This window comes from Enterococcus sp. E5-162, from assembly GCF_035725965.1.
Taxonomy (GTDB): Bacteria; Bacillota; Bacilli; order Lactobacillales; family Enterococcaceae; genus Enterococcus_B; species Enterococcus_B lactis.
This window is the reverse complement of sequence record NZ_JAPRFV010000008.1, coordinates 1-115,343: the sequence shown is the minus strand read 5'-3', so window position 1 is coordinate 115,343 and position 115,343 is coordinate 1. Positions and strand designations below refer to the sequence as shown.

Below are 115,343 nucleotides of genomic sequence, written 5' to 3'. Positions count from 1 at the left end.
AAGAACCAGTCGAAGGATCGACGTAAAGCATTTCGCCTAAAGCACGCATAATCAAATACAAAAAGAATCCTGCAATCGCATAAGCTCCCATCACTGAGGGCCCTGTCCAGCGTATGGTTGAGGAGGCACCCATAAACAGACCGACACCGATCGTTCCACCTAGTGCGATCATTTGGATATGACGGGCACTAAGACTCCGAGTTAACTTTTCTTCTTCCATACAAAAACTCCTTTCGTTGTTGAGTCAACAGGAAAAATAATTAAACGTTTCAATAGATAGTTGTATTATTTTTAGGTTAGCCTTATTGAACTCTTGATGTGATTCTACAGAAAATTTTCATAAAATGCGAGGAAAATTCGAAAAAAACTTTTTCATCTTTCTACTTGTAAATGCTTTCCTTTTTAGTTAAACTATATTTAAATAAAAAGTTAGGGAAACCTAAAAAGGAGTGTAGGATTTGGAACGAACGGCCATTGAAATTCAAGACCTTTCAGCCGCTTATCAAGGGAAAACTGTTTTGAAAACCATCAATTTAACAATAAAGTCACAAAAAATCACTGGTATCATCGGACCAAATGGCGCAGGAAAATCAACATTCATGAAAGCATTGCTAGAGTTGATACCAGCTTCTACTGGTAAAGTCACTTTTTCAGGACAGCCAGTAAAATCAGTCCGTAAAAAGATAGCCTATGTGGAGCAGCGAAGCGAATTGGATCTTTCTTTTCCAATCGATGTGTTAGGCGTTGTACTTTTAGGGACGTATCCATCTTTACGAATCGGACAGCGGCCCGGGAAAAAAGAAAAAGAACGAGCAAGACAAGCATTAAAAAAAGTAGGGATGGAAGACTATGCCAAAAGACAGATCAGCGAACTATCGGGTGGTCAGCTTCAGAGAGTTTTTATTGCACGAGCTCTAGCTCAAGGCGCAGAGTGGATCTTTTTAGATGAACCATTCGTAGGAATCGATGCATTGAGTGAACGAAAAATCTTTGACATCTTGCAAGAGTTGAAGAATTCAGGAAAAACGATTCTGATCGTCCATCATGATCTTCATAAAGTAGAAGAATATTTCGATGAAGTTGTTCTTTTAAATAAACAGCTGATCGCTTCTGGTCCAGTACAAGAAGTCTTTACATCAAAGAATCTTCAACTGGCCTATGGTGAGATCATCGGACATTTAGTAAAAGGAGGAGAGAAAAAATGATCCAATCTTTTATTGATGGATTGATGAATTATCAATTTCTACAATATGCTTTGGTCACTTCTATGCTTGTAGGACTTGCTTCTGGAGTCATCGGTTCCTTTATTATTTTACGTGGGATGTCTTTGATGGGAGATGCTATCTCTCACGCAGTTCTTCCAGGTGTAGCCATTTCTTATATGTTTGGTTTTAGTTACATTTTTGGAGCCACTGCTTTTGGGATGTTGACAGCAGCGGTGATTGGTTTCGTGACACAGCGAAGCCGATTGAAAAATGATACAGCGATTGGGATTGTCTTTAGTTCGTTTTTTGCATTAGGGATCATCTTGATTTCATATGCTCAAAGTGCGACAGACCTGTATCATATTTTATTTGGGAATGTCTTAGCTGTTAGGGAGAGCGATCTGCTGCTGACAGCACTAGTCAGCGGAATCGTCTTGATATTTGTCTTTTTCTTTTATAAAGAATTGAAGATCACATCATTCGATCCAACAATGGCAAAAGCTTATGGGCTGAACACATCGCTGATCCATTATCTTTTGATGTTCTTTTTGACATTAGTGGCTGTAGTCAGTTTGCAGACGGTAGGAACGATCTTGGTGATTGCCATGTTGATCACACCAGCCGCCACGGCTTACTTGCTAACGAACCATTTACTGAAAATGATCATTACAGCTGCAGGAATCGGTATGTTCAGTGCCGTTGTCGGCGTATTTTTCAGTTATAGCTACAATTGGCCATCAGGAGCTACGATCGTGTTAGCATGTACCGCATTTTTTATCCTTGCTTTTTTATTTTCTCCAACAAAAGGAATTTTATTTCAGAAAGGAAGCAGATAGATGAAAACAAAGAAATCACTCTTTTTGATCCTGGCAATTAGTTTATTAGCATTAGTTGGCTGCGGAAAGCAAACTTCAAATCAAGCAGACGAAGTAAGTAAAGAAAAGCTGTCAGTCGTGGCAACCAATTCGATTTTGGCGGATATGGCAAAAGAGGTCGGAACAGATAAAATAGATATCCACAGTATCGTACCAGTCGGAACAGATCCGCATGAATATGAAGTACTACCAGAAGACATCAAAAAGGCAAGCGACGCAGATGTCATTTTGTACAACGGATTGAATCTTGAAACAGGTAACAGTTGGTTCGATAACTTGATGGAAACGGCTAAAAAAGAAGAAGGAAAAGATTATTTTGCAGTTAGCAAAAATGTAGAACCTCTTTATTTAACTAGCGGTGAAGAACATACAAAAGCGGATCCTCATGCTTGGCTAGACCTGTCTAACGGAATAAAATATGTGCAGGAAATCGCACGTATATTCTCTGAAAAAGATGCAGAAAATGCGACACATTATAAGCGAAATGCAGAAACATACGTGGAAAAACTAAAAAAATTAGATACACAAGCGAAGGAAAGTTTTGCTTCTATCGAAGAGAACAAAAAATTATTAGTAACAAGTGAAGGAGCATTCAAATATTTTTCAAGGGCTTATGATTTGCCAGCAGCATATATATGGGAAATCAATACAGAAAGCCAAGGCACGCCTGACCAAATGAAAGCAATCATTGATCAGGTAAGAGCAAAAGAAGTGCCAGTTTTATTCGTGGAAACTAGTGTAGATCCAAGAAGTATGGAACGAGTAGCAAAAGAAACGGGTTTGGAAATTTATGATAAATTGTTCACTGATTCTATAGCCAAAGAAGGGGAACAAGGAGATTCTTACTATCAGATGATGAAATGGAACATCGAAACAATCCATGAAGGTTTATCCCAAACAAAAGAGAGCTGAAAAACGCAAGGTCTGGCTTAAGGAGCGGACCTTGCGTTTTTTTACAAGAAACCGGAAAAAATTATGATGTTTTTCGGCGTACAGATACCCTTTTTGAGAAAATTCCGTTATAGTTAGAGTAAGGAAGGAAGGTGTGGCTATGAATTTTACACGTAAAGATAAATATACGATTAAAGAAGAAGTATTTCGATTGATCAACCAGCAAGAAAATACTGACAAGGATCAAGACCTTCAATTTCTTGAAGCAGAATTAGCTAAATTATTCATAGCAAATCAAAACGAGACAACAGAACCAGATGAAGAGCTGTACATAGGCAAATGGTTGTTTGATGAATTTCAGCCTTTAGATGAAAATACCGGTATCGGTTATTTTGTGTTCCTTTCTCCAGTCGGCTTCACACCTGGCGTATTAGTTAAACAAAACGACGAAATCACCGTCAAAGCATGGCCTGCTTTGTTTTCAGTAATCAAAGCAGAAGGAGTAATCAAAAAGATCCAGTCGGCCTATTATAAAAGTCAATTTATTGCCAACAGCAAATTAATGAATATGTTTTATAACCGCCTAGTAGAAATTGCCAGACCCGGGAAGATCCCGCAAACATTCACGTATACGCAGCAAAAAAATCTCTATGAAGAAGTACTGTATTCCCGCGATCTGTCTGAGTTTTCACCATGGGAAGAGGTAAGACTCCATGAATTGTTAAGTACAAAACCAGTTTCTTTGAATTTTTTCAACGCATTGGATAACAAAAGAAAATTGATTTCGACAAATTATTGGGAAGTATTTGCTGCAAGAAAAAAATGGATGGAAGAAAAGAAGATTGCTGATCAGCAAATCCAGTTTGTCCAACTGAAAAAAGAAAAACTATATTATGGATTATACAGCCGTTAACAGCAAGCGAGGAAGACCATGACATTAAAAGAAGAAATCATACAAGAAAGCAAACGATTAGGAATTGACAAGATCGGGTTTACGACGGCGGAGCCTTTTGATTCATTAAAAGAGTCGTTGGAAGAGCAAAAAGCAGCCGGACATACTTCTGGTTTCGAACACCCAAATATCGATGAGCGACTTTACCCAGAAATGACATTTGATCAGCCAAAATCAATCATTTCCATTGCTCTTGCGTATCCTACTAGGATCCATGAAGAAGTACCTAGGGATGAAAAACGGGGGCAATTCGCTCGTGCCTCATGGGGGATCGACTATCATGATATACTGAGAGACCGATTGAATCGATTGATCGAATTCATCCAAACAAGAGCAGAAAAATGGCAAAAAGAAGAGGAATGGCGTCTAGCTCCGCAAGTAGACACTGGGGAACTGATCGATGTCGCTGTAGCACAGCGAGCTGGATTAGGATTTATCGGCCGAAACGGATTGCTGATCACCGAAGAGTTCGGTTCATTTGTCTATCTTGGTGAAATCGTCACTAATATCGTATTTGAGCCGGATAAACCAGGAGAGTTTGGTTGCGGTGACTGTATGCGCTGTGTGACTGCTTGTCCGACGAAAGCATTGCTTGGTGATGGCAGAATGAATGCACAGCGATGTTTATCTTATCAAACGCAGACAAAAGGGATGATGCCCGAAGAATATCGGAAAAAAATGCGAAATGTCATTTATGGATGCGATATCTGCCAGTTAGTCTGCCCTTACAATCAAGGAAAAGATTTTCATTTTCATGAAGAGATGGAACCAAAAATAGATGAAGTATATCCAAAATTAAAGCCGATGCTGTCGATGTCGAATAAAAATTTCAAGCAGCAATTTGGGCATTTAGCCGGTTCGTGGCGTGGAAAAAAACCTTTGCAGAGAAACGCATTGATCGCTTTAGCTAATCTAGGAGATCGAACGGCATTGCCTGAGATTTCAGAATGTTTAACGGATGTCCGCCCTGTCATCAGAGGAACAGCAGCTTGGGCTATTGGACGTCTCGGAACAAAAGAGCCAGAAAAATGGCTTGATGTATTAGATGAAACATTAGCTAAAGAATCGGAAGAAGTCGTCATAAATGAACTAGAACATGCACAAAAATTGTTGCGGAGAAAGTTAAAATAAAAAAATAGTAAGCATTATTCATTGTTTTTGTCCAGTAATTGTTGTAACAATTACTGGTTTTTTTGTATTTTTTACGTTTTTTTAATAGAATTTGATAAAAATCAAACATTTTTTTCCTTTTTTTTATGGATTATTGCAGTAAATATTACAGAAAACGTATTTTTTATTCAAAAATAAAAAAACACAGAAAAACGATTACTTTGCTTATATAACAACGATCTGATGGTTTTACATCAAAAAAATTTTTGTTCAAATGTTACAAATATTAAATAATCCGTCATTTTGTCATTAAATGTCATGATTCTTTTACCTATGAAATATTTCTAAATGATAAAGTTAATAGCGTCGAAAGAATAAAAAACGGAGAAAAAAAGGAGTTTAATATGAATTCATTTAAGAAAATTGTTTTAGGTACAACTTTTGCTGCTGGTGCTACTGCAATGTTTGTAGGAACTACAAATGCTCACGCTGATGAAGTTTACACAGTAAAATCAGGTGATTCATTATCTAAGATTTCACAAAAATTTGCAGGAGACAACTCAATGATCGATGCAATTGCTGAAAAGAATTCAATTGCAGACATCAACCGCATTTATGTTGGTGAACAATTAACAATCCCAACTTCAAATGATTCTTCAGCAACAACAGAAAGCAACACAACAGAAAATACAGCATCTACAACTGAAACAGCAACGCAAGAACATACATACGTTGCACCTGTTGAAACAGTTGAAGTAGCTCCTGCTGCCCCAGCTGTTGCAACGGCGCCAACTTCAAGCTCTGCAAAAGAATGGATCGCACAAAAAGAATCAGGCGGTTCATACACAGCTACTAACGGACGTTACATCGGCCGTTACCAATTAGATGCTTCATACTTAAACGGCGACTATTCAGCTGCCAATCAAGAACGTGTAGCAGAACAATACGTAACATCTCGTTATGGTTCATGGGATGCTGCTAAAACATTCTGGTTAGCAAACGGTTGGTACTAAGCCGATAAAAGAAAAATGATGAAACCGAGAGTCTTGTTTATTCAAGTTCTCGGTTTTTTTTATGAAAAATAAATGATTTGTTTCCCTCTGCACAGCAGTACAAATAAAAACTCGGATAATGTATAATAAAGAAAACGCTTTTTTGTTTAGGGGATGAGGAGGAGCCATGAGTACAAAAGAGAGTCTCGAACTAGAGAAAATCACAAGTGAAAATCCACTGTTATCCAGTATTCGATCCATTGTTGAAACGGCATTCTACGGTAATAATGTGCAAAAAGTTTTTGACAGGGAAACAGCTTATCAACTAGCAAAAGGGAGTCCAGGAACGATCATCACAGATTTAACGGTCTCACATGCTGAAGAACTAGATTTACCAGCTGACGCTAGGACACTAGTATTCAATGATGGGAGTATTGTAGGAAGAACAGCAAGTGCTCGGCGTATCTTTGAGGACTTGGACAAGGAGCAAAGTAAATATGAGAAGATCTTGAGAGAAGCCGTGTATCAAAGTCGAAAGCGACAATTTTATCATACAAAAGTAATCGTTGGTCTATCTGAAGAATTTTCTGTACAAAGTCATTTGTTGATTCCAGAAGGATTTGAGAACAATCTGTATTCTTATATACTGAATTTTCAGCCAGCGAATGCGAAGATTTTGGCTACTTATCAAAAATCTGTGTCCTTTGACGAGGGAGATCTTTATATCTTTTGTGATCCCGAATGGACGCATGAAGCCTTTCCCAATGGACTCGTTTTATTTGATTCTCTCCATAATACAGCTGCTGTGCTAGGATTACGTTACTTTGGGGAATTAAAAAAAGCGACTTTGACGCTTGCTTGGGCATTGGGGAGTCGCAATGGTTTTATTGCCTGTCATGGCGGGATGAAACAATATACTAGTAATGATCAGACTTATACGATGGCTGTATTTGGGTTGTCCGGTTCTGGAAAATCAACGATCACCTTAGCACAACATTCGGAAGGGCACTCTGTTACGATCCTACATGACGATGCTTTTGTTATTTCTAGAAAAAATGGTTTTGCTACTGCCTTGGAACCTTCTTACTTTGATAAAACACAAGACTATCCGTCTGATGACCCGGCCATTTCTTTTTTCCTTACTTGTCAGAATGTGGGCGTGACATGTACAAGTAAAGGAGAAAAAGTTCTAGTGACAGGAGATATACGAAACGGAAATGGACGGACAGTCAAATCACGTTATGCGACACCAGACCGAGTCAATCATCTTAGCGAAAAGATCGATGCTGTTTTTTGGATCATGAAAGATGATTCACTTCCGCCAATTATCAAGATCAATGACCCGGTTTTAGCAGCGTCTTTTGGTGCAACATTAGCAACAAAACGATCAGATGCGGAAAATATCACTACAAAAAGACAGCTAGATGAGTTAGTCATTGAACCATTTGCTAATCCTTTCCGTGTCTATCCTCTTAGGGAAGACTATCAAGCTTTTCGAGAGTTGTTTTTGAAACAGCAAACAGCCTGCTATGTCTTGAATACTGGATACTTCGATGATAAAAAAATTAAACCTGAAACGACATTGTCAATCGTTGAAAGAATCGTGCAAGAAACGGCAGAATTCAAGTCGTTTGGTCCGTTTGAAGATATCCACTATTTACCTATACCAGATTTTCCTGTTTCTTTTGAGGATACATCCTATAAAAATCTGGTGAAACAACGACTTGATATTCGTTTACGATTCATTGAAGCTCAGATAGGAAAAAATCTCTTGCCAGATGAAGCAAAAGAAAGTTTGGAGAATTTGATTCAGAAATTGAACTAAAATAACAGCTTTTTCAAGAAGTAATCTATGCGCAATATCGCTCGGGATTCTTACTTGAAAAAGCTGTTTTTCTATGATGGATTTTTCGTAATATAGGTGGAGATGTCCTTTTGATAATCTTCCGTAGGCCAATGACCAGTATTTAAGAAGTTGGCTAATAGATAGCCGATATAAGGACCTGTCGTCAAACCAGAAGAGCCTAGACCGCTAGCAGCCAGTAGACTTGGGTCATCTGGCAATACGCCGAAGAATGGGGAAAAATCTGACGTATAGGCACGGATGCCTACACGGAACTCGTATGGCCAGTTTTTTATCTGATCTGAATCAGCCAAGAACTGTTCTGTACTCTTAGTCAATCCCTTATAAGCTTCGCTAGTAGGAGCCAAATCCCAGCCTTGATCGTTCTCATGGGTAGCACCTAAAAGGATCTTTCCGTCCATGAAAGGAATGAAATCAGCTTCTCCGTCAAGCATAGCAACAGGCCAGTCTTGACTCATCTTATAAGATGTCTGAAATGCTAAAAGCTGCCCTTTTTGCGGACGTATATCTGCAGAATAGCCTAAATTTTTTAATAGAGGCTTAAGTGCAGGACCAGGTGTCAAGATTACGCGGTCAGCTGTGTATTCTCCAAATGGTCCCTTGATGAGCCAAGAATCGTTCTTCTTATGCAAGGTGACTTTTGCCTGGATCTGCTCGATTTGTTTTTGTACTAAACGCTGACCAAGATGTTCTAAATATGCTTTTCCATCCAGACGACCGCCACCACTGATACGCAGTGAAACTGCTGGCTTCAATAACGGAAGAGCTTGGGATGTCTGTTCAGGTGAAAGCCATTCGATGTTTCCAATTTCTGGTGCTTCTTCTTTTCGTTTCTCCGCAAGAACAGCTAATTCAGCTAAATCTTTTTCAGGTCGAAGCAAAAGTGTCCCTGATTGTGCATAAATCGTTTGATCAAGTTGGAAATCTTTTATGAGTTTAGGGAAAAAAGCAGCGCCGTCTTTAGCCAGACGATACCATTGTTTGTTTCTGCGTTTTGACAACCAAGGGGAGATGATCCCAGCGCTTGCTTTCGTTGCCTGTCCTGTCCCTTCATCAAACAAAGCAACATCGAATGTTGATGTGTCCAAGTAATTGGCTAGGGTCATACCAATGATCCCGCCACCGATAATGGCAATTTTTTCCATAAAAAAGCCTCCTTTTACAAACAACCATTTTCACACAAAAAAACGGCAGATGCAACACCTGCCGTATATGGAAACTACGCTTTTTTAGCAAAAAACAGAGAATAGACGAATCGAGCAAAGCTGATAAGAAGCAACAGCAATAAGACGCCCAATGCCGCTTTTGATCCTAATGTAGTAGACACTTCGTAACTATGGGAAGTATGATGCTGAACATAATTGATAATAACCGCTACTAATGAAGTAGCCACAGCACCAGAAAACTGTTGCAAGGTATTGAACATTGCATTCCCGTCTCCTTGCAGTTCTTCATTCAGTGCATTCATTCCAGTCGTCATCATATTGCTGTAAGACAATCCTATACCGACCATATAAAAAACATGACAGGCAATCAATACACCCAATGAAGCGTGTCCGATAAGCAGGAATAATGCTAGCCAACCAATCAAAGAAAGGATCAGTCCAGCAAAAATTGGCTTCTTCGGACCATATTGATCCAGCATTTTACCAGAAAAAGGAGAAAGCAAAGCACCAACCGCTGCACCGGGAAGCATGGCTAATCCAGCGACAAAAGGACTGCTTCCTTGAACGATCTGAAGGAAATTCGGTAAGACAAAAGACACACCAAGTAATAAAAACTGATAAACCAAGAAACCAATCAAAAACAAACGGAATGTTTTATTTGAAAGAATGGACAGTCGGATCAGCGGATGTTCCACTTTTTTACTTCGATAGTAAAATAGGAACCAGCCAATCCCGCCGATGATCAAAGCAATCCAACTAGAAAGTGTTCCCAACGTACTCAAAAATGTCAGACTTCCACTAAACAAAAGAAAGATTCCTAAAACGCTCCACCAATCCAAATAACCTTTTTTTTGTACTGCCATCTCGGGAATAGCAAACCAGCCGATAATCAAAGAAAGGATCAAAATGGGCACAAGAAACAGGAAAATATGATTCCATGTAAAATGGGAAGTCATAATGCCTCCGTAAGTGGGGCCAATCGCTGGAGCAATGGCCGTTGTCAAAGTACCGACACCCATCATCGCGCCTCGTCGATTGAGGGGGGCAAATGTCAAGATAATATGGAACATCAACGGAAGAGCGATACCTGTCGCTGCCCCTTGGAGCAATCGACCAAACAATAGGACCATGAAGGTAGGAGAGAAGAAGTCGATCATTATACCTGCCAAGAAAAGCAGATTTGAAGCTAAAAAGAGTTTTTTGAGACTAAAATTGCGATTCAAATAAGTAGATAGCGGAACAATGATCGAAATCATCAAAAGATAAATCGTTGTTACCCATTGGACTTGTGCGGTCGTTAAATCAAACTGTCTAATAAGAGTGGGGAAAGTTACATTCATGGCCGTCTCGATCAATACGCCCGCAAAAGACATCATCCCTGTTGCAATTACTGCAGGTACTAAAAGCAGCTGTTTTTGTTTCGTCATTTACATCACCTCTAAAAAATTTCGTAAAAAAAGAGAGTGATTTCTATTATAAAAATAGAAACCGCCTCTCTCTCGACACGCCGAAACGTGTTATCTGTACGATTTATTTACTTAACTTATTCTAGCACAAACTGAAAAATAGTGTCAACACGATTAGCCAAGTCACTCAAAAAGAGGTATGATAATAAATAACTAAATGGAATTTCTCGGAGGAAGAAAAATGGAAAAAATCGAATGGCGTAAAGACAAGAGCTATAGTATGAAAAAAAGCCCGCAAATACTAGAGGTTCCTAAAAAACCATTCTTTAGCATCAGAGGGTTCGGGGATCCGAATCAGGAAGACTTTAAACGAAGAGTAGCCTGTCTATATGCAGTCAGCTATGCAATACGCATGTCGCCTAAAAAAAATTGGCTGATTCCTGATTATCAGCTGTATACTGTCTATCCATTGGAAGGACAATGGGGACTGCAAGAAAAGTATTTGCATGAACCAGTGATGAAAAAAGAACATTTTTCTTATCAATTGATGATCCGACAGCCTGACTTTGTTACAGAAGCGATAGCACAAGAAGCCATTCAGCGTTCTCTGAGCAAACTTCCGGAAGACTTGAGAGAACAAGTAGCATTCGGAAAGATGGAAGAAGGTCTTTGTGCCCAAATCTTACACATCGGTTCCTATGATGAAGAACCAGAATCCTTTGAGAAATTAGAAGCATTCATTGCAGAAGAAGGCTATCAAAGAACTTCTAAAGAACATAAAGAAATCTATATCAGCGATCCACGAAAATCTGCACCTGAAAAAATGAAGACGATTTTGCGTGTCAAAATAGAAAAAGGATAGCAACCTGAATAAAACCGAAAAAATAAAAGTAAAAAATACCAAAATGAGAAGAAATATTACTTGTCTTTTGCTATAATCAATATTGAGAGGTGTCTAATATGAAAAAAAAACAGCGACAAGCATTGATCCGCCAAATGATTACAGAACAACCGATTGGGACACAGGAAGAGCTGCTTACACGGTTGCATGAAGCAGGTGCCGATGTGACTCAAGCTACGATTTCTCGAGACATCAGAGAAATGAAGTTAGTAAAAAGCCAAAATGAAAATAAAATAGTATGCTATACATTATTTAACCAACCATCTGTTTCTTTAAATGAAGAACGTTTGCGTACGGCAATTAGGCGTGAGGTTTTACGTATACAGTCTGTTCAATTCATGGTCATCGTATTGACTGAACGAAATGGCGCTGATGTGGTAACGAATTGGTTAGACGAAGTTGCTTATCCCGAAGTTGTTGGAACGATGGCAGGTGTAGATACATTCATTATTATTTGCCGCTCAGAAGAAGAAGCACAGCGGTTTGCGGAAAAATTAGAAAAAATGAGGGAATAAATGAGGAGGACTTTTATATGCAAGATATGAAAGCGCTACAAAACGGATCGGATATTCGAGGGATTGCATTACCAGTTGAAGGTCATGAAGTCAATTTGACGACAGACAGGGTAGAAAAGATCGGCTGGGGACTAGCAAACTGGCTAAAGAAAAAGAAGAAATCAACTAATCCGACTAAAAAATGGACGATTGGGATTGGTCATGACAGCAGGATCAGCGGACCAGCACTAAAAGAGGCGTTGATCCAAAGTCTGAAAGAACAAGGGATACATGTCATTGATTTCGAATTAGCTACTACGCCAGCTATGTTTATGTCCACTCAATTTGAACAATTCTCATGCGACGCTGCGGTCATGCTGACTGCTAGCCATCTTCCTTATTATTACAACGGAATAAAATTTTTTACCTCAGAAGGAGGAGCAGAAAAAGAAGATATTGCTTATATCCTGTCACAACAGCAAAAAATAAACAGTGAACAAGTAGGAAGTGTGGAAAAAGCAGACCTTTTGATACCTTATGCGCAAGATTTAGTCACAAAAATCAAAAAAGGGATGGGAACACAAGATGACAAACCACTAAAAGGTTGGAAAATCATCGTGGATGCTGGAAATGGTGCTGGAGGATTCTTTGCTGAAAAAGTATTGAATAGCTTAGGCGCTGATACAACAGGATCTCAATTTTTGGAACCAGATGGTCGATTTCCTAATCACATCCCCAACCCTGATAACAAAGAAGCGATGGAAAGTATCAAGCAGGCTGTTTTAGCAAATGAAGCAGATCTTGGGATCATTTTTGACACAGATGTGGATCGTTCAGCTGTGGTCAGTGCTTCTGGAACAGTCATCAATCGAAATAATTTGATCGCAGTATTAAGTACGATCGTATTAAAAGAGCATCCAGAAACAAGGATCGTAACGAATTCGCCTACTTCTTCTCATCTACAAAAATTCATTGAAGAAAAAGGAGGTACCCAAATTCGTTATATTTCCGGCTATCGAAATGTAATCAATAAAGCATTAGAACTTAATCGTCTTGGGAAAGATACACAGCTAGCCATCGAAACAAGCGGACACGCTGCATTCAAGGAAAATTATTTTCTGGATGATGGTGCATATGTCATCGCGAAGATCCTGATGCTTTTGCCAGAATTAAAAAGAAAAGGTATCACATTAGATGAACAAATCAAAGAGTTGAAACAGCCCGTAGAAGTACAAGAAATCCGACTAAAATTGTTCAGCGATGAACCACGCGAACAAGGAAACAAGATATTAGAAGAAATGAAGCGACTGCTGGAAGAAGAAAAAGGGATGAACTTCGACCCGGCAAATGAAGAAGGTATTCGGTATAATCTGCAAGAACCTTATGGAAGCGGTTGGTTTTTGATTCGTTTAAGCTTACATGAGCCGTTGTTAGTATTGCAGATAGAAAATGACGAAAGCGGAAAGAACCAGCTAGTGTTAGAAAAACTAGCAAACTTATTCGGACATTTTTCTGATCTTGGATCATTACCAGCAGAATAAACCAAACTTCTTGAAAGGTAGTTGCTTGGACAACAAAAAAAGTGGTAAGGTTAAACCGAGTGCTGGTAAGGTGGCCAGCAAAAGGAGGAAAAAAATGGTAACGAATATGGTTATTTTTTTAACAGTATTGGTCTATGGGGTCAACTTTCTGGTATATATGTATCTTAAAATCAATCATATAAAAGATTATTTAGAAAAGATTGCTATTTATTTTGGAACGAATATGACCCTGTTGTTCACGAGTGGCATCTTTTTGTTTTTTGGAAAAATAGTAGAAGACGGTATTCTGGTATTTGAATAAGCAGAATTTTTGTAGAAAGCGCCTTACTTGTCATACACTATAACTATAGCAAGTAGCAAATGGTCAATCGAAAGGAGCAGTACAATGAAAAAAGCATACGAAACAGCAATGATCAACCATGGCGGGCGCAATGGAGAGGTCGAGGCACCCAATGGCTCGATGCATATGAAAATCACTCCTCCGGGAATCCATGCAGAAGGAACAAATCCAGAACAATTATTTGCAGCAGGTTATGCTTCTTGTTTCAATGGGGCAGTACAACATATGATCAAAGAAGCAGGAATGACCGCAGAGTCCACAGTAAAAGCACGTGTCTCTCTTTATAATTTAGATGATGGCGGCTATCAGATCGGTGTAGTATTAGAAGTGCATATCGATGGCATCAGCGAAGAAGAAGCCCAAAAAATTGCAGAAGATGCGCATGAATTCTGCCCTTACTCCAAAGCAACTAGAGGAAATATCGATGTAGAAGTAACGATTGTTTAGAAGAATAAAGGAAATCGAACCAGACTAAAAACGTGAAAGGACCGCTTTTTGTCTGGTTTTTTTGACAAACAAAGCAGATGATTTGGAAAATAGACGATTATCGGTTATCATATTTTTGTACCAATCGGTAGGTAAAGAAGAAGCGAGGGAAAAAGGATGGAAAAATATCAAAATATTGTGATCGGTTTTGGAAAAGGCGGTAAGACTTTAGCGAAGGCGTTAGCTTCAAAAGGCGAATCGGTTTTAGTTGTTGAAAAGTCAACACGTATGTATGGCGGAACATGTATCAACATCGGCTGTATTCCTTCTAAATCATTGATTTTCAATGGAGAAAGAGGAATCGATTTTACAGAGGCTGTTGCTCGGAAAGAAAAATTGACGGGCATGCTTCGTGCCAAAAATTATCATATGATTAGCGATGAGGCGACTGGGACAGTGATGGACGGCACAGCACGTTTTCTTTCTAACCATCAAATCGAAGTAACGAATAATGGTGAAAAAGTGATTGTTGAAGGCGAACGGATTTTCATCAATACTGGTTCTGAACCAATCATTTTACCAATCAAAGGATTGAATACAAGTCGCTACTTGATTGATTCTACGCAAGCAATGGATCAGGAACAATTACCGGAAAAATTAGTGATCATTGGAGCTGGATATATTGGTCTGGAATTTGCATCAATGTTCAATGAATACGGATCTAAAGTTGTCGTTCTTGATGCCCATCCTGAATTTCTTCCACGTGAAGATGAAGACATTGCACAAATGATTTTAGAAGATTTGACGAATGCAGGAATCGAGTTCCACTTAGGTGTGACTGTTGATGAAGTAGCAGACCAAGAATCAACAGCTGCCGTTACCTTTACAGAAGATGGTCAAAAAGTAACGATTGAAGCATCTAAAGTTTTAGCAGCAACTGGCCGAAAAGCTAATACAGCTTCTCTTGGATTAGAAAATACAGATGTTAAACTGACCGATCGCGGAGCAATCGCTGTAGATGAATACCTTCGTACAGATGCGGAAAACATTTGGGCGATTGGAGACGTCAAAGGCGGACTGCAGTTCACTTATATCTCTTTAGATGATTATCGAATTATCATGGATCAGTTGAAAGGCGAAAATACACGAACAACGAATAACCGGAAAGCTGTGCCTTACAGTGTATTTATCACTCCGACTTTATCTAATGTAGGATTAACAGAAAAACAAGCCAAAGCACAAGGCGTCAATTACAAATTATTCAAGTATATGACAAGCGGTGTTCCTAAAGCACAAGTATTAGAAGATCCTAAAGGGGTATTCAAAGTTTTAGTTGATCCTGAAACTGACTTGATTCTAGGCGCAAGTATCTATGCGGAAGATTCTCATGAAGTCATCAACTTGATTTCGCTAGCTATGAATGGAAAACTTCCTTATACGTTATTGAGAGATCAAATCTATTCTCATCCAACAATGAGTGAAGCTCTAAATGATGTATTAAAATAAATAACGAATGGAGAATTTAGCATGTTCAACAACAAAAATACAGCAGTAGTTCTAACTGACCCGCAAGTCGAGTTCTTGAAACCAGCAGGCGGTGGCTTTGGTTTGACAAAAGATATCTTAGAAAAATACAATACGATCGAAAATATGATCGAAATGGTGAAACAAGCAAAAGAAAAAGGATACAAACTCTTTATTTCTCCTCATTATTTTTATCCACATGACCATAAATGGTAATTTGGCGGTGCAGGAGAACATATGATGCTTGAGCAGCAGATGTTTGCTAGAAAAAGTCAATATGAACCAGTGGAAGAAGGTTCAGGAGCCGATTTTATCGAAGAATTGAAACCATATTTGGATGAAAATACGATCATCAGCTCTCCTCATAAAATCTTTGGACCAGAAAGCAACGACTTAGCGCTTCAATTGAGAAAAAATGGAATCGACACAGTAATTCTCGGTGGAATGAACGGAAACTTGTGTAGTGATTCCCATATGCGTGAATTGGTAGAGAGTGGATTCAATGTTGTGGTAGCGACAGATGCAATTGGTGCTCCTGGCCAAGAAGCAATGGATGCAGCGTTGACGAACTTTGGTTTTATTGCAGATCAAGTGATGACAACAGAGGAAGTATTAGAGCAACTATCATAAGATAGGAACTGCTTTTGTCCTCGCAGTTCTTGAATCAATGAACATCTAGCTACAAGAGAACAGTTTTATAGTGAGGACTGTGTCAGATAATTTGGCATAGCCCTTTTTAAACGATTAGGAAGATAAAATGATGAATTTATTGTATAATATAGGACTATGAGAGATGAAAAAGGAGAATATCATTGAAAACAAAGGAAAAGATCTTGGAAGCGACCAAAGATCTTATTTATAAAAAAGGCTATCACGAAACGTCAATCCGGGATATTCTAGCAGCTTCTGATACGGGGAAAGGGCAATTTTATTATTACTTTTCTTCAAAAAAAGAAGTTTGTCTAGCGGTGATCCATGCGCATATGGACATGTGGCAGACAGAGTTGTTTGAAGACATCTTAAATGCTGGAAAACAGCCAGAAGAAGCACTAGAAGAAATGTTGGATTGGATTTTCGCTGATCATGAGGCACAAATCACTTATCATGGCTGTCCTGTGGGGAATTTGATTATTGAGTTGAGTACAGTGGATGAAGAATTCCGTCTATTGCTACTAGAATTAGTCAATCAATGGGTCAAGTATACGAAACAAAATATCTTGGCACTTTCTGAAGAAAAACTGTCCGATGCAGAGGCAGACCGTCAAGCCAAAGCGTTGATTGCTGAAATCCAGGGCAGTATCTTATTGTTGAAAGTCACACAAGATCTATCACTACTTAGACAGAATTTTCAATTGATCAAAGAAAGATTGTTAACTTCGCAAAAGGTTCTTTAATAATTAGAGGTTGTGACAGAAGTGGTCAGCTTCAAGAAATAAGAAGGAATTGACGAAAATTACTTCTCAAATTTTTGTGAAATTTCGGCTTATTTTTCGAAGAAGCTACTTCTGGAACACCGTGAATCAGAGGTTGCGAAAAAGCTGTCCTGCATCAAGTAATAAGAACAGCCAAACAAAAATAGCTTCTCATATTTTTCGTTTGGATGGGCTTATTACCGCAGATGCAAGCTTTTGAACACCGTTTAAGGAAGAGGTTGCGAAATCAGCGGTTTGACCTGAGTATTAGAGAAACAAATGGAAAAATAGTTCCTCATATTTTGCCATTTGTTGAGCTAATACCGAGGGTCAGCTGATTGAACACCGTTTACCCAGAGGTCGGGAACTTGCCGTTTCACTCTGAGTCACAAGGAGTAATTTCAAAAAACAGCTTCTCATATTTGATGGATATTGTGACTTGTGACCGAGGAGTTGGCAGGAGAAAAAAGTTTACTGGAGAGTTTGTCACAACTTTTTTAATTCTCCATTCATTGAAAACGTTTTGTTGGTGTGAACTTCTTGTTGCAGTGTATGATAGATAAAAAGATGGGGGAGGTATTAGGATGTGTGGTCGTTATTTTTTTAATCTAGAGTCGGAGCTCCTTCAGAATTATTATCGAGAAGCCCAGAAGAAACAACCGGAACAGGCAGCAGAATTAGCAGCTGGAGAAATTTTTCCGTCAAATCTTGTTGTGACATTAAGAAAAAAGGAAGAAAACAATCTCACTCCGGAAATCATGAAGTGGGGATTTACCGGATTTAAAAAAGGACAATTGATGATCAATGCCCGAGCAGAGACAGTAGAAGAAAAAAAGACCTTTCATCAACCATTTTTGCAAAATCGTTGTGTTTTCCCAATGAGCGGCTTTTATGAGTGGAATGAAGAAAAAGACAAATTTATGTTTTCAAATAAGGAAAAAATAGTGTATATTGGCGGCTTTTATCGTAGCCATCACGATGAAAAAACAGCAGAATCGATCATAATGACTACTGAACCTAATCGCACAGTTGCACCAATCCATGACCGAATGCCGCTTGTCTTGAATGAAGAACAAATCGAACCTTGGGTAACAGATATTTCTTTTGCGCGAAAAATCATTACTCAGCAGATGCCTGAATTAGTAATGGAGAAGGTATAACAGAATCGATTTTTCAAAGAAAGAGCGGCAAAAAACAAAAAAGACTTCAGCACAGATCCCAAAAACAAAGAGAACAGAAGAAATGCTCATAAGCTGCATATACTGCATCTATAGAGTCACATTCGACCTTATAGCTTCTATTTGTTTTTTACTCGTGCTGCGAGTCTTTTTTTGTTTATACCTAACGATGTTTATCATTACGACTCTTTGAATTCTTGGAATCTAAAATTCAAACTTAACGACTGGTTGGCAGTTGTATATTCCCTGAATTTATAGATAAGAGGTTGCCATTTATTCACATTGATATGAGTTGGATCATGTAAAATCCCTTCTTCTCATCCTTAGTCGTCATCAGCACGACGGGAAATCCGTAATAGAAACTTTTTTCCATTTTTTTAAACATAATCCTCACCTCTGAATATAGTATACTAAGCTTATTCCTCGATGCTCATCGATGTGTGAAAGGATAGAAAAAATGGCTGGATTTCCTGATCTTCAGCAAACGACTAAACTCTTAGCAGATCATTCGCGACTTGAGATCCTTACTTTATTGATGGATGGAAGGTTCCATACTGTACATGAACTAGCAAAGAAAGCAAAAATAAAAGATCACACGGCATCTTATCGTATAAAAAAACTTCATTCTCTTGATTGGGTGATGTCTTATAAACAGGGAGGAAATGTCTATTATCGATTATCATCTCTGGAAATCGCTGATTTGTTAGAAAATCTTATGGTAGTTAGTCCGGTTAAATCGATCAAATCATTTAATGAAAACAAAGAATATAGTGAATTAAAAGCAGGAAGATCTTGTTATCGGCATTTAGCCGGTGTGATAGGTGTAGTTTTTTTCAACTTTCTCCTTCACAACTGTCACTTTTCTTTTTAAATGGCAAAAATTTCAATCTTTAAATGGCGAAAAACAAAGAGCGTGAAACCCTATCCTTATCTCACGCTCTTTGCCTATTTTCTAACAAATCAAGTATTTCTTGAGGAGAATCAATAATTATATCTACACTTTGAAATGATTCAATGTTTTTAGCACCCCATTTAGCTAAACCAAAAGTGACTCCACAAGATTTCGCACTTTGCATGTCATATAATGAATCACCAATGTAAATCGTCTCTTCTTTTTTTATGCCCAATTCATCAATTGCCTTTTGTATGGGGGCCGGAAAAGGTTTATGCAACTTAGTATCTGAAGCTGTAATTTGTATATCAAAATACTGATTTAAATTAAATCGGTCAAACTCATTTTTCATTTCTTCTTTTGTTTTAGATGTGACAAGTCCTAATTGAATCCCTTTTACATGCAATGTCTGTAATGTTTCTTCTATATGCGGAAAAACTTGAGCATTGTCTGCTAATAAAAGTACGTTTTCACCCCATTTTGATAAGAGAGTTTCCTCTTCTTCTTCAGTATTTACAAACTTTTTAATAGCTTCTCTTCCAGGAATACCTAAAATATAATGTAATTCTTTAATCGGGATTTCCTTCTCTAATTCTTCACGCAATGTTTTTTGAAGAGAATGTGTCATAACATATTCTGTATCAATAATCGTTCCATCAACATCAAATAATATCGTTTTAATCATAGCTATTCTCCTTTGTGTAGATGATTTTGCTCTTTCCTATTCTAACGGCTAATTCTTCAGGAATTTTTTTATCAGTTATCAAATAATCAATTTCTTCAAACGAGTAGACAAGGTAATTATGTGATAAATTGATTTTTGTATGATCACATAGTAATACGACTTTATTACTTTTCTCTCTAACTGCCTGTTTCATTGCGATGTCTTCTTCATGGGCATAATAGATTCCCTGATTATTTATACCCGCACAACTTAAGAAAGAAATATCAAACCGATACTTAGTTAATTCCCAGATTGGGTATCCACCAGTAACTGAACGGCTTTCTTTATTTAATGTTCCTCCAAGAATCGTAGTAGGGATTGAAGTGGTCTTTAAGAATTGATCGGCAATGTCAATCGAGTTTGTCACAGCCAAGTTTATGTTTCTATTCGCTAAATATTGAGGCAAAAGAGAGATTGTGGTCGACACATCTAAATATACGGTTTGCTTTTCAAGTAATAGTTTACTTGCTTCTTTAGCAATTTGCTTTTTCACTTGAAGTTCTTGATCTGTTCTTCCTAAATATCCATCTATTTTATTAAACGAATTTGCTAAACTGATACCTCCGTAAGTTCTAATCACAAGGTTGTTATCCGCTAGTTTTATTGTATCTCTTCTAGCCGTGTCTCTAGAAGCACCTGTAAGTTGCATAATGTCTTGTAAAGTCAATGATTTTTCTTTTTCCAGTCTTTCCATAATTATCATCAATCTTTTTTGTTGATTCACCTATTCAATCCCCTTCGTAAAAAACGAGTAATTTTAAGTATATAAACATAATAACTTAAAATTACTTAAATGTACACTAGTATATAGTGTAGAGAAAATCAGCTTTTTTTCATTAGAAATAAGTTCCTATTAAGTAACATATAGATTTAGGTATTTATCAGCATAAATTGCATTAGGCGTTTTTTTGACTAATTTACTTTTAGATGATATTATAATCCCACATCGTGACCGATCGGTCACGATGTGGGATATTATAGAAAGTAGGTATGAAATGTCAGAAACGATTATGACGAATTATGAACAGTGGCTAAATATGGCTGAAATGCCAGAGAATAAGCGAAAAATATTAGAAGCTACTATTAGACTTTATTCAAAACAAGGAATATCCAACACTTCAACCAGTCAAATCGCGAAAGAAGCCGGTTTTTCAAAAGCGCTAATTTTTAAGTTTTTTACAAATAAGCATGATTTAACGATGAATTTACTTACACCTATTTTAGATCATATATTACCTGCTTTTACTTCCGATTTTTTTGAAGATCTTGAAAAAAAAGCAGAAGTAAAAGAGATTATTCATTACATCGTTTTTAATCGTTATCAATTTCTAATGGAAAATAAAGAGATTGTCTTAATTTTCTTGTCCGAAATACTAATAAACGAAGAGTTACAACAAGATTTTTTCTCATATATTGATTCCAATAATAAGAATAATTGGACAAGAGAACATTCCCTTTTTTCGAAAATAGATGAAAAAATCACGTTAACGAGCTTGTTCTCAGCGATTGCCAGTCAGATTCTTATGTTGTTTGTTCAATGTCTGATTTTTAATAAAAAAATGACTGAACAGCAACAAAATCAACGTTTAGAAGAAATTGTAGACTTAATTTACAATGGAGTTAAAAATAGAAAGGAATAAAAATAATGTATCTTGCAATAAAAGAAATTTTACACAATAAACTTCGTTACAGCCTTGTCCTAGTTACAGTTTTCCTTATATCGTTTATGGTCTTCTTTATGACAAGCCTAGCAATTGGTTTAGTTCGAGATAACCGAACCGCAGCGGATAACTGGGATTCAACAGGAGTAGTACTCTCAAAATATGCAAATAAGAATCTAACAGCCTCCTTTATTACTGAAGATAACTATAAAGATAAGTTGTCAGATGACGCGGTCCCCCTAGGATATATGTTTGCTGTAACAAATCTAAAAAATGATGATACGACAGTGAATATCTCAATTTTTGCTCAAAATTGGAACAGTTTTATTGCCCCTAAACTTATTGAAGGTCATTATCCTGAAAGTAAGAATGAAGTTATCATTGATCAATCGATGGAAAATTATAATATTAAAATGGGCGATCAGATACAGTTAAATGGAAGTACTGACGAATATAAAGTCGTCGGTATAACGAATGACAGTAAATTTTTTACCGTGCCGGTCATTTATACTGATTTGTCTACCTACTGGAAGTTACAGCATACGGATAAAACAACCAAAACCATTTCAGCAATTGTTCTAAACAATGATGTTGATGTCTCTGGGGAGGGCTTAGTACAAGTAACCGAACAAGATATGATCAGTAATATTCCTGGCTACACACCGGAAGTAAATGTGTTTATGGGAATGATTATAGCTCTGGTAGTTATTACTTGTTTAGTAGTCGGTATTTTCATTTACATTATCATGATTCAAAAACTAGGGCTTTATGGCATTATGCGTGCACAAGGTATTCAATCCAAAACAATTATCTGGTCTCTATTTTGTCAAATATTCGTTTTATCAGGTATGGGTGTTTTAATGGCACTTATTGGCGTATGGGCAGTAAAATTTGTTTTACCGGCAACCCTTTTCTTTTATCCTAGCTGGCTAGCCTATTCACTTCTAGGTTTAGCAATCATTATAATGGCTCTTTTGGGAGGGCTAATCTCGTTGCCTAAGATTTTGAAAATTGATCCTATAGAAGCGATTGGAGAATAAACAATGAATTTAGTAGAAATGAAGAATGTCACCAAGACATATGGAAGTGGACATACATTAACACAAGCTCTATTCCCTACCAATTTTGAATTAAAGGAAGGAGAGTTTACTGCTATTGTTGGTCCTTCAGGATCAGGAAAAACAACTTTCTTGACGACACTAGGAAATTTGCAAACACCAACTAGTGGTCAAATAATTATAAAAAATAAAGAAACAACACAAATGACTGAAAAAGAAAAAACAACTTTGCGTTTTAAGGAATTTGGCTTTATCTTACAAGCATCAAATTTGATTCCATTTTTGAATGTTCAAGAACAGTTAGATTTAATAGATCGTTTAGACAAGCCAAATTCAAAAAAAATGAATCGTGAAGAACTATTAGATCTGCTGGATCTAAACAAGGTATTACGATCTTATCCGAAAGATTTATCCGGTGGAGAGCGACAAAGAGCAGCAATTGCTCGCGCATTATATAATAACCCAAGCATCATATTAGCTGATGAACCCACAGCTAGCCTTGATACAGAACGTGCGCATCAAGTTGTTGATCTACTTGCACGAATTGCTCACGAGTATAATCGAGGTGTGGTTATGATAACCCATGACATGCGTTTACTTGATAAAGTCGACCAAGTTTACACCATGCAAGATGGGAAACTGTCACGTGGAAATGCTTTACAATATAATTGATAATAACGTATGATATTCACATAAAAGTAAAATCCCCTCAATGATGCGTTGATAAGATATAAAACTCCCTAACTACTATATAGGGAGTTTTTATTTGTATATAAGTGCATCTTTTTGTCTTCAGGAAGAAAAAAAGTAATCCCAAAATTGTCGTAGGATTTCCTAGTAAAATAGCAGCAGTGAAGAATAAGTAAAACCTATCCTATATTTATTTGCTTTATATTCATTATTTTGTTTCTATACTGAATGAAGCTCATAAATAGAGTGGACAGAAAATCAGGCGTTTCTGAACAGTCTATTTTTTTATCTTATTTCTATAATTTTGATTCTATTATGTGTTCATAAACCCATATCAAAATCTATGTTCATTTATACCATCGGTATAAAGTTATGTTACAATAAAATTAATGAGGGAGTGATTTTTTTGAAAATAGGATACGCCCGGGTATCTACTGGTTTACAAAATTTGGATTTACAAGAAGACAGCCTAAATAAATTTGGTTGTGAAAAAATTTTTACCGATCATATGAGTGGGGCAAAAAGTAATCGACCAGGATTAGAAATGGCGATTGATTTTGTTCGCTCTGGCGATACACTTGTCGTTTGGCGATTGGATCGATTAGGACGGAATATGGAAGATTTGATTTCAATTGTCAATCGATTGAATGAACGCGGCGTAAGTTTTCATAGTCTTCAGGAAAATATTACAATGGATAAATCTAGTTCGACTGGTCAGCTAATGTTTCATTTGTTTGCAGCATTCGCAGAATTTGAACGCAACCTGATTTTAGAAAGATCCGCAGCAGGACGAGCAGCAGCTCGAGCAAGAGGGCGATTTGGAGGACGTCCTGAAAAATTAAAAGCACAAGACTTAGAATTATTAAAGACTCTAGTTGATAGTGGAACACCTATTAAAACTATTGCCGAACGTTGGAATGTTTCTCGAACAACGATTTATCGTTATTTAGATAAAATGGAGGGAAAAGATGGAAAAACAAACGCTCACTAGTTTTTCAGAACAGCAAAGAATAGATGCGATGAAAAAATATAAAATTATTGAGCCTTATCTTAATAAACAAAAAACGATAAAAGAAATAGCTATTAAAAATAAAGTACCTACTCGTACACTCTATCGCTGGGTACAAAAATATGAACATGATGGTCTAGTTGGTTTAATTAGGAAGATACGAACTGATTTTGAGCAAATTAGGGTTTCAGAAGAAGTTAGACAAAAAATAGAAGAATTGGTATTGAGACACAAAAAAATAAGTACAAAGACATTATCTCGAAAAATTGTTTCCTATTGTAAAGAGAACAAATTGCCTATCATCATGCTGATGATATTGGAAAAAATGCAACAGATGAAATATTAAGTATAAATAAAGTTTTTTATACTGCACCAACTGAAAAGATGTCTCGTGTCAGTTCTGATATTAACACAATAACTAGTAGAATAGGTCTGACTAAAGCAATGCATATGGTACTAAAATACAATCAAGAAGATCCTTCTGTTCCTAAAACCTATGAAGCAATTGATTTAATTATTGTCGATGAAATTGATCGTTTAAAGCTTCAGCATTTAGAACAGCTAAGAGATATTTATGATAGAAATGATCTGGCAATGGTTCTTAACGGTATGCCTGGTATTGAAAAAAGGTTGTCTCGTTATCCGCAACTTTACTCTCGCATAGAGGATTTGCTCATGAATTTGATAACCTTAGTAAGGATGAAACACATCATATTTTGAAATACAAGTGGTCAGACTTAGGAATTGATATTAAGTTAGAAGATTTTTCTGATTATGAGGCTATCACAACTATCATTAAAATTACAAAAGGAAATTTTAGGCTTATTCATCGTTTATTTGCATAGATTGATCGTATTTTAAGAATCAATCAAATAGATAAGATTACTGTAGAAGTTGTCGAAGCAGCAAGAGATAGTTTAGTGATAGGTATATAAAAAGCTACCAAAAATTGGTAGCTTTTGTCATTTAATACTAAAAATTTTTGCCATTTAAATAGAAAAGTGACATTCACAACAACTATCTTGTGATGGAAAACCATCATGTGGAACTTACAGAAGAAGGCGTTTGTTATTTCAAAGACTTAGGAATAGATATTGACGCACTGAAAAAACAATCTGGAGCACTTGTGAAACCTTGCTTAGATTGGACAGAACGAACATTTCATTTAGGAGGAAATCTCGGGAACGCGTTTTTCCGATGGTGTAAAGAGAAAGAATATATCACATTGAATCCAGAAAACAGAGGTGTTCGCTTAACTGCTGAAGGAAATTTATTTTTCAAGAAATTTAAAGCGAGCCAATAGGAAAGTCGTTTCTAATACAATAAAAAGGTTGTGACAAAAATCTTGTCACAACCTTTTTTCTTATTTCTTGAATGGAGGTGTCCCATACATTTTTGGTGTTACTGGTTCTAATTTTGGTGCAGCGCCTTCGATCTTAGGTTCTTTCAACCATTGATATTCGCCTTCTCCGTCCAGTGCTTTGCCACTAGCCCAAGATCCTTCACTACTTTGGTCTCCCTCTGAGAAGTTATAGAAGTCATAAGCAATGTCTTTTCGTTCTTTGTCACGTGGGAAAGTACTTGGGACTAAGATCGAACCTTCTTTTTCTTCTAATTCTTTCACTGCACATTCCCATAGATTTTGATGATAACTATCTCTTGCAAGGAGAACAGACAGCATATCTTTTACGCCACGATCATCAATCATTTCGTAAATACGTGCTACTTGAAGTCTTCCTTGTGATTCGGCATTTAAATTAGCTCTAAAATCTGCTAACAAGTTGCCACTCGCAATGATATAGGCACCGCTCCATGGATTGCCCACGCTGTCAGCAGGACGAGGTCCTAAGCCAGCTACGATCGCGTGCTGTGGATTCATTCCAGAGATAATGGCACCAATTGTTGGATCTTTTTGCATTGCTGCTTCTTGATCTTCAACAGGCGCACCCTCTAATAAACGAGCAACCATTGTCGCCAACATTTCCACGTGGCCGATTTCTTCTGTTGCAATGTCCATCAGCATATCTTTATATTTTTCTTCTCCTCGGCAGCTCCAACCTTGGAACAGGTACTGCATAGCTACACTCATCTCGCCATATTGGCCGCCGATCAGCTCCTGCAGATATTTCGCGATTAATGGATTCGGACGATCTGGTTTTGCCTCAAACTGCAATTCTTTCTGGTGTCTAAACATCAAAATTCCTCCTAATCTTTTTTTAATACATTCTCATTCTGCTATGAAAAATTAAAAAATTCAAAGAAAACGCTCGCGAATTATATAAAGTGTTGGTATCATTAATAATTTTTCGATGATCATACCTTATAAATTGTTATTTTCAGAACAAAATGATATCGTTATATTAAAACCAATATCGGTTACATTAAAATTTGGAGGTAAAATATGAAAAAAATATTGTTTACAGGATTGTTGGCAAGTTCAGCATTGTTTTTATTAGGAGGATGCGGATCAAGTAATACAAGCGATGCCAGCTCAAGTGCAGCAAATTCTTCTGAAAAAACAAGTGATGGAAGAAAAAATATTGATTTCTGGTCCTTTTGGGGGTCGGGCGCACGAAAAGAAGCCATCGAAGAAATCATTGAGGATTTCAACCAATCACAAGACGAGATCCATGTAAATTATAAGTATCAGCCATGGGGGGATATTTGGACCAAATCTTTATCTGCAATAACGGCTGGAAATGCACCTGATGTTATTGTACAGGACATAAATTCCGTTGCGCAAAGAGCAGAAGCACAGCAAGCAACCAATCTCTCTGAGTATGTAGATAAAGACACTTCTAAGGATTTTTATCCGCAGCTTTGGGATACAGTAGAATATAAAGGTGATCCTTATGCCATCCCATTCAATACAGATACACAAGTCATTTTTTATAATAAAAAGTTATTTAAAGAAGCTGGAATCAGCGAACAAGATCTACCGACAACTTGGGATGAATTAGAAGAAACAGCACGTAAACTAGATAAAAAAGAAGGAAAAGAGTTTACGCATATCGGTTTTTATCCATTATGGAATTTAGGCGCGGATGTATGGGCGCTAAACGCAGACAACGGGACTAGTTGGTTTGATAAGGACGAAAAAGTCAAGATTGATACTAAAAACAAAGTGGAAGCCTTGGAATGGATTCAAGACTGGCAGGATTATTATGGAAAAAATACAATCAACAAATTAGAAGCAGAATTTGGTTCTGGTGTGTCTGATCCATTTATTTCTGGATTAGTAGCCATGCGCGCCCAAAACATCAATTATTACTCTAGCTTGATGGAAAACGCACCGGATGATTTTGATTTTGGCGTGATGCAGCTTCCAGAAAAAGAGGAAGGTTCAGGTCATTGGTCATGGGGTGGCGGATTCGTCTTGGAAGTACCATACGGAGCAAAAGATCCTGAAGCCTCTTATGAATTCATCAAATATCTTTCTTCTCCAGAAGTACAAGAAAAATTCGGCGAAAAAAGTTTTGACATCATGGCAAGCAAGACAGCCAACGAGAATTTAGTGAATAATGACAACCTAACGGACAAAGGGAAAATGATCTATCAAATGGCGGACGAAAACTTTAAAAATACGGTGATCACACCAGTTCCTTTAGATGCACCGGATTATACGACATTAGTGAATGAACAGATCGACCAGATTCTTTTAGGAACAAAATCAGCAAAAGAAGGATTGGCAGATGCACAAAAAGCAGTAGAGAACTTAGTCAAGCAAAATCAATAATCCGTTTTTGACTGTCTAGGTAAAGAGGAGGCAAGAAAATTTGAAGCGTTTATCTATCCGAAAGAAAAAAGAAGCAAGATGGGCCTATTTATTTATCTCGCCTTTTATTATCGGTTTTTTAATCTTTATGCTAGGGCCTATGCTTTTTTCAGTTATTGGTAGTTTCACCGATTATAATTTGACATCCAAGATGAATTTCATTGGTCTAGCAAATTTCAAAAGAATGTTCGTTCATGACGATTTATTTTGGAAATCGTTATACAACACCGTTTATTTCGTCATCTTCAATGTACCGCTGACGACGATTTTCAGTGTGTTTTTAGCCACAGTACTCAATCAAAAAATCAAAGGAATCAGTGTATTCCGTACAGTTTTCTATTTACCGGCAGTCTTATCAGGAGTAGCAGTCTACATCTTATGGATGCAGCTGCTTTCTCCATCTGCAGGATTGATCAACACATTTCTGGGCTGGTTCCACATCCCTGGACCAGCTTGGTTGTTTGATCCACAATGGACGAAACCAGCGTTGATTTTGATGAAAATATGGAGCTCTGGAGGAGCAATGCTACTTTACTTAGCTACATTACAAAATGTTCCTAGATCTTTATATGAATCAGCAGAAATCGATGGAGCAGGCGTTTGGGGAAAGTTCAAAAGTATTACTTTGCCATTAATCACTCCTATTATTTTTTACGATGTGATCACCTCTACGATCGGTTCTTTCCAAATTTTTCAAGAAGCTTATGTCATGACGAAAAATGGAACAGGTGGGCCTGCAAATTCCTTGCTTTTTTATAATCTGCATATGTGGAACAAGGCGTTCGTCGCTTTTGATATGGGGTATGCGATGGCTATGTCGATGATCCTATTTCTGATCGTTTTGGTTCTGACTTTTGTCAATTTGAAGCTTGCACCTAAATGGGTCTATTATTCTGGAGGTGACGGCAAATGATGGATTATTTTAAAAAGACCAGTGTGAATCGGCAATCAAAAAAAATGCTAAGCTATGTGCTTATGACGGTAATAGGAATTATTTTGCTCATTCCATTGCTTTGGATGGTATTTACTTCATTGAAACCAATGGAAGAAATCGTTCGTTATCCTCCGACCTTTTTCCCAGAAAAAATCGTATGGGAAAACTATCTGGATACGATTGCCGCATTTCCTTTTTGGCGCTATGCAAGAAATACATTATTCATCACTGTGCTAGTAGTGATTGGTAATGTCCTTTCGAATTCTTTTATTGCTTATGGATTTGCGAAGCTTGATTTTCCTGGGAAAAAGCTGATGTTTGCTTTGGTTCTTTCTACGATGATGATCCCAGGGTTTGTAACGATGATTCCTCAATATGTATTATTCTCCAAGATCGGCTGGGTAGGTACTTATTTGCCCCTGATCGTTCCATCGTTCTTCGGCAATGCGTTCAATATATTTCTGATGCGTCAATTTTACTTATCGATCAATAATGAATTGATCGAAGCTGCTGAAATCGACGGAGCGAATCATTTGTATATTTGGAGTCATTTGATGCTTCCATTGACGAAACCTGCTTTGATCACGATTGCAATCAATTCCTTCAATGCGGCTTGGAATGATTTCTTAGGTCCTCTTTTATATATCCAAGATCAAGAAAAATACACGTTGCAGATTGGCTTGCAAGTTTTTCAGAACCAAGCGACGACACAATGGAATTATCTGATGGCAGGAGCAACACTTGTCTTGATCCCGACGATCTTGCTGTTCTTTTTTGCACAACGTTATTTCATTGAAGGAATGGATTTGACAGGAGGATCAAAAGGATGATGAATCGGTCGATTGGTAAAAGAGCCAATGATTATTTCTTAGAAATCATTGAATGGATACCACGTCTTATCCAGTTACAGCTACTGTGGTTCCTGTGCGTCTTGCCTGTTTTCACATTGGGATCTGCAAGTCGAACAGTTCTGTATATGATTTATTATTACAAAAAAAATAAAGAGAAAAAGCTCAGTTCATTATACTGGAAGAAGTTCCGTGAGAATATTTCTCTTTATGGAAAGCAAGATAGTTTAGCAAGTAGTTATTTTTTTCTTTTATTCATCGATTATCGGATTTTCCATTATTGGGGTGGGAGAATTGGCTATACATTGATGTATACTACGTTGTTTTTGCTTCTATTAAGTGCGGTTCTTTTTAGTTACAAAATCTTGCTTCAACTGGAAAATCAAAAAGAAGTCTCTTGGATTGCAGCATTTTTCTTGTTTTTTAATGATTTTAAAAGTGCACTTTTTTATTTAGCAGGCACGTCGATACTTCTGATTGTATTATGGTTTGCAGGACCAATCTACCTTGCTTTATTAGGTTTTAGCTTCTTGTTTTATTTTCAAGTCCTGCTTTTTATCCATCGTACGCAAGAAAAGGGTCTTAAAAAGGAGGAATAACATGCTGCGTTTGATTGCTAAAATCGATGATCGTATTATCAATAAGTTCGCTAAGCAACGAGAAACGGACAATCGGAAAATCAATTTCTTGAAATTTATCAGTAATATCTCTAATGGCGGTTTTATTTGGCTGCTCCTTGCTACGGTTTTAGTTTTGGTACCTGATACAAGAGAATATGGTCTAGCTATTCTTATAGGCAGTCTAATCTATTTTTTTGTTGGTCTACTTCTCATTAAAAAAACGACAAGGCGGAAACGACCCTATGAAAAAAATCGTCGGCTTATCCTTTACACAAGTAAACCGAAGACTTCTTCTTTTCCTTCAGGGCATACGGCACTTGCTTTTTTATCTGTAGCAGCGTTGTTCGAGTTAAGTCGTATTGCAGGAATATTAGCTTTTCTATTTGCTTGTTTGATCGCTTATTCAAGAATTTTTTTACTTTTACATTATCCTACTGATGTTTTAGGAGGAGCTATTTTAGGAAGTGTTATCGGCATCTTGTGTGCTGCCGTTATCTGAATCAATTGCATGAATAAAGCATGAGTGCGTAAATACGCATTTGTGCTTTATTTTTTTGTTTTTCAGGGAAACAGTCGAGGATTATTTACCTGTCTTAATAACTTAAGTTCTGTTAAATGAGAACGTTATAAAACTTTATAATCTAATTTTAATAATAAATGTTGTATAATTGGTGTTTTTTAACTAAAATGGATATTATTTGATTTAAAGTTAAAATTAAATTAAATTATAATTAGATAGACGTTGTTTTTGGTGTTTGTTGTGAAAGAAGACACATGTTTTAGAAAGGAGTATAAGAATGTGAAAGGGATAAAATTGAAGCTTTTGCAGTTAGCAGCTGTCAGTCTGCTATTTGGACCGTATTTCCAGTCTGTCTATCATATGACAGCATTGGATGTAGCTGCTGAGTCAACAGAAGTGAAGGAGGATGAGGTATTTCTAGATGAGGATTATGCAAAAATCGAAGGGAGGTATATCGAAAAAGAAGAAACGTTTGAATGGCATCTGGCTTTTGAAAAGAAAGAGAGTGCGAACGAAGGTAGAATACGTTTAGCAATCGATACAGCTGCTACCGGTATTGGTACCGTAAAAAACGTTCGGGGAACAGGTCTCTCCTCTTACGATGAAGATGGAGAAGACTTAAAAGTCGAGACAATCGATGGTCAAGAATGGTATGTCGGAAAATTTTATTCAAAAGAAGCTGAGACCGGCACATTGGTTTTTGAAACAGAAAAGATTCCAGATGTGAATGAAGGGGAACTACCTCTTCAAGTGGTGGTCGATGAAAGAATAGCTAATCAAGAATTACAAGAAAATGAAACAGATACAGAGGATTCCGCTGAAAATCAACGTAGCGAAGAAAATGAAACGGAAGAGCTGGACACACCAATCGTGCCCAGCGGTCAAGCACTCCAACGCATTCAACGCCGGTTATTCAACGGTATTTTAGAACGTCTTGGACCAACAGCTACGCAAGATCCATATGAATATATCTATCCTAGCGGAATAGCTGAAAACGATCAGCACCGCTATCCACGATTTACAACGAATGACTATACAAAAGTATTAGGAAATTGGTCACAAAGCAATGAACGCTATCAGGGAGAAAAAGGCTCACCATATGATGGAGAGAACTTGATCGATGATAGTGATTACACAATCGGGGGAGCGAACTGGCGAAATTATGACTATGCGGCTGATAATGGATCAACTGCAGGTGAAGAAGATGTAAATGTTCCGGCTCAAACCGTTCAGCTTTGGGGAGATGAACGGAATTTTGAAAACAGTTACTTGGATTATAACGGAGCGTATATCAAAAAATGGGTAGAACCTGTTCTATCAAACAACCCAACATCTGATCTACATCCTGAAGATGCAACGACACTTTATAACGTTTATCTAGATGTGATCGGAAGTGAGAAACAAGAAATCAGCCCGATCGATATCGTTTTTGTTCTAGATAAATCAGCCAGTATGAATGAGGGGACACTAGAAGGCGGAGGCCAGAGTAAAAATGCGGCACTGATAGAAGCAGTAAATGAAATTAGTGAAAATCTGCTATCCGACCCAAATATGGATATTCGGATCGGTATGGTGAATTTTTATCATAATAGTACAGTCATCAATAACCAGGAACAAATCAGTTCGGACATCTTTCCGTTGACAAATGACATCAATCGTTTAACGGGAAGTGAGAATACAGCACTAAATCGTACACCCATCGGAGGAACGCCGCTTACACTAGGACTTAAAAATGGCTATGAAACATTGTACGCGGATAATGGCGGAGAAAATAGAAATCCCGAAAAGATCCTGATCGTCGTAGGAGACGGAACACCCACCTTCAGTTATGCTCCAATTGAAAGAAGTAACAGACCAGATTTTACCAACTGGGCAGTTATGAATAATATGATCGCTCGAGATACAGGCGATTTATTTAAAAACTTTGAAACATATTCTGGAAATACATCAGGGGCAGGTTTTAGTTATCCTGTTGTCTATCCTTCAGAATTTAATCGTCCAGAAGATACGTGGGATTATAATTATCGTTACGGAGAAGTAAAAGAAGGTGATGATAAAGCGTTTCACTGGGTTGGTACTGGTGCTGCTAGCAATGGTACTACAGGAGAACCGGATACCCAAGAAAAATCATCTGCCATCAATACTGTTGCATATCATCATTGGCTGAAAAACAAGTACCAAGAGAACCCACCAAGTATTTTCTCCATTGGGTTAGGCATTGACGGAAGTGTTGCCGGCAGACAGCGGCTCGATGCAATTGGACGAAATGTATTAAAAAACATTGCTGATTTAAACGATGATGGCACAACACCGCGTTATTACGATGCGAACAACAAGAATGACATCATTACAGCCTTGGAGGACATCTCCTCTACTTTCAAGAAAACGATCCAACAAGCCACACTTTATGATGAAACTGGATTTAATGTTTCACCGTTTGGAGCTGGCAGATCGGCGGATATTCAGTTTTACCATCTAGATCCAGGAGAAAATGGCATGAAGTACCAAGAACCAGAAATATGGGATGTCACACGTTATGGGCAAGCACCGCCAGAAGTAGTGGCGACACCGACAACGTATGTCGGACGAGAAAATCAAGCCTATAAATTTTCTCCGATTTCTTTAGGTGAAGGGGAAATGGTCAGGATCAAGTATCAAGTAAAACTGGATGCAGGAGCACAAGACGGGAATTTCTATGCTGTAAATAATCAGGCATATATCCAAAATCTGGAAGATTATGATAACGATATCACATCTGGTCGAATGTATTTCCCAACGTCCTCTATTCGTTATGAACACAAAGACCGTAATTTGCAAGTTAGCAAAACAGGGCAAAATGGGGAACCTTTAGCAGGAGTCGAATTTGCTCTATATGATCAGGACCCGGATAGCGGGGATGTGGAACCGATTGAAACGAGAACAACTACCAACGATGGACTCGCAATCTTTGAAACGAAGATCCCTGTGCTGGGGGATGAAACAGGTGCTGTCAGTGATATTTTCTGGATCAGAGAGATCGCTGGACCGCCACGTTATCAGTTAGTGGATGAGACGTATCAATTCCAAATCAAAAAATATAGTTCCAGCGGAGATACAGCGCTTGGTCACTATGAGTTGGTAGCAGCAAATACTTCAGGAGTAAGAGTTGGTGGAGAAGAAGGTAGCGATCCTGATTCTTATTATGAAGGCGAATACCACAAACTTTCAATTGTTCAAAATGTCAATGAGGACGAAACGGATTATGAAGACTTGTATGTCAAACTGGAAATGCGGAATGAATTCAAGCCAGTCCACATGAACATCAATAAATTCATTGAAGGAAGCACTACGCCAATCAATGGGGCAGAGTTTGAACTTTATCAAACCGATGGAAGCGGACTTGAAATTGGAACACCGGTAGCTAAAGGAATCTCTGGTGCAAATGAAGCAGACGAAGAGAAAGGAATGCTCACGTTCTATTCAGTAAATGAAAATGGAGAATATTTGCTCGTGGAGGGTGAGAAAGTCATTCATCCTATTGGAGAACCAGATTCATTTATTCATACGGACAGTGAAGAAAATGCCAACTATGCAGAATACAAAATCGTTGAAAGTCAAAGCCCAGAAGGTTTCAAAGAACCTAGCGAAAACGACACATGGATCTTGCGACTTTACGACAATGAAACAGGCATCATCCAGCTTAGACGAACAGGTGAAGCAAATTGGCAATATCTTACCCATTCAACAGACGAAGAGGGCCGATTATGGGTGGCATTCACTGCTTACAATACGTTTGATTACCGGGAGATCCGGGTTAGAAAATTAGATCATGAAGGTAATCCTTTAGATGGTGCAGGTTTTGACATTAGGAAAATAGGAGATTCTTCCTTCCCGCTGTATCGAGCATACACAGGCAACCCATTAGAACCAGAAGAAACGAAACGTTTGTCTGGAATCGGTTACTTCTATCTTTATACGATCGGTGTAGAGAAGTACGTCGATTTAGAATACAGTCAACCACTCCGTTTGTCTATCGGTGAATATGAAGTTTCGGAATCTGTTGCACCAAATGGGTATCAATTGTCTGATCAAGTATTCCAGTTTGCACTGAATGAAGAAGGGAAATTTGTCATTGGAGAGACAGTCATCGAAGACGAAACTGATCCGTTACCGGAGGGTTATGACATCATCGATGGTGTATTACAAGTAACCTTAGAAGATGAACTAGCACCAATCGATCTGGAACTTTTGAAAGTTGACAGTATGAGTAGTCGACGTCTTGAAGGCGCAGAATTTTCAATTGAGAAACAAAATAGTGCAGGAGACTATGAACTCATCGACGGAGGCTTGGCACCAGATCCAAACGATTCTTCCCTATTCAATGCTTTGGATTTGACGGAAGGATTCTATCGGATCAAGGAAGTGAAGTCGCCGGACGGCTACAGGAAACATCCAGGCTACTTTATTTTAGAAATTAGTTATCGAGAAGAACCAGAAGTGGAAAATGATCGGGTCGTTCCAGGAAAAGAAGCCGGGACACTAAAAGTTGAGATTTCTTATTATCCAAACGAAGAAGCAGAGACTCCTGATCTGCAGCAAGAATTAGAGTATGAACTTTTGGATACGAACCGAATCAGGCTACAGCTTAGTGTCGGGAATGATCCTGAAAATCCATTGCCTGCTACAGGGGGATCTGGACGATTATTCTATATCCTGATTGCTGCATTCTTCGTGGCACTTGCCGGTGCAGCCTATGGTTTGTATGTCAGACAATCTAAAAAGGAGGGGGCAAGGTAATGAAAAAGCTGTTGTGTTTGATGCTTCAATTACTTGTTTTACTGCCATTTGTAGCAGTCCTTCTTCCTCAAACGATGTCGGCAGAAGAATTAGGGGAAGACGTTGTGGAATTCGTATTGCATAAACGGATGATTCGAGATATCGATTATAACGACCAATTTGAATTCCATGAAAATGACGGTCTGGCTATCTCTGAGGAAGCGGGAAAAACAGCAGATATCATTTCGCAGACAGTTCCGCTAAATGGAGCGACATTCGCCGTTTACGATATGACCGATTATTATCATGACAAAAAAGCTGCTGAGAACATGACCTCTAGAGAATTCGTCCAGCAAATCGCTGAAACGAGCAGAAACAATATCCGTCAGTTAATCACAGAAGAAAGACTTGCTCAGGTTGGGGAATCGGTAACGACTGGAAAAGATACGGTTGGTGGATTAGGAGATGGGATTGCACGCATCCAAGTACCTAAGAAAAACCAAGATCGAGATGCAGTTTATTTGATTTTTGAAGAATCAATTGATCCGGAAATCGGGTTGAATGTGGATATCGATCAAACAGCGATCCCGATTGCTGCTGTTTTGCCAATCTATCATCCAACAGAACCAACCGAGGAACTGCAAGAAATCCATATCTATCCTAAAAATGTCGGTTATTTAAGAGATCCATACTTTTTCAAGTATGGACGACAAAGAGGAACAACTGAAAAAGGACGCCCCTTAGAAGGTGCTGTTTTTGCTCTGTATCAGATAATAGAAGGCGAAAAATATTATTTAGACATGGCTCCTGCGAATGACTTGAAAAATCAATGGATCAAACCAGCAAACAACGATCCTTTGAATGATAAAAATGTAAGCAAATTCATTTCAGATAAAGACGGTCTAGTCACGACAGGTCAACGATTCTTGCCCTCTGGTACCTATTATTTTGAGGAATTGAAAAGTGTAGAAGGGTACGAAATGGACGAAGCAAGTAAGCAAATCGAGGTCATTGTCCCTGAATCTTGGGTGGATGCAGAAGGACAGCCGCAATATGTAATGGTCAATGGGCAGAAGATGGCTGAATTGGAATCCGGAAAAGTTCCAGCCTCTGCCTATGAATCAGCAACACCACGCGTGTATAACGAGACCATAAAAGAAACAACGGACAAACCGAAAGAACCAAGTGGACCAAGCAATCCAAATCAACCTGTGAAAGGGTCCGTATTTCCACAAACCAATGAAGCAAGAACATTGATTTCTTTGTTAGGAATCCTTTTGTTGTTAGGTGCTGTTTTATTAATAAAAAAAGAACGGGGAGAAAAAAATGAATAAAAAAATGATGACCATGGGGATGAGTGCGCTGTTGCTCGCAGCTGTAGGTTTAGGAAGTTTTGGAAATGGAAAATTAGTTCACGCTGAAGAAGTCACGGAAAAACCAAGTGAAGTGACAATCACATTACACAAAAAAGCATTCACGACTGTGCCTGAAGAACGACCGAACAGCGGGTTGATATCAGATGATTTTGGCAATGAAAATCTTCCAGGCGTCGATTTTGAAATGTTTGATGTTACAGATGTCTATTATAATTTGCTGAAAGATGACCCTAGAACAACTGACATAGATGATGATGGGTTAGAACCTGCCGCTGCGATTGCTTTGATCCAATCAGATCACACAGCAGCATGGTTTGTATCTTATGGTATCGAAAGTATGGATAAGCAGACGACTGGCGAAAATGGTGAAGCTGCTTTTGAAAAGGTACAGGTAACTGAAACAACGGGAGAATTAAGAGATAAAGTCTATCTCTTCTTAGAAACATATTCACCAGCTCATATTTCAAGAATCGCGTCTCCAATGGTTGTCATGATGCCAGTTATGATGCCAGATATTATTGGCGGTGTATGGGATGGAACCTCTTGGAAAGATACGTACAACACCGATGTACACTTGTATCCTAAAAATGAAATCCAAGATTCTTCCAAAGAAATGAATGTAGATGAAGCGGACGTTAGAACAGTGACGATTCGCAATGAAAATGGTGAAGAAACGATCCGATATGTTGACTTGGAAAAAGGAAAAACAGTTTCTTATACAATAACTGCACCGATTCCTTACTTTATTGATGAAATCAATGAGGACAATAGAACAGTCATCACGCATTTCATGATCACAGATACGCCAACAGAAGGTTTGAGTTATTTTGATCAGGATATCCTTGTACAAGCAGGAGATACAACACTGATAAAAGATACTGATTATACAGTAACAAAAGCGAGTAACGGTTTTGTCGTGGAGATCATTCTTGAAACAGGAGGTATACCGAACAGAGCAACGCTTGAAAAATTAGGGAATCATCGCGGTGGGGAATTAACTGTTACCTATGACTTACAAGTCAATGCAGTCATCAATGCAGACGAATTCCATAACAATACAGCGTTGATCGAAATCGGTAGAGGTGACGAGTATGACTACAACGAACGTCGCGTACCATCAGAAGAAGTAACGACTGGCGGGAGAAGATTTGAAAAGTTTGATGCTTCAAGTAATGCTTTACTAGACGGTGCAAGATTTGAATTGTGGAACGAAGAGAAAACTGCTTATGCTGTTTTCTATAAAGATGGCGTACGATTACCTATTTATGAGTCAGGTGCTGATGCAGAAGAAATCACAATCGATTGGATAAGTGATAATAGTGTAGAGGCAACAGAATTTGTCTCAAATGACCAAGGATACTTCGAAGTTGTTGGATTAGATTACGGAACATATTTCATGAAAGAAACAGTAGCACCAGAAGGATATGTTTTACCAACAGGTGAAGCAGCTTTCACAGAATTCAATGTAGAACTTGGTAGCTATGATGATGAACTTGTGATTGTGGGCTATGAGTATCCAGGAGCAGCACGCGTACCAAACGTAAGACAAGGATTTCTTCCTTCTACTGGAGGAAACGGGATCTTAGCATTCTTGCTGATCGGTCTAAGTTTGATGATTGGGGCCTACAGCTGGTACCGTAAATCTAAAATGAAGTCTGAAGTATAAGCAACAAAAATAAGCTGCAGCAATCGGTTTTTATAAAGGTTGCTGCGGTTTTTTTAAATAAGAAGGTGAAGAAAATGAAAAAGAAAACAGAGAAAAGACCTCAAACAAAAATCAGTATATTATTACAATTATTCATGGCAGTGATGTTTTTTACAGGAGCTGCAGTTTTTACATATCCATTTTTAGCTGATGCTCTCAGCAATTATTTGGACCAAAGAAGGATCGAGAATTATCAAAAACAGCTTGCACGAGAGAAAGAAGAAAAAAATGAGCAACGATTAGCGGTACAAGAAAAGAAAAATCAGGCGCTTGCTCGTACGGCAGCCATCCCAGGAATGGGTCAAGTCAAAGATCCTTTTGAACAAGCGGTTAGAGATGTCCGAAATCCAGGAAAAGAATACTACGAACAACATATGATCGGAGCAATCTATATTCCGAAAATCAATGTTAGCTTGCCTTTATTCGATGAAACAAATGATCTTTTATTAGATAGAGGAGCGACAGTTCTACAAGGTACCTCTTTTCCAATTGGAGGAGAAAGTACACATTCCGTCATTACCGCCCATAGCGGTGTTGCTGAGAAAAAATTGTTTACAGATCTTGAAAAAATGGAGAAAAATGACCGTTTCTATCTTGAAGTATATGGTCGTATGCTCGCTTATGAAGTCGTTGAGAAAATCGTTGTCCTTCCAACAAAAACAGATACATTAGCAATCAGAGAAAAACAGGATCTGGTCACACTTATTACTTGCACACCTTATACTGTGAACACCCACAGGTTACTGGTGACAGGAAAGCGAGTCCCTTTTACAGAAGAAGCCTCTTCGAAGATGGAAAAGACAAAAAGATACCATCTTTATCGATTACTTGCGCTCTTACTAGGGGTATTGTTAATACTAACTCTTTTCGGTTATTGGGGTTATCGAAAATTTAAAAGACAAAAACAACCAAAGAAAAATAACGGATGATAGACCAATTATTAAGAATAACATAATAAATTTCAGCTGCTTGGAAGAGACAAAAGCGATTAAATCGCCTATTTTCAGTTTTTTTTAACGTTTTCTAAAATGACATTTTACAGGTAAGCCAACTTGTTTCACAAAGGCTTCTTTGATATTGTAGAAGCAAGAAGAAAGATGGAGGGATTTTTTATGGCAAAAATCATGGTAGTCGAGGATGAAGAAATCATTCGACAATTGATTATGGAAGAACTTGAGAAATGGCAATTCGAAACCTTTGGAACGACCGACTTCAACCAAGTATTTTCAGACTTTGAAAGAGAAGAACCACAGCTTGTATTGCTAGACATCAATCTTCCTGTTTTGGATGGGTATTATTGGTGTCAAAAAATACGTGAAGTATCGAAAGTACCGATCATTTTTATCTCCAGCAGGAATACGAATATGGACATGATCATGGCCATGAACATGGGAGCAGATGATTTTGTGACAAAGCCTTTCCAAATCGATGTACTGATTGCCAAAATCAATGCGTTGCTTCGCCGTTCTTATAATTACACAGAATTATCCAGTGAAATGATGAGCCATAATGGTATTACGTTGAATGTCGACAACGGAAGTATGGAGATCAATGGAGAGATCATTGATTTGAGCAAAAATGAATACCGCCTGCTATTTATTTTGATGAAACACAACGGAAAGATCTTAAGCCGTGAAAAATTGCTGCGAGCACTTTGGGATGACGAGCGGTTTGTAGATGACAATACATTGACAGTGAACATCAATCGGTTACGCCGAAAAATCGAACAGGCAGGTATCCAAGGCTATATCGAAACAAAAGTAGGACAGGGATATATCGTTCCCTGAAAGGATGATCGGTTAAGATGAATTTCTTTAAATATTTGAAAGATCAGTGGACATTAATCTTGGGATGGCTGTTTTTTATTGCCTTAACGATCTTTGTGATGTGGCTAGCCCCAAATATCAAAGTGGATTTGAGCACGATTGCTTATTTAGCTTTGATTGAGGGCGTCTTTCTGATTTTTTATCTGCTAGGTGGCTACTTGAGCAAAAGAAGATGGTGGGGGAAGTTAGCTGACATACAAAAAACATCTCCTTTGCAAAATTATTTGAGTGGCGGGCGGACAGAAGAAGAAAAACTGGTGGAAGAATATATCAATCAGCTGATTCGCGAACATCAAGAAGTGATGCAATCAGCAATCAGCAATCAACAAGACCAAAAAGATTATATTGACTCATGGGTCCATGAGATCAAAGTACCACTTTCCGCTTCCAAGTTACTGGTTCGTTCGATCGAGTTCGATATTGACGATCAAAAGTATACCTTACTCGAAAATGAATTATCAAAAATCGACGAATACGTAGAGCAAGTCTTGTATTATGCAAGACTCGACAGTTTCTCGCGGGACTATCTCATCCAAGAGTATGGATTGAAAGGAATCATCCAGCCTGTGATACGCAGTCAGGCCAATTATTTTATCCAAAAAAATCTTCGCTACGAAATCATTGGTGAGGATCATACTGTTTTGACTGATGCTAAATGGGTCGCTTTTATCTTCAACCAACTGCTTAGCAATGCCATCAAATATACGCCGGATCACGGAAATATCATGGTGAGCATAAAAAAGGAAGCGCAAGGAGTCAGCCTTTCTGTTAAAGATTCAGGAATCGGTATCCCGGAGGAAGATTTGAAACGAATCTTTGATAAGGGATTTACTGGAAGAAATGGACGACTTAGTAAAACGCATTCAACAGGATTAGGCCTGTATTTGGCAAAAAATCTGGCAGAAAAATTAGGTATCCAATTGACGGCTGAATCAACTGAAGGAAAAGGGACGACAATGACTTTATTTTTCCCAATCTTAAATTTTTATAATGAAAAACGTTAGAAAATCGTTAGAAACGAAAAAAAACGCTTGTGTTGTTAACGTTTTCGCTGATAAGTTTCTTATCATGTGAAATAAAAGGAGATTGGTTATGGAAATTTTAATAGCATTAGTCCCTATGTTGGCATGGGGTAGTATTGGTTTAGTAAGTGGTAAAATTGGTGGCGATGCCAATCAACAAACACTAGGAATGACGATTGGTGCATTTCTGTTTTCTTTAGTTGTCTTTTTCGTTGTTAGTCCTGTAATCACCCCTTGGATTTTCTTGATCGGATTTTTATCTGGCTTAGCTTGGAGTGTTGGACAAAATGGACAATTCCATGGAATGAAGTACATGGGTGTTTCTGTAGGGTTACCATTGTCTACTGGTTTTCAATTAATTTTGAATACGATTGCGGGAGCCGTCTTCTTCCAAGAATGGACACAAACGAAAGATTATGTATACGGTATTATTGCTTTAGCTCTTCTTGTAAGCGGTGCGTATTTGACGGCACGACAAGATGACGAAGGAAAAATAGATACAGATAATAAAATGCTTGATTTTGGTAAGGGCTTTAGAGCATTGATCTTCTCTACGATTGGTTATGGCGTATATACGATCATTGTCAACTGGGCGAATTTGGATGCGATGTCAATTATCTTACCTCAAAGTATCGGAATGATCTTAGGCGCAAGCTTCTTTGCCTTCCGTAAAGTTAAAGTAGATCAATTTGTATGGAAAAACATGATCTGTGGATTATTATGGGGCTTAGGTAATATCTGTATGCTTCTTACAGTCAAATCCCTTGGTTTAGCTGTTGGATTCTCACTTTCACAAATGGGGATCATTATTTCTACTTTAGGTGGGATTTTCATCCTTGGCGAAAGAAAAACGAAAAAAGAGCTCATTTATGTTATTGTTGGTTGCCTTTTAGTCATTTTAGGTGGTATCCTTTTAGGGTACATGAAAACAGTTTAATCACTGTTTTCCAACCTAAAATGGGGAGGAACTTCAATGGATTTGTTTCGTAAGAAAGAGATCAATCTCAATCATACGAGTGAGATGAAAAAAGAACTAAAAACGTCTGATTTGATCATGCTTGGAATTGGCGCGATCATCGGTACGGGAATATTTGTGGTGACAGGGGTTGCGGCCAATCAAAATGCTGGTCCAGCACTGTCACTTTCATTTGTTTTAGCTGCAATCGTTGTCATTTTGTCTGGACTGAGTTTCGCAGAGTTTGCTTCGCGAGTGCCAGTGATCGGTGGGCCATATGCCTATCTGTATGTTGTCTTTGGTGAATTTGCTGCCTGGTTGACAGGGTGGTTGTTGATCGGGGAATTTTTGCTAGCAGTTTCTTCTGTGGCTTCCGGCTGGTCTGGCTATATGCAAGGTTTCTTGAAAAGCTTAGGGGCCGAACTTCCACAAGCATTAACTGGCGGGTACAATCCGGAAAATGGTACATACATTGACTTGATTGCGGTGCTCGTAGTGATATTCGTCACTTACATCGTGTCGCTTGAAGCCAAGAAAGCATTACGTTTGAATAATGTCATGGTATATGTCAAATTTGGTATCATCGCGTTGTTTATCATTGTAGGGATATTTTTCGTTAAGCCTGATAATTGGCAGCCATTCATGCCTTTTGGTTTTTCCGGTGTGCTAGATGGTGCAGCTCTTGTTTTTTTTGCTTTCTTGGGATTTGATGCTGTTGCAATGGCATCTGAGGAAGTCAAAAATCCACAAAAAGACGTACCAAGAGGGATTATTGGTTCGATACTGATCGCTACGGTCCTTTACATTATCGTGACGCTGATTTTGACAGGAATCGTTCCTTATACTGAACTAGGCGTTAATGATCCAGTGGCCTTTGCCATGAGGTATGTAGGACATGGGACAGTTGGCGCAGTGATCGCTGTAGGGGCAATCTTGACGTTGCTGACGGTGACGATCTCGATGATGTATTCACTCGCTCGTTTGTTGTTTGCTGTCAGCAAGGATGGTTTGCTGCCTAAATTTATGACAGAAATCGATCAAAAGCATCGTACACCGAAAAAAGCGACTTATGCCGCTGGTGTGGCAGCCATATTCTTTGCCGGATTTTTCCCATTGAATGTATTAGCGGAACTAACGAATATCATGGCGCTTGCCTATTTGATGCTAGTTAGTCTAGGCTTACTGAAGTTAAGAAAAATGTTTGGCAAACCAAAAGCAGGAGAATTCAAAGTGCCATTCGTTCCTATCTTGCCAATCGTCTCGATCTTGACTTGTATCGTCTTGATGCTTCGTCTGCAAACGGTGACTTGGATCGTGTTCGGTATCGTAATGGTTATTGGACTGATCATTTATTTTGGCTATGGCTATGGACACAGCAAGATGAACGAGAAATAGACTCCAATGGAGAAGTTAGAAGAAAGATAAGAAAAACGCCCACCAACAGTGTAATAAACTGTTGATGGGCGTTTGTTTTAGTAACGAACGAAAAATGGTCTATTGGGTTAAATCCAAAAGTTTTTGTTTCAGATCTTCTTCCATGTGTCCAAGTTCTACTTCTGCATGACGACGTTTTTCTTTTCCTTCTTTTTGGATACGCAAAGTTTCTTGGATCGTTTCGATCAAATCGTTTTGTGTAGTTTGCAGGGTCTCAATATCCACGATTCCGCGTTCGTTTTCTTTCGCTGTTTCGATGGCTGAGATTTTCAGCATCTCTGAATTTTTCTTCAATAAGTCGTTTGTTGTTTCAGAGACTTGGCGTTGAGCGGTCACTGCATCTTTTTGACGAAGCAAAGTCAATGCGATCACGACTTGGTTTTTCCACAGCGGAATGGCTGTAGCGATAGATGCTTGGATCTTTTCAGCTAAGGCTTGATTCGTGTTTTGAATCAAGCGGATTTGTGGGGCTTGCTGAATCGTGATCTGTCTAGCTAGGCGAAGGTCATGTGTACGTTTATCCAGACGATCTAGGAATTGTGTATAATCGTTGGCAATCTGGACATCCATCTGGTCACCAGTTTCTTCTGCTTTTTTCATTGCTTCTGGAATGATCGTTGATTGAAGTTCTTCCATTTTCAATTCTCCAGCAGCAATATAAATATTCAATGCATCAAAGTAGTCTTTGTTTTTTTGGTAAAGCTGTTCTAACATCAGATTATCTTTTAATAGTCCGTCTTTTTCTTTATCTAATTTCACTGAGATCTTGTCGATTTGTGCACCAATTTTTTGATATTTTGCTGTCACTTCATAAATCGATTGTTTGACCTTACCGAAGACACGTTGGAAGATATTTCCTTCTCCGGCACGCAGTTCGTCAGGGTTGGCTTCTTGGAGACGGTACATTAGTTCAGTCAACGAATCTCCGACTGGGCCAATATCTTGAGCTTGTACGTGATTCAACATTGATTGTGAGAACTCACTTAATTTCGCTTGAGCAGCTGAGCCATAGCTGATGACAGACTGTGCATCATTGGCATCGATTTTTGCTGCCAGCTGTTTTGCTTGTTCTTGACGTTCCGCCGGTAGTTTGTCAATTAAGCGAGCAGCTGTCTGCTGCTCTTGGAGCTGATCAATCTCCGCTTGTTGTGAAGTGGTCAGCGTATCTGTTGGGGTTGAAAACGGGTTGTTCAATAAGTCTTCAAGTGTATCGTTAACTGGTGTGACATCTTTTGTTTCAGTCGGTTTATGATCCATAAAAAATTCCTCCTTGTCGAATCTGTTCTCGATTCTTACATGAATATCTCTACTTTAGAAAAAGTACTCGAAACAACCAGACATCATCTGAATGTTCCGAGTCTTTTTTATGAACAAAAGAGTTACTCTTTTTGTTCTGGTTCATGTTTATTATCACGCTTTAAGCTTTGTTTCGCAACAGATATCTCTACGTCGATGTCGTCTAGGTCATCAGCGACGAATTTTTGATAATCTTGTGCGATCAAAGCTGACAGTTGGTCGATGATCTGCGCGCTTTCTTCTAGCTTTTCATAGGTTTGTTTGTTTTTGATCTCATGGTCATTGATCTCATTATACTTATTTGTCAAATCAACTAGATTCGGCAGATGCGTATAAAGAAACTGACTTGCTTCATGCAGTCGGTTTGGTTCTTTCACCAATTCTTTGAATAAAGCTTTTGCTGCTTTGACTGGGTCATGGCGGAGATCGATTGCTTTAAGTTTGGCTGTCTGCTGCATATTCATTTGCAATTGATTGATCTCATTTTTTGTTTGATTCATTGTTTGTCGAAAAAATGAGATTTCATTCGCTGTCATACCGTTTTTTTCATAGTGAGTTTCAAGTTCGTCAGTCAGTGCAGGAATTTCTTCTTGTTTTCCCTTTTTCCTGCGCGAACCGAAGAGCCCCCACAAAACTAAAACTACGCCTATCAATAATAGTCCTAGAACAAAAGAAAAACCATTGTTTCGGACAAAGAGAAACAGCAAGACCAGTGCTAGAAGCCACGGCCAATTTCGTTTTATCATAATAAGCCCTCCAAGTCATTTATCATTGAGTATTGAATTCTTTCCGTTATTCGATTACATTCTTATTTTAGCATACTGACTACTAGAAAGAGTATCGGACTAAAGAAGGATTTTCTATATTTAGAGAAAATCTAAGGTTTATCTATGGTAAACTAATAGGGAGTTTTCGAGAAAAATTGAAAAATGAAAAAAAAGCAGTTATGATTACAAAGAAAGCAGGAGAAGATATGCTGAACAATGAGCAATTTGAAGAAAAAACAATCAGTCGCAAAGAAATCTATAGCGGGAAAATTATCGATGTTGCTGTAGATGAAGTTCGTTTACCAGACGGAGGAACTTCGAAGAGGGAACTGGTATTTCATCCTGGCGGTGTTGGGATCATTGCTTTTGATGAACATGACCGCCTGCTCCTTGTCAAACAGTTTCGAAAGCCTTTAGAAAAAGTGATCTTGGAGATCCCAGCTGGAAAAATCGATCCAGGAGAAGGAAAAAATCCTGAAATGACTGCAGCCAGAGAATTAGAAGAAGAAACCGGCTATCGTGCGAAGTCGCTGAGCCATCTTATTTCGATGTATCTTTCACCAGGTTTTGCAAATGAAGTCCTTCATATTTATCATGCACAAGGAGTAGAGAAGGTCGAGAATCCTTTAGCTCAAGATGAAGACGAAGTACTGGAGCTGTATCATCTAACTCTTGAAGAGGCACAACAAGCGATGAAAGATCAGTTGATTTGTGATGCAAAGACGATTTATGCGATTCAATACTGGGAATTATTGACCAAAGGAAAGTAGAGGGATCGGCTTATGGCCAAAGGACCGCTTATTACGCGAAGCGAACTTCGCAAGCGACAACAAGCACAAGCAAGCGAGTCATTAAAAAAACAGCGAAAAGCAGAAACAGCTTATCAGCAAGAAGAAAAAAAGATTGCCAGCTTTTATCGTAAAGAAAGCAAAAAGAATAAACCAATCACGAAAACAAGGATCAGTGAACGAGAAAAGACGACCAAATGGAACTCTTTTTTGATGAAATCTCTTATTATTGTTATCCTAATGTTATGTGTGGTTTTTTTAGCAATCGCATTTATATAGAAAGAAGGAATTAAAAAGATGAAAATCGGTATTATCGGCGCAATGGAAGAAGAAGTAAAAATTTTGAGAGAGAACCTAAGCGAACCATTATCATGGGAACGCGCAGGCGCTTTATTTATTTCAGGTTCATTAGGTAACCACGAAGTGATCGTCGTACGTTCCGGTATAGGAAAAGTCTTAGCATCTATTACCACAAGTCTGTTGATCCAACAATACGGCGTGAACATGGTGATCAATACAGGTTCAGCTGGCGGGATCGGTGAAGGTTTACAAGTAGGCGACATTGTTATATCAGACAAAGTAGCTTACTTTGATGCAGATGCAACAGGATTTGGCTACAAACCAGGTCAATTACCAGGAATGCCTCTATATTATGAAGCAAGCACATATTTGCGCAGTGAAATGGCTAAAGCAGCAAAAGCAACGGATTTGAATGCAAAAGAAGGATTGATCGTTACAGGCGATACATTTGTCGACTCTCCAGATAAAATCAAAGAAATCTTAACGAATTTCCCTGAAGCTTTAGCTTGTGAAATGGAAGGAGCCGCTGTTGGACAGACGGCCCGTCAGTTCAATATCCCATTTTTGATCGTACGTGCAATGAGTGACACAGCAGATCACTCGGCGACACAAAGCTTTGACGAATTTATCGAAGACGCAGGCAAGCGATCAGCAGAAATGGTGATCGAATTTGTCAAACATCTCGTATAAGGAGGACTAAGATGAACGCATTGATTTCGATTGACTATACCTATGATTTTGTTGCAGAGGATGGAAAGCTGACGACTGGTGCAGCAGGTCAAGCAATTGAAAAAAAGCTGACTGCCCACACAAAAAAGTTTATGGAGCAAAAGGATTTTGTCATTTTTGCCATTGATGCACATGATCCAAAAGATTCTTTCCATCCAGAGAACCGCTTATTTCCTCCGCATAATGTGATAGGAACGAGTGGACGGGAATTGTACGGCTCTTTAAAAAATTTGTACCAAGAGCATGAGCAGCAGGAAAATGTTTATTGGATAGACAAACGGCATTATTCCGCTTTTAGTGGAACAGATCTAGACATTCGTTTGCGAGAACGTCAGATCACAGATGTTTATTTGTCCGGCGTGTGTACAGATATTTGTGTGTTGCATACAGCAGTTGATGCGTATAATCTAGGATACAAACTCCATATTTTCAAAGATGCCGTGGCAAGTTTTGATCCTGTCGGACACGAATGGGCATTGAGACATTTTGAATCCGCGTTAGGTGCAGAGATTCTATAAAAAAACAAAACTTTTTTTAAAATAAAAATCAAAAAATAATAAAAGAAGAGCGTAAAACGAATTACATTGTTTTGCGCTCTTCTTTTATTTGTTATTTTTTATCAAAAATATAATTTCAATTATAATAAATCCCTTTATTATTAACAACTAAAGTTATATTTTTCTTTTTATAAAATATCACTTATTATAATTTTGTTTTTTATTGACAGCAAAAATAAATTAGGTAATACTTTAGGTAAACGCTTTCTAACTTGTTTCAGGAGGGATGGACTTGATAAAAAAACGAATAAAATACAGTGCACTAATGATGAATATCCTCATGCTTAGTACCTCGATTTTGACTTCTGTCGTTGAAGTTGCTGCTAACGAACAGACTGTGAACGAACAAAATGCACACGTGAACAGCAAAGAAACGTCAATATTGGAGGAAGAATCAACGGCTAGTGAAGAGAAGGATGTGGAAGAAGGAAATGATCCTATGATAAAAGAATCAGAAAATGAAAAGGAAGAAAAGCAATCTGATGAAGTTCCTGAAGAGTGGAAAGGGGTAGTTTTCGGAGAAAGCACAAGTGCCAGTAGATATGCGATTGAACCATTAGAAGACGGCGTGCGGCTTTCTTCCACGAATAACGGTGGGAAATTCCAGTCAAGCGGATCAGATGGAATGACCTATTATTATCAAGCCATTCCGAAAGATACCAATTTTAGGATACGGGCGACGATTGAAATAGAATCTTGGACCTATACGAATGCTCAAGAAGGATTTGCTTTGATGGTGAGAGACACAGTGCCAAAAGATCATTTGTTTGGGCAAGCATTTTATTCGAATTCATTTGCTATACTGGGCAGTCGGATCGAATATGTCTGGGACTCGGATAGACAAGAAGTAGTCAACACGAACGGCAGTAAATATACGATGCGACTTGGATTGGGGACACGGGCAATCACAGGGATATCATCTGAAGATCCTCAAGCCGCACCTGCTCCTGGGAGTGTCTCAGTGGAAACAACGCCTTTAGAGACTTCAGCAGGGCTCTTAGAAAAAGAAGCAGGTTCTTATAATATATTCGGAAACGGTCATGGGAATCTGTTTCCGGCTACGGATTCGATTACTAAACTAGATGTAGAGATGAAAAAAACGAACACTGGTTTAGAGGCATATTATTACGATCCTGAAACAGGGGAAGAACTAGCTTCTAACATCATGTATGACTGGGAAAAGCTATATGCTTCCGATGAATCGGTTATCTATGCAGGATTTGCTGCAGCAAGGAATATGACGATCAAGGTAGAAGGAATCGAAGTGGCTTACTCAGATCCTGCGACAGATCCTCCTGGACAAGAAAGGCCCACTCGCTTGATTGATCCGATTTACACTGTGACCTCTAGTAATCATTCAGGAAACCAAGACCATACTATGTCCTTTAGAGCAAATGCTGACGGATTATTAACAATCAAAAATCAAGCAACAGGAGAGGTACTTGAGAACGCGAAAGACTTGGCAATCACTGCAAATCGGGAATTTGATTATCAGACAAAACTGATGGAAGGAACGAACGAATTTACTTTCAGTTTTACGCCAGATAAAAACTATCCGCCAGAAGAATACGTAGAGATGGCTAGTTATGAAACAAAGGAGATCCTGCATACAGTTGACTACCATAAACCTAAATACTCGACAGTTTATGTAACACCGGAAGGGTCAGATACAGGAAGCGGAAGCAGACAAAATCCGTTATCTCTGACGCAAGCATTGAGATACGCATATGCTGGGCAGACAATCGTCCTGGCTCCTGGAACTTATTCCTTTGAAAGAGGATTAACGATTCCAAAAGGAGTTAACGGGACTAGAGAAAACCCGATTCAATTGATTGCAGAGAAAAATCAAGAAAACAAGCGACCTGTACTTGATTTTAAAGGAACTGGAAATGGGATGACACTGTTTAGTCACTACTGGGTTTTACGTGGGTTTGACGTTACAAATAGTGCTGCTATGCAAAAAGGATTGCAGATTTCTGGAAACCATAATTTGATTGAAGAGATCCATGCTTATCGGAATGGAAATACAGGAATCCAAATCAGTGGTAGCTCAAATGATCCTTTCGAAGCATGGCCAGCGCATAACTTAGTCAAGAACTGTACATCTTTTGAAAATGCTGACCCGGGATTTGAAGATGCCGATGGATTTGCGGCCAAACTGACAACAGGAGAAGGGAATGTATTTGACGGTTGTATCGCTTATCATAATGCAGATGATGGTTGGGATCTTTTTGCTAAAAATGAAACAGGTTCGATCGGGAAAGTAGTCATCAAAAACTCAGTTGCTTATCGAAACGGTTGGGTACCGGGAGTTGAAGGAGAAGGGAACGGCAATGGATTCAAAATGGGTGGTTCCTCTTTATCGGGCCCTCATGAATTGATCAATAGTTTGTCTTTCGAAAATCTTGCGAAAGGAATCGATTCCAATAGTGGAACAGATATTATCGTCAATAGTAGTACAAGCTTCAACAATGGTTCCTATAATGTGGCTCTTTATACCTCTTCGGCAGGAAACACAGACTTCCATGCTTCTGGTATCTTATCTTTCCGAACAGAAAATCTTGAGATGAGAGAGCAGATCCGCCCATTGAATCAAAACGAAGATCAAATCTATCACTCGTTGAACTACTATTGGAATGAACGAGAGAAACAATCAGAAAATACTCTTGGACATACCGTATCAAAAGATTGGATCGAATCTCTAAATACACATTCGCAAGAAGGACAGCAGCCTGTTACGCGCTATGCGAATGGAAGCATCCATGTCCATGGATTGATGCAAATCAAACCGGAGAATCGTCAAACAGAAAAGGGAAGAGTAGATGGTCTTCCACTATCTGTAGGTGCTACTTTTGACGGAGAAACCTCACCGTCTTCGGAGTATCCAGAATATGCAATCGTACAAGAACCAAATCAGACAAAACCAAACGAACAAAATAATCCAATCATTATCCAAGAGGCAAATGGTGTGACGGAGAATGCAGAAGGAAATATCATCGAACTGAAGCCTTTTACAGTATCTGTGTCAACATTCACACCAAATCAAGGAACACCTGTCTTTGAAGATATGCGTTATTTCCCAGAAAAGATCCAAATCGTTGAAACACAGTCAAGTGCTTAATTTTCTAATCATACCGCTATTTTTTCAGCACCCTCAAAAGGAGAATATACGCTAGAAGTCACTTATCGTTCGGAAATATTTGATGGTGAAAAATGGGTTGCTCGTACAGAACCTGTTACCCAGCAAAAAGCGATCACAGTGCGAGAAGCTGTCAGTGTGCCACCAGGAACTGATGAACCAGAAGGGGAAAATCCAGGGAATGGATCGCCAAATGAAAAACCTTCTGATCCAGATGGGGCAGCAAAAGAAAGGGAAAAAGATGGCGCTCAAGGACTTCCACAAACGGGAGAGTCTAATAGCCCGTTGTTAGCAGTAGCTGGAGGAATTTTGTTAATCGGTGTAGCTGCTTATGTCATGAAACAGCGAAAAAAATAAACGCACTGTATCCTTTTGATAAGGTAGAACAATTAGTTGAGGAAAGTAAAAAAAGAAGGAAGTGAGACGTCCATTCGTTCCACTTCCTTCTATCATTTTTATAGATGAGATCCCACTTGCTGTGTTTGTTTGGCTGTTCTTATTACTTGATGCAGGACAGCTTTTTCGCAACCTCTGATATACGGTGTTCAAAAGCTTGCATCTGCGGTAATAATCTCAACCAAACGTAAAACATGAGGAGCTATTTTTATTTGTCTGTTCTTATTACTTGATGCAAGACAGCTTTTTCGCAACCTCTGATATACGGTGTTCAAAAGCTTGCATCTGCGGTAATAAGCCCAACCAAACGAAAAATATGAGGAGCTATTTTTGTTTGGCTGTTCTTATTACTTGATGTAGGACAGCTTTTTCACAACCCCTTACCAGATTCGCACTCTTTTTTCTGGCGCTAGATACATAGCATCTTGTTCCGTGACACCAAATGTTTCATAGAATTCGTCAAGGTTTTTGGGTTGCACATTTGCTCGTAGTTTAGCAGGAGCATGAACATCGATTTGCAGTAAAAGTTGTTGGTATTCTTTTTTTGCTTTTGTACGCCAAATCGTTGCCCAATTGACAAAGAATTCTTCGATAGAAAGATCTGATTCTGTTTTTGCTGCTTCCAATGCACAGCTTAGACCGCCTGCATCCGCAATGTTTTCTGAAACGGTTAATTTTCCGTTTACTTTTCCGTCAGCAAAAGGCAGACCATCAAATTCTTCGATCATTGCTTGTGCTTTGTTTTGGAATTGTGCAAGATCTTCTTCTGTCCACCAATTGTTCAAGTTGCCATATTCATCAAACAAAGCGCCGTTATTATCAAATGCATGGGAAATCTCATGAGCGATAACAGCTCCGATTCCCCCGTAATTAGCAGAGCTTGATTGTTCTAGACTGTAAAATGGCGCTTGAAGGATGGCTGCCGGAAAAACGATCACATTCCGGAATGGATGGTAATAAGCATTGACTGTATCAGCGCTCATTTCCCATTCTGAACGATCCACTGGTTTATTCCATTTGCTGAAACGATCTTTCAATGTGAGTTTGCTGAAAGCAAGAGTGTTTGAAAGCAAAGTACCACCTTGATCTGCAGGCACTGTTTTGAATTGGTCGAATAGTGCTGGGATCTTATCGGGGTAACCGACTTGGATACCTAAGTTATTTAATTTTATGACGGCTTTTTCTTTTGTTGCATCCCCAAGCCACTCATTTTCTTCTAGCCGTTTTTTATAAACGGCAATCATTTTTTTCACCATTTGCTCTACATCTTTTTTAGCAGCTTCGCCGAAATATTTTTTCCCGTAGTAATCACCAACGACTTGATCAAATTGACCAGAAGCAAGGTAATAAGCTGCTTTTTTCTGAGGCATTGCTTCGTCTGTTCCAGACAATACGCGAGAATAGATTCCGCTGACTTGGCGGAATTCTTCTGATAGATACCCACTAAGAGAACGTACTGTTTTAATGATCATCCAGCTTTTGAATAAGGGAAAATGAGCTTCTGTCAGGATGTCATTCAAATGATCAAAGTACACTGGATCAGTGACAATCACTTTATCTGGGGTTGTCCCAATCAAACTAGTGACAAGTTTTTTCAAGTCAAGTTTATCTGTGTATTGAATAAATGTGTCAAAAGATTGCGGATTATACATTTTGCTGTAATCTGCGTTTTCTTCTGCACTTTTTACATGAGGAGCAATCAATTTATCAAATTGCACTGCTTGTTCTGTGATTGCTTCTGCCTGACTTTTTTCTTTGCCAGCAAGCTCCAATAATTGAACTGCCATATCAAAGAAAACGCCCATTAGTTGTGCACCGTTAGGATGTTCTGGTGCATAATACGTCTTATCTGGAAGAAATAAAGAAGGCGGATAAGCAAAGAAGGCATTCGTCTGTGCATTCTTCATATCAGCATCTACATCTAGATTAAATGGCAATGGTAGTGTATCCAACAACCATTCCGGGAATTGCTCATTCAATTCGTCGAAAGACTGCAATGATTCAACTTTCTCGATTACAGGCTGAAGTGGTTGAGCATGCAACTCATTTCTTCGGTCATAATCGTTTGCCAATTGATAATAAGCAAGGAAATGTTTCATTTTTTCTGAAGATACTTTTTCTGGATGGGCAAGCAGATCGTCTGTTTCTCCCATCAAAAGTTGGTCGATTCCGTCAACTAAGTCTTGGAAACCGCCTGTAGCTGGTTTATCTGCAGGGATTTTTGCTGTTTTTTGCCATTCTTCATTGACTGCTTCATAGAAATCTTGTTTCAATCGTTCTTTGTTCATTCATCGATCGCTCCTTTTTTGTTTCGTGTGCCCATTATCTTACAAAATGAAGGAATTAACAAATAGAACATAAAAAAATTTGAAAATTCGGACAATCAAACTGATTTGTTTTTTTCAATCGTTCACTTATAATGAAAAAAAGGAGGCGATCCCAACTGAAACAAGTAGTGGATAAACCTTTCTATTTTAAAATAGATAAAAAAATCAAAAAATTAGCCAGCACCCAGCAACTACAGTCAAAAAAAAGCGAACGGCTTTTTTTAGCACTGATTTTTGAAGATCAAAGTTATGTGATCATCGATCAATCAGGACATCCGACAGAATATTCTCCAGCAGAATATACCTATCAAGAGGGCATTTCTCGTAGCCAATGGAGACTGCTCAATGAAGCACCAATCGAGTTCTCTCAATGGATCAACGGAAAAGAAGAGGTGCCTGTTTTGATCGAAGAAAAAAGGTCAGGAAAAGAACTCGTAAATTGTTGGGTGGGATTGCCAGAAGAACGTTTTTTAAGGTATAAGAAATGGGCTACTCCTTCAGGTTATCTTTGCGGGACTTATGCGGCGGCAGTTTTACTTGCCTACTATCAAGACTATCGTAAAGAGTGGATGCTTCCCCTAGAGATCCGCAAGAAAAACACGTCTAACTCGATGGCATTGACAAAGGCGTTGCGTAGCCAAATCCAACCACTAGGCCTTCCTACGATCCCTTTTCAAGTCAGTACAGGGATTTCTAGTTTTTTAAAGAAGAATGGCAATCACGAGCGTGCACGAGCAACTCTTCTAGGTTCATGGCAGCGAGCCACAAAACGTATACGTGAAGGCAAGCCTGTGATGATTGGAATCCTGAAAGTACTTGGTAGTACTTACGGCAATCATTGGGTGACGGCGTATGCTTATTTTGAAACTGAAACAGGAGAACGTTATTACAAAGTACACGACAATTGGGGGGACTACCATAAAGTTATTCCTGCCAGTTGGAGTAACGGAACAGTTTCACTTCCTTAAGAATTTGCTGAAATTAACAGAAAATCTTGGGAAAATATGTTAAACTATCGAAGAATAGAGAAGTTTTGGGGAGGACTACATGAGTAATAAGTATCAGGATGACACGTTGAAGATTTTTAGTTTGAATGGGAATCGTCCATTAGCTGAAAAAATCGCGAAAGTGTTTGGAACAGAATTAGGTAAAAGCGTCGTGAAGCAATTTAGTGATGGGGAGATTTCCATCAATATTGAAGAAAGTATCCGTGGGGATCACGTGTACATCGTTCAATCAACGAATGCACCTGTCAATGACTATTACATGGAACTGCTGATTATGATTGATGCAATGAAGCGAGCAAGTGCGAAAACGATCAATGTCGTATTGCCTTACTATGGGTATGCTAGACAAGACCGCACGGCGAAACCTCATGAACCGATCACTGCGAAATTGATTGCTAACTTGATCGAAGAAGCAGGGGCAACTCGAGTACTGACTTTAGATCTGCACACGGTTCAAGTACAAGGATTCTTTGATATTCCTGTAGATAATTTATTTACGATGCCATTGTTTGCTCATTATTACCGTCAATTAGGTCTGATGGGAGATGATATCGTAGTTGTGTCGCCAAAAAACAGCGGCGTTCAGCGTGCACGTAGTCTTTCAGAATATTTGAACAGTACATTAGCCATCGTAGACCATGCAGATGATGCTTCAACGGAGGGTGGTTATGTGATTGGTGATGTTCAAGGAAAGACATGTATCATGGTAGATGATATCTTGAACACCGGAGCAACGCTTGCACGAGCAGCAAATGTATTAAAAGAAAACGGCGCAAAAGAAGTATATGCCTGTGCGTCACATGGATTATTGTCCGATCATGCGAAAAGCATTTTAGACAATGCACCAATCAAAGATATTTGTATCACTGATTCTGTTTTCACAGAAGAAAATCGTCATCCAGAAAACTTAACGATCGTGACATGTTCAGAATTAATGGGTGAAGCGGTCAAACGCATCCATGAAAATACACCGATGAGTCCGTTATTCCGTCTGGAAGAAAAAGAATTCGAATAAGAAAAAAGACAAAAAACGAGAAGATTAATTAGCAACGAGAAGAGGGACTGTGACAAAAGTTGTGTCACAGTCTCTTTTTCCGAATAAACGGTGTTCAAAAGCCAGTTTCTCGGTATTAAGCCAAATTTATGCAAAAATGTAGAAAGCCATTTTCACAAAATTTTTCTTACTACTCGAAACTAAACGACTTTTTCACAACCTCTTGGTAAACGGTGTTCAAAAGCTTGCATCTGCGGTAATAAGTCCAACCAAACGAAAAATATGAGAAGCTATTTTTGTTTGGCTGTTCTTATTACTTGATGCAGGACAGCTTTTTCACAACCTCTTTTTCGCTACACTAAGTGCCTTCTAGGTAAAAGTAATCTCTTCTTTGGTATATTCGCTGTTTTATGCTAGAATGTGCCTAGCGATAATTTGGAAGGGATGAATGAAGTGAAAACTATTTATTTGGATCATGCGGCAACTACCCCCATGCATCCTCAAGTAATTGAAGCGATGACGGCGATCATGCAAGAAACGTTTGGTAATCCTTCAAGCATACATGGGTTTGGCCGCCACGCGCATGAAAAAATGGAAACAGCAAGACAAATCATTGCAGATAGTCTGCAAGCAAAACCTCATGAGATCATCTTTAATAGTGGGGGAACAGAAGGGGATAATACAGCTATCTTAGAAACAGCGTTCTCGCGTCAAAAAGAAGGCAGACATCTAATCACTACAGCTATCGAACATCCTGCTGTTCTTAATACCATGAAATATTTAGAGACAAAGGGGTTTGACGTTACATATCTGCCTGTAGATGAAAAAGGAAATCTGTCGATCGAAGAGATCAAAAAAGCGTTGCGAGAAGATACGATCTTGGTCTCTGTGATGTACGGGAACAATGAAATCGGAAATTTGATGCCAATCAAAGAAATCGGTGAACTTTTAGCGGATCATCCAGCTTATTTCCATACAGATGCGGTACAAGCTTATGGAAACCAAACGATCCATCCAGAAGAATTAGGGATCGATTTATTAAGTATCTCTGCTCATAAAATCAATGGACCAAAAGGCGTCGGTTTCTTATATAAACGAGACGGAGTAAATATCCCTGCCTTGCTTTTAGGTGGCGAGCAGGAAGAAAAGCGGCGTGCAGGTACAGAAAACTTAGCAGGAATCTGGGGAATGGCAAAAGCAGTTGAACTGCTATCACCTGAAGAACGTGAAGCACGTAACAACAAATATCAAGGATTCCAACAATTGATTCTTGATACATTAGAAGCAAACGAAATCCCTTATCAAGTAAATGGTGATTTAACGAATAAACTCCCTCATGTGTTGAATCTTCGCTTGATTGGCGAAGCAAATGATTTGCTACTGATGAAGCTTGATCTGAACGGAATCGCTATTTCTACTGGTTCGGCTTGTACAGCAGGGAACATCGAACCTTCTCACGTATTAGAAGCGATGTATGGAGAAGATACGCCGATACTAAAAGAATCCATTCGTATCAGCTTTGGATTAGATAATACTGAAGAAGACATCCATTATTTCCTTGATCAATTAGTTCGTGCTGTCAAAAAATAACTAATAAAGTCATTCTGATGTGGACGGATGTCTGAGAGAACGCCTTCATTTTTTAGGGAACTTAACTGAAAAACCTAGTAAAAATCAGGATAAACTTTTATAATAAAGAGAAACTAATTTTATCGAGGTGAAAATCATGGCATTTGAAACAACAGCAACTGTACTTGGCGCACCAATCAGCTATCGTTTGCATCCTGATGCAAAAAGATATACATTGCGCGATAATGGGTTTACAGAAACAAACGGAGGCAATTATCAATTGATCCGACCATTAGATGCAACGCCGCAAAGCAAAGAAGGCTTCAAACTGAAAATCACTGTATCAAAAGATATCCAAACATTGAAAATGTCGATCACTACAGCAAACGGACTGAAAGCAGTCAATATTTTCAAAGATCCAAAACAGAAAATGAGTCAAGATAAATTCTATTTTTTGATGGATGGGATGATCAGTCGAGGGTTATTCGAAAAAGTCGAATAACCTGTGGATATAAAAAGACAACTAGTTTTGAAACGGCCTAATCGTTAGATCTCTAACTTTGAAAGGACGACACAAAATAGTTGTCTTTTTTATTTTTTCTGCTGTAAATCAGACTCTCGTCCACTCATCAATGGATTTTCCATGTTCATCCACTATTTCCAACCAACTATTTGTTCCGGCAAAGTACAACAGCAAGCTTGCCTCATTCACACTTTTTACGATGATATCTTCGATCGTGGTTGTGCCTGAAATCTTGTCTTTATAATCATCTCGTAGCTTTTGCCCATATTTTGCAGCATAACCTAATGAGCCGTCTTTATTTAAAGGAGGATCTTTGACGAGCGTCGCGCCTGCTTTGATCAGCAATTCATTTCGTTTGATCCAGTAAAGCGTTGCTTGACTTCCCCTGAAATCGACGGTAAAAGGAATCTCACTGACTTCTTTTGACAAGCGATGACGAGCTTTTGCTGGTTTTTTCTTCGTATCTTCAGCGGCAGATGGCACGGAAGAATCGATTGGATAACCAAATGTACTTAGTATAGCAGCAATCTTCTCTTGGTGTTCTGCCATTTTCTTTCTAGCCGTTTCAGGAATCGAAGGGAACGATTCTTTGGCTATTGTAAGACCAGCTTTTTCTGCTTGTTCGGTTAGCATGTAGATCATATAATCGGCTTCTATATCCCAAGGAAGCTGGATCATGATGACGGTATCGATTGTTTCTGGTTGGACTGTTTTCCCAATTGCTGTACACACCTTTTGATGATAAAAGAGATAAAAAGCATTTTCTGGAAGCTTAGGTAGTTTGTGGCTGATCCAGATCGTACCTTGTGTCTGTTCAAGTACGATTTTGATTTCTTCAGGGGTAAGAGTGGTCTGAAAGTTGATTTTCATGACTGATGCCCTCCTAGTTTTTTCTTAGTTTAGCATGATTGCTGATTTTTTTCTGCTAATTTTACTTTTTTACCAAAACTGAAAATATATAACGATGGTATTTGAACAAACAGCTAGGTTTCAAGGAAATAATCAAGTATAATTCTAGCTACGTAAGGACGATAAGTCTTAGAAGAAGTGGGGGAAGGATATGGGAGAAGAAAAGGAGCCGGTTTTACATTGGCGTAAAAATATCAACTTGTTTTTGACAGGTCAGTTTTTATCTGGAATCACGAGTATGATCGTGCAATATGCAATCATTTGGTATCTGACGAAAGAAACAGGTTCAGCAACAATCTTGAGCTTTGCTACGTTATTAGGTATGATCCCAATGGTTTTGCTGAGTCCGTTTGCTGGTCCGTTGGTGGATCGTTGGGACAAAAAGCGATTGTTGATTTTGACAGATATCATTGTCGCGTTGTTTGCAATGGTCTTGGTAGTAGTCGGTACGATTTCTGACACATTTCCGTTGTGGCTAGTGTTTGTATCGTTGTTCATTCGTGCAATTGCTCAAACTTTCCAGATGCCGACGATCCAATCGATCCTTCCTACGATGGTCCCAGAAGAAGAGCTGACACGTATCAATGGACAGCTAGGCATGGTCCAGTCAGCGAATTTTATCATTGCGCCTGCAATAGGTGCATTTTTATTTACAGTGATACCTATCAATTGGCTGATTTTGCTTGATGTGCTAGGCGCGGTATTTGGTGTGGGATTACTTGTTTTTGTGACGATCCCTAAGGTTATTTCGCAAGGAGAAACCATTCATTTGTTGACAGATACAAAATTTGGTGTGAAAAAATTGTACGAGAATAAAGGTCTTTGGCATATCATGCTCAACGGTGCTGTGTTCACGTTATTGTTTATGCCAGCTGCCAGTCTGTATCCGTTGATGACGATGGGCTATTTTGGTCAAAATGTAGGACAGGCGGGTCTTGTCGAAGTAGTCTATTCAGTAGGAATGCTTGCAGGTGGAGCGGTGATTGGCTTTTTTGGAAAATGGAAAGACCGGATGAAGCCGATTTTCATGGCTTACGTAGTCGTAGGTACCACGATTGGGGCTAGTGGATTGTTGCCGGGGACAACACAGGGATTCTTTTATTTTCTTTTACTGAATGCCGGGGCAGGTTTTGCCACACCTTATTTCAATACCTTACTGATGGCGATCATCCAACAGAGTTATGAACCGAACGTTTTAGGACGAGTCTTAGGTGTATTCAACTCATTAATGACTTTGCCAGGGCCGATTGGCTTAATATTTGCCGGCCCCTTGACAGATAAGATTGGTGTAGAAAAGATGTTTCTGATTGCGGGAATTGGTACGCTTTTATGCGGGATCGTTTTATTTTTGACACCCGTTGCTCGAAATTATGATAAAGAATTACAGAAAAAACTGGTGAAAGAACACCGTGAACAAGAAAACGAATAGAAAAGGAGCGGTGATAAAAATTTTCTTCCTACTTGAAATCAAGTGGTTTTTTCACAGCTTTTTTAGATGTTATGAGTTGCTCCGATCAGCAATTTTGTTTACTCTAAGGAAAAGGGAGGCAGGAGAAACATGAATTATTTTACGAGTGATATGCACTTTTTTCATGAGCGTTTACTAGGAGAAAATGACTTTGCTCCGCGACTCTTTGCAAATGTAGATGAGATGAACCAACAGTTGATCACCAGCTGGAATGCAGTAGTAAAAGAAACGGATCACGTCTATCATCTAGGTGATCTTGCCATGCATCCGCAGTATGAAAAAGCAAATGCAGACATCTTAGAATTAGTCAGTCAACTGCAAGGAACGATCCACTTGATCAAAGGGAATCATGACAGTCGTGCGTTCTTCCGTTATTTAGAAAAAAACGATCCTGGACTTTCTGATGGCAGTCCCAAATTTTATTTTTATGACGTAGGTGCTATCGTGAAGTTCGATCATCAGCAATATTACTTGACGCATTATCCAATGTTACTCGGACCTAACGACACCATTCGAAACCTTCACGGGCATATCCATCATTATAGTGTACCCATTGAAAATGTCGTCAATGTAGGCGTAGACGCACCAGAAAGAGACCTTCTAAAAGAAAAACTGCCATTCGGTACGCCGTTATCCGAAAAGCAAATCAAAGAAATATATGAAGCAAAGAGGTCGTGAAAAAGCTGCCCTGCATCAAGTGATAAGAACAGGCAATCAAAAACAGCTTCTCGTGTTTTTGATTGGGTAGGACTTGTCCCCACAAATACAAGCTTTTGAGCCTGCTGCCCAATTCTGTGCCATAAGGATCAAAATAGAAAAACAGTTCGCTGCATGTTATAAAAGAATTGAAGTACCTGATTTTCAAAAATAGGATAAAAAGTCGTCCCTTTTTGGCGCGGCTTTTTATCCTATTTTTTAGTAATACAGTCATATGTTGTAAGGAGGAACTACAAAATACAGTACACGAATTTCCCTTGATCATTAACTGCTTTTCTGACCGTGGCAGTACCATCATTCAATTTCCTAACATCATTATCTATATTAGTGGAATAGACGATCAGGGTGTTTTCTTTTGTGTATCGGTTTAGCCAGTCAATCGCATAATCCACTGACTGATTCACGCCGATATGATAGAAATAATTCCCATAAATCGCTTTTGCTTCGTCCGTCATCGTGAAATCATGATTGAAGCCATAACCATTCCTGACAGAAGCAGCAGTTGTGAATGAACCATGGATCCTTAGATAAGAGGCGTGGCGATAGGTACCATTCTCTAATTTTATCAACGCATGATAATTATTGTAAAAATAATACCAGCTTGGTGTAGCTCGATTATAAGAAACATCTGCATTGAAAGGATTCGGTCGCGTCATTTCATATTTGTCATAGATACTGAGGTTCTCTGTATAGTCAAATCTTTGCTGAGTGAAGGCAGGCGGTGTATGGACGACTTGGTTGATCTGATAAGGATTGACTGGATGTTTTTTCTTCGTGATTTTTGTAAAAGAAGGATTATATCTTAAGTGATTGTTGTCAGTAGAGATATTGTTAGAATAAACGATCTCCAACGAACATTGGGTATAGGTATTGATCCAGTTCATCACATAGTTCGGAACATCATGATCTTCGATCGTCTCTGGAATAAGCGGGATATTCCTGTCAGAAAATTTGGCTCTTGCTTCGTCTGTTAAAAGAAAACGGGTGAACATATCGAATTCTACGACGATCGTTCCAGAATGATTACGCCCGAAAGTAAGACGTGTACTTGCATAAGGTCTCCCGTTATTTTTGTCCGTGGCGATGAAATAATAATCATTCCTTAAGGTGTATGAGTTGGAACCGCGGCTAAAAATGAAATCTTCGCCATCTATAGGAGTGCCGGCGTTCGACCATCGTATGTTTTCTGCGTAATCTTTATAATTTACGAAAAAAGGATTGATTTTTTCGACTTTATCGGATTTTTTTATATCATTTGGAGTTACACCCATTCCGTTAATAAAATCTGTTCTTTCTAAATCAATACCTTGGAAACTAGGATCATTTTCATTAGTTAGCTCATCGATTCTACCATCAGGTGTTGCGTTCATATATGCAGCCCAGATAAGGGAAGAGCAATACCAGTCATTTCTAGTGGATGAGCGATCCCGTCCCATTATATCTCCCCATACACTATACTGTTTACCTAATTGTCCACGCATAAATGAGATGGCTGCATTTCTTTGTGCTGTTGTCCCTGCTGGAACTCTTAAAATAGTTGAATCAGTATAATCGAATCGTTCATCATCCAAGACACCGTAAACAACGCCTCCAGCTTTTGTTTCAAGTATAGGACTATAATCAGTTGCTTCGATAGTTCGGATATATGTGAAGGTCTCTGGTTTTCCATTGATGCTATGTGTCTCTTCATAAATGCCTTCTACGATCATCACATGATGAAGAAATACTGGAGTGATTCCAGCCCTTTTCCGTTCGAAAATGATATCTCCTGGTTGAACGATATTCATCAGATCATATTTATGATAAGTCGGTACTTTTTCAAAAGTGATATTCTCCAAAGCATTTCCGATATTGAATGACCAAAGAGGCGGGTCTTTGGATAATTGTTCGGCTTCTTTACGAATATAGTGCTCATTGACGGTGTTTAGGTAGTCACGCAATTGGTCTTCTTCGGAAATCGCGGAATTGAATGGTTGATTGTAATAATTCGAAGTGAATTCTTCAAATGTCTGATCGAAGGAAGCGTATTCATTTTTGAATTCTTCATAATACTCCTCCAATATCTGCTGGGTATCTGTATCAGCATGTACAGTCGTGATTGGGATGGCAAATGCGACGGCGAGTAAACAGGTAGTCAGAAACAATTTAATTTTTGATTTCAATGTAATCCCTCCTTGTTTTATGCTAGAATAATAACATATGAATAAGTATGATGATAGCTTGAAAATAAAATGTATAAGTTATTTAATCTAGGCGTATATTGCACGTAACACCAAAGAGTAAAATCAGCTATATCGATGATTGAGAACTGTTATCTTTAATGAAATAATTAGCATTTAACTTAAGTTTTACGAATAAAATCAAAGACGTTATATTTTATTTGGGGTTAGATAGTCTACAGAAGATACAATTTCTTGGTAGGGATGAGTATTGAACAGACGTGTTGATTTGTATATCTGTTTGTTTTGTTTCGTTATTATATTTTTTATTTGTTTATTTTTAAATAACAAATTTCTAGATTTTTTGTTTAGAGTTTTTTTGAAGATAGACAAGTATCAATCAATTAGAAAGGAGATGTGTGGATGTTACCACTAAAAAGTAAGACGTGTACGATCATTTCAATAATTTTGCTAGTGCTTTGCATCATCATGACTAGTTTTTATCCTTCGACAAAATATGGAAACTATACAATTCTTGTATCAATAATGTTTTGTAATTGGTTATTTGGTGGGATAAGCCTTGTTTTTTCGTCAAAAATCAATTCTAAGTGCTTAAAAGCATGTGTCATTTTATTAAATTTGATATGTATTTTTGGTTGGATCATTTTTGATTGATGAAAAACGACAGAACCTTTCTGTTGTGAGGAAAAGATGTTTAAAATCACGAGAAGAGAAGAAAATAAAGTTAAATAGAATCGGTTTGTATATAGCTATATTTTTGTCACTTAGTTGTTTCATTGGTATCTATTCTTACTATATAAATAGTCTCTAAAATAGAGTTTTAATGTGAGATATTAAGTCTTTATTCTTTGAGCAAAATAAATCTTGTATAAGCAATTTGATAAAAAACGACATGTATGAATACTTTGATGAAAAGGAGATGTGTGGATGTTACCACTAAAAAGTAAGACGTGTACGATCATTTCAATAAGCTTGTTGTCAATTTGTTTCATTTCAGCTAGTTTTTATTTTCATCCTTCTATAGAAAATAATCTTCAGTTTTTAGTGTCCATAATATTTTGTTGTTGGAGCACTGGTGGTTTGAGTTTGGTTTTTTCGAAAAAAATCAATTCTAAAAGGTTAAAAATGCTAGTTATCCTACTTGATTTGATTGGTATTTATAGTTGGGTGATTTATGCTATGTAAATTGTTCTGTTTTAGTTTGTTGTTTCAATAAAAAACGAAAATGAGGGGAAATAAATGAAATTAGATGTCAATTTGATCGGTTTATGTGTATCTATGTTACTGTCTGGCTGGTGTCTCGGGATAGCTCATTTCTATTACGGAAATAGCCCTCAAGGAGTATATATGTTACTTATGATGATTTTTCCAGGATTAACAGGACTATATTTTTCTACAAAAGTCAAGTCTGTAAGAATGAGATGGTTCCTGATAATACTAAATTATCTAATAGCTACCCATCTTACTATGATGCAATTTTATGGTCATTTATTAAGATAGCCATGTATCAATCGGAAAGGAGATTTGTGAATGTTACCATTAAAAAGTAAGACGTGTACAATCATTTCAATAAGTCTGCTAGTGCTTTGTATAGCTTTGACTATTTTTTTCCCTTCAATAAATTATAACGACGATGGGACTCGTATACGAATAATGTTTTGTATTTGGTTATTTGGTGGGTTAAGCCTGGTTTTTTCAACAAAAATCAATTCTAAATGTTTAAAAGCGATTGTTATAGTATCGAATTTGATATGTATCTTTAACTGGATCATTTTTGGTTGGTAAAAAATGGCGGAACGTTTCTGTTGTAAGAAAAAGAGGATTAAAAACAAAAGGAGAAAAAATGAAACTAACTATCAATTTGGTCGGGTTATGTATATCTATGTTACTGTCTGGCTGGTGTCTAGGGGTGGCTCATTTCTATTATGGAAATAGTCTTCAAAGTGCAGCTTTAATGATTTTCATATCCTTCCCCGGCTTAGCAGGTCTTTATTTTTCGACAAAGATCAAATCTGCGAAGGTAAGATGGATGTTGTTAGTTATCAATTATCTATTTGCTACATATTTTAATGTTTTCCAATTTCTATTTATTTTGTTTCAAACTTTTTGAAGTCAGCAACGAAGCAAACAATTAAAAAGGAGCGAGTTGAATGTTATCAATAGAAAGTAAGAAAAGTAAGAGGGTATCGGTGGTTCTGTTAGTCTTCTGTATGATTTTGCTCAGCAGTCATTTGTATATTCGTCATGAAGTGATAGGGTTTCTGATTGTCCAGTATTCATGTTGGATTTTAAGTGGTATCAGTTTAGCTTTTTCAAGAAGAATGGATTCTATAAAAGTAAAATGGCTAGTGATTGCTCTTCATTTTCTTTTGACTTGCGGAGTAGGGCTTGTTTACATCATTGGGTGGATCATCGGGTGGATAAGTTTACCTAGGTGGGAGTTGTTGTTAGTATGTGTGTTGTATTTTGGAGCAGTCGTAACATTAGACTATCAAAAAAAGAAAAAAACATTCTATCTGTTCGGTCTAGGTCTACCGATGCTAATATCGATCAGTTCGCTTATTGGAATCCATTACTTGTTGGCTTTCCATTCAAATACTATTAAATCTTGGCTTGTTATCCCTTTGTTGCTTTTCATGATGATTTCCGGCTTGATGGGTCTCTATTTCTCTACAAAACTTGAAGATAATCGAATAAAGTGGCTGCTATTAGGGATGAATTATCTATTTGCTACTTATTACAATATTGTTCTTTTGTTTTTCTTATGAATCGAAACTGCCGTTCCTCTTTTGATCATGAGAATCATTGGGGCATGAGGAAGGCGATGTATGGGTCAATTAAAAAGGAGAGAGTTGGATGTTATCAATAGAAAGTAAGAAAAGTAAGCGGGTATCGGTGGTTCTGTTAGTCTTCTGTATGATTTTGCTCAGCAGTCATTTGTATATTCGTCATGAAGTGATAGGGTTTCTGATCATTCAGTATTCATGTTGGATTTTAAGTGGTATCAGTCTAGCTTTTACAAGAAGAATGGATTCCATAAAAGTAAAATGGCTAGTGATTGCTCTTCATTTTCTTTTGATTTGCGGATTAGGGCTGTTTTACATCATTGGGTGGTTAAGTTTATCTAGGTTGGATTTGTTGCTAGGATGTGTGTTGTATATTGGTTTAGTAGAAATATTAGAATATAAACAGAAAGAAAAAGCATTTTTTTTGTTCGGTCTAGGTCTACCGATGTTGATATCGATCAGTTTACTTATTTGGATCCATTATCTATTGGCTTTCTATTTAAATACCGACAGGATGTGGGCAATCATCGCTTTGTTGCTTTTCATAATGATTTCCGGCTTGATGGGTCTCTATTTCTCTACAAAACTTGAGGATAATCGAATAAAGTGGCTACTTTTAGGAATGAATTATCTATTTGCTACTTATTACAATGTTGTTCTTTTGTTTTTCTTATGAATCGAAACTGCCGTTCCTCTTTTGATCATGAGAATCACTGGAGTATGAAGATAGCGCTGTTTTTTCCCTATGATAGGTTATGTATTCGAACGCTGATAATTAAGGGATGAAATTTTCAGAAATATGACGTATAATGTAAAATACTGAAAAGTTGCGACCTTCAACTCGTAGATGTTTCAGAATCTAATTGAAATGATGGTGATATCATGACAGACAACAGCCAAACACGCGTTGTCGTAGGGATGAGCGGCGGTGTCGACTCATCTGTAACAGCACTTTTATTAAAGGAACAAGGATACGACGTGATCGGGATCTTCATGAAAAATTGGGATGATACGGACGAAAACGGCGTATGTACGGCCACGGAAGATTATAAGGATGTAGCGAAAGTAGCTGCTCAAATCGGGATTCCTTATTATTCTGTGAATTTCGAAAAAGAATATTGGGACCGTGTATTTGAATATTTCCTAGCCGAATACCGCGCAGGACGTACACCTAACCCAGACGTGATGTGTAACAAAGAAATCAAATTCAAAGCATTCTTGGACTATGCAATGGATCTTGGTGCTGATTATGTAGCTACTGGACATTATGCGCAAGTCACTCGCGATGAAAACGGTGTGGTCCATATGCTTCGCGGAGTAGACAACAATAAAGATCAAACTTACTTCCTTAGTCAATTATCACAAGAACAGCTTTCAAAAACGATGTTCCCTCTAGGCGGTATGGAAAAATCAGAAGTGCGGGCAATTGCTGAACGCGCAGGCCTTGCGACTGCTAAGAAAAAAGATTCAACAGGAATCTGCTTTATTGGTGAAAAGAACTTCAAACAATTTTTGAGCAACTATCTACCAGCGAAAAAAGGCAATATGGTCACTCTTGACGGTGAAGTCAAAGGGCAACATGCTGGTTTGATGTACTATACGATCGGTCAACGTCAAGGCCTAGGAATCGGTGGCGGAGGAGATTCGCAAGAACCTTGGTTTGTCGTAGGGAAAGATTTAGCGACGAACACATTATACGTGGGTCAAGGGTTCCACCATCCTGCACTGTACGCCACAAGCTTGGATGCAAGTGAAATCCACTTTACGACGAATGAACCAATGCCAAAAGAATTCAAGTGCACAGCGAAATTCCGTTACCGTCAACAAGATGTTCCTGTGACAGTTCGCTTATTGGATGATAACCGTGCAGAAGTCGTATTCGACGAACCTGTACGTGCCATCACTCCTGGACAAGCAGTTGTATTTTATGACGGAATGGAATGTCTAGGTGGCGGTTTGATCGACCACGCATACCAAGAAACAAAAGTTTTACAATACGTTTAAGCGATATGAAATGAATCAAAACAGCTATGGCTAACAAAAGAAACACCTTTTCTTTTGGACAGCATAGCTGTTTTTTTGCAATAAAATTAATTTTTATTCATTTTACGCTTGTAATTTTAGTGTAAACAGTCCATAATATCCAATAATATGAATAAAGTTGCTTTTGGTAAGCAAGAGCAGATGCAAAATAAAGGAAATATTTTGCAGGTGGTTTGTTCAATTTTATAAGTGAAGGTGATGGAAATGGAAAAGAAATCGACAGGTATTAGTAAGTGGGGTCTGGTTGCTCTCGTTGTCAGTTCGTCAATCGGAAGCGGTGTGTTTGGAATCACGAGTGATCTGGCTAGTTCTGCCGCCCCTGGACCAGCAATCCTTTCATGGATAATCGTCGGGATTGGTATTTTAGCTTTGGTATTATCGCTGAACCATTTAGGAGAAAAACGTCCAGATCTGGATGGCGGGATTTTTGGGTATGCAGAAGCTTCATTTGGTAAGTTAGGTGGCTTCATTAGTGGCTGGGGCTATTGGTTGTCTGCGTGGCTAGGAAATGTTGCTTTTGCGACGATGCTAATGAGTGCCATGGGAGAATTTTTTCCGATATTCAAAGGGGGACAAAATGTTCCTTCTATTTTATTCGCAAGTCTTTTTATTTGGGGTCTGACTTTATTAGTAAACAATGGGATCGAAGGAGCGAGCGTAATCAATACGATCGTGACGATTTGTAAATTAGTGCCATTATTCCTATTTTTAATATTTGTATTTATCGCATTTAAAGTGAATATATTCACTACTAATTTTTGGGGCAACGTATCTGATAATCTAGTGAACGGATCAGGACAGCAAGGAACGATCTGGTTGCAGATCAAAGGTTGTTTGATGGTCATGATGTGGGTCTTTGTAGGGATCGAAGGTGCAAGTGTTTTAGCTAACCGCGCGAAGAAACGTTCAGAAGCCCAGCAAGCATCCATCATGGGGCTGCTTTGTTTATTATTTATCTATATCCTTGCTTCGATCTTGCCATACGGTGTCTTATCTCAAGAAGAGTTAGCAACTATTTCACAACCTGCTATGGCAAATATTTTAAAAGGAATCGTGGGAAATTGGGGAGCGGCACTGATCAATATCGGCTTGATCATTTCGATCATCGGTTCTTGGTTGTCTTGGACGATGCTCCCAGCAGAAACAACGATGTTGATGGCTCGAGACGGTCTGTTGCCGAAAGCTTGGGGAAAAACGAATAAAAAAAATGCCCCAACTTATTCGTTAGTTGTTACTGCCATCTTGACTAATCTATTCTTATTGACTTTCTTAGTTACTGATTATGCCTATCAATTTGCCTATTCTTTATGTACAGCGGCAATCTTGATTTGTTATCTGCTTGTCGGAATCTATCAAGTCCAGTTTTCTTTAAAAGAAGGAATCAAAAAACAAGTAGTGATCGGTGGGATTGCTGTAGTTTTTGAATTGATGGGAATCACTTTAGCAGGATTTTCTTATGTCCTTTTATGTAGTATTGCCTATCTTCCTGGTTTTTGCTTCTACTGGATCGCTTGTCGGGAAACCAACCATCAAATCACGGGAAAAGAAAAAGTAATGATTGGGCTGATTTGTGTGGCCGCACTGCTTTCAATCGGGTTGCTTACTGTAGGCTGGATCAAGATATAAGGGGGAAAGAAACATGGAAATCGCAAATTTCGGTGTGGAAGAATGGCTAAATAAATGGGAGAAGAAAGCGGTATATGATATTGCACAAAGTTCGATCGAAGCATTGACATTAGACGAACTCGTTGGCTTAGACGGGACCAACGTAAGTGAATTTTTCGAAAAACGCAAAAATGAACCATTGGACTATGGCTGGATCGAAGGATCAGATGCGTTCAAACAAGAAGTCGCTTCGCTTTATCAAACCGTCGATCCAGAAAACATCTTACAAACGAACGGAGCGACTGGTGCTAATCTTTTAGCTCTATACGCGTTAGTGGAAGCAGGAGACCATGTTGTTTCGATGCTTCCCACTTATCAGCAACTATATGACATCCCTAAATCTTTAGGTGCCACTGTTGACTTTGTTCATTTGAAGGAAGAAGAAGATTGGCAGTTTGATTTAGAACAGCTAGAAGCCTTAGTCAAACCTGAAACAAAAATCATCTGTTTGAATAGTGCAAACAATCCTACAGGCACATTGCTAGATCGGAAAACTTTAGAAAAAATCGCAGAAATTGCTCGTACAGTAGATGCATATGTATTGATAGATGAAGTATATGCGCCTTTAACGGATAAAGGTGAATTCTTGTCGATCGTAGATGTCTATGAGAAAGGTATAGCAACCAATTCCCTATCCAAAACCTACTCCATTCCAGGTATCCGTATTGGCTGGACAGCTACTGGACCTGAGTTGGCAGAGGTTTTTCGAAAATATCGAGACTACACGATGATTTGCGGCGGAGTCCTGTCAGATGATCTTGCTGTACATGCTTTGAAGAACAAAGAAAAAATCTTGGAGCGAAATCAAAAGATCATTACTGAGAACCTTGCGATTTTAAAACAGTGGGTAGCAAATGAACCGAAAGTTGAACTCGTCGCTCCCAATTACGTCTCTACTTCTTTCATCAAATTAACCATCGAAGAAGATGATCAGACATTTTGTATCAATTTATTAGAAGAAACAGGAGTACTATTAGTACCAGGAAGTGCCTTTGATTTACCGAAGCATGCCCGACTAGGTTACTGTTGTAAAAAAGAAACCTTGGAAAAGGGATTATCCCTTTTATCTGAATTCTTGAAAAAACAGGCCTAAACAAAAACACTGCAAGGACAGTCTGTGACAACTGTTCAAGCAGTGTTTTTCATTTACGCTTATTGTCTATGAGAAGGAGAGTGCCCTGAAGATATGGAGACTCCTGAAGCTTTTTCTTCTGCAGTTTCTTGCTGATGGATCTCTTGTGTATTGTGTCGTACAAGCAAGAAGTTGACTAAAACAAGAAGAGAAGTCGAAAGAAAGACGCCACGATAACCAAATGCACTGGAAACACTGGAGCCAATCATAGGTCCTACTACGTTACCAGTTGCTTGGAAAGATTGGTTATAACTGAAGATCCGTCCAGCAGCTTGATGAGGCGAATATTTTGTGATCAATGCTTGGACAGCAGGGAGCAGACAAGCATCAGAGATACCAATCAAAAAACGTAAGGCAGCTAATTGCCAAACATTCGTGACGAATGCCATTGGGATATAAACCAAAATCGCAAAACCCAAACCAATCGCAAGTATTCTTTCACTCCCAATCTTGTCACCTAAGCGACCAAATCTTGGAGCGGCTATCAAAGTAGCAATTCCAGGTATCGAAGCGATGATTCCGCTGATCAATGTAACATTCCCATGTCCATGCAGCAATTGACGAATGTACAGACTGATGATTGGACTGATGGAATTGTTGGATGCTTGGATGATCATCGTTGTGACGAACATACCGATGACGACGTGTGGATATTTCAAGTCTTTGAAAATCTGTTTGGCAGAAACCATGTTTTCTTTTTTCACTGGGACAAATTTTTCATGGACGAAAAACAGACTCAACAAGAAGACGAAAAATAAGATGATCCCTGTAATGAAAAAGGTAGGGCGATAGCCAAACGCTGAAGCAGAGATCCCGCCAAGAAGCGGTCCAAGTAATGTTCCTGTAACAGAACCAGTTGCTAAGGTCCCAAGAACTTGACCACTTTTTTCTTTTGGCGTCCCAGTTGCGACAAGGGCAGTGGCATTACTGATATAACCAGAAAAAATCCCTTGAAGCAGACGCAATGCGACTAATTGATACACACTAGTCACGCAGCCCATCAAAGAAATGACGATTGCCATTCCTAATGAAGCACGCAACAGCATCAATTTTCTTCCTTTTTGATCGGCTAATTTCCCCCACCAAGGAGAGATCAGCGTAGTCACTAAGAAAGTAGATGAAAAAGTCAATCCGCTCCAAAAGTTCAATTGTGCCGTACTATAATTACCTAACGTATCTATGTAAAGTGACATAAAAGGCATGACTAAACTAAATCCGATACCAGCCATAAATGTTCCAAACCATAAGACAAACAAGTTCTGTTCCCAAGTTTCTCTTTTCCTAAATAATTTTTCCTTTATTCTTGCAGCCAATTAGACTCCTTCTTTCTGAAAATTTTCATCTACAACTCTTTATTATAAACTACATTATGTAGTTTATCAATGAAAGTCTCTTTTTTCTCGTTCTTTTTCGTGGTAAACTGAAAGAGTGAAGGATTTATTTTATGAGAGGAAACATGGAAATGAAAAAAAGAAATCTGTCTCAAGAGAAAATCATCGACTGCTTTCGAGAACTAGCAGAAGAGATGGATGTTCAGCAAATAACCTTTCAGCATTTAGCAAAACGCTTGGATATCAAGGCTCCCTCGCTGTATAACCATTTCAAAAATATTCGTGATGTCAAAACAGCGTTAACAGCAAAACTTCTGCAGGAACTTAATGACCAGCTGCGTCGGGCTCTTGTGGGGAAAAGTGGTCAGGAAGCACTGCAGATCTATGCAGAAACTTATCGATCCTTTGCTTTTTCGAATCAAGCAGTGTATGAGTTGCTGATCAGTGTGCCCCACACCAATGAAGCAGTTTTATTAGAGGGAATCCATGAAACGAACCAGATCATTTTGCAGATCTTTGAGGCTTTTCAATTAACGAAAGAAGAAAAAGTCCACCGAAGCAGAGAATTACGTAGTATGATCCACGGCTATCTTTCCTTGCGTTTTTTAGGATACTTTACAAAAGAACCGACAATCGATCCAGAGGACAGCTATTTTTGGATGATCAATGACTTTATCGCTACTTTGCCTTAAACAATCAGATTCATTGGTATCATTTTCAAGATGTTCATTAAATGATCCTTTTATAAGAGAAAATTCTTGCAACTTTCTTGAAAAGTGACTAAGATGAGTCTAGAAAAGCTGAAAGAAGGAGCACGAGTATGTATCAAGTAATTACCATGTTCGGGGACAATGAGCCTTGGTGGTTTTTTGAAGACTGGGAAGAAGATATTGAAGCAGAAGAAACATTCGAGTCTTTTGAAGAAGCACGACAAGCGTACGAAAAACAATGGATCGCGATCCATCAAAATTATGAATATATCAATGCGAAAAGAAACTTTCTCAGCGCCTTTTGGAATGACGGAGATGAGCGCTGGTGTGAAGAGTGTGACGATGATTTACAGCAATACAAGGGACTTGCGTTGTTGAAAAATCATCAGCCCATCACAGTAGAAAGCAGAAAGGAATTTTATGAAACAACTAATTCTAGCGGAAAAACCAAGCGTTGCGAAAGACCTAAGCAAGGTGCTTGGTGCTAATCAAAAGCACAAAAATTATTACGAAGGACCCAAGGTGATCGTTACTTGGGCCCTTGGTCATTTATTAGGATTGAAAATGCCGGAAGATCTGAATAAGGAATGGCAGAGCTGGCAAATGGACACGTTGCCGATGATCCCTAAAAAACTAGGAATCAAACCACTTCCTAAAACAGGATATCAATTAAAAGCAATCAAGCAGCTGGCTCAACGAAAAGATGTCTCAGAAGCAGTCATTGCGACAGATGCCGGAAGGGAAGGGGAACTTGTTGCTCGCTGGATCTTAGAGTATGTGCATTTCAATAAACCAGTGAAGCGGTTATGGATCTCTTCTCAAACAGATAAAGCAATCAAAACAGGATTCAAGCAACTAAGACCTGCAAAAGAATATGATGCATTGTATGAATCTGCTCTTGCCCGGGCAAAAGCGGACTGGTTGGTAGGATTGAATGTGACCAGAGCCTTAACTGTGAAGTACGCGGATAATTTATCAGCGGGCCGTGTGCAGACCCCGACACTAGCATTAGTGAGAGACCAAGAAAAGAAAATCGAACAGTTCCGTCCACAAACGTATTTCACGATCACGTTGCACGCTGGAAAAGAACAAGCCAAAATGGTTCAAAAAAATCAATTTGCTTTAAAAACACAAGAAGAAGCACAAAAACTTGTTCAATTGATCAGTACAAGCAAAGGAACTGTCACAGAAGTCCAAGAAAAATTAAAAACGGAATCTGCGCCGCTACCTTATGATTTAACAGAGATCCAAAGAGAAGCCAATCAACGCTATGGCTATTCTGCAAAGAAAACATTAAGTCTTGTACAAAGTTTATATGAGACCCATAAAATCGTTACTTATCCGCGTACAGACAGCAAATACCTGACAAACGACATGAAAAGTACGATGAACGAACGACTGCAAGCAGTCAGCGATTTTGCTCCTGAGGTCAAGCAGTATTTGAAAAACGGAGCCATCGTCCAACAGACAAAAGTATTCCAAGACAATAAAGTGACCGATCACCATGCGCTTTTGCCAACTGAAAACCGAGCACGTTATGAAAAACTAAGTAATGAAGAGCAAAAAATCTATCAAATGATCGTCTCTCGTTTCTTAGGCTTGTTTGCTCAACCACACAAAGTCAGTCAGACAAAAGTCACGGTTGAATTTGATAAAGAACAATTCATTTTCCGACAAAATCGTGTCATCCAAGCAGGGTGGAAAGGCGAAACTGAATCTGAAACGGAAACAGTCAAATGGGAAAAAGGAATGCGGATCAATCCTGATTTCACCATCAAAAAAGAATTATCTGCACCGCCTAAACCATTGACAGAAGCAAGCTTGCTTGGACAAATGGAAAAATACAGTCTGGGAACCCCGGCTACTCGTGCAGAGATCATTGAAAAATTGATCAAATCAGAGTTGATGGAACGTACCCCTCAAGGACTGCAAGTATCCCCTAAAGGTAAACAATTATTAGTATTAGTCAACCCATCTTTAGTGACACCGGATCTGACAGAAAGCTGGGAAAAAGACCTTGAAGCTATTGCTGCAGGAAAGAAACAAGCAGGAACCTTCTTGAATGGAATCGAAAAAGAAACAAAACGCTTGGTGAATGAAATCAAATCAAGCAAACAAGAATATCAAGATTTCTCGATTACCCAAAAGAAATGTCCAGAATGTGGGGCCAATCTGCGTGAGAAAAACACGCGAGACGGCAAAATTTATGTCTGCACCAATTCAGATTGCAACTACCGCAGAAGAAAAGATCCAAAAGTCTCCAACCATCGCTGCCCACAATGCCACCGGAAAATGGAAATCATCGAAGGCAAAAATGGTGCTTATTTCCGTTGTAAATACGACGGAACGACAGAAAAAATGCTTGATAAAAAAGAGCAGAAGAAGAAAATGACCAAACATGAAGAACGTCGCTTGCTGAAAAAATATGCACAGGCAGAAGAACCAGAAGAAAGCCCATTAGCAGCAGCACTAAAAGCGGCAATGAAGAAGTAAGAAGATGGAGGTTGTGACAGAAGTGGTCAGCTTCAAGAAATAAGAAGGAATTTACGAAAATTGCTTCTCAAATTTTTGTAACATTTCGGCTTATTTTTCGAAGAAGCTACTTCTGGAACACCATATATCAGAGGTTGTGAAAAAGCTGTTCTGCATCATCCTGCATCAAGTAATAAGAACAGCAAACAAAAATAGCTCCTCATATTTTGTCGTTTGTTGAGCTAATACCGAAGGTTAGTTGATTGAAAACCGTTTGTTCGGAAAAAGGGACTGCGACAAGATTTTTGTCACAGTCCCTCTTCATTTAAAAAAATGTTTACTTCATTTGACGTATATTATTGGTGAGGCTTCAATTCATTTGGCTTCACTTTTTCTGTTTCTCTAATAATATAAACAGGACGTTGCTTCGTTTCTAAGAAGATTTTTCCGATATATTTCCCGATGATTCCAAGACATAACAGTTGGATTCCGCCGATGAATAGGAAGATCGAGACCATGGAAGGCCATCCTGATGTAGGATCACCAAACAGCAATGCCCGCAAAATAATGAACAAGATCGCAATACCAGAACCGACACAAGACAAAGCGCCGATAAATGAAGCAATTGTCAATGGCGCATCGGAGAAGTTCACGATACCATCAATCGAGTAGTTGAACAATTTCCAGAAGGACCAAGATGTTTCACCAGCTACACGTTCGCGGTTTTCATAAGAAATATATTCTGTTTTGAATCCGACCCAACTGAATAAACCTTTTGAAAATCGGTTGTATTCTGTTAGTTCTAGGACAGCATCCACCATTTGTCGGGTCATCAAACGGAAATCACGAGCGCCATCGACCATTTCTGTATCGCTGATTTTATTAATCAACTGGTAGAATTTTTTCGCGAAGAAGCTGCGGATTGCAGGCTCACCTTCACGAGTCGAACGCCGGGTGCCGACACAATCGATATCAGAAGTAGTGATTCGTTCAATCATCTCAGGAAGCAGTTCAGGTGGATCTTGTAAGTCAACATCCATAACAGTCACTAAATCTCCTGTAGAAGCTTGTAATCCAGCGTATAGAGCCGCTTCTTTCCCGAAATTTCTGGAAAATGAGACAAAGCGGACATAAGGATAAGCTGCAGCTAGCTTCTTGATTGCTGCTAATGTACCGTCTTTTGATCCATCGTCAATAAATAAATATTCGAACTCATGGGGACCTTTGAATTTTTCAACCTCATCAAAAAAAAGAGGAACCGTTTTTTCTTCATTGAAACATGGGACAACAATTGATACTTTCATCGTTTCTTTCCTTTCAATCGTATGTTTATATATGGTTTACATTCAAAATTTAATAAACCTTAAATAACACCTTTTAAATTTGATTTTACGTAAAAGAACAGGTATTCTTTTGGTAAACTACCGTATTTAGTTTACCATGTTTCCTGGGTTTATCAAATTTTTAAGAACAATTTTTAGTAGTTGGCAAGTAGTTTCGGACAGAGAAAAAGGAGGAAGTTCCAGTCTGTTGACCAGGAGCAAACAAAATGAAAATACACACACCTATCGGCTTTTTATGGTTAGATGCAGATGAATCCGGGTTGACTGCTGTATCTTTTCAGCCAATTTCGGAAAGCAAATCAGCGAATCAGCAAATTTTAACGCGCACACAAGAACAGTTTGAAGAATATTTTACGGGAAAAAGAAAAGAATTTGAAATTCCTTTATCTATAAAGAGAGGTACGCCTTTTCAGCAAAATGTCTGGAAAGCTTTGTCGACCATTCCTTATGGAGAAATCCGAACATATAAAGAAGTAGCCGTTGCTGTCGCTAGTCCGAAAGCTGTGCGAGCGATTGGACAGGCAAATCGAACCAATCCATTACCAATCGTTATTCCTTGTCATCGAGTGATCGGGCAAAATGGAAAACTGACAGGATATATGGGAAACGCAACAGATGGAGTCGAAATCAAACGCCAATTGTTGCTATTAGAAGGGTATCTGCAAAATTAAAAAACAGTTGTGATTCGAACATTGTTCCATGCGAGAATCACAACTGTTTTTTCGTGTTTGTTCTAAAGTTTGATCAGCCAAATAAATAGTAAAGCCATTACTGTTTGGAGAAGCCCGACAGCCAATCCGTAAGATAAGAATCGTGTACCTTCTTTCATGAATTTTGCAAAGTCTAAACGCAGCCCAATTGCCGCTAAAGCAGTGATCTCAAACCAGCTACTGATAAAATGTGCCGATTGGTCAATAACTACAGGTAAAGAAAACAAGCTGTTGACCAAACAAAAGATCACAAACCCTAATACATACCAAGGAAGCGGTAATTTTCGTTTTTTCTGCGTATCAGTCGGTGTTTCAAACAGAGCTGGTTGTTTCTTGTGCATGAATTTTTCAAACAAATAGACAACAACAACAAGCATCATGATACGTAGAATCTTAAACAACATGGCAAATTCGACAACAGAACTGTCAAGCAAACTTGCACCAGCGACTACTTGACCCACAGATTGGAGTGTGCCACCTAAAAGTGCGCTTTTTTCAATGAGATTTCCTCCGAATAGCTGTAATCCAAGAAAAGGGAGGGTCAACATCATCATAGTACCTAGTAGATTGACCAGTGTGATGATCTGTCCTTTTTCTTCCTCTTTTGCATGGATGGAAGGGGCGATCGAAGCAATAGCAGAAGAACCACAAACAGCGTTTCCTCCAGCCATCATCAAAGAAGAAGTATCGCTGAATTGCAGTTTCTTACCAATCAAGTAAGCACCGATGATAGTGACTGACATCTGTAGTAACACAAAAACAATTCCTTTTACACCAATTTGAGCAATCGTTTGAGCGGTGACAGTTGCACCTAGTAAAAAAACAGAGAATTCCAATAGTTTGCTTTCAGCGAATTTTGTGCCGATTGCTAGAACAGGCTGTTTAAAAAAAGTATTTCCTAATAAAATACCCAATAAAATAGCAATAGTCGCTCCACCTAACTGTGGCAGATAAATAGCAAGAAGCCGGCTGACGGCAGCGATGGCAAAAGAAAGCAGTAATCCGGGCAAAATCTCGCGGACCGCTGAATCCTTTACAGATTTTATTGGATGTGACAATGATTTCATTTGATTGGTTCCTTTCGTCAATAAATACTAAAAGCATACTCGAACATAGTAGCACTAAACCAGTATTTTGACAAAAGAATAAGAGGTCGTGACAAAAGTCTTGTCACAACCTCTTGTTTCGAATAAACGGTGTTCCAAAGCCAGTTTCTCGGTATTAAGCCAAATTTATGCAAAAATGTGGAAAGCCATTTTCACAAAATTTTTCTTACTACTCGAAACTAGGCGGCTTTTTCACGACCTCTTGGTAAACGGTGTTCCAGAAGTAGCTTCTTCGGAAATAAGCCGAAATGTTACAAAAATTTGAGAAGCAATTTTCGTATATTCCTTCTTATTTCTAGAAGCTGACCACTTCTTTCACAACCAATCGAATCAATTATGAAGCGATTTTTTTAGAAACAAATTTTCCATGTTTGCTATGTTCTTTAGTTAAGAAACGTACGTAATGAGCAAGCACGTAGAAGACAACTACACTTGCAAACAGACATTCCGCAATTTTTAAGAAATCTAATACGCTACTATAAATACCTAAACTGTTGAAGTAATGAACAGTAGTAAATAGAGCTGTTGCAGAGATAACAAGTGGGAATGTAAAGGCTGCGTAGCTTGGATAAAAACGAAGCTTGAACAAGCGTGGCAGTATAGACAGCACGACGAAATACAATACTTGAGATAAAACGAACAACGCTACGACAAGATAAAAGTTAGGTTCTGCAAAGTTTTTCAGGTAACCTGTCAGGCAAAGAGAACCAGGTGCTGCAACGATCGTAATCAGCGGACGTGTTGGATGAGCCATATTTCTTACGAAAAAGACACGTTTGATGATGATTGGTAATAAGAACGCATAGCAGACCAATGAAATCCAAAAGAAGATTTTTCCAATAAGTGGGAAGAAGTTCCCAGCAGTTACAGTGATGACCCCAAACCCAACATAAATGATAAACCAGCTTGGATAAATTGCTTCAATAGAAAGATCAGCTTTGATGACATGGTGATAATTGAAATAAAAGACAAGTATCACTTGGAAAATAACTGCACACAACCAAATGAATTTGACAATCGGTGCAATACTTTCATATGAAACAAAATAAGTACAAATAACCATGAGTGACATCGTAAAAGTTGGTGAAACGGAGGCGATGATCGGATCATGCAATGTTTGTTTCGTATGCTCAAATAAGATAAACAATTTAACAAAAATGAATATCATAAGAATCATTGAGATACCGCCAGTTAGATTGCCTAAAGCAACATGGTGATAGTCTTTAAACAGATTTCCAAGGGAAGCTAACCCAAGAATCAACCCGCAGATCGGGATCGGAATAATTTTCAAAAAGTTCTTCATATACATTCTCCTTTTTATTTAATAGATTTTAGTACCAAGATGAACGAATACATTGTAAAATGAATAGGTCTGTATGATTACGAGCAAAGCAGACAGCTGATTATCTTGTCTGAGTTACTAGTTGGATCAGCAACTGTTTTGTTGTACATTTCTATTATAGATGGTTTTTTGTATATTTAAATCAAATAGTTTTTATAGTAATTATCATAAAAAGTTATGGAAGTGGTGCCATGTTTAAGTTATTAACGACTTTTCGAGCAGTATATGAAACAAGAAATTTTTCTAGAGCAGCAGAAGTACTGTTTTTATCTCAGCCAGCCGTCTCGAATCAAATCAAACAATTAGAGCGGGAGTTGAATATTGATCTTTTTCAGCGTAATGGCAGAAAAGAGATGCTTCCAACTAAGCAAGCCGATTTATTATACGAGCGGACGCTGGTTTTATTAGAAGAATGGGAAGAGACCCAGCAAAAATTGCTCAATGAACAAAATGAAGAAGAAGTATGTCGGATCGTTGCTTCCCACACATTTGCTGTTTATCTTTTGCCTCAGTTGATGAAACATCTGATCAAAAGGTTTCCTAAAGTGCATTTTGAGATCGAGATCGCGAATTCACATGAATCATTAGAACAAGTAGCGAAACATGAATCCGATTTTGGTTTTATCGAAAAGCCATTAGAGACTTCCGGCGTACAAAGGTACTCCTTGATGGAAGACCAGCTAGTCATTGCTGGGGACCCAAAAAGTAAATTGTGGCTTGTAAGAGAAGCAAATTCTGGCGTTTTTCATTACACACAACGTTATTTTGAAGAAATGAACATCCAAGATAAGAAAATGATCGTGAAAAGCAATGATGTGATCGTTGCGTTGCTGAAGGAAGGAATCGGACGCTCGATTTTATCTGAGCGCTCTGTGCCAAAAGACGTACCAATGATTCCGTTGAATTTCCATCGGTATTTTTATTTCATTCAACGAACCAATCTGGTTTCTGATCAGCTGTTAGAGATTGCTGAAGAGATCCTTCGATACAATGAAAGCACAGAAACTTCTCACAGCGAGGAGAATCTCAGCTGATAGATAATTGCATGTATCAAAAAAAGTTCTGTGATACACTAAAGATAAGCAGTAGGCTTTTGCCTTCCGTTTGCTCAAGCAGCTGCAAAAACGGAAAGTTAATTTTTCCCAAATGTCTGTGGAAAGACTTTCCATTATCTAACTGGACCGCTATAATAATCAGCAGTATGGTTTTTAAGAAAAGGGATGAAACATGGAAAAAAAATTAAAAGCTTCGAACGATAATCGTATTGATTATGGCGTGATTTTACCAGTCTTTCTGTTATGTTTGATTGGTCTGCTCTCATTATATGTAGCACTTAGCCATGATCCGAACAATCCAGCAGTCTTGAAAGGCGTAGGGATGCAAGTTGTCTGGTATTTAGTTGGGGCGGCAGCAATCGTTGTCATCATGCATTTGAATTCCAAATGGATCTGGAAACTGACTCCTTACCTTTATGGCTTGGGGTTAGTAGTAATGGGACTCTTACTGGAATTCTATGACAAGAATTTAGCCGATTCTACAGGTTCTAAAAACTGGTTCCGATTCGGTGCGTTCACCTTCCAGCCAGCAGAGCTAATGAAGATCGCGTACATCTTGATGATGGCGCTGATCGTGACCAAACATAATACGCAAGTAAAAGAACGGACGATGAAATCGGACTTTTGGCTGATTGGGAAGCTCTTGATCGTGACGATACCGGTATTAGCATTGATCATGGCTCAAGATGACTTTGGAACGATGCTCGTCTTCCTTGCGATCTTCGGCGGGATATTCTTGATGTCTGGAATCTCTTGGCGCATCATCGCCCCTGTAGTGATCTTAGCAGTAGTCGTTGGTGCAGGAACGATTTTCTTAGTGACGACTGAAGGCGGAAGAGACTTGCTTTATAAAGTGGGCTTCAAATCTTATCAATTTGCACGTATTGATTCATGGCTGGATCCTTTCCATGATACGTCTGGGATGAGTTACCAGCCGGCACAAGGACTTTTGGCAATCGGCACCGGTGGCTTGTTTGGTAAAGGATTCAATGTAAGCAATATTTATGTGCCTGTTCGTGAGTCCGATATGATTTTTACCGTTATCGGTGAAAACTTCGGCTTTATCGGTGGTGCATTCGTCATTTTCTTGTATTTTATTTTAATTTATCGTATGATTCGGGTGTGTTTCGATACGAACAATGAATTTTACGCCTATATCGCAAGCGGTTTGATCATGATGCTGCTGTTCCATGTCTTTGAGAACATTGGAGCAAATATCGGATTACTTCCTTTAACAGGGATCCCATTGCCTTTCATTAGCCAAGGAGGATCTTCGATTTTAGGGAACATGATCGGTGTCGGATTGATATTATCGATGAGATACCAAAATGAAGCACCTGCAAGATCTTCAAGGAGGTAAGAAAATTGTACACCTTTTACTGGTACCCGAAATGTTCAACATGCAAAAAAGCCAAAGCGTGGTTAGACCAGCATGGCGTTAGTTATCAAACTGTTGATATGATCAAAGAAGTACCGAAGGCCTCAACGATTGAGACTTGGCTAGAAACGAGTCAAGTACCGATCCGTCGCCTGTTCAACACAAGCGGGATGAAATATCGAGAACTTGGACTGAAAGATCAAGTAGGCGAGTTTACGGCTTCAAAAGCAAGCCAAGTCTTATCGACAGATGGCATGCTGATCAAGCGGCCGCTGATCGTGCAAGAGGACCAGCTTGTTGCAATTGGATTCAATGAAAAAATTTATGAAGGAGAACTGATATAAAATGGCAGGCAAACATTTGAAGAAAAAGGACAACCTTTGGATCTTATTTAATGGAAAAGAATACTGTGTTGGTTTGACAAATGAAGCGCAAGAAGAACTCGGAGACATCACGTTTGCCAATTTGCCAAAAGCAGGACAATCGCTAAAAAAAGATGAACCTCTGATCGAAGTCGAAGCGGAAAAAGCGGTCAATGAATTTGCTAGCCCGCTAACGGGTACAGTTTCTTCTGTGAATGATAAAATCGGTGAAGATATCAATATCTTGAATGATTCAGATGAAATGAATGCGTGGATCTTAAGTTTCAAAGATGTTGATCCAAAAGAATTTGACGAATTATAAAATCAGAAAATCACTTGAAAAAAGTTGACACTGATTCTTCCAGTTGCTATAATCATAAGCAATCCTATATGAAACGAGAAAGCTTTGAAAAGAAGAGTACATGTCACGGACGTTTGAAGAGAGCCCTGTTTGCTGAAAATGGGTAACGAAAATGAGATGGAAGATGGTCTTAGAGCAGAGTAAGCGAGCGTAAGCAAACTTACTACGGGAGTGCCCGTTACAGCGCGACAGTATACGGAAAGAAGCTAAGTCCAAGTACTGGAAGAGGCTGTTATTGCGAAGTAACGGTAAATCAAGGTGGTAACACGGAAGTTCAAGCTTTCGTCCTTTTGCTTAAGGCAAGAGGGCGAAGGCTTTTTTGTTTGAAAAATCATAAGAGAAAGATGTGAATGGCATGTCATTAATCCAACTAACGAATGTCAAAAAGACATTCAATGGGAAAAACGGAAACATCCAAGCCGTCAATGACGTTTCACTAAACGTTGAAAAAGGGGATATTTATGGAATCGTCGGCTATTCTGGGGCAGGAAAAAGTACATTAGTCCGTCTCCTGAATGGACTTGAGCTTCCCACGAGCGGCGAAGTGATCGTAAACGATCAAGATATCACAAAATTAAAAAACAAAGAATTACGTACATTCCGAAAGAAAATCGGTATGATCTTCCAGCATTTCAACCTGTTATGGTCAAGAACTGTACTTGAAAATATCCAGCTGCCGTTGGAATTAGCTGGTGTACCAAAGAGCAAACGCAAAGAACGAGCAGAAGAATTGTTGCGTTTAGTCGGGTTAGAAGGACGCGGACAAGCGTATCCTTCACAACTTTCCGGCGGACAGAAACAACGTGTCGGTATCGCACGAGCATTGGCAAATGATCCTGAGATCCTGCTTTGTGATGAGGCTACGAGTGCATTGGACCCGCAAACAACAGAAGAAGTATTAGACTTATTGTTAGCAATCAATAAGAAATTGAATTTGACCATCGTCTTGATCACACATGAAATGAATGTGATCCGCAAAATCTGCAACAAAGTCGCTGTGATGGAGTTGGGGAAAGTCGTAGAAGAAGGAGACGTGTTGACTGTCTTCAGACAACCGAAAAAAGAAGTAACCAAACGTTTTGTACAACAAGACATCGAACCAGAAGCTGATTCGACAGAACTATTAGCTGAACTCATCAAAGAAAATCCAAGCGGCCGTTTGGCAACTTTGACCTTTAGCGAAAGAAATGCCAACGAACCAGTTATTTCCCAAGCGATTCGACGCTATAACATTGATGTCAACGTCGTATACGGGAAAATCAAACAAGTAAAAGAAGGTTCCTTTGGTTCATTGACTGTCTTGATGACAGGTGAAACCAAAGAATTAGATCAAGCAGAAGTGTTCATTAAAGAACAAGGAGTAGGAATTGAGGTGATCCATCGTGGATAAAAGCTTTTCAGAAACATATCTAGATTTTAAACAAATCAATCCGGAAACGATGAATCAGGCTATCCTTGATACACTATATATGACATTGATCTCAATGGTCTTAGTGACGATCATCGGATTAGTCTTGGGATTGATCCTTTACTCTATTGGGCGCAAAAACAAACCGTATGCTCGAATCATTTACGGGATCGTATCGATCATCAGTAATATTTTCCGATCAACACCATTTATGATCCTGATGGTTTTGATCATTCCATTTACTAAAGCAATCGTAGGCACTATGCTAGGTGCGCAAGCAGCCATTCCAGCTCTTGTTTTATCCGCGGCACCATTTTATGCCCGTCTAGTAGAGATTGCTTTTCGTGAAGTCAGCCCTGGCGTACTGGAAGCAGCAGATGCAATGGGGGCAAGTTACTGGGAAATCATCTGGAAGGTCTTGATACCTGAAAGTATTCCCGCGTTGATTTCTGGATTAACAGTTACAACGATCTCGATGATCGGATTTACTGCAATGGCCGGCGCGATCGGCGCAGGTGGACTTGGTGGTCTTGCTTGGCAGGAAGGCTACCAACGTGGTAATCTGACAGTGACATTCGTTGCGACTTTAATTATTTTATTAATCGTATTTATCGTTCAAGGAATCGGTGATTTCTTAACTAAGAAAACAGACAAAAGATAATAGGATATAGGGGGATATAGGATATGAAAAAGAAGATTTTTGGATTAGCAGCAGCGCTTTTGCTGACTGTAGGATTAACAGCATGCGGTAACAACAGCGACAGCAAAGATTCAGCAAATAAAGCAGACGACACGATATTGAAAGTCGGCGCTTCACCGACACCGCACGCAGAGATTTTGGAACATGTGAAACCATTATTGAAAGATGAAGGAATCGATCTTGAAATCGTCAAATTCGATGACTATGTATTACCGAACCAATCTTTGGAAGAAGGCGATATCGATGCCAATTACTTCCAACATATTCCTTATTTGAACAAAGAAATCAAAGAAAAAGGGTATGACTTTGTCAATGCCGGTGCTGTCCACATCGAACCAATGGGCTTGTACTCTAAAAAAATCAAAGATGTTTCTGAACTAAAAGATGGTGCAACGATCATCACTTCGAATTCTGAATCAGACTGGGGACGCATCATCACGATTTTACAAGATGCTGGGCTAGTCAAAGTCAAAGATGGAGTAGATCTGGAAACAGCCACATTCGATGATATTGCAGAAAACCCTAAGAATTTGAAGTTCAACCATACGATCGACCCATCACTTTTAGCTTCTACGTACCAAAATGATGAAGGTGACCTAGTCGCAATCAATGCAAACTTCGCTTATGGCGCAGGATTGAATCCATTAGAAGATGCCGTATTACTTGAAAAAGACAACTCTCCTTACGTGAATATCATTGCGACTCGCAAAGGTGATGAAGACAGTGACAAAATCAAAAAACTGATTGAAGTGCTTCACCGTAAAGAAGTCCAAGAATGGATCACAGACAAATGGGGCGGCTCTGTTAAACCAGTAAAGGCTGATGCAAAATAAGGAATGAAACAAAAAAGATGAGAAATAAGTCTGTAACGGCTTATTCCTCATCTTTTTTATACCTATTCTAATTTAGAAATCAAAATTGTTTAATAATCAATAAAAGATATTTGATTTTAGTAAGGAAGATCATTGCGCTTCATTCTCAATTAGTCTAAAATGAGTGAGAACGAAAGAGAATTTGGGGGTATAATGCATGTCTGTCTTAGAAATAAAAAATCTACATGTGTCGATCGAGGAAAAAGAAATCCTTAAAGGCGTAAACCTAACAATGAAAACCGGAGAAATTCACGCCATCATGGGACCTAACGGCACAGGAAAATCAACCTTATCTGCCGCTATCATGGGCAATCCAAACTATGAAGTAACAGAAGGCGAAATCTTGTTTGACGGAAAAAATGTTTTAGACTTGGAAGTAGACGAACGTGCACGACTTGGTTTGTTTTTAGCTATGCAATATCCAAGTGAGATACCAGGTATCACGAATGCGGAATTCATGCGTGCAGCAATCAATGCGAAACGTGATGAAAACGACAAGATCTCTGTTATGGCATTTTTGAAAAAGTTAGATGAAAAAATGGCTTTACTGAATATGCCAGAAGAAATGGCTGAACGTTATCTGAACGAAGGTTTTTCTGGCGGGGAAAAGAAACGGAATGAGATCCTACAATTGTTGATGTTAGAACCAACATTTGCGATTTTAGACGAAATCGACTCGGGTTTGGATATCGATGCTTTGAAAGTCGTTGCTAAAGGAGTAAATGAAATGCGTGGAGACAATTTCGGTGCATTGATCATCACCCACTATCAACGATTATTGAACTATATCACACCTGATGTCGTTCACATCATGATGGAAGGTCGAGTAGTCATGACAGGAAATGCTGACTTAGCTAAACGCCTAGAAGCAGAAGGTTACGCTGGAATCAGTAAAGAATTAGGAATCGACTATAAAGAAGAAGAAGCGTAAGGGGGAGCAAGAATGAAAGAAAAAAACTGGCTCGATTATCTTGACGCGGTAAATGATTTTTCTTTAAGTAAAGGCGAACCTGATTGGATGAGAACCTTCCGTCAAGACGCACTAACAAAAGCAGATGAACTGCCATTGCCGCATATCGATCGGGTGAAATTCCATCGTTGGTCGTTATTCGATGTGAAAGAAACACAAACTATCAGTGAAACAGGCACGATTCCAGCATTTGATGCAATGAAAGACAATCCTGTGCTTGTCCAACAAGGTTCATGGACGATTTTTGAACAACTACCTGTGGAATTAGCAGAAAAAGGAGTCATTTTTACCGACTTGTTCACTGCAATGATCGAATACCCAGAACTAGTCCAAGAATATTATATGAAAAAAGCAGTAAACCTGGACGAAGACCAATTGACTGCACTCCATGTAGCTTTTATGAACAGCGGTATTTTCCTGTATGTGCCTAAAAATGTCGTGATCGATGAACCACTCGAGTCCTTATTCATTCAAGATGGCGCATCCGATGAGCACTTCTTCAAGCATGTGTTGATCGTGGCAGATGAACATAGTGAATTTTCTTATCTGGAACGTTTCCAGACAACCAAAGAACAAGTAGCAAAATCATCAGGTAATATCATCGTGGAAGTCATCGCTAAAGCTGGTTCAAAAATCAAATATTCAGCTGTAGATCAATTAGGAGAGAATATTACTTCTTATATGAATCGCCGTGGGCACATTTTACGAGACGCTTCTGTCGACTGGGCAATTGGTGTCATGAATGACGGTCATGTGATCGCTGACTTTGATTCAGATTTAGCAGGAGAAGGTGCACACGCAGAAGTCAAAATCGTGGCGATCAGCTCGGGCAGACAAATCCAAGGAATCGATACACGAGTAACCAATAAAGCACCTCATACGATCGGGCATATTTTGCAACACGGAGTGATCCGAGAAAAAGGAACATTGACCTTTAACGGTATCGGCCACATCCTGAAAGGAGCAAAAGGTGCAGATGCTCAACAAGAAAGCCGTGTCTTGATGCTTTCTGACAAAGCACGTGGTGACGCGAATCCTATTCTTTTGATCGATGAAAACGAAGTAACTGCTGGACATGCTGCCAGTGTAGGACGAGTTGATCCAGAAGAAATGTACTATCTGATGAGTCGAGGATTGCATAAAGAAGAAGCAGAGCGCTTAGTGATTCGAGGATTCCTCGGTTCTGTCTTAACGGCAATCCCTGTAGAACAAGTTCGGAAAGAATTAGTCGAAGTAATCGAAGGGAAGTTGAATGGATGATCGATGCTAAAAAGCTACGCAATGATTTTCCTATTTTATTTCAAGACGTCAATGATGAACCTTTCGTTTATTTGGATAATGCAGCGACGACCCAAAAGCCAAAACAAGTACTCCAGGCATTAGCGCACTATTACGAACACGATAACGCCAATGTTCATCGCGGTGTCCATACGTTAGCAGAACGCGCGACCCATGAGTATGAACAAGCAAGAGAAAAAGTACGAGCGTTCATCCATGCAAAAGAAACAGCAGAAGTGCTGTTTACTCGTGGTACGACGACAAGTTTGAATTGGGTAGCCAGAAGCTTCGGCGACCGCTATATCAAAGCAGGAGACGAGATAGTGATCTCTTACATGGAACATCATTCTAATGTTATCCCATGGCAGCAGTTGGCAAAACGAACAGGTGCCGTCCTGAAATATATCGAACTAACAGAAGAAGGCTTCCTGGATATGGAGGATGCAGCGAAAAAGATTACGGACAAAACCAAAATCGTCTCCATTGCTCATGTATCCAATGTTTTAGGTGTCATCAATCCTGTTCAAGAATTAGCTGAACTTGTCCATGAAAACGGTGGGGTCATCGTAGTAGATGGTGCACAATCTGCCCCACACATGGCCATTGATGTCCAAGCACTAGACTGTGATTTCTTTGCTTTCAGCGGACACAAAATGTGCGGACCAACAGGTATTGGTGTTTTATATGGTAAACGAAAATGGTTAGAAGAAATGGAACCCGTTGAATTTGGTGGCGAAATGATTGATTTTGTCGAATTATACGACAGTACATGGAAAGAACTACCTTGGAAATTCGAAGCAGGGACACCAAATATCGCTGGCGCTATCGCATTAGGCCATGCAATCGATTATTTGCAAGAACTCGGCATGGACAATATCCATCGATATGAAGAAGAACTAGCCGCTTATGTGTTGCCAAAATTACAAGCAATCGATGGATTGACTGTTTATGGTCCGCAAGACCCGAAATTTCGGACAGGAGTTGTTGCGTTCAATTTGGATGGGTTACATCCCCATGATGTCGCGACAGCTTTAGACATGGAAGGGGTAGCCGTTAGAGCAGGTCATCATTGTGCGCAACCGCTATTGAAGTACCTTGAAGTATCAGCGACTGCTCGCGCCAGCTTTTATTTCTACAACACGACGCACGACGCCGACCGTTTAGTTGAAGCAATCATGGCAACAAAGGAGTTTTTCCAACATGGGACTATCTAAATTAGACAATTTATACCGTCAAGTGATCTTGGATCATTCTTCCCATCCGCATCATCGTGGAAGCTTGACCGACTCGACAAGCAAGATTGAATTGAACAACCCCACATGTGGAGATGTGATCGAATTGCAAGTCGATGTAAAAGACGGAATCATCAAAAATATCGCCTTTGACGGCAGCGGCTGCTCCATCAGTACGGCAAGTGCCTCGATGATGACAGACGCCGTCATTGGAAAATCAATAGAAGAAGCAGAACATTTAACTGTAGACTTTCTACAGCTTGTCCAAGGAAAAGAAGTCCAAGATCCCGACCAATTAGGCGATGCTGCTATGCTTGGTGGTGTAGCTAAATTTCCCGCTCGGATCAAATGTGCGACACTTGCCTGGAAAGCACTAGGAAAAGCAATGGAAAACGATGGTACCGTAGCTTTCCATCATTACCACAAGGAAGAGGAGTGAGAACATGGGCGTACCAGAATTAGAAGAATATAAATTCGGGTTTCACGATGATGTCGAACCGGTTTTCAGTACAGGAGAAGGCTTGACAGAAGAAGTGATCCGTGAGATGTCAAGAATCAAAGGCGAACCAGAATGGATGCTTGAATTCCGTCTGAAATCTCTAGAAACATTCAATAAAATGCCAATGCAAACATGGGGGCCCGACCTTTCAGACATCGATTTCGATGCCATCAAATATTACCAAAAACCAAGTGACAAACCCGCTCGTGACTGGGAAGACGTACCAGAAAAAATCAAAGATACATTTGAAAAGATTGGTATCCCAGAAGCTGAACGAGCTTATCTAGCCGGTGCTTCCGCACAATATGAATCAGAAGTCGTGTACCATAATATGAAAGATGAATTCGAAAAATTAGGAATCGTCTTTACTGACACTGACTCTGCTTTGAAAGAATACCCTGAATTATTCAAAGAGTACTTTTCAAAACTTGTACCGCCAACCGACAACAAATTAGCAGCGCTGAATTCAGCCGTATGGTCAGGTGGAACCTTTATTTACGTGCCAAAAGGCGTCAAAGTCGATGTTCCATTACAAACGTACTTCCGGATCAATGCGGAAAACACGGGTCAATTCGAACGTACGCTGATCATCGTTGACGAAGGAGCAAGCATCCACTATGTCGAAGGCTGTACGGCACCTACTTATTCAAGTAATAGTCTGCATGCCGCCATCGTAGAAATCTTTACAAGAAAAGATGCGTATTGCCGTTACACCACGATCCAAAACTGGTCAGACAATGTGTACAACTTAGTAACCAAACGAGCAAAAGCATACGAAGGCGCAACCGTTGAATGGATCGACGGAAACCTAGGTGCAAAAACAACGATGAAATACCCAAGTGTTTACTTAGATGGAAAAGGCGCACGAGGCACCATGCTCTCCATCGCCTTTGCAGGAGCAAACCAAATCCAAGATACGGGTGCAAAAATGATTCACAACGCACCAAACACTTCTAGTTCCATCGTCTCTAAATCAATCTCAAAAGACGGCGGTGAAGTAAACTATCGAGGACAAGTAACCTTTGCCAAAAACAGTGCGGGTTCGATCTCTCATATCGAATGTGACACGATCATCATGGACGAATGGTCGAAATCCGATACGATCCCATTCAATGAGATCCACAACAGCCAAGTCTCTTTAGAACACGAAGCCAAAGTCTCAAAAATCTCAGAAGAACAACTCTACTATCTGATGAGCCGAGGCCTGACAGAATCTGAAGCAACTGAAATGATCGTCATGGGCTTTGTTGAACCATTCACCAAAGAACTTCCAATGGAATATGCAGTCGAACTCAACCGATTGATCAGTTATGAGATGGAAGGGTCAGTAGGTTAATGAGAAAACCATACTCCAGAATCGTTGATATATAAGCGATTCTGGAGTTGTTTTTATTAGTTCAAATGAAATTGAATGCCATTTTGAATGCCATTTGTTAAAAATTGACATAGTTGGCAAAACGTTCGCCAGTTTCTTGTATTTTTTCAGGTGTGACATGAGTATAGATATTCATTGTAGTTTTTATATCCTTATGACCTAATCGTTCTTTTACCTCCGCAAAATTTGCACCTGATTCAAATAACAGACTTGCGTGAGTGTGGCGAAAACCGTGCAGTGTAATTTTGGGTAAATTATATTTTTCGAGTATATTGTAAAGCCAATCATTAGGAGCCTGTGGATAATAAAGACTGTTAAATTTATTTGTAAATAGAAATTGTTCTTGATTCAAAGTATTGAAACCGCGTTCCAAGTACCATTTCTTTTGATTTGTTCTCCATTGATCTAAAATTCGAACAGTTTCTTTATCTAGTTTTATAGTACGTTGAGAACTTTTAGTTTTAGGTTCTTGAACAATAATCTCGCCAAATTCGTCTAACGCTAGAGTTTTTCCAATTGTAAGTTGATTCTTAAAAATATCAATGTCAGTCCATTGAAGTGCAAGAGCTTCTGATTTTCTCATACCGGTGAAGGCTAGTAGTCTGAAAAAGGCAAGCAATTTTGTACTTGTTCTTCCGGATTCTGAAATATGATGGTCTAGACAATTAAAAAATGTTTCTAATTCTTCTTTATTATAAAAATTAGGAAATTGTTCAACTTCTTTTTTTCTAGGCAAGATAGTTTTTCTCATTGGATTACTATCGATCATTTCCATTTGAACGCCGAATTGTAAAACCTGTCCTACTGCCTTTCTAAAATAAGGATATTGTTTATATTTTTCATGCCATAAATTTACGATTCTCTGGCAATATATAACGCTAATATTTTTAACTTCCATATTTTCAAAATGACACAAGGCATAGTCCTCTATAAATCTTTTTGAAGTTGCTACTGTTGAAGGCTTTACACGCAATCTATATTGTTCTAACCACAAAAGATATAACTCTTTAAATGTAATTGTAGACTCTTTTTTTAATAATCGACTATTCTTTTCGAATTCTACTTGAAGCCTAGATAATTCTAACTGGGCTTCTTTTTTCGTTCTAAAATTTCTTCTAGTAGTTTTAACTGGCTTTCCTGTTAGTGAATCTATTCCTAAGTAAGCTTGGAATTTCCAAGCTTTATCGCCATTTTTTTTTTCGTATTGGTTAAATGTTGCCATAATTTCCTCCTTTATTGCGTGGGGCACAAAAATGAGGATATTTATAAGTAATGTGTCTATTCTTTTTCTTCGTTAATAGTTTTGATAGCATTGGCAATTTTAATAACTGGTTCATACATTTCATAAAGATACTCAGAGTTAACAGAACCAAATTTATCAATTGTTTCGATGGAATGAGCAAGATTGAAAACTGCGTCTATGGAATTTGAACTTTCTTGATCTAAGATTCCTTGATTATAATCTCTCATATAATCGATAAATTTTTCTACATGTAAAATAGCTTTTAGTTTTTCGTCATATTCATCAATTTTATTTAGGATAGCTGGAGTATCAGAAAGAGCAATTTCTTTCTCTGAACCAAATAATTGAGTTGGTGTTGCCTTGAAAACTTCACTGATTTTTTCTATTGTTTCAAGATTAGGATTACCAGTTCCCCTTTCTATCTTTGATATGGTTTGCCTATTAACATCAATTTTTTTCGCAAGTTCGTCTTGAGAATAACCAAATTTTTTTCTCAGTCTAGAAACATTTATACCAAAATTTTCAATCATAAATATATCACCTCATTTCAATATTATAAAATGTGAAGTAATTAAGCAACAGTTATTGTTTGTTTTAATAATCAAAAATATATTTTAATTGCTTATTGACGATTATAGAAACCTTTGGTATTCTGTACATGTGGTTGTTTTAATAATCATATGGTTCTTTTAATATACTTTTTGAAAGGGAGGTAAAGTTTTGGACACAATGGAGGGAAAATTATCTTTATGGGAAAAAGAGATATATCATAAGTCTTTTGCAATGATTCAGCGTGCACTAGATGATGTGAAAAAAGAGCGTGATGTTGTTAAACAAAAGCATTGTGCCGATTATTTCGATATAAGTGTGACAACTCTTAAAATGTGGGTTGCACATGGATGTCCTGAAATTCGTTTAAAAACTGGGACGCCGCTTTATTCAAAGACTTCAATTGAGAGTTGGCTACTATCACAACAAAAATAGCGTGGGGCGCAAAAATGAATAGAAAGTAGGAAAGAAAAAATGATTATGAAATTTTTCGATGTAAAAGAAACGGTACTACAAAATGATTATCCGGTAGTTAGTGTTGAAGAATATCAAGATGTGAGTAGCGAAGAAAAAGTTGTTGATTTCGGAACAGAGTACACTGTTGTTCTAGAAAATGCGGATTTTGAAAAAGCAAAAATTCGAGTTTCCTTTGATAAACCAGCACTTTTTCATTTGTGTGAAGAAAGTGGTAGGGATAGAAAAGCTTCGTTTGAAAATCTAATTTTGTATTTAGTGATTGAAAAAGGAATCCCTCAGATAAAGGGCTATGCTGAAAAAGCTATAGCAACGAAAAAAAGAGACTAACTAGCAACGAACTAGGAAAGTCTCTAAGAAAAACATACACTTAATATTAACATTTTTTTTTGGGATTTTCCAATAATTATGGAGGATTGTCATGTCTAATGAGTATATTCAGAATTATTGCGAAGAGCTATCTGTTTTATCTGTTTTTAAGGCAAATTATTTCTTTATTGAAGATGGTATTGACTTAGCGAAGTCGTTGATCAATCCGTTGTATTACAAGTGGGAGTATGAACTCACAAAAGAGTATTTAACCGCTCAAGAAGATAGAAAATATGACACTATAAACTATCATGAAATGCAAGCAGCACTGCTAAAAAAATATAAAGAATTCAAAGAATTCTCAGATGCAGAATGGGTGGAATGGATAATTAGGTCTTCTGAAAGATTAAAAAGAAAAAAGAGGTTATCATTGCATTCAAAATTCCGTTCACAAAAAAACTCTACTTATGAAAGAGAAAATCTAGATTGTAGTGAATTGGATAATGAAAAAACAAGAATTATTGATTTATTTGAAGATGATTCATTGTGTAAAGAAGATGATATGAAATTTGATGACAATAAGAATTTTGAAGAAAATCAGATTGATATACTTAAGAAATCTTCTGAACTAAAAAAGATTTTTCAAATTTTGGGAATTATGTCGGAAATTGCTGTGTAAATTATTTCAATCTTGGACTATTCAAAGTTGTAATTAATTTTGTTGTAGTAATACGTGTTTAAAAGGAACTTACAACGGTTTCTTATCAGAGACATGTATTGCAAAGAATGAAGCGACTGCACCTCCCAGGGCGCCCCACAGGCGCCCTGGGTCACGATAGTGATTGGTCGCCTGCCGTGCAGGCGAGTGCGCTGTGCGCACAAAGTTGATTCATTCTTAAGTCTCTGTAACAGAAAAAAATTGAGGGTGTCCCTCTAACAGCACCCTCGGAACGACAAAAATTAAATGAATTGACCACAAAAATAGTGATTAAAACGTTGATTTATCAGCTTTTTTCAAAAGTAATAAAACTTGCAAAATTTGCAAATTTTTTTAAGTGAAATTGAGGCAAGAATTGCCGATATTGAGGTGAAAAATGTCAAATAATGGTCGAGTGTTATCGTCTTCGAATGTTATAGGAAAAGTAGATTGGCTACAAATAATATTTCAAAATATATCATGGGAAGAATTGTTCACCACTATACTAGGAATCACATTAGACAGTGTTTCAAAAAAAGCTGGTACATTGAAGCATGAAGAATATGATGTGATTTATAGTTGTGGATCAATAAAATACTATACATTCGATGATGAAACAAAATCTTTTTACAGAGGTACATTAGTAATGTCAGGTCAAGCTTGCACTATGTATGAATTCGCAAATAGATCGGGTGATAGTCCAAACAATGTATTTCAAGAACTAGCTTGGAGAATTATTTCAAATTCAATCGATACAAGTTGTAAGTTTACAGTAACCCGAATTGATTTGGCTTTAGACGATTACAACAAACCACCATACTTTACGGTAGACACTATTATTAGAAAGGTTCAAAAAAAATCTTATTATTCGCGTGGTAGAAGTGATCAAGTATATGATAGTGAATTTACAAAAAAAGAAAGGGCGAAAACTCAGCAAATAGGGTCAGGCGGTTCGGAATGCTTATTCAGGTTCTATGAAAAATCAAAAGAGATGAGTAAAGGATTGGATCCTGAAAAGGTTGAGCAAATAATGAGTAATGCGCCACTAACAAGACTTGAAGCGGAGATAAGAAAAGACAAAGCAGATAGTCTGTTTCAATCTATAGCTTACCTACCAAAAGATATGCCATTATCAAATTTAATAAGAGGTTTTATAAAAAATGAAATATCTTTTTATTCTGATTCTTCATGTGAAAAAATTTGTAGATGGTGGCAAGAGTATTTAAAACCAAGTATTGAACCGATTTTAAGAAAGAGTTATGACGTAAGTAATTTTGAACGAACCTTGAATTGGTATCAGTATCAAGGTGGTTTAGCAGTAACGCAAGCGATTTTCTTTTTAATAGAAAATGGTGTAGATTTGGATTTTAATTTGACTGATTTCAAACAAGAATGTAGATGGTCTACAGAAATGGTCGAAAAAATGATTGATTTTGTTAGTAAAGAGAATAGAACGGATCTTATCCCCTATATCTATGAAAAACAAAAATATTAGAAACGAGAGGAATTTTTCAGTATGGCTAAAATGTTAGAAATAAGAGATTTTGATTTAACAGATATTGGAACAAAATTTGAATTGGACGAGGTACTACCAAAATTTGCGACTGAGGAAAGGAAAGATTCAGATGGGGAAACTATCATGGATAAAGATGGTAGACCCAGAAAGTTCCAAACAGATGAAATTATAGGTTATAAATACAATGTCACAATTTTGGAAGGAAAATATCGGAAAAAATCAACTCAAATTTCAATAGATGGTATGGACAAAGTGATTTCCAATGAAGAGATAATGAAATTAGATTCTGTAAAATGTCGATTTGCCAATCTAGCTGTGACAATGGCTCAAAAAGTTATTTATTATAAAGCAGATAGAATTGAATTGTTCGAGAATAAATAATATATAGAAAATTTGTCTTTAGGTTGAATTTAGAAATAAATATTTTTCCTAAAGACACTTTTTGTTTTAGGAGATGTTAGATTTAGAATATGAAAAGAAAATTTATATTAGTATTTTTATTAATAATGAGTTTTATTTTTTGTAACGTTTCTGCTTATGCCGAACAGACACCAATTGCAGATACTCCTGCAGTAGATCAAAGTGGTACTTACAATCTTGATTCATATAGTAGTCAGATGGCTACCAAAAATGCGTGGGAGTCGGTTTTTAGCTTAGATACAGGCGAATGGGTAAACAGTGGAGCAAATCTTTTTTTTGAGTTTAACAAGATTATATATTCTGTCTTTAAATATGGCATTAATTTATTTGGCAAATCGGGCGTATTACAAGATAACGTATCTACCTTTACTCGTTATTCAAGTAATATGTTTGATACCTTATATGGTCAATTTGGACTGACAATATTAGTGATCATGGCAGTGTATATTTTTTATTTATATTTTGCTAAAAGTCCACAGCGAGCAATGAGTCAATTCGTATCTTTTTCGGTGGTTATAATATTCGCTTTTGGGTGGAACTATAAGGGAAATGACCTAGTTAAGTGGTTTAATAACATTTCTAATGAAATACAAACTACTATGATTCAATCTAATTCTATGGATAAAAATGGGTCTGAGAAAAATTCGCTTATTTCTATTCAGAATACGCTATTTGATTTAGGAGTAAAAGAACCTTACTATTTAATAAATTATGGTAAAACTACAAAAATTAATACTCCTGAAGAACCAAGAAAAAGTACTGAGTTTCTATTTACAGGGGAACCAACTGAGAAAAAGCTAAAGGATAATATTGAAAAAGTGAATGAGGCTGCAAAAAGTAATCAGTTTTTACAGCCATCTAAAGCTGGATGGAAATTTACTGTTAGTTTTTTATCACCTATTATGACAATAGCATTAGGAATCCCTTTACTAGGAATACAATTTTTGAATTTTCTAGTAGAAGTTGTCGCTCTTTTAGTATCAGGCTTTGTTGGATTATCAGCATTTTTAAGCCTAATACCTAAATTTCGTCAGGCATTTTGGAAAACTATGCAAATATTACTAGGAGCATTTGGTATTCGAGTATTGATCGGGATATTCTTCTTAGTTATAGTTTCAATAATAGATGTGATCAGAAGCACTATTCCAACTACCGGAATTTCAAGTTATATGTTGCAAATCGGCTCTATATGTATCGCTATAACATTAATATGGAAAAATAAAGACAAGCTTATCTATGTTGTTACTGGCGGCGTAGTTACGTCTATGGACAAAGGAATACTTCAAAAAGTTACTAGGCCAGTTAAAGAAAAAGTTGGTCAGGGAGCAAAGTTTGCAGGAGATGTTGCTGGTTTAGCAACAGTAGGAGTACCTTTGGGCAGTAGTAGTGAAAAGTTATTACAAAAACCAGCGGATTATATGAAAAATAATGCCTGGGATATTTATGACGATCGGCAACAAAGAAAATTTGATAATGCAAATGATTTCATTAGTGACAAAAGCATTCCAAATACAAATAGGATAATAAAGAATGAAGATCGAAAAGAAAATAATATCATTCAAAACGAAGGAACACTTAATAAAGAAAGCGAGATTCCTACAATGAATAATTTTGCTGCAACTGACAATAGAGGTACTGAAGGAAAGCTTGATAATATAGCTGATTCCCTGAATAGTGTCGAAGGAAAAATCTTAAAAGATGTTGATTTTGATACTGATATTACAAAACAGATTGAAGAAAATAATGTTTATTATGAAGAGAATTCTGATGGTATTGTAGATGGTAAAGGAGAAAGTAATGATTTGGATAGAAGAGATAGATTTATGATTTTCTCGCCAAAAAGTATTCAGAGTTCTCAATCGATTGAAGAAAATGCCAATTATTTACTGTCTGAAGAATTCAGTTTTAGTCAAAGAGAAGCTGATGATGAAATTAAGTCGAATGCACAAGAATACGAGAATTCTTTTGAAAAAAATGGTTCTGTTCCTGATTTAACAGTAAATAATTTGGTTTCAGGTAATTATGATAAGATACTTGAATTATCTGATAAAAGCCATGATATAATTAGCAGTAGCTATGAATTAGGTGAGAAAGAAGTGTTTAATTATGAAGGAAATAATGATAAGCGGATTAATTGATGAATCTGATGTTGTATACTTTTATAAAGCTAAAAACAAAGATGGAATAACATACCATTATTTAGGAACTCCAGTTGATAAAAATAAAAAAACAGGGACATTGAAGGAGTTTGTAGATCATTTCAATTATCAGGATAAAAATGTTATTGAGTTCTTAGAAAAATCACTTTCTTAGTAGACATTTTAAACGCCCCACGCGGTTTATTTTTGAATGCCATATTGAATGCCATTGAGTTGATATTTATTGATTTTTAGTGATATTAAAATATGATTTAAGTATGGTGAAACGTTGATATATCAACAATAGTATAAAATTGAAAATCAGATTCTCAAATGGAAGGGTCTGTGGGGTAATACTTAAATATAGAGGTTGTGACAGAAGTGGGCAGCTTCAAGAAATAAGAAGGAATTTACGAAAATTGCTTCTCAAATTTTTGTGAAATTTCGGCTTATTTCCGAAGAAGCTACTTCTGGAACACCGTTTATTCGGAAAAAGGAGGTGTGACAAGATTTTTGTCACACCTCCTTTCGTAATAAGGTGAAATGAAAATAATTTCATTCAAATGGACGAAGCTATCAGCTAGCTATATCAGAGTAATTTTGATGCAAAAAAACAGAGCCAAAACATTCTTAGTGTCCGTAGCTCTACTTGTATGTTTCAAATTTAAGACAAAGAGGTGGCAAAAGATGTTAATGAGGAAGATAAAATTACTGTGTTATTTAAATTAGGAAAAATACAAACTAGTTAACTAACTGTAACAAGCTAATTTTAAGAGATTCTTATTAGAAGACGTTTAGGAATATTACTAAGAAAATGACCATACAGGTAATTGTCATTTCAATAATGTTTTCTAATTTTCGCGTCTTTGTTTTAAGAAAAAGACCAGAACCAGTTGAAAAAAAGTTGGTACGATAGTGAAGGGGGACAAAATTTCCTACTAATATTCCCACTAACAAGAGATAAAATGGCCAGTTTGGTGTGATTCCTCTATAAAAAAATGCCCACGCTACCGAAACCCCATAGATTAGCAACTGAACGATTTTTACAATGAAAAAAATTTTTTGCCATTACTCAAGGTCTCTTCCTCCTTGTATCGTTTATTTGTTTCATTTTATCATTACGATAGGCGCTTGAACAATACATTTTGTATTTTCTTGAGTGCTCTTGGATAAACTACCAGCGATGATCCTATTTATTTATGTTACTGCAAATCATCATAGATTATGATTCCAAAAAGAATCATTGGGAGGCTGTGGCGTAAATATTATATTATAAGCAAGAAATACCTATATCTAGTTATTTCTGGCTTTTTTGATAGAAAAGTGACAGAAGAATAATACAAATAGCCTAATAATAGAATAGTTAATCATTTTTTAATTGATCATTCTCTTTGCTTCATTTCATTTATGCAAGAGAATGGTATTTTTTTCTAACTATCATAATGAAAAAAACAAACTTTTTATAATAAAAACAACAAAAAAATGTCTGAAAAATCGGACATAAAAGTGTTTGTTTTTGAGATGGCAATAGGGGTAAAGAAAGGACAAGATTGATAGAACTAGTTCTAATGATTAAACAATTTTGAAGATAACCCAAAAATGAACAGAAAAGACTTAAATATATAAGATATCATTCTCTTTGTTTAAATTACGCAAGAGTATGATATTTTTTCATTAGCTAACTATTATTTTATAAACTTTTTTTATTTTTATAGTAAAAATATGGAATCCTGTATAAAGGCTTTTATGTTAACATTTAAATGAATGCGCTTTTATATAGTTGGGATTTTGTATAGAGAAGATAAATAAACCATTAAAATTATAAACTTTGTGATGAATTTATAAATCCCGAATTACTTTACTAACTAAAAAAGGAGTCTAGCGTGAAAAAGAAAAAATGGTGGCTGATTCCACTGATCGGCATACTCATACTTTTAGGAATAGGAGGAAAATTAGTGATAGACAAGCAAAATAAAGCAGAAAAGTTGCAAGAAGAAATGGTCAAGATTGTGAAAAGCGAAGAGGCAAAACAGGTAGTTGAAGAAGGCTTGAAGAACTTGGACCCTAAAGCATTGACCCCAGAAGGAGTGATCCAATCTTATGAAATCGATTACGACAGTATAGAACACAATCCGATGGGCGGGATAGATGGAACGATAGTTGTGAATAACGATAAAGAATTATATATTTACTTTCACCTGAATAAAAATAGTAATGGAATTTTTTCTAGTGAATATGTAATTGTAGGAAACTCGAGCAAGCTAGGTACTAATTTGCGTAAGGAGAGAGTAGAATGAGCCAAATTTATTATACTGATGCGGAACGTGTGGAAATTGCGAATAAAGAGTATAAAAATTGGAAAGTAAAAGAAGAGGTACGCCTTAAAGATGGAACGTTTTTAGGATACGTCTCCCAAGTCATCAACAAACCCTCCGGCGAACAGTCTTTTGTCATTACCCATACGGACCGCTTCGTTTCCCCGGTTGCGCCATTGCCGGAAAGATTGGTGAGATAAATAAAACTAAAAAAGGAGCCTAAATGAAAAAGAAAAAATGGTGGTTGGTCCCACTGATCGGCATACTCATACTTTTAGGAATAGGAGGAAAACTAGTGATAGACAAGCAAAAGGAAACAGAAAAGTTGCAAGAAGAAATGGTCAAGATCGTGAAAAGCGAGGAGGCGAAACAGGAGTTTCAGGAGGTATGTAAAAATTTAGATTCAAGAGCATTCACCTCTGGTGGATTAATCCAAACTTATAAAATTGATTATACTACTATGAGGCATAATCCAATGGGCGGAATTAACGTAGTTCTAATAATTAATAACGATGAAGAATTAACCATAGAATATACCCTTAATAAAAGCAATGGAAAACTGGAGGCTGGCGGAATTAATTACTCTGGAAAATTAGCTGAGTTACTGGAGGAAGATCATAATGAATGATAAACAAAAAGTCGAGTTAGCTAATAAAGAGTACGATAATTTAAAAATAAAAAATAAAATAGATATAGACAAAGGAAACATATCAATCGGCTACGTCTCCCAAGTCATCAACAACCCCTCTGGCGAACAGTCTTTTGTCATTACCCATACGGACCGCTTCGTTTCCCCAGTTGCGCCATTGCCTGAAAGACTGGTGGGATAAATAAAACTAAACAAGGAGTCTAGCGTGAAAAAGAAAAAATGGTGGTTGGTCCCACTGATCGGATTACTCATACTTTTAGGAATGGGAGGAAAACTAGTGATAGACAAGCAAAAGGAAACAGAAAAGTTACAAGAAGAAATGGTCAAGATCGTGAAAAGCGAAGAGGCAAAACAGGTATTTGAAGAAGGTTTGAAGAACTTAGACCCCAAAGCATTGACCCCAGAAGGAGTGATCCAATCTTATGAAATCGATTACGACAGTATAGAACACAATCCGATGGGTGGGATAAATGTAACTTTATTTATAAATAAAAAGAATTCTCAAGATATAGAGTTTAATGTGATTAAAAAAGAAGGGAATTTACTATTAGAAGGAGTAGATTTATCAGGTGATTTATCCAAAAGAATAAAGGAGAAAGGATATGAATAACTTTTACACAGATGAACAAAGAGTTCAGATAGCTAAAAAGGAATACAATAATTTAAAGCTAAAAAAAGAACTAAAGATAGATGGAGTGAACATATCAATCGGATACGTCTCCCAAGTCATCAACAAACCCTCCGGCGAACAGTCTTTTGTCATTACCCATACGGACCGCTTCGTTTCCCCGGTTGCACCATTGCCGGAAAGATTGGCGGTTAAAGAAGTAACGGTGCTTTATCGCGGTTCGACAGGCTTAGACAAAATCAAGAAACAAACTGGCGATGTGTGGCAAGACTGGGTCGTCAACAATGTGGATATGGCACGTAAGATCCTCGCGGCTGAACAAGGCGCACCGCCCCCGCAATTAAGAACGTCTGCGGAGACCCTGAAGGAAGCGATGCGCCATTATCCCAATGCCCAGTTTTTCGTCTATGGTCATTCTTTAGGCTCCATGAATGGATAATATGCTGTCGCTGATTTGTCATTGGAGGAAAGCAGGCGTCTTAGTGGAGGATATTTTTTCCAAGGACCCAATATTTATACGGTATTGACGCCAAGTCAGCGCGTGACCGCTGATCTTCTGACGAGGTCAGGAAAACTGCATAATTATGTCGATGAGAAAGACTTGGTACCAATCGGCTATAGCAAAGACAAGCCAATGGTCGGCCGAATGCGCCCAGTGTTGTCTAAAAAAGTCGGGTGGGTCGACCAGCACATGTGGGGTGGATATCAGTATGACCAATTCGGGAATGTCTTGTTTGATACGAAAGGAGAACCTGATGTGATCGGGTTGGAAACCCAGCAGCGTCTTGCCGGCATCGAAAACGTGAAGAGACACTTTCTAGCAAAAGGCAGTCTATCTTCTGCTCAAAAAATATTTTTGGATGCATCACAAGCCAAAGCGATTACTAGTGGGTACAAAAAAACAGTGGAGACAGAAATTAGTGAATTAAAGAAATGGTTCCAAACAGAAATCAGAAATGCCAATGAATTATGGCAAACGACAAAATTAGACGCCCGCTATTGGGGAGCAAGTTTGACACATTATGAAGAACTGGAAGCACTTGATTCTTTGGGAGTAACGGAACGGAGTATACGGATAGACCCAGTAAATGAATATGAACGAACAGTAGCAACGTTTAGAAAATCAGAAGAAGAGCTTGAAAGGCTGTTAAGAAACATTGAACAAACGAGCAATAGGCAAGTAGATTCTGATCATGAGCTCAGCCATTACTTATTTTAGAGGTGAATAAATGGAACAAGAAATCAGAAGGAAAATAGAAGAAACCGAAGAAATTTATCGTAAAAATCGCGTAGCATTAGAAAACCATCTGGATTATCTGTCGAATGAGCAAAGAAAATTTCAACGCTATTTAGAAACTATCTCTGTGCAAATCAATGCTACCGCTAAACATTATGAGACCAACCCTCCCGAAAATAAAAGGGCAGTCTATCGTCTCTTAGAACAAGCAAGTGAAGAGTCACGGCAACGAACACGAGCAACCCAACGGAATCTGGAAGAACGACTACATGAAAATCAATCTATATATAACAAAAAGATCCGTCAGTATGAAGAAGAATACAGAAAATCAAAAAGAGAGGGAGAATCCTATGTTTGAATTCGATTGGATCATGAGTGGTGTAGATGCTTTACTTGAAGGAGCAAATAATGAATTAATCCAGCAACGAAAGAATCTGGAAAAACAACTCATCCATTTACTTGTAGCAAGTCCCAGCAAAGCTACATCCCAAACTAGAAAATCCCTCACACGAGAAAGAAAAAGCCAAGGAGCAACTAAACTGAAGAATGCCAGTGATACCTATAAAAACAATGTTTCTGCTGCCGCCAAAGGCCAATGGGTAGATGCGGCATTAGACAATGTTCAAAGCGTCTCGGATCGGTTAATGAGGTTGTGAGAGCAGTGCTTATCCAGAATAAACATCTCTGCCTAATCAAATTTTTCGATTAGGTAGAGATGTTTATTTGACGCCTTTCATCTCAAGGCTTTTTCAATTATTTTGTACCTATGTTTTTGATAAAATCATGTACATTGATTTTTTCTACCTCACATTCCTCTCCTACTTAATGCCTATCTAGCTCCTGAGGGGTTCTTTTTAAGGCGTCGTCATAGTCTTGGCTGAGGATCTCTTGGTAATCTGAGGGAATGGCTTCCCAAGAGAGTAGACGAACGTTCATGACGTGTTTTCCTTTGTGTTTGATTACAGCATGATTCTTACCATTTTCTACCTCGCCAGCGTGAAAAGACAGCCATGTACCATGACCAAAGATATCATTACATACCCAATGTTCGATGGAATTGTCCACGTATCCTACAGGGTGTGGTATAGCCGATTTGTGGTTTCAAAAAAGGGTTGAATCGATCAATCGTTTCATTTTTGTATTGATAATTGATAAGAAAAAGATAGACCAAACAAAAGACGAGTAGAAAGAAAGATAGTGTCTTTTTGAGTGAGAAGGGTTGTTTTGATGAATAAGATTTCTTGAAAACAAGAGATTCATCCAGCAATGTTGGTTCTATTGATTCGGCAGTTGGCTCAATAGAAGGAAAATCAATCGGCAGACCTAAAGTCTGATGTAAAAGTGACAGCATTTCAAGATCTGGCATTGTACGAGAATTTTCCCAACTAGAGATCGTTTTATCGGAAACACCGATTTTTTCGCCTAGTTCTTTTTGCGTAAGGTTACAATTTCTGCGGTAAGTTCGTATTTTTTCTCCGATGTTCATCTTCTTCTCCTTTCGATTCTACAGTATATAGATTTATTCTACATGACCTATACACTTGATAGATACGTTTTTTTGATGAAAAACGGTATGATTTTATCGAAGAATCATTTAAGTAAGGGAGAGTGGTGATAATCAAAAAAAAGTTCACAGTTTTACTCACAATCATAGTAATCGGTATCATGAGCGGTTTTGCCTTGGTTAGTATAAATAAACAGGTACTCTATCGGACAAATGAATTTTTCCACCAAACGGATGCTTATACTCCGATTCGATTGCCACAACATTTTATTGAGCGAGAAGAATATGAGCAGCTAATCATGGTATTTGAAAATGTATCATCAGAAACTGAGCTTTCTTATATGAAAAAAACAGTAAATGAATCCAATGAAGTAGATACATCTTGGAACTTCAAGATACAGCCAAAGCTTGAAATGACATCGTATTATCAAGGGAATGTCAAATCTTTTCACGAGAAGGTACCCTATTCTAATACCACCTTTCACGTAATGTCCATTGAAGAATCGATCAAAATAAAAGATTTTGAAGGTGAATTTTTCTTAATGACGAGAGAAAAAGAAGACTATGATCGGTTCATATTACTATTTGTGGAACGATTCAATCAAGCATTTCACACTGGTTATGCGACTGATGTTTTTGAAGATTTTGAAAATAGCTATCTGTATTCGGTTATTTCAAGTACAGACGTATATAATTATCGAGTGTATTTAACTATTGGGTTGATTCTTTTATTCCTTTTGTTACCGTCTTTTTTCTTATTGATGAATAAAGAAATCAGTTTATTGTTGAATAATGGCTTTTCCTTACATCAAGTATTGTGGTGTTTATTTGGGAAAAAGAAAATCATTACTACATTCATAATTGCAGGAATTATTGGTGGTTTTATTTTTATGTATTATAAGGAGCAATTTCTTTATTTGTTCCAGATGTACGTTTTCTTGTTCAGCGGAATATATGGTATCTCTTTGATTTCTCTTTTATTAGTTGAAAAAATCGCTTCGTTAAGAGAAGCGTTCAACTATATCCAATACATTCTTTTTACATTTGGATTGTTGTTTTCTCTTCTTTTGACCGTTACCAATGTCGAATTAGCAACTATCGTTTTTTCTTCTTCACAGTTAGCTGTTTCCCATGAATCTCCAAAAGAAATCGCTGATGAAGACTATCATGTGTTTTATCCAGTAACCATCGGGAAAAACCATGTGGATTTTATTTATTCCAATCGTTTTGCATCAGCAGCAGATCAGGAATTATATGAAACTTTGAATAAAAACGGAAGTATATTAGTCAATGTATCAGATTACTTGAATGAAGAAAACGAACAGTTTGGCAGAGGGATAAAAATAAATCTGAATTATCTTAAGAAATTTCCTTTGATTGATGTCTCTGGAAGCTTGATCCAAATAACCGAAGAAGAAACGCACCCGGTTATATTGATTCCTGAACGATATAGACATACAGATTTAAAAAATGACCTAGCTCAAATAACAGAATATTATCAAGAAATCAGTGAAAAAGAACCGAAATTTCTATTTATAAAAAACAACCAACCCATTTATACATTTATTCCTTCTAACCCATGGATCGAACATTATCCGGTTGTTGAAATACTGACATTGAAAACAGTACGTATTGGGAAAGAAATATTCTCAGCGGAGAAATCTATCCGCCGTTAAAGATCAAGATAGGCTCTTTGTCGAAAGAAAGGTTATTTGAGCTGATTGAGGAAAGTCAGTTACGTGATAATCTGCAGTTATCATTTCCGTATACTCAGACTGAAGAGATAGCTGTCAAAGTGTTAAGCAGATCATTTCATTACTTGATACAGATATGTTTTCTCACTTTCTTTTCTTTCTTCTTGTTGAGCTACGTCATGTTATGCATATATTTTGTCTACAATTGTCGGAAAATCGCTATCTTTCGTTCAAGTGGTTATTCGCTCTTTGAAACGTATAAAGATTTCTTTAGGATGAACCTCATCAAATGGGGGACGACAAGTGTCATCTTCCTTTTTCTTATAGAAAGAGAGCCTAAATATCTTTTTAATATTTTTTTCTTTAGTTTCATTGATTTTATTCTTTCAGTTGTTTTTATTTTGTCTACAGAAAAGAAAAGTCAATTATTGTTGATGAATGGAGGTTAACAATTGGAGCCGTGGATAGTGATAAAAGGTGCGAAAAAAATCATCAAAAACAAAACGATTCTTCATTTGGATCGTTTCACTGCGGATTCTGGGGATCTTGTGACTGTTGTTGGAGAAAGTGGAGCAGGTAAAAGTACGTTATTGAATATATTAGGATTGAATGATCGGTTCAGTTCAGGACAATTCTATTTGTTCGATCAAGAGACGAAACAATTAACTGGAAGAGAGAAGCGCTTGATAAAAAAAAATACCATATCTTTTCTTTTTCAAGATTTTGGGTTGATTGAATATGAAACGATCGATTTTAATTTAGATATTGGATTGAAGTTTTCGAATTTAAATGTTTCAGATAAGCGAACAGCAAAGTATGAGGCATTGAAAAAAGTAAATATAAACAAGAAGCTAAGTACGCCTATCTATACATTATCTGGTGGTGAGAAGCAAAGAATCGCCTGTGCGAGAGTCTTATTGAAGAATAGCAAAATCATTTTAGCCGATGAACCAACTGGATCATTAGATAAACGAAATAAGGATCAAGTCGTTGAAATCTTATCGCAACAAGCTTCCCAAGGTATGTTAGTTATCGTGGTCACGCATGATCCGTATCTGACCAAAATAGGAAACAAGATGATCATGATTTAGGGAACAAATGAAAAATAAAACTTTTTTTCCAATAAAAACAAAAAAATGTCTAAAAAATCGAACATAAAAGTGTTTGATTTGAATATCCCAACAGTGGAAGAAGAAAAATAAAATTGATAACATGTGTTCTAAGAATTAGTTACGTTAAAAGCGTAACGCAAGATAGACTTGAAAAACGGTAACAAAAGAAGTAGTATATTAAGGTGTGATATGCTACTTGACATTTATTCTGCTGAGCGAACTTTCTGGATTGTATAGACTTCTATCTATTCAGGCCGTATCAAGCAGATTAGTAGAGGTGTTCTAGATGATTCTCATCTTGAGCACCTTTGTTTTTAGCAATTCGCAAAAAACGAAAGTAGGAGAACAAATAAATGAAGAAAAAATTTTTAGCACTTGCCATCGTACTAGGCGCTGGTTTATTGTCAGGCTGTACGAATGCTGGTGAAAAAACAGCCGTTAGTTATAAAGGCGGCACAATCAGCGAACAAGAAGTAATGGATAGCTTGAAAAAAATGCAAGGAGCAGATTCCACTGTGCAACAGTTGATCGTTTATCAAGTATTTGAAGACAAATACGGAGATGACGTATCAACTAAAGAAGTCGATTCTCAATATGATCAAACAAAGAAACAATTGGGTGATTCATTTGATTCACAATTGAAAACTGCAGGTTACACTGAAGAAACATTCAAAGACAGTATCAAACAAAGTCTTGCGTTCCAAGAAGGTCTAAAGAAGCATATCAAATTGACTGATGAAGATTTAAAAACGGCTTGGAAAACTTTCCATCCAGAAGTAGAAGCTCAAATCATCCAAGTAGCAAGTGAAAACGATGCAAAAGATGTGAAAAAAGCTGCTGATAAGGGAGATGATTTCTCTAAATTAGCTAAAGACAAGTCAACTGATACTACGACAAAAGAAAATGGCGGAAAAGTAAAATTTGATTCCACTACTACAACGGTTCCAACAGAAGTCAAAGAAGCAGCCTTTAAGTTGAAAGACGGTCAAGTTTCTGATGTGATCACTTCTACTAATACCTCAACTTACGCTACAGAATACTACGTAGTCAAAATGGTGAAAAACCAAAACAAAGGCAACGACATGGATAAATACAAAAAAGAATTGAAAGAAATCGCGACAGACACAAAATTAAGTGACAGTACCTTCCAGAATAAAGTGATTGGCGAAGTATTGAAAGACGCTAATGTAAAAATCAAAGACAAAGACTTTGAAAATGTTTTGAGTACATTCACTTCAGATTCCAGTACAGCAAGTAGTAAATAAGCAGAATAAATAAAAAAGTATGAACTATTTAAACCAATAAAACCGTTCATCTAAATCTTTTTATTAGAGCTAAATCAACAGTAGTTTTATTACTACTTGATTTAGTTCTTTTTATTTAAACAATTCTTTGTTTTAGTTGGAATCCAAGATAGCCACCCTAGATATTTCCCTATATAATATTAAATAAAGAAAGCGATGTCGAAAAATGTACGTAGAAGTAGTTACAATGAAGTGATTTTGCAAATTTCTTTTATTTCTAGAAGTTATTCACGTATAAGGATTTGTTTTTCTCACAAATAAAAAGGCAGGAAGTACAATGGATCATTTGTATATAAAATATATTCATCGATTTTCCGTTTTGATGTTAGGCACCCTGATTATAGCAGGGATTGTAGCATTTATTATTCAAGGCTATGAAACGTTAACGATACATAAAGAGTTTTTCAGTTATGCATGTGGTATTCCTCTTATCGCTATGAGGTCTGACAACAAAAATTGGAAGAGACGCTATTACATTCTCCTGCTATTTTTGTGCTTTTATCTGCCACCTAAAATTTTCAGTTTGTTAGGTGTCTATCAAATAATATTACCTTTTCGTTCTTATTTTGCTGTATTGAGTGTTCTCATTTTGGTTGTTTTTATGTTTTATCGTTTTAAGAATTCTGACCCACCTAGCAAAGTTTAGATGAGTGGGTCAGGATTTTTTGAGTGAATCGATAGTATGAATTGAATTTTTGTAAGCAAAACAACTTTTATGATGGGATAAGTGTATCTAGTTTTTTCTGTATAGCCAGTAAATCTGATAAAGTAACTTGTGCGTTGATCAATAAAGTTTCGGTAGATCCTTCTAATTCTGTGATTGGCGCGGTACTCAAACAAAAATCATAATTCTCTTCTTTAAAGGAATGGCTGACCTCAATTGGATAATAGCTTTGGAAAGTGGTCTGGATTCGTTCAATGATCCCTTGCTCAATCGTAAAAGGTAAGTCGGTTTCAACTTTTATTTTTATTTTTTTTGAGAAACTGATAGGTCTGGCGACCATAGACCAAGCAACCGCTACATGTAAGGATAATCCTTCTTGTTTATCTGGTTCTTTCGAATAAATCTTGTTTCTCTTCACTAATTCTTCCGATTGTTGTAACAAACCGGTGAATTTGAGAGATAAATATTCTTTTAGATTATAACCAGTTAAGGAATAGTCCATTTTTCCAAACATTTCTACAGAGAGGATACCTGTATATAATGTCACAAAAATCATTCTTTTCTTTTCTTCATCAACCAATCCAGTATCGGCTTTTTTTATTAATTGCGGATAAAGTGACATGATTTTTTCTATTAGAGTGCTATCACTTCTATGAGCATCGATATCAGCCAAACAGTCAGTATTTATGTTTTTTTGATGGAAATCAGCACGTGAATACAGCCATAAAAAAATAAATTCGATATTTGATCTATCTAAATGGTAATGGGCACTTAATTTTTCCGCTAATATATTTTTAATAGATTGCATATTCTTCATATCTGATGGTGATACTGGCTGTTTGACAAAAGGGAATCGATCAACGACAGAATGTATTTCCTCATCGATCTTCAAACCTTTGCGTGTTCTTAGAATCGTCACAGCCAATACATAACAGGAAAGTTTTAATTCGATTGTGTTAACAGGAATCTGACATTCATGGTAGATTTCCGTGACGATCTTTTCACATTTTCTTTGAGATATACCCGTAAAAGGCCAATGCAAGCCAGAAAAGATCCGCCAAAAAAAAGCCACCATAAAGAAGCGTATACGCATCTCTTTACCGATTAAGTGAACGGTACCTTTTGATTTCTTCAAGGAAAAGTCCATGGGTTCAAGCAGAGATGCTAACTCATGCATTCTTTTCCGAACACTTGATTCAGAAACAAAATTATCATAGGCGAATTTTGCGATGATGATCTTATTATCAAGTAAGAGAGTCTCAAGCAATTCAAAAAAAGGATTCGATTGAAGGACTTGTCTTGATAGAATCTTATAGTCTTTTTTCGAGCCATTGAATTTATAGCCTTGTCCATGCTTAACTGATAAAACTGCCATATGTTCTTTCTTTGTCATGTAGGGTTTGTTCAACAACAAATCATAATATTTATAGACTGAGCGTCGATCCATTTTTAGACATTCACTGATTTCTTCTGTTCCCATGAATCGTTTGTTCTTGTATAAAAGCTTTAACAGTTCTAGTTCTTTCTTTGTTTCATTGCCAAAAAAAGAATGAAATACCTCCATTATTTAGACTCCTCGCTATATATATTCTATTATTGTAAATCATAGCATATGTTTTGTACCATTTTGTACTTTAATTGTACGATTTATTGTCTGTTAAAGTACTAGAAATCCTCTATACTGACTTCTAATAGTGAATAAAAGGGAGGAGATTGAATAAAGATGTGTAATAGAATAACTAAAACGAACCTGGCTAGCATGTTGATGATAGTGTTTAGTTTAGTTGCAATGTTTTTTGGGGGAGACACATTTGCCGAAACAAATGCTTTTCATTATCAAAACAATGCAGAAGGGGAATTTTTGACAAATGGGGTAAAAGAAGGCGATACGTATAACTATGACTATGGGAATGCACCTGAAGCAAATTTTGATGAAGAAAATTATATAAATTATGAAAACAGCGCATTTGTAAAAAAATCTGTAAAAAAGGCAGAAGGAATACAAGGATTATTCGATGTAACATTAGCTATCAAGGGAAATCAATTAAAAAAACCAATTGACCTAGTAATGGTCATTGACTATTCTTCTTCGATGACGGGCGAAAAATTATCAAACGCACTAAAAGGCTTACAAGAATTTGGTGAAGAACTTGATGATTCCTTAGAAAGTGGGAATATCCGTATTGGAATCGTGGCATATAATCGATTTGTTTATTCAACAGATGATTTTTTGACAGATATCAATCAACTGGAGTATTTTTTGAGAAATACAGCTGAAAGTCATACGGGGACATTCATGCAAAAAGGATTGCTGGAAGGCCAATCACTTTTAGAAGAAAAGAGTAGACCAGAAGCAGAAAAAATGTTGGTGCATATCGGAGATGACAGTGCTAATCGAAGTTATCTCCCTAAAGAAAATGCACAAGTATTTCATAATTCAGGAGAAATTGTGGATTATAACGGGTACCATACGGATCAATATGTCACAGAATTCCAAACGGACTCAGAAAAATATCAAACAAGCGGTAGTTCGACAGATCCAAATGCGGTTTCTGTAAGCAGTTCTCTTATCAATGATGCGACATTAGGAACAATCATTTCGATAAAAAATGCAGGAATCAAATGTTATTCTGTAGCAACAGCTCCTTCATCGCGAGGCGAATATATAGGCAGAAATCTAGCTTCTTCCCCAAACAATTATTTATCGATTGATGAGAATCTGACTGGTCTTGGAAATGCATTGAAGGAAATTGCGAATGGAATGGATAAAACAATTGTTAATGGTACAGTTACTGATCCAATGGGGAAAGATATCTTGCTGCAGGGAATTGGGGCATTTGGTCCTTCATATTATCAGCTGCAAGGTTGGAGTAAAGAAGAAAGCGGAGAATGGCAAGCGGATGAAACTGTTCTTGGGAAGACTGAAGTGACTGAGAACGGGCAGATCATCAAACTAAATCATCTTACATTGGGAAAAAATGAAAAAATCACTTTTACGTATCAAATACGATTAGCTACGGAAGCAGAAGCATTCAAAGGTGAAACATGGTATTTGTGTAATGGACGGACGACTCTTGATCCTTTGAACAATGGAGAACTTCTCGATTTTCCTATACCATCGATCAAGGCACCTACTGTAAAATTGAATATCAAGAAACAGTGGAAGAATATAGAAACTAATCATATACCAACTTCTATTCAATATGTCATCAAACGACAAACTGTTACCAATAATGAAAGCTGGATCACCTCAGACCCACTGATGTTATCTAAAGAAGAGGATTATGCAACTTCAGTCTATCAGGTACCCATTGCAGGTATTTCCTCTAGTTTGCCTCTTTACAATAATAACGGTGAGAATTTTATTTATAGTGTAGATGAGATAGACGTGCCAGATGGATTCACGTATGAGGTGATAAGTGATAGAAACAGTTTCACGATTATCAATACATTAGAAGAAACAGAGCCAAGTACGACAGAGCCAAGTACGACAGAGCCAAGTACGACAGAGCCAAGTATGACAGAGCCAAGTACGACAGAGCCAAATATGACAGAACCAAGCACAACAGATAAGCAAATAATTATTGCATCTCAAGAATCGTCTAATGGTCCTGATAAGCAATTGCCTAAAACTAATGAAAATAAGAAGAGTTCTGTTATACTCACAATTATTGGTCTGTTGGCAGTAGTCACTAGTGGATATGTACTTATCAAGCGTAGAAACAAATCATAAGAAACATTAAAGCGATACTTCATCACAGCCTAATTTTTTTCTTTATGCTATCGTTATATTAAAGAAATCAATGAGAAGGGAAAGAAAGTGATGAAAAAAGTTTTATTAGTGGTAAACCCCAGTTCAGGCGGTGAACAAGCAAAGGAATTTGAGCAATTAGCGATAGCAAAATTGGAGTCGGTGTTTGATGAAGTGGTCGTCTTGCATACAAAAAAAGCAGGAGATGCAAAAAACTTTACTCGCGAGGCGGCTGTGGAAGGGTATCATAGTGTATTTGTCATGGGCGGAGACGGAACAGTTAACGAAGGAATCAGTGGAATCGCTGAACAAGAACATCGGCCAAATTTCGGCTTTTTCCCATTAGGTACGGTGAATGACTTGGCTCGAGCATTAGGGATACCGCTAGAACCTGAGGAAGCGATCAGTCATTTTTCGATTGAATCAGTCAAACCATTGGATATTGGAAAAATAAATGATGACTATTTTATGAATGTCGTTGCAATTGGCTCTATTCCTGAAGCAATCAATGATGTAGATGCGGAGAAGAAGACGAAATTCGGAAAACTAGCTTATTTCATGTCAGGAATCAAACAGTTAGCTTCCACACAATCCTACTCGTTTCACGTAGAAGTTGATGGAAAGAAGGAAGAGATTGAGAGTAGTACTCTACTGATAGGACTAACTAACTCAGTTGGCGGATTTGAGACATTGCTTCCAAATGCAAAAGTGGATGATGGTAAGCTCCATTTAGTTTATTTAAAAGATTCTTCTTTGATCGATACGCTTAAAACATTGCCAGACCTATTAAAAGGAGTAGATGAATCAACGAAAAATCTAGCCTACCTTACTTGTGAGCAATTAGTTGTGTCATTAGCTGATGAGGAAGAATTGACGACGAATGTTGATGGTGATGAAGGGGACAAATTACCTGTAAATATCAAAGTATTGCCCTCACATTTACAAGTTTATTGTTAAAATGGAGGTTGTGTGACCGAGGAGTTGGCGGGAGAACACCGCTTGTTCGGGATAAGGGACTGTGACAAGACTTTTGTCACAGCCTTTTTCCTACGATTAGTCAAGTAAAAGGTGCAAGAAAAATAGCTCGTAACGAAAGCGACAAAATCAAGGCACACCAAATAAAGCCCCGTTCGTAAAAAAATTTTCGATCTGGGCAAAGAAGTGGTATACTGTAAGTGGTTTAGTTAATGGTCCACTGAGACCGCGTACGCATAGTCGTACTCTGTATGTGCCCTAACCATAGCGTGCATACATTTCAGAAG

103 protein-coding genes, 6 pseudogenes and 1 other annotated feature (1 of these 110 running past the window's edge) are annotated in these 115,343 nt (G+C 37.9%); of the genes and pseudogenes, 90 read left to right on the top strand and 19 right to left on the bottom strand.

Translation table 11 applies throughout. The features are described 5' to 3' along the window. Positions 1-220, bottom strand: the start of a protein-coding gene (locus tag OZZ83_RS09330; protein WP_002308133.1) for an amino acid permease. The gene continues 1,151 nt to the left of window position 1, outside the view; the window shows 220 of its 1,371 coding nt (coding positions 1-220); its start codon is at positions 218-220; its stop codon lies off the left edge, out of view. Between the two features lie 238 nt (positions 221-458). On the opposite strand from OZZ83_RS09330, the gene OZZ83_RS09325 reads away from it, so the two are divergent. The 7 genes from OZZ83_RS09325 to OZZ83_RS09295 all read left to right on the top strand — a co-directional run bounded on the left by OZZ83_RS09325 (position 459) and on the right by OZZ83_RS09295 (position 7,850). Beyond that, positions 459-1,205, top strand: coding sequence for a metal ABC transporter ATP-binding protein (locus tag OZZ83_RS09325; protein ID WP_002308135.1), 747 nt, complete (start codon positions 459-461; stop codon positions 1,203-1,205). Beyond that, positions 1,202-2,041, top strand: a complete 840-nt coding sequence (locus tag OZZ83_RS09320) for a metal ABC transporter permease (protein WP_002308137.1) — start codon at positions 1,202-1,204, stop codon at positions 2,039-2,041. Before OZZ83_RS09325 ends, OZZ83_RS09320 begins: the two co-directional genes overlap by 4 nt. After that, positions 2,042-2,992 (top strand): metal ABC transporter substrate-binding protein, encoded by a 951-nt coding sequence (locus OZZ83_RS09315; protein WP_002334966.1) that lies wholly within the window; start codon positions 2,042-2,044, stop codon positions 2,990-2,992. It abuts the gene before it with no gap. 139 nt (positions 2,993-3,131) lie between these two features. Continuing rightward, a complete protein-coding gene (locus OZZ83_RS09310) occupies positions 3,132-3,884 on the top strand; it encodes a hypothetical protein (RefSeq protein WP_002308140.1) in 753 nt (250 codons plus the stop codon). A gap of 18 nt (positions 3,885-3,902) precedes the next feature. After that, positions 3,903-5,054: a tRNA epoxyqueuosine(34) reductase QueG gene (queG, locus tag OZZ83_RS09305; protein ID WP_002308144.1), complete on the top strand. Its 1,152-nt coding sequence runs from the start codon at positions 3,903-3,905 to the stop codon at positions 5,052-5,054. Positions 5,055-5,437: 383 nt separating this feature from the next. After that, positions 5,438-6,046, top strand: a complete 609-nt coding sequence (locus OZZ83_RS09300; RefSeq protein ID WP_002308148.1) for a LysM peptidoglycan-binding domain-containing protein — start codon at positions 5,438-5,440, stop codon at positions 6,044-6,046. A 166-nt stretch (positions 6,047-6,212) separates the two neighbouring features. Beyond that, complete coding sequence (locus tag OZZ83_RS09295; protein WP_002313344.1) at positions 6,213-7,850, top strand: phosphoenolpyruvate carboxykinase (ATP); 1,638 nt, start codon at positions 6,213-6,215, stop codon at positions 7,848-7,850. Between the two features lie 71 nt (positions 7,851-7,921). Here the strand turns inward: OZZ83_RS09295 and OZZ83_RS09290 are convergent, their stop codons facing one another. Both OZZ83_RS09290 and OZZ83_RS09285 read right to left on the bottom strand, forming a co-directional pair. Next, positions 7,922-9,034, bottom strand: a complete 1,113-nt coding sequence (locus OZZ83_RS09290) for an NAD(P)/FAD-dependent oxidoreductase (RefSeq protein WP_278023612.1) — start codon at positions 9,032-9,034, stop codon at positions 7,922-7,924. Positions 9,035-9,108: 74 nt separating this feature from the next. After that, positions 9,109-10,482 (bottom strand): MFS transporter, encoded by a 1,374-nt coding sequence (locus tag OZZ83_RS09285; protein WP_123830760.1) that lies wholly within the window; start codon positions 10,480-10,482, stop codon positions 9,109-9,111. Positions 10,483-10,702: 220 nt separating this feature from the next. On the opposite strand from OZZ83_RS09285, the gene OZZ83_RS09280 reads away from it, so the two are divergent. The 10 genes and pseudogenes from OZZ83_RS09280 to OZZ83_RS09235 all read left to right on the top strand — a co-directional run bounded on the left by OZZ83_RS09280 (position 10,703) and on the right by OZZ83_RS09235 (position 19,148). Beyond that, complete coding sequence (locus OZZ83_RS09280; protein WP_002344575.1) at positions 10,703-11,323, top strand: GyrI-like domain-containing protein; 621 nt, start codon at positions 10,703-10,705, stop codon at positions 11,321-11,323. 98 nt (positions 11,324-11,421) lie between these two features. After that, positions 11,422-11,877, top strand: coding sequence for an arginine repressor (locus OZZ83_RS09275; protein ID WP_002308154.1), 456 nt, complete (start codon positions 11,422-11,424; stop codon positions 11,875-11,877). 17 nt (positions 11,878-11,894) lie between these two features. Then, positions 11,895-13,397, top strand: coding sequence for a phosphoglucomutase (locus tag OZZ83_RS09270; protein ID WP_002308155.1), 1,503 nt, complete (start codon positions 11,895-11,897; stop codon positions 13,395-13,397). 94 nt (positions 13,398-13,491) lie between these two features. Further along, complete coding sequence (locus OZZ83_RS09265; RefSeq protein ID WP_002308156.1) at positions 13,492-13,698, top strand: hypothetical protein; 207 nt, start codon at positions 13,492-13,494, stop codon at positions 13,696-13,698. An 84-nt stretch (positions 13,699-13,782) separates the two neighbouring features. Next, on the top strand, positions 13,783-14,184 hold the full coding sequence (locus OZZ83_RS09260) for an organic hydroperoxide resistance protein (protein ID WP_002286825.1): 402 nt from the start codon (positions 13,783-13,785) through the stop codon (positions 14,182-14,184). 156 nt (positions 14,185-14,340) lie between these two features. Continuing rightward, positions 14,341-15,669 (top strand): FAD-containing oxidoreductase, encoded by a 1,329-nt coding sequence (locus tag OZZ83_RS09255; protein ID WP_002308157.1) that lies wholly within the window; start codon positions 14,341-14,343, stop codon positions 15,667-15,669. 21 nt (positions 15,670-15,690) lie between these two features. Further along, positions 15,691-16,317 (top strand): annotated as a pseudogene (locus tag OZZ83_RS09250) (cysteine hydrolase). 182 nt (positions 16,318-16,499) lie between these two features. Next, positions 16,500-17,081 (top strand): TetR/AcrR family transcriptional regulator, encoded by a 582-nt coding sequence (locus tag OZZ83_RS09245; RefSeq protein ID WP_002308158.1) that lies wholly within the window; start codon positions 16,500-16,502, stop codon positions 17,079-17,081. Positions 17,082-17,683: 602 nt separating this feature from the next. Then, positions 17,684-18,259 (top strand): SOS response-associated peptidase, encoded by a 576-nt coding sequence (locus tag OZZ83_RS09240; RefSeq protein WP_002312030.1) that lies wholly within the window; start codon positions 17,684-17,686, stop codon positions 18,257-18,259. 475 nt (positions 18,260-18,734) lie between these two features. Next, the gene (locus tag OZZ83_RS09235; protein ID WP_002334961.1) at positions 18,735-19,148 is read left to right on the top strand and encodes an ArsR/SmtB family transcription factor; all 414 of its coding nucleotides are present in this window, start codon (positions 18,735-18,737) and stop codon (positions 19,146-19,148) included. 61 nt (positions 19,149-19,209) lie between these two features. Here the strand turns inward: OZZ83_RS09235 and OZZ83_RS09230 are convergent, their stop codons facing one another. Both OZZ83_RS09230 and OZZ83_RS09225 read right to left on the bottom strand, forming a co-directional pair. Next, on the bottom strand, positions 19,210-19,854 hold the full coding sequence (locus tag OZZ83_RS09230) for an HAD family hydrolase (RefSeq protein ID WP_104835551.1): 645 nt from the start codon (positions 19,852-19,854) through the stop codon (positions 19,210-19,212). Then, positions 19,847-20,617, bottom strand: coding sequence for a DeoR/GlpR family DNA-binding transcription regulator (locus OZZ83_RS09225; protein ID WP_104835552.1), 771 nt, complete (start codon positions 20,615-20,617; stop codon positions 19,847-19,849). Before OZZ83_RS09225 ends, OZZ83_RS09230 begins: the two co-directional genes overlap by 8 nt. A gap of 271 nt (positions 20,618-20,888) precedes the next feature. On the opposite strand from OZZ83_RS09225, the gene OZZ83_RS09220 reads away from it, so the two are divergent. The 7 genes and pseudogenes from OZZ83_RS09220 to OZZ83_RS09190 all read left to right on the top strand — a co-directional run bounded on the left by OZZ83_RS09220 (position 20,889) and on the right by OZZ83_RS09190 (position 25,614). Continuing rightward, positions 20,889-21,533: a TetR/AcrR family transcriptional regulator gene (locus OZZ83_RS09220; RefSeq protein WP_002308166.1), complete on the top strand. Its 645-nt coding sequence runs from the start codon at positions 20,889-20,891 to the stop codon at positions 21,531-21,533. A 5-nt stretch (positions 21,534-21,538) separates the two neighbouring features. Continuing rightward, a complete protein-coding gene (locus OZZ83_RS09215) occupies positions 21,539-22,594 on the top strand; it encodes an ABC transporter permease (RefSeq protein WP_002308167.1) in 1,056 nt (351 codons plus the stop codon). 3 nt (positions 22,595-22,597) lie between these two features. Then, positions 22,598-23,284, top strand: a complete 687-nt coding sequence (locus OZZ83_RS09210) for an ABC transporter ATP-binding protein (RefSeq protein WP_002308169.1) — start codon at positions 22,598-22,600, stop codon at positions 23,282-23,284. Between the two features lie 424 nt (positions 23,285-23,708). Further along, positions 23,709-24,293, top strand: a complete 585-nt coding sequence (locus OZZ83_RS09205; protein WP_002308171.1) for a recombinase family protein — start codon at positions 23,709-23,711, stop codon at positions 24,291-24,293. Next, positions 24,271-24,657: a helix-turn-helix domain containing protein gene (locus tag OZZ83_RS09200; RefSeq protein WP_002308173.1), complete on the top strand. Its 387-nt coding sequence runs from the start codon at positions 24,271-24,273 to the stop codon at positions 24,655-24,657. Before OZZ83_RS09205 ends, OZZ83_RS09200 begins: the two co-directional genes overlap by 23 nt. After that, positions 24,597-25,246 (top strand): annotated as a pseudogene (locus OZZ83_RS09195) (AAA family ATPase); the annotation flags it as partial. The gene OZZ83_RS09200 and the pseudogene OZZ83_RS09195, both read left to right, overlap by 61 nt. Positions 25,247-25,353: 107 nt before the next feature. After that, positions 25,354-25,614, top strand: coding sequence for a hypothetical protein (locus OZZ83_RS09190; protein WP_002334960.1), 261 nt, complete (start codon positions 25,354-25,356; stop codon positions 25,612-25,614). Between the two features lie 60 nt (positions 25,615-25,674). Here OZZ83_RS09190 and OZZ83_RS09185 read toward each other — a convergent pair whose 3' ends face one another. After that, on the bottom strand, positions 25,675-26,505 hold the full coding sequence (locus OZZ83_RS09185; RefSeq protein ID WP_002286789.1) for a manganese catalase family protein: 831 nt from the start codon (positions 26,503-26,505) through the stop codon (positions 25,675-25,677). A 207-nt stretch (positions 26,506-26,712) separates the two neighbouring features. On the opposite strand from OZZ83_RS09185, the gene OZZ83_RS09180 reads away from it, so the two are divergent. From OZZ83_RS09180 to OZZ83_RS09120, 13 genes are all read left to right on the top strand, one after another. Next, a complete protein-coding gene (locus tag OZZ83_RS09180) occupies positions 26,713-28,047 on the top strand; it encodes an ABC transporter substrate-binding protein (protein WP_278023614.1) in 1,335 nt (444 codons plus the stop codon). A 40-nt stretch (positions 28,048-28,087) separates the two neighbouring features. Then, a complete protein-coding gene (locus OZZ83_RS09175) occupies positions 28,088-28,999 on the top strand; it encodes a carbohydrate ABC transporter permease (protein WP_002291248.1) in 912 nt (303 codons plus the stop codon). Then, positions 28,996-29,850, top strand: a complete 855-nt coding sequence (locus tag OZZ83_RS09170; protein WP_002308183.1) for a carbohydrate ABC transporter permease — start codon at positions 28,996-28,998, stop codon at positions 29,848-29,850. Before OZZ83_RS09175 ends, OZZ83_RS09170 begins: the two co-directional genes overlap by 4 nt. Further along, the gene (locus OZZ83_RS09165; RefSeq protein WP_002313354.1) at positions 29,847-30,467 is read left to right on the top strand and encodes a DUF624 domain-containing protein; all 621 of its coding nucleotides are present in this window, start codon (positions 29,847-29,849) and stop codon (positions 30,465-30,467) included. Before OZZ83_RS09170 ends, OZZ83_RS09165 begins: the two co-directional genes overlap by 4 nt. A 1-nt stretch (position 30,468) precedes the next feature. Continuing rightward, a complete protein-coding gene (locus OZZ83_RS09160) occupies positions 30,469-30,987 on the top strand; it encodes a phosphatase PAP2 family protein (protein WP_002312039.1) in 519 nt (172 codons plus the stop codon). 300 nt (positions 30,988-31,287) lie between these two features. Continuing rightward, positions 31,288-35,784: a SpaA isopeptide-forming pilin-related protein gene (locus OZZ83_RS09155; protein ID WP_325066055.1), complete on the top strand. Its 4,497-nt coding sequence runs from the start codon at positions 31,288-31,290 to the stop codon at positions 35,782-35,784. Then, positions 35,784-37,097 carry a pilin N-terminal domain-containing protein gene (locus OZZ83_RS09150; protein ID WP_002308190.1) on the top strand — a complete coding sequence of 438 codons (1,314 nt, stop codon included), beginning with the start codon at positions 35,784-35,786 and terminating at the stop codon, positions 37,095-37,097. Before OZZ83_RS09155 ends, OZZ83_RS09150 begins: the two co-directional genes overlap by 1 nt. Further along, complete coding sequence (locus tag OZZ83_RS09145; protein WP_325066054.1) at positions 37,090-38,805, top strand: SpaH/EbpB family LPXTG-anchored major pilin; 1,716 nt, start codon at positions 37,090-37,092, stop codon at positions 38,803-38,805. Before OZZ83_RS09150 ends, OZZ83_RS09145 begins: the two co-directional genes overlap by 8 nt. 74 nt (positions 38,806-38,879) lie before the next feature. Then, on the top strand, positions 38,880-39,773 hold the full coding sequence (locus OZZ83_RS09140) for a class C sortase (RefSeq protein WP_325066053.1): 894 nt from the start codon (positions 38,880-38,882) through the stop codon (positions 39,771-39,773). Between the two features lie 183 nt (positions 39,774-39,956). Continuing rightward, the gene (gene sapR / locus OZZ83_RS09135) at positions 39,957-40,631 is read left to right on the top strand and encodes a two-component system response regulator SapR (protein ID WP_002291233.1); all 675 of its coding nucleotides are present in this window, start codon (positions 39,957-39,959) and stop codon (positions 40,629-40,631) included. Positions 40,632-40,648: 17 nt separating this feature from the next. Further along, a complete protein-coding gene (gene sapS / locus OZZ83_RS09130) occupies positions 40,649-41,674 on the top strand; it encodes a two-component system sensor histidine kinase SapS (RefSeq protein WP_002308195.1) in 1,026 nt (341 codons plus the stop codon). Between the two features lie 88 nt (positions 41,675-41,762). Further along, positions 41,763-42,629 carry a GRP family sugar transporter gene (locus tag OZZ83_RS09125; protein WP_002291228.1) on the top strand — a complete coding sequence of 289 codons (867 nt, stop codon included), beginning with the start codon at positions 41,763-41,765 and terminating at the stop codon, positions 42,627-42,629. A gap of 36 nt (positions 42,630-42,665) precedes the next feature. Beyond that, positions 42,666-44,042: an amino acid permease gene (locus OZZ83_RS09120; RefSeq protein ID WP_002308196.1), complete on the top strand. Its 1,377-nt coding sequence runs from the start codon at positions 42,666-42,668 to the stop codon at positions 44,040-44,042. Between the two features lie 99 nt (positions 44,043-44,141). On the opposite strand, the gene OZZ83_RS09115 is transcribed toward OZZ83_RS09120, so the two are convergent. Continuing rightward, positions 44,142-45,338, bottom strand: coding sequence for a toxic anion resistance protein (locus tag OZZ83_RS09115; RefSeq protein ID WP_002308197.1), 1,197 nt, complete (start codon positions 45,336-45,338; stop codon positions 44,142-44,144). A gap of 122 nt (positions 45,339-45,460) precedes the next feature. Then, the gene (locus tag OZZ83_RS09110; RefSeq protein ID WP_002308198.1) at positions 45,461-46,123 is read right to left on the bottom strand and encodes a 5-bromo-4-chloroindolyl phosphate hydrolysis family protein; all 663 of its coding nucleotides are present in this window, start codon (positions 46,121-46,123) and stop codon (positions 45,461-45,463) included. A 227-nt stretch (positions 46,124-46,350) separates the two neighbouring features. On the opposite strand from OZZ83_RS09110, the gene OZZ83_RS09105 reads away from it, so the two are divergent. The 5 genes and pseudogenes from OZZ83_RS09105 to OZZ83_RS09085 all read left to right on the top strand — a co-directional run bounded on the left by OZZ83_RS09105 (position 46,351) and on the right by OZZ83_RS09085 (position 52,014). After that, a complete protein-coding gene (locus OZZ83_RS09105) occupies positions 46,351-46,914 on the top strand; it encodes an NUDIX hydrolase (RefSeq protein WP_002334953.1) in 564 nt (187 codons plus the stop codon). 12 nt (positions 46,915-46,926) lie between these two features. Next, positions 46,927-47,211, top strand: coding sequence for a cell wall synthase accessory phosphoprotein MacP (macP, locus tag OZZ83_RS09100; protein ID WP_002286760.1), 285 nt, complete (start codon positions 46,927-46,929; stop codon positions 47,209-47,211). An 18-nt stretch (positions 47,212-47,229) separates the two neighbouring features. After that, positions 47,230-47,922: a 5'-methylthioadenosine/adenosylhomocysteine nucleosidase gene (locus OZZ83_RS09095; protein ID WP_002308200.1), complete on the top strand. Its 693-nt coding sequence runs from the start codon at positions 47,230-47,232 to the stop codon at positions 47,920-47,922. Positions 47,923-47,933: 11 nt separating this feature from the next. Further along, positions 47,934-48,479: a cysteine hydrolase family protein gene (locus OZZ83_RS09090; protein WP_002308201.1), complete on the top strand. Its 546-nt coding sequence runs from the start codon at positions 47,934-47,936 to the stop codon at positions 48,477-48,479. 271 nt (positions 48,480-48,750) lie between these two features. Then, positions 48,751-52,014 (top strand): annotated as a pseudogene (locus tag OZZ83_RS09085) (right-handed parallel beta-helix repeat-containing protein). A 419-nt stretch (positions 52,015-52,433) separates the two neighbouring features. On the opposite strand, the gene OZZ83_RS09080 reads toward OZZ83_RS09085, so the two are convergent. After that, positions 52,434-54,341, bottom strand: a complete 1,908-nt coding sequence (locus OZZ83_RS09080; protein WP_047927562.1) for a M13 family metallopeptidase — start codon at positions 54,339-54,341, stop codon at positions 52,434-52,436. A gap of 131 nt (positions 54,342-54,472) precedes the next feature. Here OZZ83_RS09080 and OZZ83_RS09075 point away from each other — a divergent pair, with 131 nt between their 5' ends. From OZZ83_RS09075 to OZZ83_RS09060, 4 genes are all read left to right on the top strand, one after another. Then, positions 54,473-55,348, top strand: a complete 876-nt coding sequence (locus tag OZZ83_RS09075) for a hypothetical protein (RefSeq protein WP_002308207.1) — start codon at positions 54,473-54,475, stop codon at positions 55,346-55,348. Between the two features lie 79 nt (positions 55,349-55,427). Further along, entirely contained in the window at positions 55,428-56,402 is a 975-nt protein-coding gene (locus tag OZZ83_RS09070) for a ribose-phosphate diphosphokinase (protein WP_002308208.1), read from the top strand. A 423-nt stretch (positions 56,403-56,825) separates the two neighbouring features. Beyond that, complete coding sequence (locus tag OZZ83_RS09065; RefSeq protein ID WP_002308210.1) at positions 56,826-57,971, top strand: cysteine desulfurase family protein; 1,146 nt, start codon at positions 56,826-56,828, stop codon at positions 57,969-57,971. Positions 57,972-58,107: 136 nt separating this feature from the next. Beyond that, positions 58,108-58,452 (top strand): DUF1831 domain-containing protein, encoded by a 345-nt coding sequence (locus OZZ83_RS09060; protein ID WP_002286736.1) that lies wholly within the window; start codon positions 58,108-58,110, stop codon positions 58,450-58,452. Positions 58,453-58,560: 108 nt separating this feature from the next. Here OZZ83_RS09060 and OZZ83_RS09055 read toward each other — a convergent pair whose 3' ends face one another. Next, positions 58,561-59,343: a hypothetical protein gene (locus tag OZZ83_RS09055; protein WP_252706799.1), complete on the bottom strand. Its 783-nt coding sequence runs from the start codon at positions 59,341-59,343 to the stop codon at positions 58,561-58,563. A gap of 190 nt (positions 59,344-59,533) precedes the next feature. Here OZZ83_RS09055 and OZZ83_RS09050 point away from each other — a divergent pair, with 190 nt between their 5' ends. Together OZZ83_RS09050 and OZZ83_RS09045 are read left to right on the top strand one after the other, a co-directional pair. Continuing rightward, positions 59,534-60,811 (top strand): MFS transporter, encoded by a 1,278-nt coding sequence (locus OZZ83_RS09050; RefSeq protein WP_002308213.1) that lies wholly within the window; start codon positions 59,534-59,536, stop codon positions 60,809-60,811. Positions 60,812-60,940: 129 nt separating this feature from the next. Continuing rightward, entirely contained in the window at positions 60,941-61,528 is a 588-nt protein-coding gene (locus tag OZZ83_RS09045; RefSeq protein ID WP_002313362.1) for a metallophosphoesterase family protein, read from the top strand. A 269-nt stretch (positions 61,529-61,797) separates the two neighbouring features. Here OZZ83_RS09045 and OZZ83_RS09040 read toward each other — a convergent pair whose 3' ends face one another. Next, positions 61,798-63,729, bottom strand: coding sequence for a YiiX/YebB-like N1pC/P60 family cysteine hydrolase (locus tag OZZ83_RS09040; protein WP_087063608.1), 1,932 nt, complete (start codon positions 63,727-63,729; stop codon positions 61,798-61,800). Positions 63,730-65,897: 2,168 nt separating this feature from the next. On the opposite strand from OZZ83_RS09040, the gene OZZ83_RS09035 reads away from it, so the two are divergent. The 5 genes from OZZ83_RS09035 to OZZ83_RS09015 all read left to right on the top strand — a co-directional run bounded on the left by OZZ83_RS09035 (position 65,898) and on the right by OZZ83_RS09015 (position 71,334). After that, positions 65,898-66,515 (top strand): hypothetical protein, encoded by a 618-nt coding sequence (locus OZZ83_RS09035; protein ID WP_002313364.1) that lies wholly within the window; start codon positions 65,898-65,900, stop codon positions 66,513-66,515. Positions 66,516-66,603: 88 nt separating this feature from the next. After that, the gene (locus OZZ83_RS09030) at positions 66,604-67,209 is read left to right on the top strand and encodes a hypothetical protein (RefSeq protein ID WP_002308223.1); all 606 of its coding nucleotides are present in this window, start codon (positions 66,604-66,606) and stop codon (positions 67,207-67,209) included. Positions 67,210-67,415: 206 nt separating this feature from the next. Further along, complete coding sequence (mnmA, locus tag OZZ83_RS09025; RefSeq protein ID WP_002313365.1) at positions 67,416-68,537, top strand: tRNA 2-thiouridine(34) synthase MnmA; 1,122 nt, start codon at positions 67,416-67,418, stop codon at positions 68,535-68,537. 243 nt (positions 68,538-68,780) lie between these two features. Continuing rightward, positions 68,781-70,202, top strand: coding sequence for an arginine-ornithine antiporter (gene arcD / locus OZZ83_RS09020; RefSeq protein ID WP_002308225.1), 1,422 nt, complete (start codon positions 68,781-68,783; stop codon positions 70,200-70,202). Between the two features lie 13 nt (positions 70,203-70,215). Next, the gene (locus OZZ83_RS09015; RefSeq protein WP_002308226.1) at positions 70,216-71,334 is read left to right on the top strand and encodes an aminotransferase; all 1,119 of its coding nucleotides are present in this window, start codon (positions 70,216-70,218) and stop codon (positions 71,332-71,334) included. Between the two features lie 59 nt (positions 71,335-71,393). Here OZZ83_RS09015 and OZZ83_RS09010 read toward each other — a convergent pair whose 3' ends face one another. Continuing rightward, complete coding sequence (locus OZZ83_RS09010; RefSeq protein ID WP_002308227.1) at positions 71,394-72,686, bottom strand: multidrug efflux MFS transporter; 1,293 nt, start codon at positions 72,684-72,686, stop codon at positions 71,394-71,396. 149 nt (positions 72,687-72,835) lie between these two features. Here OZZ83_RS09010 and OZZ83_RS09005 point away from each other — a divergent pair, with 149 nt between their 5' ends. The 3 genes from OZZ83_RS09005 to OZZ83_RS08995 all read left to right on the top strand — a co-directional run bounded on the left by OZZ83_RS09005 (position 72,836) and on the right by OZZ83_RS08995 (position 75,907). Continuing rightward, the gene (locus tag OZZ83_RS09005; protein ID WP_002325115.1) at positions 72,836-73,396 is read left to right on the top strand and encodes a TetR/AcrR family transcriptional regulator; all 561 of its coding nucleotides are present in this window, start codon (positions 72,836-72,838) and stop codon (positions 73,394-73,396) included. A gap of 128 nt (positions 73,397-73,524) precedes the next feature. After that, complete coding sequence (locus tag OZZ83_RS09000; protein ID WP_002308231.1) at positions 73,525-73,902, top strand: DUF1033 family protein; 378 nt, start codon at positions 73,525-73,527, stop codon at positions 73,900-73,902. Further along, positions 73,835-75,907 carry a DNA topoisomerase III gene (locus OZZ83_RS08995; RefSeq protein WP_002308233.1) on the top strand — a complete coding sequence of 691 codons (2,073 nt, stop codon included), beginning with the start codon at positions 73,835-73,837 and terminating at the stop codon, positions 75,905-75,907. Before OZZ83_RS09000 ends, OZZ83_RS08995 begins: the two co-directional genes overlap by 68 nt. Before the next feature lie 335 nt (positions 75,908-76,242). Here the strand turns inward: OZZ83_RS08995 and OZZ83_RS08990 are convergent, their stop codons facing one another. Then, positions 76,243-77,190: a glycosyltransferase family 2 protein gene (locus OZZ83_RS08990; protein ID WP_002308234.1), complete on the bottom strand. Its 948-nt coding sequence runs from the start codon at positions 77,188-77,190 to the stop codon at positions 76,243-76,245. 245 nt (positions 77,191-77,435) lie between these two features. Between OZZ83_RS08990 and OZZ83_RS08985 the strand changes: the two genes are divergently transcribed. Next, positions 77,436-77,900 (top strand): methylated-DNA--[protein]-cysteine S-methyltransferase, encoded by a 465-nt coding sequence (locus tag OZZ83_RS08985; RefSeq protein WP_002308236.1) that lies wholly within the window; start codon positions 77,436-77,438, stop codon positions 77,898-77,900. A gap of 62 nt (positions 77,901-77,962) precedes the next feature. Here the strand turns inward: OZZ83_RS08985 and OZZ83_RS08980 are convergent, their stop codons facing one another. Further along, on the bottom strand, positions 77,963-79,006 hold the full coding sequence (locus tag OZZ83_RS08980; protein WP_002316496.1) for a YeiH family protein: 1,044 nt from the start codon (positions 79,004-79,006) through the stop codon (positions 77,963-77,965). 373 nt (positions 79,007-79,379) lie between these two features. After that, positions 79,380-80,348 (bottom strand): TDT family transporter, encoded by a 969-nt coding sequence (locus OZZ83_RS08975; RefSeq protein ID WP_002312068.1) that lies wholly within the window; start codon positions 80,346-80,348, stop codon positions 79,380-79,382. A gap of 230 nt (positions 80,349-80,578) precedes the next feature. Between OZZ83_RS08975 and OZZ83_RS08970 the strand changes: the two genes are divergently transcribed. The 12 genes from OZZ83_RS08970 to sufB all read left to right on the top strand — a co-directional run bounded on the left by OZZ83_RS08970 (position 80,579) and on the right by sufB (position 91,838). After that, positions 80,579-81,421 (top strand): LysR family transcriptional regulator, encoded by an 843-nt coding sequence (locus OZZ83_RS08970; protein WP_002308240.1) that lies wholly within the window; start codon positions 80,579-80,581, stop codon positions 81,419-81,421. A gap of 193 nt (positions 81,422-81,614) precedes the next feature. Further along, positions 81,615-82,802 carry an FtsW/RodA/SpoVE family cell cycle protein gene (locus tag OZZ83_RS08965; protein WP_002308242.1) on the top strand — a complete coding sequence of 396 codons (1,188 nt, stop codon included), beginning with the start codon at positions 81,615-81,617 and terminating at the stop codon, positions 82,800-82,802. 5 nt (positions 82,803-82,807) lie between these two features. Continuing rightward, the gene (locus OZZ83_RS08960) at positions 82,808-83,164 is read left to right on the top strand and encodes an arsenate reductase family protein (RefSeq protein WP_002308244.1); all 357 of its coding nucleotides are present in this window, start codon (positions 82,808-82,810) and stop codon (positions 83,162-83,164) included. A 1-nt stretch (position 83,165) separates the two neighbouring features. Beyond that, positions 83,166-83,504, top strand: a complete 339-nt coding sequence (locus tag OZZ83_RS08955; RefSeq protein WP_002291179.1) for a glycine cleavage system protein H — start codon at positions 83,166-83,168, stop codon at positions 83,502-83,504. 75 nt (positions 83,505-83,579) lie between these two features. Continuing rightward, positions 83,580-83,836 (top strand) — a binding site (T-box leader). Positions 83,837-83,898: 62 nt separating this feature from the next. Next, complete coding sequence (locus OZZ83_RS08950) at positions 83,899-84,933, top strand: methionine ABC transporter ATP-binding protein (protein WP_002304234.1); 1,035 nt, start codon at positions 83,899-83,901, stop codon at positions 84,931-84,933. Continuing rightward, positions 84,926-85,612 carry a methionine ABC transporter permease gene (locus OZZ83_RS08945; RefSeq protein ID WP_002287674.1) on the top strand — a complete coding sequence of 229 codons (687 nt, stop codon included), beginning with the start codon at positions 84,926-84,928 and terminating at the stop codon, positions 85,610-85,612. Before OZZ83_RS08950 ends, OZZ83_RS08945 begins: the two co-directional genes overlap by 8 nt. A 23-nt stretch (positions 85,613-85,635) precedes the next feature. Further along, the gene (locus OZZ83_RS08940; protein WP_002308245.1) at positions 85,636-86,484 is read left to right on the top strand and encodes a MetQ/NlpA family ABC transporter substrate-binding protein; all 849 of its coding nucleotides are present in this window, start codon (positions 85,636-85,638) and stop codon (positions 86,482-86,484) included. A 196-nt stretch (positions 86,485-86,680) separates the two neighbouring features. Then, the gene (sufC, locus tag OZZ83_RS08935) at positions 86,681-87,454 is read left to right on the top strand and encodes a Fe-S cluster assembly ATPase SufC (RefSeq protein ID WP_002287679.1); all 774 of its coding nucleotides are present in this window, start codon (positions 86,681-86,683) and stop codon (positions 87,452-87,454) included. 12 nt (positions 87,455-87,466) lie between these two features. Further along, entirely contained in the window at positions 87,467-88,753 is a 1,287-nt protein-coding gene (sufD, locus tag OZZ83_RS08930; protein WP_002308246.1) for a Fe-S cluster assembly protein SufD, read from the top strand. After that, on the top strand, positions 88,750-89,985 hold the full coding sequence (locus OZZ83_RS08925) for a cysteine desulfurase (RefSeq protein WP_002312075.1): 1,236 nt from the start codon (positions 88,750-88,752) through the stop codon (positions 89,983-89,985). Before sufD ends, OZZ83_RS08925 begins: the two co-directional genes overlap by 4 nt. Beyond that, on the top strand, positions 89,972-90,442 hold the full coding sequence (gene sufU / locus OZZ83_RS08920; RefSeq protein ID WP_252706797.1) for a Fe-S cluster assembly sulfur transfer protein SufU: 471 nt from the start codon (positions 89,972-89,974) through the stop codon (positions 90,440-90,442). Before OZZ83_RS08925 ends, sufU begins: the two co-directional genes overlap by 14 nt. Positions 90,443-90,446: 4 nt before the next feature. Further along, the gene (gene sufB / locus OZZ83_RS08915; protein WP_002287686.1) at positions 90,447-91,838 is read left to right on the top strand and encodes a Fe-S cluster assembly protein SufB; all 1,392 of its coding nucleotides are present in this window, start codon (positions 90,447-90,449) and stop codon (positions 91,836-91,838) included. Between the two features lie 97 nt (positions 91,839-91,935). Here the strand turns inward: sufB and OZZ83_RS08910 are convergent, their stop codons facing one another. Both OZZ83_RS08910 and OZZ83_RS08905 read right to left on the bottom strand, forming a co-directional pair. Further along, positions 91,936-93,099, bottom strand: a complete 1,164-nt coding sequence (locus tag OZZ83_RS08910) for a tyrosine-type recombinase/integrase (RefSeq protein WP_325066052.1) — start codon at positions 93,097-93,099, stop codon at positions 91,936-91,938. Between the two features lie 56 nt (positions 93,100-93,155). Then, positions 93,156-93,650, bottom strand: coding sequence for a helix-turn-helix transcriptional regulator (locus OZZ83_RS08905; RefSeq protein ID WP_325066051.1), 495 nt, complete (start codon positions 93,648-93,650; stop codon positions 93,156-93,158). Positions 93,651-93,840: 190 nt separating this feature from the next. Here OZZ83_RS08905 and OZZ83_RS08900 point away from each other — a divergent pair, with 190 nt between their 5' ends. From OZZ83_RS08900 to OZZ83_RS08825, 15 genes and pseudogenes are all read left to right on the top strand, one after another. Beyond that, on the top strand, positions 93,841-94,104 hold the full coding sequence (locus tag OZZ83_RS08900) for a DNA-binding protein (RefSeq protein ID WP_442784193.1): 264 nt from the start codon (positions 93,841-93,843) through the stop codon (positions 94,102-94,104). A gap of 39 nt (positions 94,105-94,143) precedes the next feature. Further along, entirely contained in the window at positions 94,144-94,473 is a 330-nt protein-coding gene (locus OZZ83_RS08895; RefSeq protein ID WP_325066050.1) for a hypothetical protein, read from the top strand. A gap of 91 nt (positions 94,474-94,564) precedes the next feature. Then, positions 94,565-95,131: a hypothetical protein gene (locus OZZ83_RS08890; RefSeq protein ID WP_325066049.1), complete on the top strand. Its 567-nt coding sequence runs from the start codon at positions 94,565-94,567 to the stop codon at positions 95,129-95,131. A 415-nt stretch (positions 95,132-95,546) separates the two neighbouring features. Continuing rightward, a complete protein-coding gene (locus OZZ83_RS08885; protein WP_325066048.1) occupies positions 95,547-96,644 on the top strand; it encodes a replication initiation factor domain-containing protein in 1,098 nt (365 codons plus the stop codon). A 21-nt stretch (positions 96,645-96,665) separates the two neighbouring features. Continuing rightward, on the top strand, positions 96,666-97,046 hold the full coding sequence (locus OZZ83_RS08880) for a hypothetical protein (RefSeq protein WP_200126163.1): 381 nt from the start codon (positions 96,666-96,668) through the stop codon (positions 97,044-97,046). Positions 97,047-97,135: 89 nt separating this feature from the next. Next, positions 97,136-99,223: a CD3337/EF1877 family mobilome membrane protein gene (locus OZZ83_RS08875; RefSeq protein ID WP_325066047.1), complete on the top strand. Its 2,088-nt coding sequence runs from the start codon at positions 97,136-97,138 to the stop codon at positions 99,221-99,223. Next, entirely contained in the window at positions 99,204-99,398 is a 195-nt protein-coding gene (locus OZZ83_RS08870; RefSeq protein WP_325066046.1) for a hypothetical protein, read from the top strand. The genes OZZ83_RS08875 and OZZ83_RS08870 overlap by 20 nt, the downstream gene beginning before the upstream one ends. Positions 99,399-101,106: 1,708 nt before the next feature. Continuing rightward, on the top strand, positions 101,107-101,520 hold the full coding sequence (locus OZZ83_RS08865; RefSeq protein WP_278023632.1) for a DUF1310 family protein: 414 nt from the start codon (positions 101,107-101,109) through the stop codon (positions 101,518-101,520). Continuing rightward, positions 101,517-101,738: a hypothetical protein gene (locus OZZ83_RS08860; protein ID WP_087063592.1), complete on the top strand. Its 222-nt coding sequence runs from the start codon at positions 101,517-101,519 to the stop codon at positions 101,736-101,738. The genes OZZ83_RS08865 and OZZ83_RS08860 overlap by 4 nt, the downstream gene beginning before the upstream one ends. A gap of 23 nt (positions 101,739-101,761) precedes the next feature. Next, positions 101,762-102,166, top strand: a complete 405-nt coding sequence (locus tag OZZ83_RS08855; RefSeq protein WP_002348214.1) for a DUF1310 family protein — start codon at positions 101,762-101,764, stop codon at positions 102,164-102,166. Further along, positions 102,159-102,368, top strand: coding sequence for a hypothetical protein (locus OZZ83_RS08850; RefSeq protein ID WP_195943678.1), 210 nt, complete (start codon positions 102,159-102,161; stop codon positions 102,366-102,368). Before OZZ83_RS08855 ends, OZZ83_RS08850 begins: the two co-directional genes overlap by 8 nt. A 24-nt stretch (positions 102,369-102,392) precedes the next feature. Beyond that, positions 102,393-102,797 carry a DUF1310 family protein gene (locus OZZ83_RS08845; protein WP_278023634.1) on the top strand — a complete coding sequence of 135 codons (405 nt, stop codon included), beginning with the start codon at positions 102,393-102,395 and terminating at the stop codon, positions 102,795-102,797. Continuing rightward, positions 102,790-104,034: pseudogene (locus tag OZZ83_RS14735) on the top strand (hypothetical protein). Before OZZ83_RS08845 ends, OZZ83_RS14735 begins: the two are co-directional and overlap by 8 nt. 10 nt (positions 104,035-104,044) lie before the next feature. Further along, a complete protein-coding gene (locus OZZ83_RS08830; RefSeq protein ID WP_195623903.1) occupies positions 104,045-104,410 on the top strand; it encodes a hypothetical protein in 366 nt (121 codons plus the stop codon). Further along, positions 104,403-104,708 carry a hypothetical protein gene (locus tag OZZ83_RS08825; RefSeq protein WP_278023642.1) on the top strand — a complete coding sequence of 102 codons (306 nt, stop codon included), beginning with the start codon at positions 104,403-104,405 and terminating at the stop codon, positions 104,706-104,708. The genes OZZ83_RS08830 and OZZ83_RS08825 overlap by 8 nt, the downstream gene beginning before the upstream one ends. Positions 104,709-104,874: 166 nt before the next feature. Here OZZ83_RS08825 and OZZ83_RS08820 read toward each other — a convergent pair. Beyond that, positions 104,875-105,538, bottom strand: a pseudogene (locus OZZ83_RS08820) (helix-turn-helix domain-containing protein). A 179-nt stretch (positions 105,539-105,717) separates the two neighbouring features. Here OZZ83_RS08820 and OZZ83_RS08815 point away from each other — a divergent pair. The 4 genes and pseudogenes from OZZ83_RS08815 to OZZ83_RS08800 all read left to right on the top strand — a co-directional run bounded on the left by OZZ83_RS08815 (position 105,718) and on the right by OZZ83_RS08800 (position 110,312). Next, positions 105,718-107,699: pseudogene (locus OZZ83_RS08815) on the top strand (DUF1430 domain-containing protein). Positions 107,700-107,702: 3 nt separating this feature from the next. After that, positions 107,703-108,341, top strand: coding sequence for an ABC transporter ATP-binding protein (locus OZZ83_RS08810; RefSeq protein WP_278023645.1), 639 nt, complete (start codon positions 107,703-107,705; stop codon positions 108,339-108,341). Between the two features lie 374 nt (positions 108,342-108,715). After that, the gene (locus OZZ83_RS08805; RefSeq protein WP_002348217.1) at positions 108,716-109,627 is read left to right on the top strand and encodes a peptidylprolyl isomerase; all 912 of its coding nucleotides are present in this window, start codon (positions 108,716-108,718) and stop codon (positions 109,625-109,627) included. 316 nt (positions 109,628-109,943) lie between these two features. Further along, positions 109,944-110,312, top strand: coding sequence for a hypothetical protein (locus tag OZZ83_RS08800; protein ID WP_002308256.1), 369 nt, complete (start codon positions 109,944-109,946; stop codon positions 110,310-110,312). Between the two features lie 67 nt (positions 110,313-110,379). On the opposite strand, the gene OZZ83_RS08795 is transcribed toward OZZ83_RS08800, so the two are convergent. Next, complete coding sequence (locus OZZ83_RS08795; protein WP_073490369.1) at positions 110,380-111,894, bottom strand: helix-turn-helix domain-containing protein; 1,515 nt, start codon at positions 111,892-111,894, stop codon at positions 110,380-110,382. Positions 111,895-112,053: 159 nt separating this feature from the next. Between OZZ83_RS08795 and OZZ83_RS08790 the strand changes: the two genes are divergently transcribed. Together OZZ83_RS08790 and OZZ83_RS08785 are read left to right on the top strand one after the other, a co-directional pair. Continuing rightward, complete coding sequence (locus OZZ83_RS08790; protein ID WP_123830694.1) at positions 112,054-114,063, top strand: VWA domain-containing protein; 2,010 nt, start codon at positions 112,054-112,056, stop codon at positions 114,061-114,063. A gap of 90 nt (positions 114,064-114,153) precedes the next feature. Beyond that, entirely contained in the window at positions 114,154-115,038 is an 885-nt protein-coding gene (locus OZZ83_RS08785; protein WP_002346137.1) for a diacylglycerol/lipid kinase family protein, read from the top strand. Positions 115,039-115,343 lie beyond the last annotated feature (305 nt).

What these genes read in the sequence shown, in the direction of transcription:
- OZZ83_RS09320 (WP_002308137.1), top strand. Translation starts at nt 1,202, where the DNA reads ATGATCCAATCTTTTATTGATGGATTGATGAATTATCAATTTCTACAA.
- OZZ83_RS09315 (WP_002334966.1), top strand. Translation starts at nt 2,042, where the DNA reads ATGAAAACAAAGAAATCACTCTTTTTGATCCTGGCAATTAGTTTATTA.
- OZZ83_RS09310 (WP_002308140.1), top strand. Translation starts at nt 3,132, where the DNA reads ATGAATTTTACACGTAAAGATAAATATACGATTAAAGAAGAAGTATTT.
- queG (WP_002308144.1), top strand. Translation starts at nt 3,903, where the DNA reads ATGACATTAAAAGAAGAAATCATACAAGAAAGCAAACGATTAGGAATT.
- OZZ83_RS09300 (WP_002308148.1), top strand. Translation starts at nt 5,438, where the DNA reads ATGAATTCATTTAAGAAAATTGTTTTAGGTACAACTTTTGCTGCTGGT.
- OZZ83_RS09295 (WP_002313344.1), top strand. Translation starts at nt 6,213, where the DNA reads ATGAGTACAAAAGAGAGTCTCGAACTAGAGAAAATCACAAGTGAAAAT.
- OZZ83_RS09290 (WP_278023612.1), bottom strand. Translation starts at nt 9,034, where the DNA reads ATGGAAAAAATTGCCATTATCGGTGGCGGGATCATTGGTATGACCCTA.
- OZZ83_RS09285 (WP_123830760.1), bottom strand. Translation starts at nt 10,482, where the DNA reads ATGACGAAACAAAAACAGCTGCTTTTAGTACCTGCAGTAATTGCAACA.
- OZZ83_RS09280 (WP_002344575.1), top strand. Translation starts at nt 10,703, where the DNA reads ATGGAAAAAATCGAATGGCGTAAAGACAAGAGCTATAGTATGAAAAAA.
- OZZ83_RS09275 (WP_002308154.1), top strand. Translation starts at nt 11,422, where the DNA reads ATGAAAAAAAAACAGCGACAAGCATTGATCCGCCAAATGATTACAGAA.
- OZZ83_RS09270 (WP_002308155.1), top strand. Translation starts at nt 11,895, where the DNA reads ATGCAAGATATGAAAGCGCTACAAAACGGATCGGATATTCGAGGGATT.
- OZZ83_RS09265 (WP_002308156.1), top strand. Translation starts at nt 13,492, where the DNA reads ATGGTAACGAATATGGTTATTTTTTTAACAGTATTGGTCTATGGGGTC.
- OZZ83_RS09260 (WP_002286825.1), top strand. Translation starts at nt 13,783, where the DNA reads ATGAAAAAAGCATACGAAACAGCAATGATCAACCATGGCGGGCGCAAT.
- OZZ83_RS09255 (WP_002308157.1), top strand. Translation starts at nt 14,341, where the DNA reads ATGGAAAAATATCAAAATATTGTGATCGGTTTTGGAAAAGGCGGTAAG.
- OZZ83_RS09240 (WP_002312030.1), top strand. Translation starts at nt 17,684, where the DNA reads ATGTGTGGTCGTTATTTTTTTAATCTAGAGTCGGAGCTCCTTCAGAAT.
- OZZ83_RS09235 (WP_002334961.1), top strand. Translation starts at nt 18,735, where the DNA reads ATGGCTGGATTTCCTGATCTTCAGCAAACGACTAAACTCTTAGCAGAT.
- OZZ83_RS09230 (WP_104835551.1), bottom strand. Translation starts at nt 19,854, where the DNA reads ATGATTAAAACGATATTATTTGATGTTGATGGAACGATTATTGATACA.
- OZZ83_RS09220 (WP_002308166.1), top strand. Translation starts at nt 20,889, where the DNA reads ATGTCAGAAACGATTATGACGAATTATGAACAGTGGCTAAATATGGCT.
- OZZ83_RS09215 (WP_002308167.1), top strand. Translation starts at nt 21,539, where the DNA reads ATGTATCTTGCAATAAAAGAAATTTTACACAATAAACTTCGTTACAGC.
- OZZ83_RS09210 (WP_002308169.1), top strand. Translation starts at nt 22,598, where the DNA reads ATGAATTTAGTAGAAATGAAGAATGTCACCAAGACATATGGAAGTGGA.
- OZZ83_RS09200 (WP_002308173.1), top strand. Translation starts at nt 24,271, where the DNA reads ATGGAAAAACAAACGCTCACTAGTTTTTCAGAACAGCAAAGAATAGAT.
- OZZ83_RS09185 (WP_002286789.1), bottom strand. Translation starts at nt 26,505, where the DNA reads ATGTTTAGACACCAGAAAGAATTGCAGTTTGAGGCAAAACCAGATCGT.
- OZZ83_RS09180 (WP_278023614.1), top strand. Translation starts at nt 26,713, where the DNA reads ATGAAAAAAATATTGTTTACAGGATTGTTGGCAAGTTCAGCATTGTTT.
- OZZ83_RS09170 (WP_002308183.1), top strand. Translation starts at nt 28,996, where the DNA reads ATGATGGATTATTTTAAAAAGACCAGTGTGAATCGGCAATCAAAAAAA.
- OZZ83_RS09165 (WP_002313354.1), top strand. Translation starts at nt 29,847, where the DNA reads ATGATGAATCGGTCGATTGGTAAAAGAGCCAATGATTATTTCTTAGAA.
- OZZ83_RS09160 (WP_002312039.1), top strand. Translation starts at nt 30,469, where the DNA reads ATGCTGCGTTTGATTGCTAAAATCGATGATCGTATTATCAATAAGTTC.
- OZZ83_RS09150 (WP_002308190.1), top strand. Translation starts at nt 35,784, where the DNA reads ATGAAAAAGCTGTTGTGTTTGATGCTTCAATTACTTGTTTTACTGCCA.
- OZZ83_RS09145 (WP_325066054.1), top strand. Translation starts at nt 37,090, where the DNA reads ATGAATAAAAAAATGATGACCATGGGGATGAGTGCGCTGTTGCTCGCA.
- OZZ83_RS09140 (WP_325066053.1), top strand. Translation starts at nt 38,880, where the DNA reads ATGAAAAAGAAAACAGAGAAAAGACCTCAAACAAAAATCAGTATATTA.
- sapR (WP_002291233.1), top strand. Translation starts at nt 39,957, where the DNA reads ATGGCAAAAATCATGGTAGTCGAGGATGAAGAAATCATTCGACAATTG.
- sapS (WP_002308195.1), top strand. Translation starts at nt 40,649, where the DNA reads ATGAATTTCTTTAAATATTTGAAAGATCAGTGGACATTAATCTTGGGA.
- OZZ83_RS09125 (WP_002291228.1), top strand. Translation starts at nt 41,763, where the DNA reads ATGGAAATTTTAATAGCATTAGTCCCTATGTTGGCATGGGGTAGTATT.
- OZZ83_RS09120 (WP_002308196.1), top strand. Translation starts at nt 42,666, where the DNA reads ATGGATTTGTTTCGTAAGAAAGAGATCAATCTCAATCATACGAGTGAG.
- OZZ83_RS09115 (WP_002308197.1), bottom strand. Translation starts at nt 45,338, where the DNA reads ATGGATCATAAACCGACTGAAACAAAAGATGTCACACCAGTTAACGAT.
- OZZ83_RS09110 (WP_002308198.1), bottom strand. Translation starts at nt 46,123, where the DNA reads ATGATAAAACGAAATTGGCCGTGGCTTCTAGCACTGGTCTTGCTGTTT.
- OZZ83_RS09105 (WP_002334953.1), top strand. Translation starts at nt 46,351, where the DNA reads ATGCTGAACAATGAGCAATTTGAAGAAAAAACAATCAGTCGCAAAGAA.
- macP (WP_002286760.1), top strand. Translation starts at nt 46,927, where the DNA reads ATGGCCAAAGGACCGCTTATTACGCGAAGCGAACTTCGCAAGCGACAA.
- OZZ83_RS09095 (WP_002308200.1), top strand. Translation starts at nt 47,230, where the DNA reads ATGAAAATCGGTATTATCGGCGCAATGGAAGAAGAAGTAAAAATTTTG.
- OZZ83_RS09090 (WP_002308201.1), top strand. Translation starts at nt 47,934, where the DNA reads ATGAACGCATTGATTTCGATTGACTATACCTATGATTTTGTTGCAGAG.
- OZZ83_RS09080 (WP_047927562.1), bottom strand. Translation starts at nt 54,341, where the DNA reads ATGAACAAAGAACGATTGAAACAAGATTTCTATGAAGCAGTCAATGAA.
- OZZ83_RS09075 (WP_002308207.1), top strand. Translation starts at nt 54,473, where the DNA reads ATGAAAAAAAGGAGGCGATCCCAACTGAAACAAGTAGTGGATAAACCT.
- OZZ83_RS09070 (WP_002308208.1), top strand. Translation starts at nt 55,428, where the DNA reads ATGAGTAATAAGTATCAGGATGACACGTTGAAGATTTTTAGTTTGAAT.
- OZZ83_RS09065 (WP_002308210.1), top strand. Translation starts at nt 56,826, where the DNA reads ATGAATGAAGTGAAAACTATTTATTTGGATCATGCGGCAACTACCCCC.
- OZZ83_RS09060 (WP_002286736.1), top strand. Translation starts at nt 58,108, where the DNA reads ATGGCATTTGAAACAACAGCAACTGTACTTGGCGCACCAATCAGCTAT.
- OZZ83_RS09055 (WP_252706799.1), bottom strand. Translation starts at nt 59,343, where the DNA reads ATGAAAATCAACTTTCAGACCACTCTTACCCCTGAAGAAATCAAAATC.
- OZZ83_RS09050 (WP_002308213.1), top strand. Translation starts at nt 59,534, where the DNA reads ATGGGAGAAGAAAAGGAGCCGGTTTTACATTGGCGTAAAAATATCAAC.
- OZZ83_RS09045 (WP_002313362.1), top strand. Translation starts at nt 60,941, where the DNA reads ATGAATTATTTTACGAGTGATATGCACTTTTTTCATGAGCGTTTACTA.
- OZZ83_RS09035 (WP_002313364.1), top strand. Translation starts at nt 65,898, where the DNA reads ATGTTATCAATAGAAAGTAAGAAAAGTAAGAGGGTATCGGTGGTTCTG.
- OZZ83_RS09030 (WP_002308223.1), top strand. Translation starts at nt 66,604, where the DNA reads ATGTTATCAATAGAAAGTAAGAAAAGTAAGCGGGTATCGGTGGTTCTG.
- mnmA (WP_002313365.1), top strand. Translation starts at nt 67,416, where the DNA reads ATGACAGACAACAGCCAAACACGCGTTGTCGTAGGGATGAGCGGCGGT.
- arcD (WP_002308225.1), top strand. Translation starts at nt 68,781, where the DNA reads ATGGAAAAGAAATCGACAGGTATTAGTAAGTGGGGTCTGGTTGCTCTC.
- OZZ83_RS09015 (WP_002308226.1), top strand. Translation starts at nt 70,216, where the DNA reads ATGGAAATCGCAAATTTCGGTGTGGAAGAATGGCTAAATAAATGGGAG.
- OZZ83_RS09005 (WP_002325115.1), top strand. Translation starts at nt 72,836, where the DNA reads ATGAAAAAAAGAAATCTGTCTCAAGAGAAAATCATCGACTGCTTTCGA.
- OZZ83_RS09000 (WP_002308231.1), top strand. Translation starts at nt 73,525, where the DNA reads ATGTATCAAGTAATTACCATGTTCGGGGACAATGAGCCTTGGTGGTTT.
- OZZ83_RS08995 (WP_002308233.1), top strand. Translation starts at nt 73,835, where the DNA reads ATGAAACAACTAATTCTAGCGGAAAAACCAAGCGTTGCGAAAGACCTA.
- OZZ83_RS08990 (WP_002308234.1), bottom strand. Translation starts at nt 77,190, where the DNA reads ATGAAAGTATCAATTGTTGTCCCATGTTTCAATGAAGAAAAAACGGTT.
- OZZ83_RS08985 (WP_002308236.1), top strand. Translation starts at nt 77,436, where the DNA reads ATGAAAATACACACACCTATCGGCTTTTTATGGTTAGATGCAGATGAA.
- OZZ83_RS08980 (WP_002316496.1), bottom strand. Translation starts at nt 79,006, where the DNA reads ATGAAATCATTGTCACATCCAATAAAATCTGTAAAGGATTCAGCGGTC.
- OZZ83_RS08975 (WP_002312068.1), bottom strand. Translation starts at nt 80,348, where the DNA reads ATGAAGAACTTTTTGAAAATTATTCCGATCCCGATCTGCGGGTTGATT.
- OZZ83_RS08970 (WP_002308240.1), top strand. Translation starts at nt 80,579, where the DNA reads ATGTTTAAGTTATTAACGACTTTTCGAGCAGTATATGAAACAAGAAAT.
- OZZ83_RS08965 (WP_002308242.1), top strand. Translation starts at nt 81,615, where the DNA reads ATGGAAAAAAAATTAAAAGCTTCGAACGATAATCGTATTGATTATGGC.
- OZZ83_RS08955 (WP_002291179.1), top strand. Translation starts at nt 83,166, where the DNA reads ATGGCAGGCAAACATTTGAAGAAAAAGGACAACCTTTGGATCTTATTT.
- OZZ83_RS08950 (WP_002304234.1), top strand. Translation starts at nt 83,899, where the DNA reads ATGTCATTAATCCAACTAACGAATGTCAAAAAGACATTCAATGGGAAA.
- OZZ83_RS08940 (WP_002308245.1), top strand. Translation starts at nt 85,636, where the DNA reads ATGAAAAAGAAGATTTTTGGATTAGCAGCAGCGCTTTTGCTGACTGTA.
- sufC (WP_002287679.1), top strand. Translation starts at nt 86,681, where the DNA reads ATGTCTGTCTTAGAAATAAAAAATCTACATGTGTCGATCGAGGAAAAA.
- sufD (WP_002308246.1), top strand. Translation starts at nt 87,467, where the DNA reads ATGAAAGAAAAAAACTGGCTCGATTATCTTGACGCGGTAAATGATTTT.
- OZZ83_RS08925 (WP_002312075.1), top strand. Translation starts at nt 88,750, where the DNA reads ATGATCGATGCTAAAAAGCTACGCAATGATTTTCCTATTTTATTTCAA.
- sufU (WP_252706797.1), top strand. Translation starts at nt 89,972, where the DNA reads ATGGGACTATCTAAATTAGACAATTTATACCGTCAAGTGATCTTGGAT.
- sufB (WP_002287686.1), top strand. Translation starts at nt 90,447, where the DNA reads ATGGGCGTACCAGAATTAGAAGAATATAAATTCGGGTTTCACGATGAT.
- OZZ83_RS08910 (WP_325066052.1), bottom strand. Translation starts at nt 93,099, where the DNA reads ATGGCAACATTTAACCAATACGAAAAAAAAAATGGCGATAAAGCTTGG.
- OZZ83_RS08905 (WP_325066051.1), bottom strand. Translation starts at nt 93,650, where the DNA reads ATGATTGAAAATTTTGGTATAAATGTTTCTAGACTGAGAAAAAAATTT.
- OZZ83_RS08895 (WP_325066050.1), top strand. Translation starts at nt 94,144, where the DNA reads ATGATTATGAAATTTTTCGATGTAAAAGAAACGGTACTACAAAATGAT.
- OZZ83_RS08890 (WP_325066049.1), top strand. Translation starts at nt 94,565, where the DNA reads ATGTCTAATGAGTATATTCAGAATTATTGCGAAGAGCTATCTGTTTTA.
- OZZ83_RS08885 (WP_325066048.1), top strand. Translation starts at nt 95,547, where the DNA reads ATGTCAAATAATGGTCGAGTGTTATCGTCTTCGAATGTTATAGGAAAA.
- OZZ83_RS08880 (WP_200126163.1), top strand. Translation starts at nt 96,666, where the DNA reads ATGGCTAAAATGTTAGAAATAAGAGATTTTGATTTAACAGATATTGGA.
- OZZ83_RS08875 (WP_325066047.1), top strand. Translation starts at nt 97,136, where the DNA reads ATGAAAAGAAAATTTATATTAGTATTTTTATTAATAATGAGTTTTATT.
- OZZ83_RS08870 (WP_325066046.1), top strand. Translation starts at nt 99,204, where the DNA reads ATGATAAGCGGATTAATTGATGAATCTGATGTTGTATACTTTTATAAA.
- OZZ83_RS08860 (WP_087063592.1), top strand. Translation starts at nt 101,517, where the DNA reads ATGAGCCAAATTTATTATACTGATGCGGAACGTGTGGAAATTGCGAAT.
- OZZ83_RS08855 (WP_002348214.1), top strand. Translation starts at nt 101,762, where the DNA reads ATGAAAAAGAAAAAATGGTGGTTGGTCCCACTGATCGGCATACTCATA.
- OZZ83_RS08850 (WP_195943678.1), top strand. Translation starts at nt 102,159, where the DNA reads ATGAATGATAAACAAAAAGTCGAGTTAGCTAATAAAGAGTACGATAAT.
- OZZ83_RS08830 (WP_195623903.1), top strand. Translation starts at nt 104,045, where the DNA reads ATGGAACAAGAAATCAGAAGGAAAATAGAAGAAACCGAAGAAATTTAT.
- OZZ83_RS08825 (WP_278023642.1), top strand. Translation starts at nt 104,403, where the DNA reads ATGTTTGAATTCGATTGGATCATGAGTGGTGTAGATGCTTTACTTGAA.
- OZZ83_RS08805 (WP_002348217.1), top strand. Translation starts at nt 108,716, where the DNA reads ATGAAGAAAAAATTTTTAGCACTTGCCATCGTACTAGGCGCTGGTTTA.
- OZZ83_RS08800 (WP_002308256.1), top strand. Translation starts at nt 109,944, where the DNA reads ATGGATCATTTGTATATAAAATATATTCATCGATTTTCCGTTTTGATG.
- OZZ83_RS08795 (WP_073490369.1), bottom strand. Translation starts at nt 111,894, where the DNA reads ATGGAGGTATTTCATTCTTTTTTTGGCAATGAAACAAAGAAAGAACTA.
- OZZ83_RS08790 (WP_123830694.1), top strand. Translation starts at nt 112,054, where the DNA reads ATGTGTAATAGAATAACTAAAACGAACCTGGCTAGCATGTTGATGATA.
- OZZ83_RS08785 (WP_002346137.1), top strand. Translation starts at nt 114,154, where the DNA reads ATGAAAAAAGTTTTATTAGTGGTAAACCCCAGTTCAGGCGGTGAACAA.